This is a genomic window from Burkholderia cepacia, assembly GCF_029962485.1.
Classification (GTDB): domain Bacteria; phylum Pseudomonadota; class Gammaproteobacteria; order Burkholderiales; family Burkholderiaceae; genus Burkholderia.
Genome location: NZ_CP073638.1, coordinates 3023614 through 3136758 on the forward strand (window position 1 = coordinate 3023614; position 113145 = coordinate 3136758).

Genomic DNA, 113145 nt, shown 5'->3' on the forward strand with positions numbered 1-113145 from the left:
AACGGGCCGTTCATCGTCTCGATCAGGCGCTCGCCGGTGAACGGCGGGCCGTCGTGACGCCACGCGAGGTCGACGAGATTCGTCGGGTAACAGCTGGTGTCGATGATCATCTACTCGATCTCCTTGAGAGGAACCGGAAAAGCCGGTTGCCGGATCGCGGGCAGGCACGTCGATGAAGCGACCCGGTCGGTCGGATTCATGCGGCCCTTTGCAAGGCGCATTTTTTTTCGCGCCTTCCCCTCGCCGGCATCGAGTGACACACTGCGACGTGCACTGCTGCTTGGGACCGAGTGTCACAAGCCGAATGCGCTCTGTACAATATTTTTTACTGACGTTCTTGATACGTTTGCGATATGGACATGCGTGTGTTGCGTTACTTCGCGGTACTGGCCGACGAACTGCATTTCGGGCGCGCGGCCGCGCGGCTCCATATCTCGCAGCCGCCGCTGAGCCAGCAGATCCGGCTGCTCGAGGAGCAGCTCGGCACCGCGTTGTTCGTGCGCTCGCAGCATCGCGTCGAGCTGACCGAGGCAGGGAAAACACTGAAGGAGCAGGTGCCGCTGATCGTCGCGCAGTTCGATCGCGCGATCGATCTCACGCGTTGCGCGGGGCGCGGCGAAGTGGGGCGGCTGGCGGTCGGCATCATCAGCTCGGCGATGGTCGCGCCGATCCCGCACGCGTTGCGCGTGTTCGCCGAACGGCATCCGCACGTGCACTGGTCGCTGCACGAGATGACGCCGGCCGCGCAGATCGACGCGCTGAAGGAGAAGCGGCTCGACGTGTGCTTCTTCCGGCTGTTCCAGGACGATCCGTCGATCCGCAGCGAGATCGTTGTACGCGAAACGGCCGTGGCCGTGCTGCCGCCCGGCCATCCGCTTGCATCGCGCGATGCGATCGCGCTCGGCGAGCTGGCTGGCGACCAGTTCGTGTCATTCGGCTTGCGGCATTCGCAACTGGCGCGCTTCCTGCAGCAGAGTTGCGTCGACGCGCGTTTCACGCCGCAGATCGCGCACGAGGTCGTCGAAGTGCATACGCTGCTGTCGCTGGTGCGTGAAGGGCTGGGCGTCGCGCTGCTGCCGGCGTCGTCACGGCAGATTTCGACGGGCGGTGTCGCGTTCGTGCCGCTGTTGCCGCCGGCGCTGGAAGTGTCGCTGCAGGCGCGTTACCGCGCGGACGATACGTCGGCCGTGCTCGGCGCGTTTCTTGAGACCGTGCGCGAGGTCGCGGCGGAATTCACGGCGTAGCCGCGCCGGTCAGGGCGCGAGCGATTGCGCGACCAGCGCGCCGATCGCGTCGATCAGCGGCTTCACGCGTGCATGCCGTTCGCGCGGCCAGATCGCATGGAGGTTGTAGTGCGTCGGAATTGCAATCGTGCAGAGTTCGACGAGCCGGCCGTCGCGGCGCGCGTCGGCGGCGAGCAGCCCACGCACCAGCCCTGCGCCGAGCCCTGACGCGAGCGTCGCGACGAGCCCCGCCGCGTTGTCGAACACCGCGATCGTCTCGGGTTCGACCGGTTCGAGCCCGGCTGCTTCGAGCCACGGAATCCACGAGCGCTTGGTATATCCGAGCAGTGGCAGTGCCAGCACCTGTTCGGGCGTGAGCGGTGCGGCGAGCCCGTAGCGTTCGAGCAAGGCGGGCGCGGCCATTGCGGTCAGCCGGTCGGGGCAGACCAGCGCGCTGTCCACACCTTCCCATTCCCCGTAGCCATAACGCAGCGCAACGTCGACGCGATCGAATGCATCGCGGTCGAGACGCGGCGCGGACAGCACCGTCAGTGTCGCGCCGTCGAGCGTGCGCATCAGTTCGGGCAGCCGCGCGGGCAGCCAGCCCTGCATCAGTTCCGGATCGACGTCGAGCCGGATCGACGGCCCGGTCGTGCGGCCCTTCACCGACGACAGCGCGCGATCGATCTGTTCGAGCCCGTCCGACAACTGGTTCGCGAACAGTGTGCCCGCATCGGTGAGGATCACGCGGCCGCCGGCGCGGGCAAACAGCGGCTGGCCGATGAATTCCTCGAGCGAGCGGATCTGCTGGCTGATCGCGCTGTGCGTGAGCGCCAGCTGGCGCGCCGCACTGGAAAAGCTGCCGACCCGCGCGGCCTGCAGAAACGCCTGCATCGACTGGATCGAAGGGTATCGCTTGAGCATCTGTTAGTCCGACTGACAGGGATTCGACGAAATGATCGCTGGCGCACCCGTGCATCGCGTTTCGATAATGCTCCGAAACCGCGCATTGGACGCGGGCCGCCCCATGAATGCGAATCAGGAGACCGCACATGATCGACATCGTCGTGAACGATACACGCCATTCGCTCGAGAATGTACCGGAGGATATGCCGTTGCTGTGGGTGCTGCGCGACCGGCTCAAGCTCACCGGCACCAAGTTCGGCTGTGGCAAGGGCCTGTGCGGCGCATGCACCGTGCATCTCGAGGGGCAGGCCGTGCGCGCTTGCCTGATCCCGGCCGTCGCCGCGAACGGGCGGCGCGTGACGACGATCGAAGGACTGTCGCCGGACGGGCGACATCCGCTGCAGCTCGCGTGGGTGGCCGAGGACGTGCCGCAATGCGGCTATTGCCAGCCGGGGCAACTGATGCAGGCCGCCGCGCTGCTGAAGGGCGGGCAACCGGTGGACGACGAAGCGATCGTGTCGGCGATGTCGGGCAACATCTGCCGCTGCGGCACCTATGCGCGCATTCATCGCGCGATCAAGCGCGCGGCTTCAGGCGATCCGGCGTTGAAGGCCGCCGCCGAACCCGCGAAGGAGGCGTGACATGCGTAACGATCGTGCACCGGATACGCAGCACACCGACGACGCGCCGCGCCGGCGTTTTCTCAAACAAGGTTCCGCATTGATCGCCGCCGGTATCGCGATCGGCTTCCGGATGCCCGATGCGATGGCCGCGGGCAAGAACGTGAGCGGCGATCCGCATCCGTCCGCAGGTGAATTCGAACCGAACGCATGGGTGCGCGTGCTGCCCGACGACACGATCAAGCTCGTCGTGCACAAGCACGATTCGGGCACCGGCACGCGCACCGCGCTCGCGGCGGTCGTGGCCGAGGAGCTTGACGTCGATCCGTACCGTGTCGATGTGATCACGCCGGAAGATCCGTTCTTCGCGGACTACATTCACCCGCTGTGGAAAGTGTTCTCGACCGGCGGCAGCACGAGCGTCGCGATGGAGTACGACCGGCTGCGGCGTGCGGGCGCGACCGCGCGTGCGATGCTCGTCGAAGCGGCGGCGCGGCAATGGAGCGTGCCCGTATCGGCGTGTACGACGGCAGACGGCGCCGTGCTGCACGCGGCGAGCGGGCGCCGCGCGACATACGGCTCGCTCGCGCAGGCCGCTGCGCAGTTGCCTGCGCCGAAGGATGTCGTGCTGAAGGATCCCGCGCAGTTCCGCTATATCGGCAAGCTGCGCAAGAAGCGCGGCGCCGCGCAGAAGGCCGACGGGTCGTTTCCGTACAGCATCGACGTGTCGCTGCCGGGGATGCTGGTCGCGGTCGTCACGCGCGCCCCGATGATCGACGGCCGTGTGCGCAGCGTCGATGCGAAGGCCGCACTCGCGATTCCCGGCGTGCGCGAGGTGCTGCAGATTCCGCCGCGCCCCGACGTGCTCGGCGGCAACCAGGCCGGCGTCGCGGTGCTCGCGGACGACTACTGGTCCGCGCATCGCGGGCAGGCCGCGCTGACGATCGAATGGGAGGACAGCCTGTTCGCGACATTCGACAGCAGTACGCTTGCCGCGCGTCAGGCCGCATGGGTCGACGATCCGGCCGCGCGCGTCGTGCCGACCATTGCCGACGGCGATCCCGCGAAGGCGAAAGCGGCCGGCGCACGCACGATCGAGGCGTCGTATTCGATGCCGCACAAAGCCGCGAATCCGCTTGAGCCGATCAATATCACCGTGTGGGCACGCAACGGCGGCATCGAGTACTGGGGCGGGCTGCAGGTGCCGTCCACCGCGATGGAGGCGGCCGACGTGATCGGCGGCATTCCCGCGCATCGCGTGACGCTGCACGAACTCGTGTCGGGCGGCAGCTTCGGCGCTCGCGAATCGAAGTACTGGCTGTTCGAGGCGACGTGGCTCGCGGTGAAGACAGGCAAACCCGTGAAGCTGATGAACAGCCGCGAGGACGAGATGCGTGCGCTGTTCTATCACGCGGCGAGTTACCACCGTGCGCGTGCGGTGCTCGATGCGCAGGGCAATCTGGCGTCGCTGTGGCTGCGCGGCGTGATGCCCGCGTCGCCGCAGCAGTGGGAGCCCGGCTATCTGGAGCGCACCGACCGGATGGATTTCAGCACGACCGAAGCGATGACCCAATGGGAGTTCGCGTATTCGGCGCCGCATCGCGACATCGGCTGGATCCGGATGGAGACGGGTGTGCCGACCGGCTGGTTTCGCGCGGTGAGCTACATCCCGAACGTGTTCGCCGTCGAATCGGTGATGGACGAAGCCGCGCATGCAGCGAAGCGCGACCCCATCGAGTTCCGGCTCGCGCACATGCGCGACCGGCCGCGTCATGCGGCCGTGCTGCGCGAAGCCGCACGGCGTGCGGGCTGGGGACAGCCGCTGCCGGAGGGTGTCGCGCTCGGCGTGGCGACGAACCAGGCATACGACAGCTATGTCGCGGTGGTCGCGCGGGTCGTGCGCAAGGACGGCGCGGTGAAGGTAGAGAAGCTCACGTGCGTGGCCGATTGCGGGATAGCGGTGTCGCCGGCCGGCGTCGACGAGCAACTGTACGGCGGGCTGATGTGGGGGCTCGGCCATGCAACGTCCGATCGCATCGATTTCAGGCATGGCCGCGTGCAGCAGTCGAACTTCGATACGTATCGCGTGATGCGGATGAGCGACATGCCCGCGACCGACATTCATATCGTGCAGGGCGATCCGGCGAAGCCGGGCGGGGTCGGCGAACTGTCGAGTCCGGCGGTGACGCCCGCGATTGCGAACGCGGTGTTCCGGCTGACGGGGAAGCGGTTGCGGGAGACGCCGTTCGATTTGTCGGCGATCGCGTAGCGCGCGAGAACGTATGAAGTTTGCCGCGCACGGGCATCCAATCCACTGATCAATTTGCCGGCGTCGACACCGTATCGACGCCGGCCGGCACGCGCGCCCGCATCGTCGTGAATCAACACCGGTTCCGCATACTTTCCGACGTTTTATCGGGTGTTTCCCACTGCTTGGTCATCCGAATTTTTACCTAAGATGAAGAAATCGTGCGCGTAATTCGGTGCCTGCACGCGCATGGAGGGAGGCGGGAGGCAGCGCCAGAGCGACGCCAGCGGATGTTGCCATCATGGATGCGAAAGTGTGCGCGTCGACTGTCAGTCTCGCGACTGCAGCGACGCCAGCGGCCGCGGCGGCCATCGCCGCGCGCACGGTGTGCGGCCGTCTTGGCCGAACCGCTTCGCTGCGCCACGCGTTGTTCGCAATCGTTTGCGCTCTGGGTGCGGCTCCCGCCGTGCTCGCCGGTGCGCCCGCCAATCCCGACGATCCGGTCGACACCGTGCAGATTGCAGCCGCCGCGAGCCCCGCGAATCCTTCCGTTTCGTCTCACGACACGACCGTGCGCCAGGTCGTGCTCGGCATCATCAGCTTCACGCGCTGGCCGACCACGCCCGTTCGCCTGCATCTGTGCGTCACGGGCCGGCCTGACTATGCGCGCGGCCTGACCGACACGCTGGAGGCCGGCTCGACGCTGGTCGACGTGCAGCGCGTGAGCCCCGACGATCCCGCGCTCGGCATGGCGTGCGACGCCGTCTACCTCGGCACGCTGAGCAACGATGAACGCGCGCGAGTGAGGGCCGTGGTGGCCGGTCATCCGGTGCTGACGATTTCGGAACACGATCCTTCCTGCACTGCGGGCGGCATGTTCTGCCTGAATGTCGACGGCGATCGCGTGTCGTTCGACATCAATCTCGATGCCGTCGCGCGCAGCGGCGTGCGCGTGCACCCGAACGTGCTCAACCTCGCCCGACGGCCGGTGACGCCATGACACGGTCCGCGCTCCCCGTTTCCGCCTCGCGCATGCCGCGCCCGACGCTGCAAAGCGTGTTGCGTCGCGCGCACCTGCGCCTTGCGTTCGTCGCGGTGGCGATGGCGGCCGTGTCGTTGATCGTCGTCGCCGTGATCGCGTTGCGTGCGTATGCGGGCAACAACCTGAACCTGCTGGCGCGCTCGCTCGGTTATACGGTCGAGGCGGCGCTCGTGTTCGGCGACCGCGTCGCGGCGAACGAGGCGATCGGATTGATCGCCGGCGACGAGGATGTTGATCAGGTGGTCGTCACGGACAGCAAGGGGCAACCGTTCGCGACGTGGCAGCTGCCCGCCGGAAACGGGATCGCGCGACTCGAACGTGCCGTCGCCGACGCGGCGCTGCCCGGGCCCGTGACCGTGCCGGTGACGCACGACGGCATCGTCGTCGGACACGTTGTCGTGCGCGGGCGCGGCCACCAGTTCTTCGGCTTCCTGCTGGGTGGCGTCGGCGGCATTCTCGGCTGCCTGGCCGTCAGCGTGCTCGGCGCGTATGTGAGCTCCAAGCGTCTGCTGCGCAATATCGTTTCGCCGCTGCGCGCGCTGGCAGGCGTGGCGCACGCGGTGCGTCGCGAGCGTGCGTTCGCGCGACGCGTCGAGCCGGTGGCGATCGCCGAACTGAACCAGCTCGGCGATGACTTCAATGCATTGCTCGACGAATTCGAAGACTGGCAGAACACGTTGCGCGACGAGAACGCGTCGCTCGAACACAAGGCGACGCACGATGCGCTCACGGGATTGCCCAACCGCGTGCAGTTCGAGTCGCGTCTGGCGCTTGCGCTTTGCGACGCCACTCTGACGGGGCAGCGGGTCGGCGTCCTGTATCTCGACTGCGACCGCTTCAAGGAGATCAACGATTGTCTCGGCCACGACGCCGGCGACGCGGTGCTGATCGGCATCGCGTCGCGGCTGCGCACGCAGGTGCGCGAGGCCGATCTCGTCGCGCGCCTGGGCGGCGACGAATTTGCGGTGATGCTGGCGGCGGTGCCTGAGGCGGGCAGCGTGTGCCGGATCGCCGACGAGATTTTGTCCGGCATGGCGCCGTCGATCGAGCTGTCCGACGGCCGCGTGGTGGCCACCATGATGAGTGCCGGCGTTGCGCTGTATCCCGATCACGCATCGGACGCGAGCGGCTTGCTGCGCGCGGCGGATGCCGCGATGTACCGCGCCAAGCGCGCGCGGCCGGGCTCGTGGCAATTGGCGGAGAGCGCGTTCCGGTCGGCTTGAGGTTTAACGTCTCGTGCTGCGGGCGAGGCTGCAGCAGCGATCAACAAGAAGTGCGCTCAACAAGGGCGCACTCGAAGGGGATGCGAAATGAACCACTCGTTTCCTGTGAGCATGGGGCGGCTATGCGTGGGAAGCGCATTGCTGCTGTGCATGCTGCTGGGGGGCTGCAAGACGCCGCCGCCGCTTCATCGCGGGCTGACGCAGACGCAGGTCACGGCGCTGAAGTCGGCCGGGTTCCAGGAGACTGGACAGGGGTTCGAGTTCGGGTCGACCGGGCCGATTCTGTTTGATTTCGACCGGTACAACCTCAAGCCGGATGTGCGGCGGATCGTCGAGCGGATCGGGCGGACGTTGAGGTCGGCGGGGATCAATGGCGTGCGGGTTTATGGGTACTCGGATGACGACGGGAAGGACAAATACGATCTCGAGTTGTCGAGGCGGCGGGCGGAGGTGGTGGCGATCGAGCTTGTCGATGTCGGAATGGACGCGAAGCAGATCGCGATCGTCGGGAGAGGGAAACTCGATCCGGTAGGGGATAACAAGACGCCGGCGGGGCGGGCGCAGAATCGGCGGGCGGCGATCGTGGTTTCGCCGAGGTAAGGGAAGTGCCTCATGCCGGGCACACCGTGACGACGATCGGTCGACCGGCTTCGTATAGCGGCGTGCGTGTTGCCCGCCGAGCAAAAACACCGGAACCGGATTTGGCGCCATCTTCGGTTACCGTTCCAGGCTTGATCGCAAACAGTTCGTAGCGCGTCTGGAAGATCAGCAATATTCGCAATGTCGGGAGGCTGCCGTTACCGGCCGAGTCCTCGCGGAAATTGCTCCCCTCCTTTTGATTCCGAATGGGCCGGTTCAGCAGGGCCTGCAATGTACTATTGCTGCGCTCGGTGTCATTCGCTTTGGGCCTTCATGGCGCCGGAGAAGGTGGAAAACGGCTCATGGAACAGGGTTATTTGGCGTCGTTGATAGGGGGGGCTCGATGGAGCAGCAGAACGGCTTTACGTTGCCCGAGGATTGGTGCGAATTTGAGCACCCGCACTCGGAGTGTGATCTCGACCATGCGCGAATCCAGGCAGAACTCGACGTAGAGCTTCACCCAGACCACCCATTTCATGGACGCAAGCTGATGGTGATGGCGCATGCCCTCAGTAACGACGACGTTCTTTGCGCTCACACTGACGAATCGGGGCGTTACTCGATCATTCACCTCACCTGGAGAGGTGGCCCTGAGCTAGGCGCCTGTCCAACCATCGATTTCGATGGCGACCGGAATGAAGTTTGCCGTTATTTCGGCTTTGTCAGTGATGTGCTGGACCGGATTGCAGAAGACGAGCGCCTCGGGCTGCGGGAGCCGATGACGGCGACGGGAACGCCTTCGCAGCCGGTCATGATTCGTTATAGCGAACAGGGTGACGCCGAGTAGATTGGCGCCGTCCTTTGAGAACCTCGTACCGCCTTCTTCAATCGATTCGGCCTGAGGCCGTATAGCGAGCAGGGCAGCCGCAACCGCGGCCACCCAACGCCACACGTCACCAGCCGATATTGCAAGACGACCGCGACGTCCCCGCGCCGCCGGTCGCCGTGCACTTCGTCCCCGAGCCGTTGTCATAGAACGTCCGCGTCTCCGGCTGAGGCACCGAGGGATCGAACGGATTCGGCGCCCCATGCGGACCACGCGGCGCGTCGTACGGCCGCTGCGGCGCATACGAGCCACCACTACCAGCCGGCCGCGAGCCATTCGCGCGCAGATATTCATTCCAGTTCTGCTCGCGCTGCTCATATCCAGGCACGGCGCGACCCAGACTATCGCTCCCACCCGCGCCAAGTGCGACGCGATTCGGTGGCAATACAAAATCGGGTTCATGTTCAGAGGAAGGCGGCGATGCCACCAGCGCATCGCTTGTCGCCCGCAACGGCCGCTTGTCCTGCGTATCGAACGGACTGCGCTCAACCGGCGCAGCGTACTGCACGCGGCGACGACTCATGCGCGCCGCATGCCCGTCATCCCGAGCAGCAGCACGCCGCTCCGAGCGGAACACATTGGCGCCGGCCGACCGATCGGTCAGCGTATCGCGACCTGAAGCAGCGACCGTAGAAACAGAAAGCGCGCACGCAATCGCGGCGGCGGAAGACAAGCGGATAGGGTGATTCATAGGCGATCCGAAGCAGGTGATGTGCATTGAACAAAACGGCAGATCACTGGCTGGCGGCTGGGCGACGGAGGGGCGTCGAAGCGGCCCTGAAGCGACTGCGAGGCGCGGCGGGCGCGACTTGCAGGAAGGCTGGCTGGATTGCAGAAGCGAGTTCGTATTATTTCATGGAAATATCAATCAGCTTTCAAAATGTTTAGGTCTGTTGGTAAACAGAAGGATTTACCGCCTGGCCGGAGCGCCCCGTGTTGGTGCCCTCCCACACAATCATCAGTCGATTGATTTTCAACGATCGGACCCTTAACGACCCGAAAGCGCGTGACTCGGAATTTCCAATCACCGAACCCCAGACGCAGCAAGGAACGTCGTCCAATCACGGCACCGAATCGCAACCAGATTGCACTCGAAGCAAACGTTCTCGGCCTCGCGAGGTTGCGCCACAATCGCCACCCGGGCGTCACATAAACCTACGTGTTTTCCCTTGGTCGACCGGCATTTTTGACAGACGATTTAAAAACGCCCATATAATTTCGACTGCCTTGCCAATGGCTGTCGGACCATCCCTCCGAACACGCGATTTGGCAAGCGGGGCAGGCGAAACGCTTGCGCAATGCAAGACGCATCACGATGTCTTTCCGAACCAGACGTCCCCTTCGGGGACTGCAAGAGCCGGGCCCCGCTACGCAACATTCCGCTGGAGTTCCGTCTTCTATGTGTCTCGGGCGTGTCCCATGTCCTCGCCCCGGGTGCTGTTCGATTGCGCAAGTCATGCCGCCTTTGCCCGTATGACTAAACAACATCGAGGAGCTCCCAGATGACGCTGTCCCGTCTTACGTCCATTTCCGTCGCCGCCGTGCTGTTCGCCGCCGGCGCCGCCACCGCGCAAGCGGAAACCGTGAAGATCGCCATCGCTGGTCCGATGAGCGGCTCGGTCGCCCAGTACGGCGACATGGTGAAGGCCGGCGCGCTGACCGCGATCGAGCAGATCAATGCAGCCGGCGGTGCGGGCGGCAACAAGTTCGAAGTCGTGATGATGGACGACGCGTGCGAACCGAAGCAGGCCGTCGCCGTCGCCAACAAGATCGTCAGCCAGAAGATCAAGTACGTGATCGGTCACGTGTGCTCGGGTTCGACGATCCCGGCTTCCGACATCTACGAGAACGAAGGCATCGTGATGGTCACGCCGTCGGCCACCGCGCCGCAGCTGACCGAAGGCAAGAAGCGCCACTTCATCTTCCGCACGATCGGCCGTGACGACCAGCAAGGCCCGGCCGCCGCGCACTACATCATCAACAACGTGAAGCCGAAGAAGGTCGCCGTCCTGCACGACAAGCAGTCGTACGGCCAGGGCATCGCGTCGTCGGTGAAGAAGGACCTCGAAGCCGCGAAGATCCCGGTCGTGCTGTTCGAAGGCATCAACGCCGGCGATTCGGACTACTCGGCGATCATCACGAAGCTGAAGTCGCAAGGCGTCGATTTCGTCTACTTCGGCGGCTACCACCCGGAAATGGGCCTGCTGATGCGCCAGGCGCGCGAGCAGGGCGTGAAGGCCACGTTCATGGGGCCTGAAGGCGTGGGCAACAAGGACGTGACGGCGATCGCCGGCCCGGCTTCGGAAGGCATGCTCGTCACGCTGCCGGCCGACTTCTCGGCCGATCCGGCCAACGCGGCGCTCGTGAAGGCGTTCGCGGACAAGAAGCGCGACCCGAACGGCCCGTTCCAGATGCCGTCGTACGCAGCGGTGAAGATCATCGCCGACGCGATCGCGGGCGCGAAGACAACCGACCCGACGAAGGTCGCCGCGTACATGCACAAGACGACGTTCGACACGCCGATCGGCAAGGTCGCGTATGACGCACAGGGCGACCTGAAGGCGTTCAAGTTCGTCGTCTACACGTGGCACAAGGACGCGACGAAGACCGCCGCCAAGTAATACGGAGTACCCGCCCGCGCGCCCGCCCTGTCCGAGACCCGGACGGGGCGGGCGCGTATTGGTCGCGCATCGGCCCATTGCGCGACCAAGGGGCGGCCCGAGACGACACCGTGCGTTGCGCGCGGCCGAACGCCGTGATCCGGCGACGGCACGCGACCCAGCGCCAACGGGAGCTTCCCGCACATGACTGACTTCTTTCCGCAATTCGCCCAGCAGCTGGTCAACGGCCTGACGCTGGGTGCGATCTATGCGCTGATCGCCATCGGCTATTCGATGGTCTACGGCATCATCGGCATGATCAACTTCGCCCACGGCGAGATCTACATGATCGGCGCGTACGTGGGCCTCGTGACCCTCACCGCCATCGGCATCTCCGCCGGCTATCCGCTGCCGCTCGTGCTCGGCGCCGCGCTGATCGTGTCGGTGATCGTCACCGGCCTGTACGGCTTCGCGGTCGAGCGCGTCGCGTATCGACCGCTGCGCGGCGGCCCGCGCCTCGTGCCGCTGATCTCCGCGATCGGCATGTCGATCTTCCTGCAGAACTACGTGCAGATCGGCCAGGGCGCGCGCGACGTGTCCGTGCCCGTGCTGATCTCCGGCGCGTTCGACATCCATCTCGGCGGCGACTTCGACGTGACCATCCCGTATTCGCGCCTGATGATCGTCTGCGTGACGCTCGTGCTGATGATCGCGCTCACGCTGTTCATCTCGCATTCGCGGATGGGCCGCGCGTGCCGCGCGTGCGCCGAGGACATGAAGATGGCGAACCTGCTCGGCATCGACACGAACCGCGTGATCTCGTTCACGTTCGTGCTCGGCGCGATGCTGGCGGCCGTCGGCGGCGTGCTGATCGGGCTGACGATCGGCAAGCTGAATCCGTATATCGGCTTCGTCGCGGGCATCAAGGCGTTCACCGCCGCGGTGCTCGGCGGGATCGGCAGCATCCCGGGCGCGATGCTCGGCGGCGTGCTGCTCGGCCTCGCCGAAACCTTCGCCGCGGGTTACATGCCGGCCGAGTACAAGGACGTCGTCGCGTTCGGCCTGCTCGTGCTGATCCTGCTCTTCCGCCCGACCGGCCTGCTCGGCAAGTCGGACATCGAAAAGGTCTGAGGGAGACGCAGATGAGTCAAGTCATTTCCGTTCGCCGCCCGGCCGCCGACGCTTCGATCGGCCAGGCGCTGAAAAATGCCGTGGCCGCCGCGTTCCTGACGGCGATCCTCACGATTCCGGTGCTCGGCCTGCAGTTGAAGCTCGACGGTTATCAGGTCGTGCTGACGCCGCACTGGCGGCCGGTGTGGATCGCGGTCGCGGCCGTGTTCCTGTTCCAGTTGTTCAAGCCGTGGCTCGTGCGCGCGAAAGCGGCCGTGAAGCTGCCGGCGCTGCCCGCGATGGGCGCGCAGCAGCAGCGCGTGATCATCTGGGTGATGCTCGCGATCGGGTTCGTGTGGCCGTTCTTCGGTTCGCGCGGCGCGGTGGACGTCGCAACGCTCGCGCTGATCTACGTGATCCTCGGCCTCGGGCTGAACATCGTGGTCGGTTTCGCGGGCCTGCTCGATCTCGGCTATGTCGGGTTCTACGCGGTCGGCGGCTATACGTACGCGATGCTGAACCAGTATTTCGGGCTGTCGTTCTGGGAATGCCTGCCGATCGCGGCGATCGCCGCGGCGACGTTCGGCTTTCTGCTCGGCTTCCCGGTGCTGCGCCTGCGCGGCGACTATCTCGCGATCGTCACGCTCGGCTTCGGCGAAATCATCCGCCTGCTCGCGAACAACCTGACGAGCCTCACCGGCGGCCCGGACGGCATCTCGAGCATTCCGAAGCCGACGGTGTTCGGCTTCGAGATGGCGCGCTCGGCGAGCGTCGAAGGTGCGAAGACCTTCCATGAACTGATCGGGCTGGAATACAGCGGCGAGCACATGGTGATCTTCCTGTACCTGATCGCGCTGGTGCTGGTCGGCTTCACGCTGTTCGTGACGAGCCGGCTGATCCGCATGCCGATGGGCCGCGCGTGGGAAGCGCTGCGCGACGACGAGATCGCATGCCGTTCGCTCGGCCTGAACCCGACGCGCATCAAGCTGTCGGCGTTCACGCTCGGCGCGGCGTTCGCCGGTATCGGCGGCGCGTTCTTCGCGGCGCGTCAGGGCCTCGTGAATCCTGAATCGTTCACCTTCATCGAATCGGCGCTGATCCTCGCGATCGTCGTGCTCGGCGGGATGGGCTCGCAGCTCGGCGTGATTCTCGCGGCGATCCTGCTGACCGTGCTGCCGGAAGTCGCGCGCGGCTTCGCCGAGTACCGGATGCTGATCTTCGGTCTCGTGATGGTGTTGATGATGATGTGGCGTCCGCAGGGCCTGCTGCCCGCGAGCCGTCCCCACGTGGAGCTGCCGCAATGAGCGCGAATACGGAACTGTTGAAGGTCGCCGGGCTGCAGATGCGCTTCGGCGGGTTGCTCGCGGTGGACGGCATCGATTTCGACGTGCGCCGCGATGAAGTGTTCGCGATCATCGGGCCGAACGGCGCGGGCAAGACCACGGTGTTCAACTGCGTCGGCGGCTTCTACAAGCCGACCGGCGGCGAGGTCGAACTCGACGGTCACCAGATCGCGGGGCTGCCGAGCCACAAGATCGCGTTGAAGGGCCTCGTGCGGACGTTCCAGAACATCCGCCTGTTCAAGTCGCTGACGGTGGTCGAGAACCTGCTCGTCGCGCAGCATCGCAAGGTGAAGGCCGGGCTGCTGCATGGCCTGTTTGCGACGCCCGCGTATCGCCACGCGGAGAAGGAGGCGCTCGAGCGCGCGGCCGTGTGGCTCGACCGGATGGGGCTGACGTCGGTCGCCAACCGCCAGGCCGGCACGCTGTCGTACGGGCACCAGCGGCGTCTGGAGATCGCGCGCTGCATGATCACCGAGCCGCGCCTGCTGATGCTCGACGAGCCGGCGGCCGGCCTCAACCCGCAGGAAAAGATCGAACTGCAGCACCTGATCGACAAGCTGCGCCGCGAGTTCGGCGTATCGGTGCTGCTGATCGAACACGACATGAGCCTCGTGATGGGCGTGTCCGACCGCATCCTCGTGATGGAGCACGGCCGGCCGATCGTGATCGGCACGCCGGAAGCGGTCCGCAACGACCCGCGCGTGATCAAGGCGTATCTGGGGGAAGAGTGATGCTGAAGCTGGAACAGGTCCATACGCACTACGGCGCGGTCGAGGCGCTCGCGGGCGTGTCGATCGAGGTGAACAAGGGCGAGATCGTCACGCTGATCGGCAGCAACGGCGCCGGCAAGACGACGCTGATGATGACCGTGTGCGGCACGCCGCGCGCCTCGTCGGGCCGCGTGACGTTCGAGGGCAAGGACATCACCGCGATGTCGACGCACCAGATCATGCGGCAGGGGATGGCGATCTCGCCGGAAGGGCGGCGCGTGTTCCCGAGCCTGACGGTACTCGAGAACCTGAAGATGGGCGGCTTCTTCGCGAGCCGTCACGAGATCGACGACGGCATCGAGCACGTGTTCAAGCTGTTTCCGCGCCTGAAGGAACGCGCGGCGCAGCGGGCCGGCACGATGTCGGGCGGCGAGCAGCAGATGCTCGCGATCGGTCGCGCGCTGATGAGCAAGCCGCGTTTGCTGCTGCTCGACGAGCCGACGCTCGGCCTCGCGCCGCTCGTGATCGCGCAGATCTTCGACATCATCCGCACGATCCGCGACGAAGGCGTCACGGTGTTCCTCGTCGAGCAGAACGCGAACAAGGCGCTCGGTGTGGCCGATCGCGGCTACGTGCTCGAAACGGGGCGCGTGGTGCTGGCGGACACGGGCGCGAACCTGCTCGCGAACGATCGCATCAAGCAGGCCTACCTCGGCGGTTGATGCCGACAGCCGCCGGCCTGCAACGGGCCGGCGGCGTTTTGCCTGTTCGTACGCCTGGCGCATGCAAGGCCGGTTCCCGGCCTTGTCTTTCCTACCCGATCCTGAACGTGCTTTTCAGTACGTCGCGCAGATGCAGCGCGGCGCGATTGCTGTCGTCCGTCAGGATGGTGATGAGGTGCGGCGGGAGATCGGGCAGCACGATCCCGGCGACGTGGCTCGTCAGGTTGCCCGACACGCGATCGTGCTCGATCAGGCCGACCGCGAGGCCGTTCGCGATGCAGGCTTCGACCGCCGGCGAGCTGGCGCTTTCGAGCAGCATCCGGTGCGCGATCTTCGCCTTCTTCAGCGCGTTCAGCGCGGTATCGCGGTACGGGCAGCCCTGCAGCTGCACCGCGATCGGCAGCGGCGCATCGGGATTGAACTTGAACGTGCGCGCGGCGACCCACACCGGATGGGTCTTGCTGAGCAGCTCGGCATGCGGCGGCGCTTTCGGCACGACGGCGATCGTGATGTCGAGCTGGCCGCGCGAGAACAGCAGCTGCAGTTCCTCGCTGGAACGTGCTTCGACGGTCAGTTCGAGCAACGGGCGATCGGCGGCGAAACGCGGCAGGAATTCCGCCATGAAGTGCGCCGCGTAGGAATCGGGGATGCCGAGCCGCAGCTTGCCGGTCAGCATTTGCGGCGACAGCGATTCGACGAGCCGGTCGTGACTCAGCAGGAACTCGGTGGTGTCGCTCAGCAGCTTGTGGCCGTACTGCGTGAGTTCGACCGCCTGGTTGTTTCGCGTAAACAGGCGCTGCGCGACCATTTCCTCCAGCTTCTGAATCTGCGCGGTGACCGATGACGGGCTGCGGTTCACATGGGCGGCCGCATCCTTGAAGCGGCCGAGCTTCGCGACGGCGTGGAAGGTTCGCAACAGGTCGACGTCCAGGGTGCGCGGCATGATTTGGTTTTTCCGAATCAGTGATTCAGGTAATGTCGATTGACGGAATTATTGAGCATCCCATATTCTCGGGTCAACAGGCAGACAACGGCAGGCAGCCGGTCGGGCGTTGCACGCATCCGGGGAACGATTCATGTCGATCAATGATTTTGTCGTAGATGCATTGGTGCGGGACAGGAAGCTGAAGGCGGAGTCGGTATGGACGGTCGAGAATCACGAAAAGTATTCGACGCTGAAGCGCGCTGACGATGACGCGCGGCGCAGGGAAGCGGGGCGCGAAGTCTTTTCGCTGATGCGCAACCTGAACGAGCTGGGCGTACGAAGCCCGGCGTTGTGCGCGGATCGCGACGGCAACGGTTCGTTGCGCGAAGCGATCGGCGAGCTGAGCGAGCGGCTGGCCACCTTGTCGCGCGGCCGCGATCTCCACTACATCGAGCTCGGGCCCGAGCCGGTCAAGACGACCGAGCTGATGAAGGCCGTCAGCGGCGGCGGGCCGGACCATCTGCGTTACACGGCCGTCGACATCAACGAGTCGTCGGAAGACGCGATGCGTCACGCGATCATGCCGTTCCTGAAAACGCCCGGCTGCTTCAACTACATCGCCGACGATTACCGCAACGTGCAGTGGAACCATATCGACCTGGGGCAGGACGTGACGTTCATCACGATGCTCGGGTTCCAGGAAGGCAACGAATTGCCGGTGACGATCGGCCGGCTCATCCGCAATCTCGGCGGCAAGTCGACCTACGTCGTGTCGGAGATGCAGTTGCTCGTGGAGGGGCGCGAAGAGCCCATCTACAACTTCTACCGGAACGAGAACATGGTGAGGTTCTCCGAGATCGTCAGCCGGCAGCAGGGCTTCGAGCCGCTGGGCGAGCATCATGTGTCGATCGTGCGGCTCAATCTGCTCGGCGACCAGTTTCATGTCGCGGTCACGCTGCAACCGGTGTCGAAAGCAGGGGCCGACGGGCATCTGATCACCAACGTCTGCCTGAAATACACGCCGGAGCAATTCCGCCACGTACGCCTGAGCCACGGCAATTGCCGCGTGATCGACGAGCTGCGCAGCGGCGACGGCAGCGTCGTGTACCAGATTGCGCAGTTCAAGGGCTGAGTGCCGATTTGCCGACAGCGAGGCGCGCGATGAACAAGGGAAATGCATTGCCGGTGTTTGCGCGAGGGTTCGATCGCGTGAGGCTCGCGTTGCAGACGTCGCTGTCCGCCGGCGTGAACGTCGAAGGCGCGATCGATGCGTCGAAGGAACCGATGCGCTGGACGAGCGCCTGCCTGCGCGACGGTTACCAGGTGCGATATCGCCGCAACCTCGACGATCTTGGCTACCGCGACGTGCCGATGCGCGGCACGCGCTCGGATTCGCTGAATGCGGTGTGCCATCTGCGCGGGCTGTTCTCCAGCGAAGCGGTGAGCGCGTTGCGCGAGATCGGCCGCGCGCTGGAGCGCAGCGCGTCGAGCAGCAACTGGATCATCTCGAAGCGCGTGCGCGCGGTGACGAACCGCTCGCGGTTCATCGACGACATGATGCACGACCGCGCATTCCTGATGAGGGTGTCGCGTCTTGCCGGCGCGCCGCTGATCCCGTATCCGATGGTCAATGCGCGGTCGCAGTTCAACTACTACTATCCGACGGACTCGCGCGACGACGGCAAGGAACAGCTCGGTATGTGGCATACCGACGGCACGAGTTTCGTGCTGAACATCGTGCTGTCGGATCGCTCCGATTACGAGGGCGGCAACTTTCTGTTCTACGAATCGACTGCGGAGACGTTCGATCGTCACGACAAGGAGCGCCGGCATGTAAAGACGGCGAATCTCGATACCGCGGGCGACGCGTTGCTCATCTACGGCAGCAAGCTGTTCCACGGTGTCGAGCCGGTCGAGGCCGGGCGCCGCATGTCGCTGGTGCTGTCGTTTCATTGTCCGTACACGCGCGAGGACGACAACGGGTTCTGGCATCTCGCGTCGGACGACGGCATTCCGCGCACGATCGTCAACTGGCTGGCGCTGCAGCGCGCCCTCAGGGACGACGCCGAACTGCAGTATCACCGTCTCGGGCTCGAACCGATCCGGCCCGAGGATCTGGCCGACCAGCGCCTGTTCCCGGCCACCTTCTGAGAGCCGTCGCCCCATGCAGCTATTCCTGCTTCAGCTCGTTTTCGTGTTGTCGTGGAGTTCCGGTTTCATCGGCGCGAAGCTCGGCGCGGAAACGGCCGGCGCATTCAACCTGCTGTTCTGGCGGTTCCTGCTCGTCACGCTGTGCCTGGCGATCGTCCTCAACCGGCAACTCGGGCGGCTGACGCTCGAAAAAATCCGCTATCACGCGGTGATCGGCTTCCTGTCGCAGTTTCTCTATCTGACCTGCGTGTATATCGCGATTCAGCATGGCCTGCCGCCGGGCATCGCCGCGATCGTCGCGGCGCTGCAGCCGCTCATCACCGCCGCGATGACGTCGCTCGAAGGCAGCGAGCGCAGCGGGGCGCGCCAGTGGGCCGGGCTCGTCGTCGGGTTCGTCGGCGTGGGCATCGTGATCGGTGGGCAGTATGCGCTGCCGGCAGGGTCGGTCGGGATCGTCATGTACCTGCTGCCGCTGGCGTCCGCGCTGGGGCTGTCGATCGCGACGATCTATCAGCGGCGGCGTGCACTGACGGCCGTGCGCAGCAACGAGGACGGACTGTTCCTGCCGCTGTTCGTGCAAGGGTGCGTGAGCCTCGTGCTGTTCGCGGCGTGCGGGATCTTCACGGGCAACCTGCATGTGCCGACGCAGCCGAACGTATGGGTGTCGGTCGTGTGGCTGACGGTGTTCTCGACCTTCATCGCCTATCTGTCGCTGTGGGCGCTGCTCAAGCGGATGCCCGCGACGCGCGTGGCGACCCTCGTCTATCTCGAACCGCCGGTGACGCTGATGTGGGCCGCATGGATGTTCGGCGACCGGATCGAGGTGACGACCTATTTTGGCATCGTCGTCGTCGCGATCGGCGTGTGGCTGGCCGGCAAGCACGTCGAGCGGCCCGCGCGGGCGCGGCGCGCGGAGATGGAGGCGGCCGGCCGCTGACGCACTGGTTGTACGAGCGATTCCGGTGTAGCGTCGCGAGACAACCCGACTCGCGAAGGAACCCGATGAAAGTCAAACGGATCGTCGCCAACATCGACACTCGATCGGTCGACGACGCAAAGCGTTTCTACCAGCACCTCTTCGGTCTCGACCTGCTGATGGATCATGGTTGGATCGCGACCTGCGGCAATGCCGAGCAGATGGACGTGCAGATCAGTTTCGCGTCGCAGGGCGGGTCGGGCACGCCGACGCCCGATCTGTCGATCGAGGTCGACGATGTCGATGAAGCGCTCGCGCGCGTACGTGCGGCTGGCGTTCCCGTCGAGTACGGCCCGGCTGACGAGCCTTGGGGCGTGCGGCGGTTTTACGTGCGCGATCCGTTCGGCAAGCTCGTCAACGTACTTGCGCATCGCTGATCCGGCATCCGGGCCGGCGCGGCGTTCATGCATGCAACGCAAGCTTTTCACGGCCTTGTCGACCGCCTTCTTCGGCTGCCGCAATGCCAACCCGACGAGGTCGGGATTCTCGGCATCGTCGGTACGAAAGACTTCGCGGGTGGCCGTATCGAGCGGGGCAGCGCTTTGACGTGACAGGCTGAGTGCTGATCGCGGCATGCGTGTAGCAAATTCGGCTCCGATCGTAGCTAAATTGGCTACGTTTCGATAATCGGCACAAAATCGGCGACTCGGACTATGCCTTGTAGCCGATTGAGCTACAATTGTAGCTAATCATGCTACGATCCATTGCCTCTACCCTGTTTGGTGACTATCGGCGCCGCGCGCTGGGCTTGCTTCTGTTGCGGCCCGATCAGGCGTTGCACGTCCGCGAGATCGCCCGTTTGACGGGCACGACGCCCGGTACGCTGCACAAGGAACTGAGCAAGCTGGCCGAAGCCGGCATCCTGAGCAGGGATCGACAGGGCAATCAGGTGCTCTATCGCGCCAATCGAAGTTGCCCGATCTACGAAGAACTGGCTTCGATCATGCGAAAGACCTCGGGTATGGGGGACGTGCTGTCCGAAGCTCTGTCGTCGTGTGCCGAGGAAATCCGTGTGGCGTTCGTGTTCGGTTCCGTCGCGCGCGGCCAGGAAACGGCCGACAGTGACGTCGATGTGATGGTGATTGGCTCGGTTGGCTTTGCAACTGTGGTCCGGCTGTTCTACGACGCACAGGCTACGTTGGGGCGGGACATCAATCCGAAGGTGCTGTCGGCGAACGAGTTTCGTGATGGCGTCACCGGGCAGGACGCGTTTTTGCGGGACGTGCTTGGAAAACCCAAGATCTTCTTGATTGGTAGCGACCATGACCTTGCAGAACTTGCTCGGCGTTAGTCTTGATGCAGTCCGGCCGGACCGGGAGCAAGCGACGCGCCTGCTGGCCGCGGCGGAACGAAATCTGGCGGATGCGCAAATCGCCGCGTTGAGCAACGAAAACCGCTTCGATGCGGCGTACAAGGCGATCATGCAACTCGCCATGCTGGCTTTGCACGCGAACGGATTTCGTACGTTGACGAGCCGACCGGGGCACCACCAGACGGCGATCCAGACGCTCCCACAGACAATCGGTTTGCCGGTCGAGCGAATGATCGTGCTGGACGCACTGCGCAAGCAGCGCAACCTGTCCGATTACTCCGGCGATGTGGTTCAGGCGTCTGCGGTTCGCGAGTGTTTCGATAGTGCGACGGCGCTCCTGATTGACGTAAAGGCGTGGATGGACGGGAACAAGCCGGAGTTGTTGGCCGCGCAGTAGCCGTTACCGTGTCGAATCGCCAACTCGAAACGCCGATGCGTCACGCATGCAACGCCAACCCCTTCACCGCTTTGTCGACCGCCTTCTTCGGCCCGCGCAACGCGAGCCCGACGAGGTCGGGATGCGCCGCATCGCCGGCGCGAAACACCGCGCGGTTGGCCGCGTCGTGTCCGGTCGAAAACATCGCGTGCACGTAGGGCACGATCGTGAGTTCGCGCGACAGCGCCTGCCGGTGCGCCGCCTGCAGGCCATCGAGGTCGGCCGCGAACACCAGCATCGGCTGGCCCAACATGCGGCCGTAGCGGCGTCCCGCCGCATCCTCGTAAGGCTCGCCGAGCGCTTCGGGCGCTTCAGCCGCGACGCCCGTCGCGAGAAACGCGACGACATTGAGTTTCTGCCACGCTGCAAGATCGTCGCGCACGATCAGCGCCACCTTGGTATCGAACATGATTGCTCCTCGTTGAAGCGCACATGATCGAATGCCACGTGCAATCAGTCTGGAACGTTTGTGCACAATTGCCGGTACGCGGCCGGCGTGATCCGGTATGCGCGGCGAAACCAGCGGCCGAGGTGGCTCTGGTCGGCGAAGCCGACGTCGGCCGCGACCTGTGCCGGCGTGCGGCCGGCGGCCAGCAGGCGGCGCGCGGCGCGCAGCCGCAAGCGCACCAGGTACGCGTGCGGCGACGTGCCGTAGGCGCGCTGGAACAGCCGCGTCAGCCGGAACCGGTCGATCCCGGTGAGCTCGACGAGTGCGTCGAGGCCGATATCGTCGCTCATGCGCGCATGCAGCAGATCGCGCGCGCGGGCAATCGCGGGCGCGACGGCATGGTCGCCGGTGGTCGCGAGCGGGGTGCGCAACTCGCCGCCGAGCCGCGTCAGCAGGCGGTCGAGTGCCTGGTCGCGTGCGAGCTTGCCCTCTTCGCCGTGGAGTGCGATGAACGCCTGCCGGATCGTGTCGACGAGGCTGAGATCGTCGACCAGCGTATGGCTGAACGCGGCTTCGACGCCACCGAGGCCCGGCAGTTCCAGCCGGCGCGCCGCGCGTTCGACCCATGTCTGCGGCAGGTACAGCATGCCGTACGTGAAGCCGCCCGCTTCGGGGGCATGGCCGTCGTGCAGCGCGCCCGGCTCGATCAGGATCGCACGTCCCGGCACGCTGGTATGCACCGACCGGTGGCACTGGAATTGCTGCACACCCTGCTCGGTGAAGCCGACCAGCATGTCGTCGTGATCGTGCACATCGTATGCATGGCCGCTGAAATGCGCATGCAGGCTTTCGATGCCGGTTTCCGCATCGCGCCGCGCGACGAGCCAGTGGTCGCGCGCGTCGCTGCCGTTCGTCGCCGTGTTCATCTCCACTGCTCGTTGCGTGCCGCGTCGTGACGTGTCCGGCAGTGTACGCCGATGCCGCCCGCTCACGCGCTGCCGGATGCCCCGGCCCCGGCCCGGATCGCCGCGACGAGCGCATCGGTCGACAGGATCTCGTGCGCGAAGGTCGGCCCGTTGATGTCGTGCGCGGCACGCAGTGCGTCGTGCGAGCGGGCCGACGTCGCATCGCGCACGAGCGTGACGTGGAAGCCGAGTTCCATCCCGATGCGCGCCGTCGCCTCGATGCAGGTATTCGCGAGTAGTCCGACGAGGATGATCTTCTCCTTGCCGTAGCGTTTCAGCTGATGTTCCAGATCGGTATTCGGGAAGCCGCTGGACGCCCAGTGCTCGGTCGCGACGATATCGCCGGGCTGCACCTGGAAGTCGTCGTGGAACGTACCGCCCCATGTGCCTTTCGCGAACACCTGATGCTGCGCGCCGCCGAGCTGGTACGGCGTCGGATACTTCCAGCGAACATAGTCGCCCGGCTCCCAGCGGTGATGCGGCACGTGATAGACCGTGATGCCCGCGTCGCGCGCCGTTTGCACGACGGTGCGCAGGTTGTCCATCATGTTGTTCTCGCGCGCGATGTCCTTGATCCACGGGAACAGCTTGCCGCCTTCGCTGAGGAAATCGTTGTACAGATCCACGCACAGCAGGGCCGTGACTGCCGGTTCATACGTCGTCATCGAAATGCTCCTTGAAGGTTCGCACTGGTCGCCGCGATTGACTGCTTGCAAATAATAAAGGTTGGTCGTAATTTATTCTACGTTCGGGCGGGAGCCGTGCGCAAGCGGCGCGACATCGTGCGCGATCTCCGGCCCGCTGGAATCCAATCGACTGAGGAATCCGATGAGCATGACGAAGATCTATCTGGAAGACATGAAAGTGGGCGATCGGTATACGAGCGCCGAATATCGGATCGATGCGGACCAGATCCACGCATTCGCGCGCGCGTACGACCCGCAGGTCTTCCATCTGGACGACGACGCGGCGCGGCACACGTTCTTCGGCGGGCTGGCCGCCAGCGGGTGGCAGACGGCCGCGATCACGATGAAGCTGATCGTCGAGAGCGTGCCGATCGCGAACGGGATCATCGGTGCGGGCAGCGACGTCACGTGGCCACGGCCGACGCGGCCCGGCGACGTCCTGCATGTCGTCAGCGAAGTGATGGCGATCGCGCCGTCGCGCTCGCGGCCGGAGCGCGGTGTCGTGACGGTGCAGAGCGACACGCTGAACCAGGACGGCGAGTGCTGCCAGCGTTCCATCGCGCGGCTGGTCGTGTTCCGGCGCGACGCCACGACGCGCTAGACTCGCGGATGGCGGCCGATCCGGCGCGCGCGGCGACGGCCGCGGGCGTCGGTGTCGCGCCGGGAATCGAAGGTGTTTTTTCAGGCAGGAGCGGATATTTCGTGGGACGTTCGAATCGCGAGCAGGCGGACCGGAACCGGGAGCGCATCGTCGAGGAAGCCGATGCGGTGGTGCGCAGCGGCGGCGTGGCTGCCGTCAGCATCGCCGAGATCATGGCGCGCGTCGGCTTGACGCAAGGCGGGTTCTACAACCACTTCGCGTCGAAGGACGCGCTCGTCACGGAAGCCTGCGCGGCCGGGTTCGCACGTGCCGCGCAGAACTGGAAGGCGAAGGCGCAAGCCGCCGGCCGGCCGGTCGCGGGCGGCTGGCGTCGGCTGGTCGCGTATTACCTGGGCAAGAAGGCGCCGGAGCGGAGTTGCCCGATGGTGGCGCTCGGGCAGGATGCCGCTCCCCATCATGCGAGCGATGCGTTCAACGACGCGTATCGGAATGGCGTCCGGGAGTTGTATGCGACTTTCGTGGCTGCGGCGCGCGACGATCCATCGTGCGCGATGTCCGACGACGAACTGCGTGTCGCGTTCACGGCGATGGTCGGCGCGAACCTGCTTGCTCGTGCGACCGGCGACAGGACATGGGCAACTGACGTCGAACGCGCGCTGGTCGACCGGCCGCGCGATGCGTGAGCCGGCGCAGGGGAGGCCGGGCCCGGCCATTCACGCGTCGTTCGTCGTCGCCTGTTCGTCGCGTGCATATTGCGCGGGCGGCCGGCCGACGTGCCGCGTGAACGCGACGCTGAACGTGCTGGCCGAGCTGTAGCCGACGCGACCCGCGATCTCCGCGATGCGGCCCTCGTTGCGGCGGAGCAGGTCTTTCGCGAGCGCCATGCGCCACGTCAGCAGGTACTCCATCGGTGCGACGCCGACCGCGCGGCTGAAGCGTTCGAAGAACGTCGAGCGCGACAGCGCGGCTTCCTTTGCCAGATCGACGATCGTCCAGGGGTGCGCGGGGCGTTCGTGCATCCGCCGGATCGCGGCCGCGAGGCGGCTGTCGGCAAGCCCGCGCACGAGGCCGGGCGACGCGTTCGTGCCGGACGTGAAACGCAGCGCCTCGATCAGCAGCACTTCCAGCAGGCGCGCGAGCACGATCTCGCGGGCCGGCCGCTGCGCACGGGATTCGTCGCGGACCAGTTGCACGAGTGTGGTCAGCCGCGGTTCGCCGCGCACGTGCACGAATTGCGGCAGCAGCGACACCAGCAGCGATGCGTCGGGCGAACCGAAGCTGCAGTTGCCGGCCATCATCCGCGTGTCGACCGGGTTGGCAGCGTCGCCAATCCGGTATTCGCCGTGATCGAGCGCGACTGGCGGCGCGGTTTCGACGCCCGGCGCCGGCGGTTCGAGGCTGGACATCGCGACACCGTACGCGGCCGGAATCAGCATGAAGTCGCCGGGCAGCAGCTCGATCGGTGCGTGCCCGTCGATCGCGATCCGGCACCCGCCGTCGAGGATCGCGCAGTAGAACGGCTCGCCGGCGACCGTGCGGCTGATCGCCCACGGGCTCGCGCCGCGCACGTACTTCGAGTACCGCGCGCCCGGTTGCAACAGCGTCACGACTTCGGTCAGCGGGTCGATCATCGCCGGACTCTCGCAAAAGAAAAGCGGATTTTCGATTGTAGCGAATACGGATCTGGCCATCTATCGTACGAACACCTGCCCGACACCTCACAGGAGTTCGCATGAAGACCGTACTGATCACCGGCTGTTCCTCCGGCTTCGGCCTCGAGATTGCCCGCCATTTCCTGGCCCGCGACTGGAGCGTCGTCGCGACGATGCGCACGCCGCGCGAGGACGTGCTGCCGCCATCGGCGAACCTGCGCGTGCTGCCGCTCGACGTGACGAACGCGGACAGCATCCGCGCCGCGATCGAGGCGGCCGGCCCGATCGACGTGCTCGTCAACAACGCGGGCTTCGGCGCGGCCGCACCGGCCGAGCTGACGCCGCTCGACACGGTACGCGCGTTGTTCGAGACCAACACGATCGGCACGATCGCGCTCACGCAGGCCGTGCTGCCGCAGTTTCGCGAGCGCGGCGCCGGCGTGGTCGTGAACGTCACGTCGAGCGTCACGCTGAAGGTGCTGCCGCTGGTCAGCGCGTACCGCGCGAGCAAGGCGGCGGTCAACGCGTTCACCGAATCGATGGCGGTCGAACTCGCGCCGTTCGGCGTGCGCACGCATCTCGTGCTGCCGGGCCGCGCGCCCGATACGCGTTTCGGCGACAACGCGCGCGCGAACATGCACGGCTTCGAGCATGAAGCGTATGCGGACTTCGTCGGGAAGGCGATTGCGCGGATGCTCGACGCGTCCGCGCCGATCACCCATGCGGAGGATGTCGCCGAAGCCGTATGGCGTGCGGCGACCGATCCGTCGAGCCCGATGCGCATGCCGGCCGGTGCCGATGCGCAAGCGTGGGCGGCTGAAGCCGGCTGAGGGCTTCGGGAGCCATCGCGCCGGCCGGTCGAACCGGCGCGACGGATCGCGTGACGCGGAGAAGGGCGTTACAGCGCGCGTGCGATCGCCTGCTCCAGCAGCGACAGCCCGAGGTCGATCTCGTCCTCGCTGACGGTCAGCGGCGGAGCGATCCGGAACACGCCGCCCATCCCGGGCAACTGCACGATGTTCATGCTGAGCCCGAGCTTCATGCACTCGCGCGTGATCTTCGCGCCGAGCCCGTCCGCCGGCTCCTTCGTCCGGCGATCCTTGACGATCTCGACGCCGAGCAGCAGCCCGCGCCCGCGCACGTCGCCGATGCAGTCGAACCGCTCCATCAGGTCGAGCAGGCCACGCCGAAGCCGGTCGCCCATCACGTTGGCGCGTGCGACGAGTCCGTCGCGCTGCACCACGTCGAGCACGCGCAGGCCGACCGCAGCCGGCAGCGGGTCGGAGACGTGCGTCGTGTAGAACAGGTAGCCGAGTTCGTGCGCGCGCTCCTCGATGGCCGCCGACGTGACGATGGCCGCGAGCGGCAGCCCGGCGCCGAGCGTTTTCGACAGCGTCAGGATGTCGGGCGTCACGCCGTCGCGCTGGCACGCGAACATCGTGCCGGTGCGGCCGACGCCCGTCTGCGCTTCGTCGAGGATCAGCAGCATCCCGCGTTCCTCGCACTTGCGCTTGAGGGCGGCCATATAACCTTCCGGCAGCTCGATGATCCCGCCCGAACTGAGGATCGGCTCCGCGATGAACGCGGCGAGGTTGCCGCTCGACTGGCGGTCGATCAGGTCGAACGCGTAGTCGAGTTCGGCGAGGGTGTCGTAGGCGCCGTTGCGCTCGAAGCGCGGCCGGTACGTGAACGGCGCCGGAATCGCGAACGAGCCGACCGCCGCCGGGCCGACGCCCTTGCGGCCCGCGCTGTACGTGGCCGACGCGGCCGCGCCCGTCATGCCGTGCCACGACTGCGCGAAGCCCACGATCTCGTACTTGCCGGTGACGAGCTTCGCCATCCGGATCGCCGCTTCGTTCGATTCCGCGCCGGTGCTGAGCAGCAGCGCGCGATCGAGCCCGGGCGGCGTGACGTCGGCGAGGCGCGTCGCGAGATCGACGACCGGCCGCGACAGCATGCCGCTGAACAGGTGGTCGAGCTTGCCCGCGTATTCGCCGATCACGGACACGATCTCCGGATGGCTGTGGCCGAGCACCGCGCTCATCTGGCCCGATGTGAAATCGAGGATCGCGCGGCCGTCGGCGTCGTAGACGAAGCTGCCTTTCGCGCGCTCGATGATCAGCGGCTCGAACGTGCCGCCGTAGCGGACCAGGTGCTGCCTGGCGTTGCGCCAGAAGGTTGCATCGTCGTTCAGGGACATCGGGCGTCTCCGGGCAAAAGGGGCAGGGATCGCTTGCAGTCTAGGCGCGCGTCTGGTTTGATGGAAACGAATAGTTCTTATGCAAGGTAGAAAAGGAGCTAATACCTTGGGGCGTTCACTCGAAATCGACCTGCTGCGTTCGTTCGTCGCGATCGCCGAGGTGCGCGCGCTCAGCCGCGCGGCTGCGCGCGTCGGCCGGACGCAGTCGGCGCTCAGCCAGCAGATGAAGCGGCTCGAGGAAGTTGTCGACCAGCCGCTGTTCCAGCGCACCGGCCGCGGCGTGGTGCTGACGCATCCGGGCGAGCGGCTGCTCGTGCATGCGCAACGCATCCTGCGGCTGCACGACGAGGCGATGGCCGACCTGTGCGGCACGGGGCTGTCGGGGACGATCCGGTTCGGGTGCCCGGACGATTATGCGGAGGTCTGGCTGCCGTCGCTGCTGCGGCAGTTTTCGAGCCAGCATCCGCAGGCGATCGTCGAGGTCGTATGCGGGCCGACACCGCGGCTGATCGAACAGCTGGACAAACGTGCGGTCGATCTCGCGATGATTTCATTGCCGGACGACGGCGCGACCGATGACATCATTCGCCGCGAGCAACTCGTGTGGATCGGTTACCCGGGGCTGGAGCCCGAACATTTCGATCCGCTGCCGCTCGCGCTGTCCGATCGCGATACGCTCGATCACCTCGCAGCCTGCGAGGCGCTGGATCGCGTCGGCCGCGATTACCGCGTCGCGTATGCGAGCAGCAGCCTCGCGGGGCTGATCGCGCTGGTGCGCTCGGGGCAGGCGTTCGCGGTGATGACGCAGACGGCCGTGCCGGCCGACCTCGCGATCGTCACCGGCGAGCCGCGGTTGCCGCCGTTGCCGGCTGTCGGCATTACGCTGAAATTCGACCGGAAACGGCCGTCGCATCTGACGGCGGCATTTGCCGAGCACATCCGGAATGCGTTGCCGCTGTTGTGACGCGCGATGTTTGGCGCTGCCATCGGGTTTTCGATAATGGATTTCCGGATCGCATCGTCAGGTCTGCAGATGGATTGTCAATGAATGTCAGCGCGCCTTGTGCGCCGGAATATGAAACGGGAGGATCGGGTATCCGGCGAAGCGGGTGGCGCCTTACAGGCAAGCAAGGAAGCGATCTGTAAGGCGCTGGCGCGACCGGGTCGATCCGGTGGAGGCGGATCGAAGCGACCACGTGGAGATTGATCGCGGATGGTCGGTCAATCGATTTCGACGAGGCTCACTCGTTCATAAAGAAAAGGAATCCTTATCATGAAGAGAAGGGGAGGCGCGGCCGTATGGATCCTGGCCGCGATGGTGATGGGGATCATCATCGGCTACATGATTTACACCAATTTTCCGGAGAAGCAGGCCGCGACGGAGATCGCCGGCTATATCTCGCTGGTATCCGACGTGTTCCTGCGGCTGATCAAGATGGTGATCGGCCCGCTGGTGTTCTCGACGCTGGTGGTCGGCATTGCGCACATGGGCGACGCGGCGTCGGTCGGGCGCGTGTTTACGAAGGCGCTCGGCTGGTTCGTGACGGCTTCGCTGCTGTCGCTGCTGCTCGGGTTGCTGATGTCCAACATCCTGCGGCCTGGCGAGAACCTCGGCCTGCCGCTGCCCGATATCGGCGCGACGGCGAATCTCGCGACGTCGAAGTTCACGCTGAAGGATTTCATCGGGCACATGGTGCCGAAATCCTTCGCGGAATCGATGGCCAATAACGAGATCCTGCAGATCGTCGTGTTCTCGATGTTCTGCGGGGTGGCGCTGGCTTCGCTCGGCGAACGGGCCGCGACGCTCGTGGCCGTGATCGAACAGACGTCGCACATGATGCTGAAGATTACCGGCTACGTGATGAAGCTCGCGCCGCTGGCCGTGATGGCGGCCATGGCGGCGACGGTCGCGGTCAACGGGCTGTCGATCCTGTACAAGTTCGCCGTGTTCATGGCCGACTTCTACCTGAGCCTGACATTGCTCTGGACCTTGTTGGTGCTGGCCGGGCTGCTGTTCATCGGCCCTCGCGTATTCAAGCTGCTGGTGCTGATCAAGGAAGCGTTCATGCTGTCGTTCGCGACGGCGAGTTCCGAGGCCGCGTACCCGAAGATCCTCGATGCACTCGACCGCTTCGGCGTGAAGCGCAAGATCTCGAGCTTCGTGATGCCGCTGGGCTACTCGTTCAATCTCGACGGCTCGATGATGTACTGTACGTTCGCATCGCTGTTCATCGCGCAGGCCTACGGCATTCATCTGTCGCTCGGCACGCAGGTGTCGATGCTGCTCGTGTTGATGCTGACGTCGAAGGGGATGGCCGGCGTGCCGCGCGCCTCGCTCGTCGTGATCGCGGCGACGCTGCACCAGTTCAACATCCCGGAAGCCGGCCTGTTGCTGATCCTCGGCGTCGACACCTTCCTCGACATGGGGCGCTCGGCCACCAATGCGGTCGGCAACTCGATCGCCAGTGCGGTGGTGGCCAAATGGGAGGGCGAGCTGCTGTCGGAGAGCGACGCGGAGGCGAACGCCGCACTCATGGACGCGGAGCTGGCCGCGTCGGTCAAGCAGACCGCCGGTGCCTGATCGGCAGCGCCACCTTTCTTCCGCGCAGACGCCGAATCGTGCGTCTGCGCAATTCGCATGTCGGCGTTCTCGTGAACGACCGACATATCTGAATTAGAACGTATTCCTGAATATTTCTGGAATCTTGCCCATCCGATGACGCCGTCTACCCGATCGGGAATCGATCCCGGTTGCGGCCTGCTGTCTCCCTCCTGACGTTCCCTCCGCTGCTTCCCGACACACTCATGCCGGCCTGACGAGTCGTACGCCGTCTCGTGCTCCGCCGCGCTGCAGGCTCGGGACCCGTCCTACGACGGTCTCGCGGCTTCTGTCCGATTTACGCGCGCCGACGGCGAAATAGACTTCAAATCGAGCGAAATGATCGTACGGGACGGGACACGAAGCCTTCCGCCCCACGTCGCTCGCGCAAGCGCTTCGGCATGTCGCTCGACGGTCGCACGCTGCCGGCACCGTCGACATCGACCGCTCTTGGGGGAGCGGCCCGCCTGGTATCGGCAGACGAGCGGGCAATGGCCTGGCACGGGCGTTGTCCGACTGTTTCCGAACGAAATCGTTACGCCCTGATGTTCGACACGTGTCGCGCCGGTATGCCGGCCGACCGTCGATGCCGTGCGACCGGATGCCGTCGCATCGTGCGCTGCGTCGGGCGGATGCCTATCGAGGGGGTCATCATGACCAGGTCATTTCGTATCGTCGGCGCCGGGGTTGTTGCATGGGCGTGCGCCGTTGCCAGCTTCCCGGTCCAGGTTTGCGCAGCGACGCTCACGGAGTACCACGCACCGCGACATGGCACGCGGCTGCGACCGGCGGCACCGGCGCCAGCCGTACCGGCGGCCGCGACAATCCGGCCGGCAAGCGACGGCAGCGACCAGACCGATGCGTTGCAGGCTGCGCTCAATGCGTTGCAGGCCGGGCAGACACTGATACTCGCGCCGGGGCGCTACACGGTCAGCCGTTCGTTGTCGGTGGCGATGTCGGGCGTCGTGGTATCGGGCTACGGCGCCACGCTCGTCGCGACCAATCCATCCGACCAGACGATCGTGATGAGCGGCACGGGCTCGACGCTGGTGGGCGTGACGCTGATCGGCACTGGTACGACGCGGCTCACGATACCGGCGTCGACCAAGGTCGAGGTGACGGGCACGGGCGTCCAGGTGCTCGGTGTGACGATCCAGGGCGGCGCCGGCGCCGGGATCTTCGTGTTCGGTGGCAGCAACGTCGCGATCGTCGGCAATACGGTGAGCGCCACGCTGGCCGACGGCATCCATACGACCTACGGCTCGACCAACGTGCTCGTGCAGGGCAATACGGTGACAGGTACCGGCGACGACATGATCTCCGTCGTCAGCTATCTGGGCGACGGCCGCGTCAGCAACAACGTGTCGATCGATCATAACGCCGTGTCGGGAAACTATTGGGGGCGCGGCATTTCGGTGGTCGGCGGCCAGGCCGTGACGATCTCGAACAATACGGTCGCCGGGGTGCAGAAGGCGGCGGGCATTCTCGTCGCCCAGGAGGACGGCTGGCGTACCTACGGCGTATCGAACGTCGTGATCGACAGCAACGTGGTGACCAACATCCAGAATTCGAACGTGAACAACGGGCTGCAGCCGACGCAGCAGGGCGCGCTCGAACTGGACACGTGGTCGGGCACGGTGTCGTACGTGAAGATCACGCGCAATCGCGTGACGGGATCGGGCTATTCGGGATTCCGGGCCCTGGGCAACGTATGCGAGTTCGAGGTCGAGGGCAACACGTTCGCGTCGATTGCGGGTACCGCGGTGTCGCTGCTGTCGAGCGGCTGCACGGCCAGCCAGATCGTCGCCAGCGGCAACACGCTGGACGGCGTCGCGCTGGTCCAGCCGGTCGGCGCATCGTCGTCAGGCACGATCGCGGCTGCCGGTGCGGCGACGACGGCGATGCCGCAGGTGCGCACCGGCCTGATGCAGTCGTCGGGCAGTGCGGCGCCGGCGATCGGCGCGGCGCGATGATGCCGCGACGGCGATCAGAGGAGCCCCAGGCGCTGGCCCGCGGCCGCCGCCTGGGTGCGATTGCGCACGTGCAATGCCTTGAAGATGGCGGTGATATGGGCTTTCACGGTTTTCTCGGACAGGCCGAGCCGGTCGGCGATCAACTTGTTCGGCACGCCTTGCGCGATCAGGCGCAGCACGTCGAGCTGGCGCAACGTCAGGCGCGGGCCGTCGGGTTCGTGTGCGGGCGGCGGGTCGCGATGCGTCGATTGCATGTCGAGCAGCAGCGGCGGCACGTACCGCTCGCCGTTCACCACCATCTTGATGGCCGACAGCAGAGTATGCGCGGGGGCGGACTTGGGGATGTAGCCGAGCGCGCCATGCGTGAAGGCCGCACGTACGTCATGCGGGTCCTCGGACGAAGACAGCACGACGATCGGCAGTTCGGGCCGGAGCTGCGTGATCCCGGTAATCGCGGCGAACCCGTCCATGCCGCTCATTTTCAGATCCAGGACGATGACGTCGAGGTCTGCGTGCAGCTCGAGCAGCCGCATCGCATCGTCGGCGTTGCTTGCCTGAATGTCGACCATCCCGCCGTCATCCTGACGCAACAATGTCGCCACGCCGTCTCGCAGAACCGGATGATCATCGACAATGAGTATTTTCATGAAAATAAAAATAAAGTCGGAGGCAGATATCTTTCGCTAATGTGGAATACGGGTTTTCGAAAAGTCTTAATACTTTGGTCGTATTCGACGCCGTCTTTCCATGGGCTAACGTCGGATTTACATCCGGTAAAGCGTGGTTGACACTGAATCGTCGCGGTTTTCGGTGCGCTGGGACGCACAACGAGCGTAACGAAGATCGAGATGGCAAGGGCCCGGGCAAGCTGCAAAAGCCGAGGTTTTTCGGGGTGCGATCGAACCCGGGTGCTGACTATACGATAAAAAGAACCGAACGTGCCAATACGGGGTGCGCTGTTTATTTAAATTGATTGCCTTCTGAAGATCCGGCAATTGACGCTGAAGCAGACGATTCACGCCGTAAAACGAGACATGTTCCTTCGCACGGATTTGACGAGTGTCTCCATCAGCCTGATTCGATATCAATCAAGGTGCAACATGGAAACTATCAATGAAGAGGATTTAATTCGTGACCTGAACATGTCTTATCTGTGGCTGGCGCAGCGGTTGCTGCGGACGGATCGCGCGACCGGCATGTTTCGCCTCGGCACGACGCCGGAAATGGCGGGTGCACTGGAAAGCCTGTCGATGCGATCGATGCTGAACCTGGCCTCGTCGGGGCAATTGATCTGCGTGCTGCGACTGAGCCGCTGCGACACGGTCGAGGCGCTCGCGAGGCATGGGCCGCCGGACGAAGTCGCGCCGCTGCACGTCGCGCTGGCGCTCTCCAGTATCGGGGCCTTCGACCAGGACACGCCGTGAACGGCGGCGCCGAGCACACGCATGCGACGAGTCTCGCCGATCACGCACGGCTCGTCCTCGATGCCGTGACGCTGATCCGGCTCGGTGCGCGTCCGCAGATGCTCGAGATCGAACTGGCGCTGCCGCACGAGCGCCTGGTCCGACTGTATCGCGAGGTGCGTGGCGTGCCGCCGCCGAAGGGCCTGCTGCCGTTTTCCAGCGACTGGTACATGACGTGGATGGCCAACATCCACGCGTCGCTGTTCCACAACATCTACAGCTTCCTGCGGATCAGCGCGCGGTGTTCGCGGCTCGACGCGCTGGTGAAGGCTTACGGGTTGTATGCGGGGCGATGCAGTGCGGCGCACTGCGAACCGTTGCTCGACCTGACGCGCGCGTGGATGCTGGTGCGTTTCGTCGACGGCGGGGTGCTGTCGACGGCGCGCTGTGTCCGATGCCACGCTGCGTTCGTGATTCATCGTCACGACCTGCGGCCGAATCGCGTCTGCGTCGCCTGCCGGCCGCCCGCGCGGGCGGGCAAGCATACCGGCCGCGCAAAACAGGCGCCGTCTGCCGCAGGCGCATCCGGCGCGAACGTACGCATCGTGCTCGACCCGGCAGCGGTCGGCGAGCCCGCACGATGCGGCTAGATCGCGACGCCGCGGGCGTCCGCGTCGGCCATCGAGCGCTGGCGCGCACCGGCGGCGACCAGATGACCGACCGCCGCGCGCAGTTTGCCGTTCGGCAACGGCCGATGCAGCAGAACCAGCCCGCGTGTGTGCGCCGCGGCCAATTGTTCGTCGGTTGTATCGCCGCTGATCAGCAAGGCGGGCAGGGCGGCGTCGACGTCCTGGCGCAGCCGCTCGATCACCGCGATGCCGTTTTCTCCGCGAGGCGGCAGGTAGTCGCAGATCAGCAGATCGGGCTGCCGCTCGCCGGCCGACAGCCGGTCCAGCGCCTCCTTGCCCGAGCGAACCGCGATCGTCTCGTAACCCCACGCCGCCAGCAGCTCGGACAGCCCGGTGCGGGTCGTGCGATTGCCGTCGACCACGACCACGAGCCCCGTCGAGCCGGGCACGTCGACGTGACTGGCGATCGGCATGTCGAGCGGGTCGGGCATGCATGCGGCAAGCGCGATCGCGACTTCGAAGCACGAGCCGCGGCCGGGCGTCGAGCGCACGGCCAGTCGGCCGTCGAGCAGGCCGGCGAGCCGTCGCACGATCGCGAGCCCGAGCCCGAAGCCTTTCTCGTGATCGCGTTCGGCGTTGCCGACCTGATAGTACTCGTGGAACACGAGCTTCTGCAGGTGATCGGGAATGCCGCAGCCCGTATCCCAGACCTGGATCGCGAGGTGGGTGCCGCGGCGCCGGCAGCCGACGACGATTTTTCCGCGCTCGGTGTAGCGCACCGCGTTGGATACGAGGTTGCGCACGATGCGTTCGACCAGCAGCGGATCCGATTGAACCACCGCGCGGCACGGAACGCGCGACAGTGCGACGCCTCTCGCTTGCGCATCGAGCAGGCAGTCGTTGCAGACGCACTCGAGCACGGTGTCGATGGCAAACGGCCGGCACTGTACGTCCACGCTGCCGGCATCGAGCCGGGAAAGATCGAGCAGCGCGCCGAAGAGCCGGCTGAGCGCATCGGACGAGCGCTCGATGCGCTCGACGAGCCGCCGCCCGTCCGGCGGCATCGGGACGCCGTGCAGCGCACCGATCAGCAGATTCAACGCATGCGCGGACTGGCGCAGATCGTGGCTGGCTGCCGCGAGGAATTGCGATTTGGCGAGATTGGCCTGGTCGGCGATGTGGCGCTGGCAGTCGAGGTCGACGGCGAGCCGCTCGATCCGTTCGTTCTGCGTCTGGAGATCGACTGCGTACTGTTCGGCCTTGAAGCGCAGGCGAATGTTCTGCGTGGCCGCGCGGTTCGCCCGCAGCCCGAGATAACCGACCACGCAGGCGATCAGCAGCATCATCGGCGCGGTCGCCGGCTGGAACGCATCCGTCGACAGGATCGCGGTGCCGATATACGGAACGGTGGCCGGCAACAGGAAGGCGATGAATGCCGGAAAGTACGTGCCGAGCACCGGGATGGCGCCGGCAACGACGCAGGTCGTCGCGACGACCACCAGGCTCGCGATTTCGACATCCGCGTGCGTCGCGAGATGAATCGAGGCCCATCCCCAGCCCATGCCGGTGGCCGTGCTGAAGGCGGAGAACCACAGCGCCCAGCGCCGCCAGTGGCTCGCGGACGACGGCGACCGGCGATACAGACGCGACAGCGCGATCTGGCCGACCGAGCACACTGCGGTATAGAGGGGCCACGCAAGGCCCGACGCGGGAGCCGGACGGCCCAGCCAGCCGATAGACAGGGTCGCGAGAACGGCAAGCAACACGCTGCCGACGGCGTAGGGCATCACGGCGTCGTAGACGATCCTGACCTGCTCCGAGGCAATCCGGTCTCGCGACTGCATAGGCGTTCCCCCAGATCGCTGCGCACGGCAGCAGGGAGTATCGGCGCGCCCGGCACAGGCGCGTATTCCCGTTACATCAGCATAGTCGCTGCGACCAGGGAATACGCCGCATTTTCTTGCGCCATCGGCAAGTTGATCAGGAATGCAAATGTAATTGAAGCGTCCCGATTGAAATTCGCGGGAGGTCGTGTCGAATTGTGTTTCGGTGGTGCGCAATCCGTTACCTGCGATCAGGCAGCCGGGGAAGCGGTGTATCGATTGCGCCGGCCGTGCCGCCAGTCGCTTGCCGGCAGCGCGTATGCCGCAAGTGCCGGCGTCGTGACGGAGGCGCGGCATCGGCCACGTCAAGACGTGCGAAAGCGCCCCCGATAAGCGCCCGGACTCAGTCCTACCCGTTCCTTGAACAACCGGCAGAACGAACTCACGTCGCTATAGCCGACCTTGACGGCCACTTCCTCGATCGTGAGGTCGGCGGCCTCGAACAGTCCGCGGGCCGCCTCGATCCGCAGGCTCTGCAAATAGCGCAGCGGTGTCTGGTCCAGTGCGGCCTGAAAGCGGCGAATCAGCGTGCGCTCGCTGACGTCGAGTTCGTTCGCGAGCGCCGACATCCGCACCTCCTTCGCCATGTTCTTCTGCAGCAGGTGCTGCGCGCGATGAACCAGTGAATCGCCGTGGGCCTTGTCCGCGAGCAGCGGCAGGTAGGGCGTCTGGCGCGTCTGGCTGACGTCGATGAGCATGGTTTTCGCGCAAAGCGACGCGACCGTCGGGCCGGAGAGTCGCTCGACGATGTGAATCGTCTGCAGGAGATAAGACGCCGATGCACCGGCGCAGATCAGGCGATCGACTTCGGTGATGACAGGTTCGACCTGAAGGTTCACGCGCGGAAACCGGGCGCGAAACTGGTCGGCGAGCCACCAGGTCGTCGTCGCCGCGCGTCCGTCCAGCAATCCGGTTTGCGCGAGCAGAAACGTGCCCGTGCAATTGGCCGCGACGCACGCGCCGGCATTCCATTGGGTGATCAGCCAGTCGCATGCGCTCGACTGGCTCGCCAGCAACCTGTCGAACGCCTTGTGCCCCGCGTAATGCGCACTCGGGATGAACACCAGGTCGAAGCGTTGCCGCGGCCGGATCGGTTGCGTGTTCACCTCGAGACCGTTGCTGGTGCGGATCGGGCCGCCCGACTGCGACACGAAATGCCACTCGTAGCGCGTGCCGGTTTCTCCATGCTGCTTCTTCAGGTGCGAATTCGCGACCTGGAGGATGTCGGCGAACCCGCCCAGGCTGAAGGCGTAGCAATCGTCATAGGCAAGGATGGCGGCGCGGTGCATGGCGGTTTTGGCACAACATTAGTCAATTTCGACAATGTACAGCAACCCGGCGACCGGCGACACTTTCGCTACCGGGTGATCGCGTGCCGAGCCGGCCGGATCACGATCCATTCGTTCAATCGAGAGCCATTGCCATGAAAGTCCTGATCGTTCACGCTCATCCCGAGCCTCAATCGTTCTGCACTGCTTTGAAAACCACGGCCGAGGACGTGTTGCGCGCGGACGGGCATGAAGTCGAGGTGTCGGATCTCTATGCGATGGGCTTTAACCCCGTCGCATCGGCGAACGATTTCGGCGCGCGTGCCAATGACGACTACTGCGTGTATGCGCTGGAGCAGCGTCATGGCGTCGCCAACGGCACCATCAGCGCGGATATCCGGGGAGAACTCGACAAGCTGATGCGATGCGACCTGCTCGTGCTGAATTTCCCGTTGTTCTGGTTCTCGACGCCCGCGATCCTGAAAGGGTGGATCGACCGCGTACTCGTGTCCGGCGCCGTCTACGGCGGCATGCGCTTCTACGATCGGGGCGGCCTTAAAGGCAAGCGTGCGATCGTGAGCCTGACGCTGGGCGGGCAGGCGCACATGTTCGGCAACGACGGCGTGCACGGTTCGCTGCAAGGCATGCTGCGGCACCTGTTGCAGGGGACGCTCGCGTACACGGGGCTCGACGTACTCGAACCGTTCGTCGCATGGCATGTGCCGTATGTGTCGAACGAAGTCCGGGGCGGCTATCTGGATGCGTGGCGAAACCGGTTGCCGGCGCTGGCGGCGGAGCAGCCGCTGGTGTTCCCGAGTCTCGACGACTTCGATGCGCAACTGTATCCGCACAAGCGCGGAACGTGACCGGGGAAGGGGGAATGCGGCGCAAGACGAGGCGATGACGTGCGTGGGCAGGTCGTTGTCGTCAAAGCGCTGGGGAGTGTGCGGTCGCGGCGAGGGGGCCCGGAAGTCGACATCGGCAGGCGATATCGTGGACGGCGCGGTAGCCGGCTCGACGGCGATGTGTTTCGCCGGTTGATGCCCGATGGGCTGCTGCGCTGGTAAGCAGCGCATTGCATTAACCTGGTGCCGACGGCGAGACTCGAACTCGCACAGCTTTCGCCACTACCCCCTCAAGATAGCGTGTCTACCAATTTCACCACGTCGGCACTGCAAGGGGCGCAATTCTAACGTCACATTGCGCGTTTGTGAAGGGGGCGTGACAAGGTTGTGGTTTTGCACGAAAGCGATCCCGGTAGAATTCGTGAGATCGGTCTGACGATCATCGCAACCGCAACCTGTTTTCTCCCGTGATCCACACCCTCGAACAACTGCAGGCCGGACAACTGTCGGGCGCACGGCAACTCAAGCTCGCATGCGGGTTGACCGAATTTCCGCGCGAGATCTTCGATCTTGCCGACACGCTCGAAGTGCTCGACCTGACCGGCAATGCGCTGTCCGCGCTGCCGGACGACCTGCCGCGGCTGCATCGCCTGCGCATCCTGTTTGCGTCCGGCAATCGCTTCACCGCGTTCCCCGACGTGCTCGGCGCATGCGCGCAACTCGACATGATCGGCTTCAAGGCGAACCGGATTCGCACGGTGCCGCGCGGCGCGCTGCCGCGCGCGCTGCGCTGGCTGATCCTCACCGACAACGCAGTCGATGCGCTGCCTGCCGATATCGGCGACTGTTCACGGTTGCAGAAGCTCATGCTCGCGGGCAATCAGTTGCGCGCGCTGCCGGCCGAAATGGCCGCGTGCCGCGCGCTCGAACTGGTGCGCCTGTCGGCCAACCGGCTGGATGCGTTGCCCGACTGGCTGCTGCGTCAGCCGCGTCTTGCGTGGCTCGCCGCCGCCGGCAATCCGTTCGGCGCGGCGCCGGAGGCCGCAGCTTCCGCGGGGCCGGATGTTGTGGAGATCGACTGGGCGTCGCTTTCGTGTGAGCAGAAGCTGGGCGAGGGCGCATCGGGCGTCATCTACCGCGCGCAGTGGCACACGGAAGGGCAGCCGCCACGGGCGGTCGCCGTCAAGCTGTTCAAGGGTGCGGTGACGAGCGACGGCTTGCCCGATTGCGAAATGGCCGCGTGCCTGCACGCCGGCCGACATCCGGACCTGATCCCGGTGATCGGCAAGGTGCGCGGGCATCCGGATGGCACGCATGGCCTCGTGATGGAACTGGTCGATCCGGCGCTGAAGAATCTCGCCGGGCCGCCGAGTTTCGTGTCTTGCACGCGCGACGTGTATGCGGCCGACGCGCGATTCGCGCCGGCGGAAGCGGTGCGGATCGCGCACGGCATCGCGTCGGTCGCGGGCCATCTGCATGCGCGCGGCATCATGCATGGCGACCTGTATGCGCACAACATCCTGCACGATGGGGCAGGCGGTGCGTTGCTCGGGGATTTCGGTGCGGCGTCGCTCTACGACGTGAACGACCGCATGCAGGGCGGCAGGTTCGAGCGGCTCGAAGTGCGCGCGTTCGGCTATCTGCTCGGCGAACTGCTCGAGCGATGCGAGCCGCGCACGGCGGCCCTCGATGCGCTTGCGGCGGCGTGCCTGAACGAGGATGTCGACGCGCGTCCGTCGTTCGACGAGATCACGGCGGCGCTCGCCGCCCACATGCGCTGACGCGATTGCCCGCTTACGCCTGCCGCGCGGTCAGCAGCTTGATTCCGAGCCCGACGAACAGCAGCCCGCTGGCGCGCTTGAGCGCGCGCACCGCGCGGCTCATGCCGAAACCGCGATGGAACCGGCGCACGCCGGCCGAATAAGCGCTGTGAACGACCACGACGGTGCAGGCGATCGTCGCGTACATCACGACGAACTGCAGTGCGAGCGGGCGGTCGTGCACGATGAACTGCGGCATGAACGCCGACAGGAAGATCATCGTCTTCGGATTGCTGCCCGATACGAACAGCGCTTCGCGGAACAGCTTCCTGCGGTCGGGCACGGCGATTTCCGCGGCACCGGTCGACGCGGCGGCCTTGCGGTCGCCGCGCAGTTGCCGGACGCCCAGCACTATCAGGTATGCGGCGCCCACGACCTTCATCGCGACGAACAGCGGCGGCATCGCGGCCAGCACCGCGCCGACGCCGAGCGCGACGAGCAGCACGACCACACCCTGCGCGACGAGGTTGCCCGCGATCGTCGCGGCGGTGCCGTGCGTGCCGTAGCGCACCGTGTTGCGGATCACGAGCAGGACGTTCGGCCCCGGCGACAGTGTCGTGGCGAGATAGGCTGCGGCAAACAGCATCCAGGTCTGAACGGACATGCGTCGCTCCGAGTGGCGGTTCCGGCGGTCGGGATGAATCGATTGAAGCGATGATGCCACGCCAATAATGGCGCGGGCCGCCGCCGGAACCACGCAGGTGCGGCGCGTCAGCGCGCGTCGCGCATGCAGTACGCGGGGATCGACGGCGGCGTGTCGATCGCGGCGGGCCGCGTCATCCATGCGATCCACGCGGCCCACAACCCGCAGACGATCAGCACGGCGAGATTCAGCGGCGTCCGGTAACGGACGATCAGGTCGGCCAGCGGCAGGCGGTCTTTCATGTGCGTCTCCTTCGATCGGGGTACGGGGGCGCGTTACTGGCCGGCGTAGGTCGGCGGCTTCGCGTCGCAGGTGACCGACACCGTCGAGCCGTCCGCGAAATGCAGCCGGAACGGCACCTTCGCGCCGGGTGCGACGGCCTGGCGCGGTTCCTCGAGCATCACGTGATAGCTCTTCGGCTTGAACGTCACCGAGCCGTGCGCGGGGACGACGACCGAGTCGACATGAACCATCTTCGCGGTGCTGCCGTTCGTCTGCGTTTCATGCACCATCGCCATGCCGTACGCGGGGCTGTCGATGCCCGTCAGCGTGGCGGGTGCGTCGCCGTCGTTCTTCAGCGTGAAGTAGCCGGACGACGGCACCGTCGCCGGCATCGCGCGGATCCAGCACGCATCGGCCTGCACGGCCGGCGCAGCGAACGTGGCAGGGGCTTGCAGCGCCAGCAGTGCAAACAGCAGGGCGGTCGGAATCGAGCGTTTCATCGTTTGTTCTCCTTATTGGTAAATGCAGGGGATGGCGCGTGCATTACTTCAGCGTGAACGTGTAACGGCCTTGCGTGCGATGGCCGTCGCTCGCAACGGCGACCCACGCGACCGTGTACGTGCCGGCCGTCAGGCTGGCCAGTGCGACGTGCATCCGTTTCCGGTTGCGGGCGTCGACGGCCGACTTCCCGTCGGCAACGGATTGCCCGTGGCTGTCGGTGACGGCGATCGAGCTGAAGGCCGGTTCGAGCGCTTCGCTGAAATTGATCGTGACTGCGTGCGGTGCGGCCGACAGCGTGGCGTCGGCGGCCGGGTCCTGCGTCTTCGGAATGGCATGCGCATGGGCAGCCTGGATGACGATGAAGCCGAGCGCGGCGAGTGCGCCGCGCAAGAAAGTGGCGGTGTTCATGACGGTGAGCGTCCTTCGAAACGTGACAGGTCACGCACGCGGGCGGCGTGCGCGGGCCGCGCGATGCGCTACGGCATCACGCGTGACGACAACGGATCAGGACGCGAACGGTGGGGCGCGCGGCTGCGCGGCCGTGAGCGGCAGCGCGCGGTGCAGGCTTTCGAAGCGGGTGGCCGCGCGGTGCTGGATCACGCGCACGTTGGCCGCGAACGTCAGTTCGGGCGCGGGCAGGGCGGGCGTGTGGGCAAGCAGGCTGCAATAGCCGCATGCCTGGAGGTGGGCTTGCAGGCGCTTCGTCGATGCATCGGCAGAGTGGTCGCCGGCGGCCGGGGCGGCCGTACAGTAGCCGGCCAGCAGCGCGTCGACACGCCCTTGCGTGGTCAGCGCCTGCGAGATCGTCGGCGCGAGCGCCGTCATCAGGATGGCGAGCATCCCGATCAGACTGCCGATCTTCCGGAGGCGACGACTCAGCATGCGATGCGCGGTGGCGTATGAGCGACGATGGAGCGGATTATGCCACGCACGTCGATCCGCGGGTCGGCCGCGGCATGCGGCGAAGCGGCACGCTACGCGTGCTTCGCCAGGTATTTCGTGATCAGCGTCATCTGCGCGGCCCAGCCCTGGTCGTTCATCTCGCGCGCCTTCGCGCGGCGCGCTTCGATCAACTGATCGAAACCCGTTTCGGTGACCGTGAGCAGCGTGCCGCCGGCCTGCGCGGCGAGCGTGAACGTGACGAGCGTCATCGGCTCGGACGTGTAATCGAAATTCGGATCGATCGCGAACGGATGCCAGCGAAACGAGAACAGTTGCTTCGGTTCGCGGCGATCGACGACGATTTCGAACACAGTGCCCGCATAGGGCTCCTGCGCCTTGGCGACGTCGTCGTCGACGCGCGTCGGCGTGATGCGGCCGAACAGCGGCTGGCCGGCCGCGAACGGGCCGTCGAACGTGACGCCGAACCACTGGCCGAATTCGCCGGAATTGCTGACGGCTTCCCAGACGCGCTCGGGCGATGCCGCGAGCTGAGCGTGTTTCTCGATGCGATCGGTTTGCTGGGCCATCGCGTTCTCCATGCAGGATCAGGCGTTGCAGGACGGCGCGCGCGACCGCACGCCGCGTCTAGTCGAGCATGACCGCGTCGGGCACGTCGAGCACGAGGTCCGACGTCGCGACGGCCACGCACGGCAGCGTATAGCCGTCGGCCTTTTCCTCGCGGCTCAGGCCCGGCCATTCGATCGTGTAGCGTACGCTGCCGCTGACGATCCGGCAAAGGCAGCTTCGGCACGTGCCGTTGCGGCACGAGCGCGGCAGCGACACGCGCGCGAACGCGGCGGCTTCGAGCAGTGTCAGTGAATCGGGTGCGTCGAAGGTCGTGCCGAGCGGCTCGATGCGCACGAGGGGCGGGTGGTCGGGATCGGTCATGACTGAGGCGGGCGGCGGTTCGGCGGCAACGCGCCAAGCATACCCGAACCGGCCGGCGGGCAGCGTCCGCCGGCCGGGGGCGTCAATGCCGCCGCAGGTAGCGGTACACGGTGTTGCGCGCGAGGCCGAGCTCGCGCGCGGCCGCCGATACGTTGCCGCCGTGCCGCGCGAGCACGGCGTCGATCACCGCGGCCTGGTGGCTTTGCAGCGTCGTGCCTTCGTGCGCGGTAGCCGATGTGGCCGATGTGGCCGGTGTGGTTGCTGCCGTTGCAACCGGCCCATCGTCGCAGTCGAGCCAGAAATCGTCGGGCAAATGCGCGAGCGCGATTTCGGCTTCGTCTTCGGCGAGCATGCCGGCCGTGCGCAGCACGTTGGTCATCTGCCGCAGATTGCCGGGCCAGCGGTGGCGCGTGAATGCATCGAGCACGTCGGCCGCGATACGGCGCGGCATCGGTTCGCTGCGCGCAAGCCGCGCGAGAATCCGGTCGACGAGTGCCGGCAGGTCGGTGCGCGCCGCGAGCGCCGGCAGCGTGACGGCAAGCCCGTTGATCCGGTAGAACAGGTCTTCACGGAACGTCCCGTCCGCGATCATCGCGCGCAGGTCGCGATGGGTCGCGCAGACCACACGCACGTCGACCGGCACCGCGCGTGCGCCGCCGAGCGGCATGACCGCGCGCTCCTGCAGCACGCGCATCAGCCGGACCTGCTGTGCGAGCGGCATGTCGCCGATCTCGTCGAGAAACAGCGTGCCGCCGTCGGCCTGCGCGATCTTGCCGGGGCTGCCACGCTTGCGCGCGCCCGTGAACGCGCCGTCTTCATAGCCGAACAGCTCGGCCTCGATCAGCGAATCCGGCAGCGCCGCGCAGTTGACCGCGACGAACGGGCCGTCCGCGCGCGGAGACGCCTGGTGCAGCGCGCGGGCGAGCCATTCCTTGCCGGTGCCGGTCTGGCCGAGGATCAGCAACGGCAGGTCGCGCCCGCGGATCTTCGCGACGCGCTCGAGCACGGCGGCCATGCGCGCGTCGCCGGTGTCGAGCGTCGCGAACGTGATCGTGTCGGGGTCAGGCGCACGTACGCGCACGGCCGGCACGGCCGGCGCGGCCGGCGTGACGGCAACGGTCGTTTTCTGCGCGTCCGGGAATTCGCAGCGCGCGAGCACGCGCACGCCGGTCGACAGCGTCAGGCGGAACGTGGCGCCCGGCGCACGGGCGGCCTGCTGCGCGAGCTGGCCGAAACGCATGCCGAACAGCGCATCGCTGGCTTGATGCTGCAGTGCGTCGAACGACGCGCCGAGCTGGAATTGCGCGCTGCGGTTCGCCGCGATCAGCCCGCCGTCGGGGCCGAATGCGACGAGCCCGGCGAATAGCGAGTCGACGCAATCCTCGTGCGCGTGAAAGCGCAGCCGCAGCGCTTCCCCGCACTGGTTCGCGAACAGATGGTTCTCGATCAGCTGCGCGGACATCCGCACGAGCGCGAGCGTATGCGGGCTGGAGCCGCGCGGGTCGCCGCTCACGTCGAGCGTGCCGAGCGTGCGCCCGAACGGATCGACGATCGGTGCGCACGAGCAGGTGAGGATGTGGTTCGCGCGCAGGAAGTGCTCGGACCCGTGCACGACGACGGCCTGGCCCGACGCGAGCGCGGTGCCGATCGCGTTGGTGCCGCGCGCGCCTTCGGCCCACGACACGCCGGTGCACAGCGCGACGCGATTGGCTTTCTCGATGAAGTCGGCATCGCCGATGCTGTGCAGGATCACGCCGTCGGCGTCGGTCAGCAGCACCAGGCTTTGCGTATCGGCGATCTGCGCGTGGAGGTCTTCCATCACCGGGCGCGCGTGCGAGAACAGCGCGTGATTCGTGTCGAGCAGTTCGCGCAGCGCGATGCGCGACAGCGGTGCAAAATCCGGGCGTTCGTGCGCGCGCAGGCCGACCGCGGTCGAACGCGCATGCGCCTGCGCGAGCAGGTCGGTGCGACCCGCGGTGACGGGCAGCACGAAGGGTTGCGGCATGACTTGTCTCCTGTTCCCGGGGCAACCCGGGCCGACCGAATCGGAACCGGCGGCGGAGTGCTGCTCCGCTCGCGGTGCACCATCCGGCGCAACAGCCGACCGTCCGGGTACGCATCATCATACAAGCGCCACGTGCGATGCGCGACCGCGAACAAAATCCCCTTGCTTTTAAGCGCCCGCCTGCAATGATGGAAATGGAGCACGCACGCGCCGTGTTCCGCATTGCAACATGCATGCGACGCGACATGCATCCGTTCGGGAGACGCATCATGGTTCGGACGGAACTGAGAGTCGTGCTGGCGGCCATCGCCACGTTCATCATGCTGGGCGGCATTGCCGTGGCGATCCACGGATTGCTGTTCGATCTGACCGATGCGGTGCGATACGGGGCGGCCGCGATTGCGGTGGGCGTCACGACCGCCGCGATCGCGCTCAACGTCTGGCCCACCGATCCGCACTGACGTCCGTTTCCGAAACGGTGCCTGATGCCGCGCTGATCTGATGAATGGCGCGTCGGAACGACGCACGCGGGAATATTTGTCTCCTGCGCGAAACCGTCTAAAGTGGAAATCAACCGGCATGCATCGACCGCGCCACACTCCGCGGTCGGGGCCTCCGCCGGCGAGCCCGCGTACATTTCGTCCGGCCGGTAGCGGACGACGGACGCGGTCATTCGTTTTCTACCGGTCGAGGCGGCTCCCATGCAGATCCATTTCACGAATGAGAAGCCTGAGTATTCGGGGCGTGACCTGATGCTTGCATTCACGGCACTGGTCAATGGCGAGCGCGTCCAGTGTCAGATCACCGCCGAGGCGCTGGAAGACCACTTCGGTGCGGCATCGCCGCGCTTCGAGGACATGGTCGGCGCATTCGACCAGCACCGCGACCGTATCGAGGCGGCTGCACGACGCCTGCTGTCGGAAACGCGCGCGCAATGCGTGACGCTGCGCAGCGGTTACGTGCGCTTCTACGAGGCCAACTGGCGCTGACGACACGACGCTCGTCTTGCGGAGCGCGCGACTGGGCGCGGCGCACGCGAAGACGTTGCCTTTCACGCAATGCCGTTCGGCGGAGTCGGGCGGCATTTTCGTATGCGGGCGGCGCCGGATTGCCGTTGCACCGCGCCCGCTGCTAGTGTGTCGAGGCGAACTGGCGTTCCGATTCGTCAGGATCGCAGAAGAAATCATTCGAATACCAACACAATAAAAAGAGGGCACCGCACGTGGAGCATCGTTCGGGATGGGGGAAGGCGCGCCGTCTGCTGGCAGGCGCATGGTTGCTCGCGGCCGGCATGTCGATGGCCGACGGGGCCGTTCGATCTGACGACGATGCGATCGGTCGGCGCGCACCCGGTGAGGTCGACATCGTCGCGGGCGACGTCACGACGGGTGGCATCGTCGTGGCGCCGGGGCGTGTCGCGACGCCGTGTCATCGGCTCGCCGGCCGGCCGGCATTCGACATCGCATCGGCCGATGGCCGCCGTCTTCCCGCGCGACTCGTCGCGGGCAACCAGGATCGGGACATTTGCATCGTCGAAGCGACGGGTCTCGACGTCGCCGCCGTGCCGTTGACGGCGCGAAGTCCGGAAGCAGCCACGACCGCCTATCTGGCAGGCGCGCGATTCGACCGTCGCGATCCCGTTGCGCTGCGCGTGTGCTGCCATGCGTGGGCCGCGGACGGCGGCATGCATTCCGGCCTGGTCGCGTCGCCGAATCCGGCGTCGCCGCACCTGCCCGAACCGGGCGCCGGCGTCTACGATGAGCAAGGCAATCTGATCGGCATGGTGGGCGTCCGCGCGGACAATGCCGCGTCGCTCTACATGGTCCTGCCGGTCGAGTGGATGGCGACCGTGGCGGCGAAGATGCCGGCCGTCGACCTGCCGCTCGAAGCGACTGCCTGGATGAGCCAGGCGCGCGCATACGCGGTGGCAAACGACGTCGACGGGCTGATTCGCCATGACCTTGCATGGACGGCCGCGCGACCGCAAAGCGCGTGGGCGTGGAACAACCTCGGCAATGCCTACCGCACGAGCCGGCTGCCCGATCGCGGCGCGCTCAGCCTGGCCGCCTATCGCCGTTCGGTCGAAAACGATCCGTCATACGCATTTGGCTGGTCTTCGCTCGGCAACACCTATGCCGAGCTGGGGCAGATGGATCGCGCACTCGACGCATTTCACGCCGGCATGCGTGCCGATCCGTCGGACGCGATGCTGGCGATGAATCTCGGTATCGCGTATTTGCGGCGCGGCGACAAGGCCGATGCGCGACCGTTGTTCGAACGGGGCGTACATGAACTGTCCGGTTCGCGCCAGGCAGATGCGTGGAGCCTGCTGGCCTCGACGCAGCAGGATGCCCAGGCAACCATCGGCGTGCTGCACGACGGGTTGAAGGCTTTTCCCGACGATGTGCGGCTTTGGTACGCACTCGGCCGTGCGCAATACGATCTCGGCCACCTGGCGGACGCGATCGCCAGTTACCAGCACGCGCTGAAGGCGCAGAAGGGCGGCGATTCCGCCGCAACCGCGCTCATCCAGGGCGCGCTTACCCAGGCGTATGCGCTGCAAGGCCAGTCCGGCAACGCGTCCAGCGCGATGCACAGTGCGGTTGAAGCGGCGCCGGACAATGCCGAATACTGGTTGCGGCTCGGCGCGCTGTACATGACACAGTCGAACTATGTCGATGCGTTGAGCGCGCTCGACCGATCCCTCAAGCTGAACGACAGCGACGCGAGGGCGTGGCGGATGCACGGCGTGACGCTGGCGCAACTGGGCCAGCATGTGCATGCCGTCGCATCGTTCCGGCGCGCGGTTGCGCTGGACGAATCCCTGGCGGCGGGATGGGTGGTGCTCGCGGGCGAACTGAACGAGATCGGCCAGCCCGACGAAGCGTCGGCCGCGGCTGCGCATGCATTGAAGCTCGATCCGTCGAACCGGTTGGCGCGGGAGGCGATGGGCATCGCGGCGATTCGCGGCAAGCGGCCCGATGCGGCGGTCGGGATCTTCGAGGAGATGAACCGCACGTATCCCGATGACGCGCAAGTCATGGCCAACCTGGCGGTCGCTTATCGCCGCACCGGGCGGGTCGATGACGCGGTGCAGTTGTATCGCCGCGTCAAGACGCTCGATTCGTCGCTGGCGCAGCGGCTGTACGACGAGGAACTCAGGGGTGTCGCGACGCCTTGATCCGCGCGGACAAGGCGGCACGGCATGCACAGCAAAAACGCCACCCGAAGGTGGCGTTTTTTCATCATGCATCGCGCCGAAGCGCCACCGTCATTCGCTGCCGAGATAGAAGAAGCGGAACAGGAACACGGCCGCGATGACCCACACGATCGGCTTGACCGTGCGCGCCTGGCCCGTCAGCAGCTTGAGGCCGCCGTACGCGATGAAGCCGAACGCGACGCCGTTCGCGATCGAGTACGTGAACGGCATCAGCAGCGCGGTCAGCGCGGCCGGCACGGCTTCCGTTGCATCGTCCCAAGGCACCTCGACCATCTCGCGCAGCATCAGGCACGACACGTACAGCAGCGCGGGCGCCGTTGCATAGGCCGGCACGACGCCGGCGAGCGGCGCGATGAACAGGCACGCGAGGAACAGCACCGCGACGGTGATCGCCGTCACGCCCGTGCGGCCGCCCGCCTGCACGCCCGATGCGCTTTCGATATACGCGGTGGTCGACGACGTGCCGAGCACCGAACCCGCGACGATCGCCGTGCTGTCGGCGAGCAGCGCCTTGTTCAGCCGGTTCATCTTGCCTTCGACGAGCAGGCCCGCGCGGTTCGCGACGCCCATCAGCGTGCCCGTTGCGTCGAACAGCTCGACGAGGAAGAACACGAGGATCACGTTGATGATGCCGGTCGACAGCGCGGCGCGGATGTCGAGCTTGAACAGCGTTGCATCGATCGACGGCGGCGCGGAGAACACGCCGTGGAACTGGTTGTCGCCGAAGAAGAACGACAGGACCGTCACGCCGATGATGCCGATCAGGATCGCGCCGCGCACGCGCAGGTGGTCGAGCGTGACGATCGTGAAGAAGCCGACGATCGCGAGGATCGTGTCGTGCTTGTGCAGGTCGCCGAGCGTGACGAGCGTGGCCGGGTTGCCGACGATCACACCCGAAGTCTTCAGCGAGATGATGCCGAGAAACAGGCCGATACCGGCGGTGATCGAGATTCGCAGCGATTTCGGAATGCCGTTGACGATCGCCTCGCGCACGCGGAACAGCGTGACGAGCAGGAACAGGCAGCCGGAGATGAACACCGCGCCGAGCGCGGCCTGCCACGTGAAGCCCATCCCCTTGACGACCGTGTAGGCGAAATACGCGTTCAGGCCCATGCCGGGCGCGCACGCGATCGGGTAGTTCGCGTACAGCCCCATGATGATCGACGCCAGCGCCGCGACGAGGCAGGTCGCGACGAACACGGATTCCTTCGGCATGCCGGCATCGCCGAGGATCGCGGGGTTGACGAAGATGATGTAGGCCATCGTCAGGAACGTGGTGACGCCCGCGAGTATTTCGGTGCGGAAGTCGGTGCCGGCTTCAGCGAAGCCGAAATACCGCTTGATGGATTCCATGAAGGCGTTTCTCCGGTCGGGTTGTCGTGTTGATTGTTGTGCCGAATTGTTGTAAAGGCAGCGCGCGGCCGACTTAATGTAACCAGCCACTATTGCCCGGCTATCGGCGGATTGTAATAGCGCGGATAGCTCGGACGATATAGTTGGAGGGCACGATCGGTTGCCTGCGCGCGAACGGTCTGGCAGCCCGGGCGCGCGACGAAGGCGCGCATTTTACCGGTTCGCGCGGTGCGGACCGGCAGAAATGGCGCAAATGGCGGAAACGGTGGGAAGGCAAGTGGGAGGAACGGGCGAAACCGGCCGGTGCGTGCGCAACGGCACGGCGGCCGCGTCGCGCGTGGCGGGTGCGCGATGACACGCGACTGAAACGGAGCGCCCGCATGCTGCACGAACGCGGTGCAGGCTGCGTGTGCGCGCAGACGCACATACGCGGCCGGTGCGGATGCACGGCAGCGGCGTGCAGCGGCCATTCGTCAGTCCAGGCGGTGGCAAATATCGGGCTATCGTGCGCCGAAGCCGTCCCGTCCGCAACTGTCATTTCGCGATGCGGGGGCGACTGTGGTTTCTGTGTAAAAGATTGCAAGACCCCATCGCGTAAACCGGCAAGTCTTTCTAGGATAGATACACCGCGCATGCACACGCCGGCCGGTAATTGCCGACGCGGGGGAGTCGCAGTCCGTGCAGGCCAGGCGGTGAATGGCGGTCAAGGCCGTTGCGCGTTCGGGCAGGCACGGCCGATTGCGATTGCCCGATGCGGGTTCGTCCGTAATCACGGAGGTCAGCATGTTGAACTGGATCAGCCGTTGGGCGATGCGACACGCCCCCACGCCGGAAAAAACCGCTGCGTCGATGCTCGTGACGGCGCGCATGGAACTGTTCGCAGCCGAACAGCGCGTCATCGATGCGAAATTACAAGCGGATTACTGGCGCACACGAGTGTCATTCCTTGAAGAGGTGCAGAAGCAGGGCATCGATCCGTGGGTGACCTCGCAGGCAGCGCAACGTCCCGACCTCGATTCCACTCCCCGGAGCACGGGCCCGCGTCTCGCCGCCAGCACCTGATGCACGCATTGCATCAGGTTGCTGCGCACGGCGTGCGATCGCTCGCGGCACGCACTTGCGTGCCGCGGCATTCGATGCGCACCTGCGGCGTGCTGCGCTGCAGGTGCGTCCGTTTCCGGTCGCGGTCGTTCCGCGTCTCGCGTGCTTGACGGCACGTCGCTCATCCGCTCCTTCTCCATACCCCGACGAGCAAACGTTGCACTTGTGCGAGCGTGCGCCTGAAGCGCTCGCCGCGCCGCACGTACGCGGTCGTGAGCGTCGCTTCGGCCGATCGGTCGGCATCGGTGCCGAGCCAGATGCGCTCGCCGCGCGCGATGCGCAGCACGTCGCCGGGCCGCACCCAGTAATCGTCGACGCTCGGCGGGCGCGTGACCCACAGCGCCGCGCCATGCGTGCGCAGCTCGGCATCCTGCGACGCGCGCCAGGTCATCGTCGTGCGCGGCGCGACCGCGAAGCGGATCACGACAGTCGGTAACGCGATCGTGCCGGCGCGGCGCCGATCGGGACGGTCGAACAACTGGCTTGCCTGGTCCATCGTCTTCTCCATTGATTGAGCCGGATGGATGACGCGCACCAGAACAAAAAGGCCTCATCCGTTTCCGGTGAGGCCTTGTGTGACATGCGGTACTGCTCGATTGCTAACGCACAAGCGCCTCCCGTGAACCATTCTTTCGAATGTTCATCGAGCAATGAATCGCGACGGCGATGAGCTTGAACGTAGGCATGCGAACGATTTTGTTGTCGGGCTGATGTGTTGTCAACGACTATTTTCGGGATATGCGCGGATGATCCGTTGCCGCACGTGTGCTGCGTATCGCGAGATCGCTGCGCATAGCGATGCTTTCTCTATTCGAGACTTCGACATCGTCCACTCAGCATGCGGCGCATCTGCGCGAGCGCACGCGCAAGCCACGCGTCGCGTTTCATCACGTACGCGGTCGTGATCGACGCTGCGGCGGGCCGCTCGTCGTCGGTGCTGATCCAGATGCGATCTCCGCGCTGCACGCGCAGCACGTCGCCGGTTCGTATCCAATAGTCGTCGACGCTGCCCAGCCGCGTGATCCACAGCGTCGCATCGTGCACGCGGATCTCGGCGTCGTGCTGCGCACGCCACGCCAGCGCCCTGCGCGGCGCAACCGTGAAATGCAACTCGACTCTAGGCAATGCGATCGTATCGGTGCGGCACCGATCGGGGCAAACAACCAGCCGGCTTGCTTGGTCCATCGTCATCTCCATCCGTTGAGCCGGGCGGGATGACGCGCACCAAAACAAAAAGGCCTCATCCGTTTCCGGCGAGGCCTTGTGACATGCGTAACTGAGTCTCGATGCTAACGCACAAGCGCCTCCGGTGATCGCCGCGGGTGGGCGTTCACTGGTGTTTTATGCGCGATGGCGTTGGGCTTGAGCATAGGCATGCGAACGAGTGTGTCGTGGCACCGCAGCAATGTCAACGGAAATTTCGAGATACGTGGCGGTTACGCGTCGCGTTGCGCGAGGCCGTTCACGAGCAGCTCGGACAGCAGGCCCGTCATTCCTTCCGGGTGCGTGGCCGCGCGTGCCTTCAGCTGTTCGACGAGCTCGGCGTTGAGCTTGCAGGCGAACGGCACGAGGCCCTGTTCCTGGTCGAGCTTGCGCTGCGCGCGGCGGTCGAGCTTGGCGGCGTCGTCGGCGCCCTTGCCGAAACGCGCGGGGCCCGACTGCTTCATCGCTTGCGTCAGTTTGAGCGCCTTGTTCTTTTCGAGATCGGTTTTCTTCATGGCCATCGCGGCACCTCCGGGAAATTGAAGCCGCGATTGTACGCATTTCGGCGGGCACTGCCCGCCGAGCCGGCCGGAAACGCGCTCAGGCGCCCTTCGTCGTGCCCCAGTTGCCGCCGTGCGCGGCGGCCTGCGCGGCCGGCGAGCGCGCGAGGTAGGCGAGTGCCTGCTCGGTCGAACCCTCGTGGTGCGGCGTATAGCTCGGCTTGAAATAACGCAGCGCCGCGCCGATCACCTTCCAGAACGACGGCAGGTGCCCGCGCCGCGAACCCTGCCACCACGCGAGCACGAAACCCGGGTAGCGGCCGGCGTCCGGATCGCGCTTGTACATGAATTTCGCGCCGGTCGTGATGTAGTAGAGCAGCAGCAGGATCACGAACGCCATGTGCACGCAGCGCTCCGGATAGCTGCCGCCCAGGTGCCGGTAGATGTCGAACGCGACGGTGCGGTGCTCGACTTCCTCCGCGCCGTGCCAGCGCAGCAGGTCGACCATCGTCGGGTCGGCACGGCCTTCGTCGAGCCCGTGCGCATTGAGCACCCAGTTGCCGAGATAGCCGAAGAAATGCTCGAGCGACGCGATGACGGCGAGCTGCTGCCGCAGCCAGAAGCGCGTATGGCCGATCTTCAGCCCGAGCGGCTGCTCGCCGAGCACGCGCGTGAACAGCCGGTTGAGCTTCTGCGTGAACGGCTTCGTGTCGATGCCGTGCCGGTCGTAGTAGTGCTTGAGCACGCCGCCGTGCGAGCGCGAATGCACGGCCTCCTGGCGCAGGAAGCCTTCGGCCTCGTCGCGCAGGCGCGCATCGGTGATCAGCGGCAGCGCCTTGTTGTACACGCGGCAAAACCACAGCTCGCCTTCCGGGAACAGCAGGTTCAGCGTGTTGATGATGTGCGTGCTGCCCGGATCGTTCGGCACCCAGGTGATCGGCGTGTCGCTGAAGTCGAACTTCACGTGCCGGGCCTTGATCTTGTGGTAGTCGGCGGTATCGGTCATGTTGTCTCCCTGTGCGGCGTCATGCGCCGTCAATGCGATGCCATGCTGACGCGGGCGATCATTCGGCCGAGCCAAGGCATGAAGCGGCCGACGAAGCGCATCGCGTGCGCCTCGCCGCCGACCGCGACGACGGGGCGGTTGCGCAGCACGCCGTCGACCATCGCCTGCGCGACGGTTTCCGGTTTCAGGCCGCGCATCTGGTACAGCTTCGTCGCGCGCTTGCGCAGCCGCGCTTCGTCCTGTGCGTTGGCGCCCGCGTATTGCGTCGACGCCATGATTCCGGTCTCAGCGAAACCCGGGCACACGGCCGTCACGCCGATGCCTTGCTCCGCGAGTTCCGCGCGCATGCATTCGCTGAGCATCAGCACTGCGGCCTTCGTCGTCGCATACGCGGGCAGGTCGCGCGACGGCCCGAACGCGGCGGCCGACGCGGTGTTGACGATGTGCCCGCCGGTGCCGCGCGCGGCCATCTGCTGCGCGAACAGCCGCGAGCCGTGGATCACGCCCCACAGGTTCACGTGCAGGATGCGCTCCCAGTGCCGCGCGCTCGTGTCGAGGATGCCGCCGGCCATGCCGATGCCCGCGTTGTTGATCACGATGTCCGCGCCGCCGAGTTCGCTGCCGACCCATGTCGCGAGCGCTTCCATCTCGTCGGCGGACCCGACGTCGACGCGTTTCGCGTGTGCCTGCGCGCCGGTCAGCCCGAGCAGCAGCGCGGTGCGTTCGGCGCTCGCGAGATCGATGTCGCACGCGACGACCGTCGCACCTTCGCGGGCGAACGCAAGCGCCGCGCAGCGGCCGATGCCGCTGCCCGCGCCGGTGACGACCGCGACCTTGCCGCTGAAACGGCCGCTCGTTGCGCGGCGGCGCGCGTTCGCGAGCGCGGGCGGTTCGTTGCCCGATTCGACCGCGTCGATCAGTTGCCCGGCGAGATCCGCGAATCGTGCCGGATCGGCGAGCGGTAGCCAGTGGCCGGCCGCGACTTCGCGACGGTAGTACTGCGGCACCCAGCGCGACAGGTTTTCGGACAGCGCCGGGCTCACGTACTTGTCGCCGAGCGGCACGATCGTCTGCACCGGCGCATGCGCATAGCGCTCGCGCGGCGCGAACAGGCAGCGGATGAAGTTCGCACGATAGAGGCGCACGCCGCGCGCGCCGTCGTCGGCCTGCGTCGGGCGCGGCGTGGCCGGTGTCTTCTCGAGCCGGCGCAGCAGGCGCGGCCACGCGCGGCCGAGCCACAGCCGCCAGCCGAGCTCGGGGATGAACGGCAGGTGGAACAGGTACACGTACCACGATCGCACGAGCTGGCCGCCGAGCTTGGCGAGCGATGCGGGCGTCGGGCGCAGCACGCGTTCGCGCAGCCAGAAGCCGACGTGGTCGAGGCACGGCCCCGAGCACGACGTGTACGACGCGATGCGGCCCGCGAGGCGCGCATCGGTGACGAATTCCCAGCCCTGGATCGAGCCCCAGTCGTGCGCGATCAGATGCACGGCGCGGCCGGGGCAGAGCGCGTCGATCACCGCGACGAAGTCGTCGGTCAGTTTCGCGAGGTGGTAGTCGGCCGTGCGCTTCGGCGCGCCGGACAGGCCCGCGCCGCGCACGTCGTAGGCGATCACGTAGTGCTTGCGCGCGAGCAGCGGCGCGACGTGCTGCCAGACGCTGCTGTCGTCGGGATAGCCGTGCACCAGCACGACCGGCGAGCGGGACGGGTCGCCCCAGGTCTTGACCGCGAGCGTCAGGTCGCCGGAGGTGACCGCCGTTTCGCTATGAACCGATTCGAACAGGGCCAGCGGCGCTTCGTCGGAAAGAGGCTGCATCGTGAGTCCGTCGTTCAGGGATTCGGGAGGAAGGGCGCATTCGCGTCAGGCGGCGGCCGGCACGGTCGCGACGGCCTGCGCACGCTCGGCCTGGCGATGCTGCCAGCGGCGCACGTGCGGCAGGTCTTCGTCGAGCCAGTACGCGTCGTCTTCGGTGATGACGAGCAGCTCTTCGAATTTCGCGCCGACGCCGGCAAAGCCGAGATGCGGCTCGACGGCCCACAGGCCCGGCACCGGCGCATGCTCGGAGCGGCGGTCGATCGACCACAGCGGCGACCAGCCTTGCTGCTTCGCCGCGCGGCCCTGGTCGAGCAGCAGGTTGCGCGTCGCGTTCAGCCCGAAGCGCGCGACGAAGCGCGGCTTCGACAGCTTGTGGATCTTCGCGACGCGATGCGCGAGCACCTTGAACGGATAGGCCTTGTGGCGCGGCTCGACACCCTGGCGGCGGCACAGCGCGTCGACTTCCTGCGCGACCTCGGCCATCGGCCGGCGCGCCTTCACGAGCCGCACGATCATCTCGCGGTGGTCCATCAGGTCGTCCTGCAACTGTTCGAGGATCGGGTTGTGGCCCAGGCAGTGCGCGTAGCCGACGTCGGCGACGATGCCGTCGAGCACCGGCGCGACGTCGAGGATCACCGGCATGTCGGTTTCGAGCTGGCGGTTGCTCGGGAAGAACGCGAGATTGAAGCCGCCCATGTGCTTGAGGCCCGAGAAGCCCTCGAACGCGGTGCGGTCGCCGAACCACGCGAACGGCTTGTGCAGCCAGTCGTGCACGCCGTTGTCCTGCAGCCATTCGGTCAGGAGGCGAGCGGCTTCCTTCTCGGTGATGCCGGGATAGAGCATTGCGCCGACGGTTTCGACGCAGCGGTACGCCAACTGCTGGACCGCGCGGAATTGCGGCAGCTCGTCGAGGTGGACTTCCGGCAGCGGGTGATGGTCGGCCATGGTGCGTCTCCGTTGGGGCGCTGATCCGGAACGCGCCCGCCGGCGTCGCCGTCGCGGGTTATTCAGTCAGCATTTAATGTGTCATTGAGTGATGTAACGATCATAGACGGATACGCGCGCCGGGAAGTGAGGATTTGTCCTAATGGAAGGGGGAAATCGAGGGGAGCCTCTAGGTTTCCGGACGATGTCGCGGGCGGGCCTGGTGCCGGCCCGGATGGCCGTTTCGGCCATCTGGTGGCGCCCGGCATGTCGCGCCGGATCAACTCGCCGTCGCGTCGCGGCGTGACGCTGTCAAATTGCCGAAATAATTTCGTCACATCATTCGCCCCCAATTCGAAGCCGCCCCGGCCTCGCGACGGCGATGAGCCGCCAGTGCGCCGCACGGGGCAGTGACCGAAACCGATTCGACATTTCCACGGAGAGAGACCATGCAACGCCGCCAGTTCATGAACACCCTTGCCGCGGCGACCGCCGCGACGTCGCTGATGCTCAAGGCCGGCACCGCCGATGCGAAGAGCGCAACCGCGCCGGACGCGCTGGACCCGGGCCGCTGGTCGCCGTTCAACGCCGCGCGCCTGCAGGCGGTGCTCGACCGGCATGGCGTCGCGAGCGCGCGCTACGACGAAAAGCGCCGCCCGTACGCGGTGTTCGACTGGGATAACACGTGCATCATGAACGACTGCGAAGAGGCGTTGCTGATGTACCAGATCAACCATCTTCAGTACAAGCTGACGCCGGACGAATTCGTCGCCGTGATGTGGAAGGACGTGCCGAAGGGCGCGTTCATGAAGGACTACACGACCGTCGACGGCAAGCCGGTGACGATGGAGGATCTCGCCGCCGACGTCGAATCCGACTACCGCTGGCTCTACGCGAACTACAAGGGTTTCGGCGGTGAGAAGAGCCTCGACGAGATTCGCGAGACTGACCAGTTCAAGGATTTCCGCGCGAAGCTGTACTTCATGTACGACGCGATCTGCGACACGCACCCGCTCGAAGTCGGCTACAAGTGGATCATCTACTTCTACAAGAACATGACGACCGCCGAGCTGCAGGCGATGGCGGAAGCATCGGATAACTACGGGATCGGCGACGCGCTGCGCAAGGTCCGCTACGAAAGCCCGAAGACGCTGCCGGGCAAGGCTGGCGTGGTGGCCGACACGCATTTCCACGGCATCCGCATTCATGAGGAAATCCGCGCGGTGATGCACACGCTGCGCGCGAACGGCATCGACGTGTACGTGAGCACCGCGTCGCTCGACGATGTCGTGCGCGTGTTCGCCGGCAATCCGAACTACGGCTACGGCGTGCCGCCGGAGAACGTGATCGGCCTGCGCCTCGACATGCGGGACGGCAAGTACACGAGCACCTATCCGGCCGGCTGGCATTTCAACTGGGGGCCCGGCAAGACGGTAGGCATCCGCAACGTGCTCGAATCGAAGAAGGGCTACGGCCCGCTGCTGGTGTTCGGCGACAGCGACGGCGACGCGTGGATGCTGCGCGACTTCAAGGACACCGCGGCCGGCGTGATCGTCAACCGGATGAAGAAGGGCGAGATCGGCGCGGACAGCAAGCTCGCGGCCGAGCAGATCGGCCAGCAGGACGCGCGTTTCCTGCTGCAGGGCCGCGATGAGCACACGGGCCTGATGATTCCGGACGAGAAGTCGATCAAGTACGGCAAGACCGAGCGCAAGCTGCTCGCTTGACGTGTGCCGGGCCGGGCCGTCTCGGCCCGGCACCCGGCATGCGCGACGGCAGCGTCGCGCACGTCGGAACACGCGCGTTTCAGCGCTCGCGCGGCGTACCCAGCCGCTCCAGCAACGCGCCGATCAGGTCGATCGGCAGCGGAAACACGATCGTCGAGTTCTTGTCCGCGGCGATCGTCGTCAGCGTCTGCAAATAGCGCAGCTGCATCGCCTGCGGTTGCAGCGCGAGCCGTTGCGCGGCCTGCAGCAGCTTCTCCGACGCCTGCAGTTCGCCTTCCGCGTGAATCACCTTCGCGCGCCGCTCGCGTTCGGCTTCGGCCTGCCGCGCGATCGCGCGGATCATCGTCTCGTTCAGGTCGACGTGCTTGATCTCGACCGTCGACACCTTGATCCCCCATGCATCGGTCTGTGCGTCGAGCGTTTTCTGGATGTCGGCATTTAACTGCTCGCGCTCGGCGAGCAGTGCGTCGAGGTCGTGCTTGCCGAGCACCGAGCGCAGCGTCGTCTGCGACAGCTGGCTCGTCGCGTCGAAAAAGCGCGCGACCTGGATCACGGCCTTCTCCGGATCGACGACACGGAAATACACGACCGCGTTGACCTTCACCGACACGTTGTCGCGCGTGATCACGTCCTGCGGCGGCACGTCGAACACGACGGTGCGCAGGTCGATCCGCACGACCTGCTGGACGATCGGGATGATCAGCACGAGACCCGGCCCCTTCACTTTCCAGAACCGGCCGAGCATGAACACCACGCCGCGCTCGTACTCGCGGAAGATGCGGATCGACGACGCGACGAGCACCACGACGAAGACGATCAGGACACTGCTGAAGCCGAACGTGTAGCCGATCATGACGGCTCTCCTTGATGTTGTTCTTGCGCCGGTATGTCGTAGAGCGGAGCGACGGTGAGCAGCAGCCCGTGGCGGCCGGTGACGCGTACGCGGCAGCCCGCGGCGAGCGGCGCGCTGCTCGCCACGCGCCAGCGCTCGCCGCGCACGCGCGCCCAACCGGCGGCCGATGGCGCGGCGCCGGCCGCGCCGCGCGGCTGGTCGGCCTGCAGGCCGTCGTCGAGCACCTCGCCGATGCTGCCGAGCATCGCCTCGGCGCCCGTTACGACCGGGCGGCGCCGTGCGCGCAGCGCGACGCTCGACACGCCCGCGACGAGCAGCCCGCCGCCGAGCGCGAGGCTCGCGATCACGGGCCACGGAATCCCGTAGCCGGGCACGTCGGTGTCGATCAGCATCAGCGCGCCGATCGTGAACGACACGATCCCGCCAAAGCCGAGCACGCCGAAAGTCGGCAGGAATGCCTCGGCGACGAGGCAACCGAGGCCGAGCAGCACGAGGCCGAGGCCCGCGTAGCTGACCGGCAGCAGCTGCATCGCGAACAACCCGACCAGCAGGCAGATCGTGCCGGCGACGCCCGGCAGTACGAAGCCGGGGTTCGCGAACTCGAAGAAAAGGCCGTAGATGCCGATCGTCAGCAGGATCAGCGCGACGTTCGGATCGGTGATGATCAACAGGAAGCGGCTGCGCCAGTCGGGTTCGACCACGACGAGCGGCGCATGCGCGGTCGCGAGCCGCACCGTGCCGGCGGTGGTCGTCGCGCTGCGGCCATCGAGCTGGCGCGCGAGATCGGCCGGATCCTGCGCGATCAGGTCGACCACGTGCTGCGCGCGTGCCTCGCTGGCCGACAGGCTGACGGCTTCGCGCACCGCGCGCTCGGCCCATTCGGCATTGCGCCCGCGCAACTGCGCGAGGCCGCGGATATAGGCCGACGCGTCCTGCATCGCCTTGCGGATCTCGGTCGATTGCGTGTCGGTCGGCAGCGCGGCCGGTGACGCGCCCGACGCGCCCGAGGCACCCGGCGTCCCGGCCGCGGGTGGCCGTGGCGCAGCGGGGTTCGCGCCCGGCGGCGCGGCGCCGCCGACGCCGATCTGCACGGGCGACGCCGCGCCGAGATTGGTGCCGGGCGCCATCGCCGCGAAGTGGCTCGCATAGACGATGTAGGTGCCCGCGCTCGCGGCCCGTGCGCCGCCCGGCGCGACGAACGCGGCGACCGGCACCGGCGAGCCGAGGATCGCCTTGATGATCTGCCGCATCGAGGTATCGAGGCCGCCGGGCGTGTCGAGTTGCAGGATCGCGAGCGGCGCGTGCTCGCGGGCGGCACGGTCGAGCGAGCGCACGATGAAATCGGCGCTGGCCGGGCCGATCGCGCCGTTGATCGGGATCACGATGACCGGGCGAGCGGCAGCGGGCGCGTCGACAGGAGGCGGTGCGGCGACTGCGGCGCACACGACGAGCAGCGCCGCGAACAGCGCGGCGCGCGCGACCCGCGCGGACAGCGGGTGACGGGGGCGGCCGTCGGGCACGGCAGGCGCCGGCGGCTCATGACGGTGAAAGCGCATGGGGACGTCCGGGCGGCGCGCGGCCGCGCGCCGTCCGGCTCGCGGAAAGGGCGTGGGCCCGATGCTTAAAGATTAGGCGGTTTCGGCCGAAAGCGCGAAACCGTGGCCACGTGGCGCAGAGTCAGACCGCGCCGCCGCCGCGCGCAAGCACTTCGTCGCGATAATCGGCCGGGCTGCGCCCGCTCCATTTGCGGAACGCGCGGTAGAACGCGCTGGGTTCCGCGAAACCGGTTGCGGCCGCGACGTCGGCGATCGTGCGCGCGGGGTCGGCCAGCGCCTCGAACGCGAGATCGCGCCGCAGCGTGTCCTTGATCGACTGGTAGGCCTGGCCTTCCTGGTGCAGCTTGCGGCGCAGCGTGGCCTCGGCCACGTGCAGCCGCGCGGCCATCCCGCCCGCGCCCGGCCACGCGGCGGGCGGCATCCCGCGCAGCACCGCGCGCACGCGCTGCGCGAGCGCGTTCGGGTTGCGGTACTTGACGATGAAGCTGGCCGGCGCGTTGCGCAGGAACGTCTTCAGCGTCTTCGCGTTCTGCACGACCGGCAGCGTCGCGAATTCGGGATCGAAATCGACATACGAATCGGGTTCGTTGAACCGCATGTCGTCGCAGAACATCGACGGGTACTCGTGGTCGGCGGGCGGCGTGTCGCAGCGGAAGCTCGCATGCAGCAGCGGAATGCGGCGCCCGATCAGCCAGCAGGTCAGCCCGTACACGATGATGAAATAGGTCGCGTACGTGAACATCGCGGGCGTCGCGCCGTTGTTGCGGTGCACGAAGCGCAGCCGCACGCGCTGCGGGTTCGCGTCGAGCTCCGCGTGCAGGTCGTCGAGCACGCAGTGCATGAAATTCACCGCGCGCGCCATCGCGTGCAGCCCGTCGCGCGCGGTTAGCGCGGACTGGCTCATCGCGATGAAGCTGCCGCTGCGCATCGGGTGGCGATCCTGCCCGAAAAACTCGTCGTCCATCGTGCGCGCGATCGCGTTCCACAACGCGCCGTACTGCTGCGCGCTCACGCGTGCGCGCGGCTGCTCGAGCAGCGCGGGTGCGATGCCGGCCTGCGCGAGCAGCGGCTCGGCCGCGACGCCGCGTCGCGTGGCGAGCGCGACGCTGTAAGCGACGAGGCTGATCGCGACGGTTCCCTTGTCTTCCTGCTTCATCCGTGCCGCCGGTGTGGCAAAAACGCTCAGTGTAAATGAGCGACGCGAGCATCGAACAGTCGCGCCGGCTTGCCTACACTTGTTGCATCGAAACGCAAGGACGGTCGCGCCCGGCGGCCGCGGGAGACAGCAGCACCATGGACGAGCTTTATACCGAAGACCAGCGGATGATCCGCGATGCCGCGCGCGCCTTTGCGACCGAGATGCTGGCGCCGAACGCGGCGCAATGGGACCACGACGCGCACCTGCCCGACGCGATCGTCGCGCAGCTCGGCGAACTCGGCCTGCTCGGGATGATCGTGCCGCAGGAGCTGGGCGGCTCGTATACGGACTACGTGGCCTACGCGCTGGCGATGGAAGAGGTCGCCGCCGGCGACGCCGCGTGCGCGACGATGATGAGCGTGCACAACTCGGTCGGCTGCGGGCCGATCCTCGGCTTCGGCACGCCCGCGCAGAAGGATCGCTGGCTGGCCGACATGGCGGCCGGCCGCGTGATCGGCGCGTTCTGCCTGACCGAGCCGCACGCCGGTTCCGAGGCGAACAACCTGCGCACGCGTGCGGAGCTGCGCGACGGCAAATGGGTGCTGAACGGCGCGAAGCAGTTCGTGACCAACGGCCAACGCGCCGGGGTGGCGATCGTTTTTGCCATGACCGACCCGGAAGCCGGCAAGCGCGGCATTTCCGCGTTCCTGGTGCCGACCGACACGCCGGGCTTCATCGTCGGCAAGCCCGAGAAGAAGATGGGTATCCGCGCGTCGGATACGTGCCCGATCACGTTCGAGAACTGTGCGATTCCGGAAGAGAACCTGCTCGGCAATCGCGGCGAAGGGCTGAAGATCGCGCTGTCGAACCTCGAGGGCGGCCGTATCGGCATCGCCGCGCAGGCGCTCGGCATCGCGCGCGCGGCGTTCGACAAGGCGCGCCGTTATGCGGGCGAGCGCGTGCAGTTCGGCAAGCCGATCGCCGAGCATCAGGCGATCCAGCAGAAGCTCGCCGACATGGCCGTGCAGATCAACGCCGCGCGCCTGCTCGTGCATCACGCGGCGAAGCTGCGCACGGCCGGCTTGCCGTGCCTGTCGGAGGCGTCGCAGGCGAAGCTGTTCGCGTCGGAGATGGCCGAGCGCGTGTGTTCGGATGCGATCCAGATCCACGGCGGCTACGGCTACCTGGTCGATTACGAGGTCGAGCGTCACTATCGCGACGCACGCATCACGCAGATTTACGAAGGCACCAGCGAAGTGCAGCGGATGGTGATCGCACGGCAGCTTTGAGCCGCGACGGTCGCCCCGGTCGAAACATCACGCAAGGCACGAGGGCAGCGCGGCGAACGCGGCACGCAACGACGTGACCGTGCGCCGCACCAGGGGAAACCGCGCATGGGCTGCAGCGCATGCGCCGGTTGACCGCGAGACATGGAGACTGGAGGAAACGATGACGGTACAGGCATTCCTGAACGCACGCGACTTTCTGCTGCGCCATCGCACCGACTACGAAACCGCGTACCGCGAGTTCGAATGGCCGGTGCTCGATGCGTTCAACTGGGCGCTCGACTACTTCGACCCGATGGCGCGCGGCAACGACCAGCCCGCGCTGTGGATCGTCGATGCGGCGACCGGTACGGGCGATCCGTATTCGTTCGCGCAGATGTCCGAGCGTTCGTCGCGGATCGCGAACTGGCTGCGTTCGATCGGCGTCGTGCGCGGCGACCGCATCCTGCTGATGCTGCCGAACCGTGTCGAGCTGTGGGACGCGATGCTCGCCGCAATGAAGCTCGGCGCGATCGTGCTGCCTGCCACCACGCAACTGTCGCCCGACGACGTGCGCGACCGCGTGCAGATCGGCGGCGCGAAATACGTGATCGTCGACGAGAACGAAACCGCCAAATTCGAACAGCCCGACCTCGGCCTCGCGCAGAAGATCGTCGCGGGTGCGCCGCGCGCGGGCTGGCTCGCGATGAACGACGGTTATGCGGCGAGCGCCGAATTCGAGCCGGACGCCGTCACCTATGCGAACGATCCGATGCTGCTGTACTTCACGTCGGGCACGACGTCGAAGCCGAAGCTCGTCGAGCATACGCACCGCACCTATCCGGTCGGCCATCTGTCGACGATGTACTGGGTCGGGCTGCAGCCGGGCGATATCCACTGGAATATCAGCTCGCCGGGCTGGGCGAAGCACGCGTGGAGCTGCTTCTTCGCGCCGTGGAATGCGCAGGCGTGCGTGTTCGCATTCAACTACGCGCGTTTCGAGCCGAAGGTCGTGCTCGATGCGCTCGTCAAATACCAGGTCACAACGTTGTGCGCACCGCCGACCGTGTGGCGCATGCTCGTGCAGCAGCCGCTCGCGTCGTTCGACGTGAAGCTGCGCGAGATCGTCGGCGCGGGCGAGCCGCTGAATCCCGAGATCATCGAGCGTGTGAAGAAGGCGTGGAACATCGCGATTCGCGACGGCTACGGCCAGACCGAGACGACCTGCCTGATCGGCAACTCGCCGGGTCAGCCGGTGGTCGCGGGCTCGATGGGGCGGCCGCTGCCCGGCTACCGGATCGCGCTGCTCGACCCGGACGGCGCGCCCGTGACCGAAGGTGAAGTCGCGCTGCCGATCGGCCCCGACGTCACGCGCCCGGTCGGGCTGATGACCGGCTACGCGAACAATCCCGATGCGACGGCCCATGCGATGCGCGACGGCCACTACCGCACGTCGGACATTGCGATGCGCGGCGACGACGGCTACTACGTGTACATCGGCCGCGCGGACGACGTGTTCAAGTCGTCCGACTACCGGCTGAGCCCGTTCGAACTCGAGAGCGTGCTGATCGAGCATCCGGCGATCGCCGAAGCGGCCGTCGTGCCGAGCCCCGACCCCGTGCGGCTGTCGGTGCCGAAGACCTTCATCACGCTGCGCCAGGGCTACGAGGAAAGCCCCGAGCTGGCGCTGGAGATCTTCCGTTTCTCGCGCGAGAAGCTCGCGCCGTACAAGCGCATCCGCCGCCTGCAGTTCGCCGATCTGCCGAAGACGATCTCGGGGAAGATCCGCCGCGTCGAGCTGCGCCGCCGCGAGATCGAGCGTGGCGACGACGCGAGCGCGCGCATGCCCGGCGAATACTGGGAAGAAGATTTTGCCGCCGAACTGAAATGACGTGACCGCGGGCCGAGCGCGCCGCTTGTCGCGGCCGCCGCCCGCAGCCGAACTGAACCGGCCGCGCGGCGATATCGCGCTTCGCGGCCCTCTGCAAGGAGAGTGGATCGATGAACGCGAATTCGAAAGACGTGCCGACGGTCAAGCTGCTGATCGACGGCGCCTTCGTCGAGTCCGCCACGAACGAGTGGCGCGACATCGTCAACCCGGCGACGCAACAGGTGCTCGCACGCGTGCCGTTCGCGACCGTCGCGGAAGTCGACGCGGCCGTGCAGGCCGCGCACACCGCGTACGCGACGTGGAAGAACACGCCGATCGCCGCACGCATGCGCATCATGCTGAAGTTCCAGGATCTCGTGCGCACGAACCAGCAGCGCATCGCGAAGACGCTGACGGCCGAGCAGGGCAAGACGATTCCCGATGCCGAAGGCGACATCTTCCGCGGCCTCGAAGTGGTGGAGCACGCGTGCTCCATCGGTTCGCTGCAGCTCGGCGAATTCGCGGAGAACGTCGCGGGCGGCGTCGACACCTACACGCTGCGCCAGCCGCTCGGCGTGTGCGCGGGCATCACGCCGTTCAATTTCCCCGCGATGATTCCGCTGTGGATGTTCCCGATGGCGATCGTCTGCGGCAACACGTTCGTGCTGAAGCCGTCGGAACAGGATCCGATGTCGACGATGGAGCTCGTCGAGCTCGCGATCGAGGCCGGCGTACCGAAAGGCGTACTGAACGTCGTGCACGGCGGCAAGGAAGTCGTCGACGCGATCTGCACGCATCCGCTCGTGAAGGCCATCTCGTTCGTCGGCTCGACGGCGGTCGGCACGCACGTGTACAACCTCGGCAGCGCGCACGGCAAGCGCGTGCAGTCGATGATGGGCGCGAAGAATCATGCGGTGGTGTTGCCCGATGCGAACCGCGAGCAGACGATCAATGCGCTCGTCGGCGCCGGCTTCGGCGCGGCAGGGCAGCGCTGCATGGCGACGTCGGTCGCGGTGCTGGTTGGCGAAGCGCGCGACTGGCTGCCCGATCTCGTCGCCAAGGCGAAGCTTTTGAAGGTGAATGCGGGCGCGGAAGCCGGCACCGACGTCGGCCCGGTTGTATCGAAGACCGCGAAGGAGCGCATCCTCTCGCTGATCGAAGCGGGTGTGAACGAAGGCGCGAAGCTCGAACTCGACGGCCGCGACGTGAAGGTGGCCGGCTATGAAAGCGGCAACTTCATCGGCCCGACGATCTTCTCGGGCGTGAAGACCGGCATGTCGATCTACACGCACGAAATCTTCGGTCCGGTGCTCGTCGTGCTCGAAGCCGGAACGCTCGACGAAGCAATCGCGCTCGTCAACGCGAACCCGTTCGGCAACGGCGTCGGCCTGTTCACGCAAAGCGGCGCGGCTGCGCGCAAGTTCCAGAGCGAGATCGACATCGGCCAGGTCGGCATCAACATCCCGATCCCGGTGCCGGTGCCGTTCTTCAGCTTCACCGGTTCGCGCGGCTCGAAGCTCGGCGATCTCGGCCCGTATGGCAAGCAGGTCGTGCAGTTCTACACGCAGACGAAGACGGTTACCGCGCGCTGGTTCGACGACGACACGACGGCCGGCCCGGTGAACACGACGATCCGGCTGCATTGAGCGGCGGAGGACTCCAAAATGAAAATCGGATTTATCGGCCTCGGCCACATGGGCGCACCGATGGCGCTGAACCTGCTGAAAGCAGGCCACGAAGTGCACGCGTTCGACCTCAGCGCCGATGCGTTGCGCGCGCTGCAGGACGCCGGCGCGCAGGTGGCCGCGTCGCCGCGCGATGCCGCATCGGGCGCGACGTTTGTCATCACGATGCTGCCAGCCGCCCCGCACGTGCGCTCGGTGCTGTCGGGCGAAAACGGCGTGCTGGCGGGCCTCGGCGCGGGCGCGACCGTGATCGATTCGAGCACGATCGACCCGGCCAGCGCACAGGCGTTCGGCGCGCTGGTGCGCGAGCACGGCGGCGCGTTCGTCGATGCGCCGGTGTCGGGCGGCACCGGCGGCGCGGCGGCCGGTACCTTGACCTTCATGGTCGGCGGCAGCGATGCTGATTTCGAGCGCGTGAAGCCCGTGCTCGCCGGCATGGGCAAGAACATCGTCCACTGCGGCGCGACGGGCATGGGGCAGGTCGCGAAGGTCTGCAACAACCTCGTGCTCGGCATCTCGATGGCGGCCGTGTCGGAGGCGATGTCGCTCGGCGTCGCACTCGGCATCGACCCGAAGGTGCTGGCCGGCATCGTCAACACGTCGACGGGCCGCTGCTGGAGCTCGGACACCTACAACCCGTATCCGGGCGTGATCGAGACCGCGCCGTCGTCGCGCGGCTACACGGGCGGCTTCGGTACCGACCTGATGCTGAAGGATCTCGGCCTCGCGAACGATGCGGCGAAGCAGGCGCGCCAGCCCGTCTATCTCGGCGCGCTCGCGCAGCAGCTGTACCAGACGATGAGCAGCCGCGGCGACGGTCAACTCGATTTCTCGGCGGTGATCCGCCTGTACCAACCGGCAACGAAGAAGGACGCGTGATGATCGAACTGGACTACGTCGACGACGGCGCGATCGCGTGCGCGACGCTCAAGCGTCCGCCCGCGAACGCTTTTACCGCCGACGGGCTGCAGCAGTTGCAGGCAACCGTCGCGGAACTGAATGCGAACCCGCGCGTGCGCGCACTGGTGATCACCGGCGACGGCCCGAAGTTCTTCAGCGCGGGCGCCGATCTCAACACGTTCGCCGATGGCGACCGCGCGGTCGCGCGCGCGATGGCGTCGCGCTTCGGCGCGGCGTTCGAGGCGCTGCATGACGCGCGTGTCGTGACGATCGCCGCGATCAACGGCTATGCGATGGGCGGCGGGCTCGAATGCGCGCTCGCGTGCGACCTGCGGATCGCCGAGACGCATGCGCAGATGGCGCTGCCCGAGCCGTCGGTCGGCCTGCTGCCGTGCGGGCTCGGCACGCAGACGCTGCCCTGGCTCGTCGGCGAAGGCTGGGCGAAGAAGATCATCCTGACCGGCGCGCGCGTCGACGCGGCCACCGCGCTGCGGATCGGCCTCGTCGAGGACGTGGTCGAAAGCGGCGCCGCACGCGATGCGGCGCTGGCGCTCGCGCGCAACGTCGCGCGGCAGAGCCCGCACGCGGTCACGTACAGCAAGGAGCTGATCGGCCTCGCGCGCCGTGGCGTGCCGCGCAGCGCGGCGCTCGCGGTCGAACGCGAACGCTTCGTCGACCTGTTCGAGACGAACGATCCGCGCGAGGGCGTGGCCGCGTTCCTCGGCAAGCGCGCGCCGCAGTGGAATACCGACGGAGAGCCGCAACGATGAGCACGCCGGTCACGAATCACGACGCGTTCGCGGAGCACGCGCCCGAGGTGCTGTTCCGCGTGGTGAATCGCGTGGCGCTGATCACGCTGAACCGTCCGGCCGCGCTCAACGCGCTGTCGTACGCGATGATCGGCGAGCTGGCCGCGCTCCTCGAGCGCTGCCGCCACGACGACCAGATCGTCGCGGTCGTGCTGCGCGGCGCGGGCGAGAAGGGCTTCTGCGCGGGCGGCGACGTGCGTGCGCTGTACCGGATGGTCGCGCAGCGCGAAACCTGGCTGCCGTTCTTCGTCGACGAATACCGGCTCGACTACGCGATCCACACGTTCCCGAAGCCGGTGGTCGCGCTGATGGACGGCGTGACGATGGGCGGCGGCATGGGTCTTGCGCAGGGCGCCGCGCTGCGGGTGGCGACCGAGCGCAGCAAGATCGCGATGCCGGAAACGCGCATCGGCCTCGTGCCCGACGTCGGCGCGACGCATTTCCTGTCGCGCATGCCGGTCGAACTCGAACTGTACGTCGGGCTGACCGGCGCGATGCTGTCGGCCGCCGACGCGCTGACCGCCAAGCTAGCGGATCTGTGCGTGCCGTCCGCGTGGCTCGACACGTTCGAGACGCGCATCGAAAACGTCAAGTGGGACGGCGACGCGCTGCCGCTGCTGCGCAAGGTATTCGAGCCGCCGTGCAACGTCGTGCCGCATGCGGCGCTCGACAGCCAGATGCCGTGGATCGTCCGCCACTTCGACAAGCGCTCGACCGTCGAGCGAATCGTCGCGACGCTGACGCAGGATCTCGCGCGCGAAGACCTGTCGCGCGAGCACCGTCAATGGCTGCAGGCGACGCTCGATGCGCTCGCGAGCCATTCGCCGACGATGCTTTCCGTGACGCGTGAAGCGCTGCTGCGCGGCCGGCAGATGACGCTGGCCGAATCGTTCCGGATGGAACTCGGCATCGTGGCGCGTGCGATCGAGGAAGGCGACTTCTGCGAAGGCGTGCGCGCGCATCTCGTCGACAAGGATCGCAAGCCGCGCTGGGCGCCCGCGTCGCTCGTCGAAGTGCGCGCCGAACGCGTGCGGCATTTCCTGACGTCGCCGTGGAAGCTGTTCGCGCATCCGCTCGCCGATCTCGGCGCGGCGTGACCGCCCGGCGCGCCGTGCGGCGGCGCGCCGGCTTCAACGCCCCTCATCTCATCGCACTTCGTCCGCTCGCTCGATCATCGGCGGAATCGCTTGTGCGAGCGCGTCGATCACGCAGCGCGTCTTGCGCGGCAGGTAGCGCGTCTTCGGCCAGATCGCGTGAATGTCGCCTTCGCAGACGAAGCAGCGATCGAGCACGACGACCATTTCGCCGCGCTTGACGTAATGGTCGAGCAGCCAGCTCGGCACCCAGGCGATCCCGAACCCCGACGCGCCGGCCGCCGCAATCGCCTGCACGTCGTCGAAACTCAGTTGATGCGGCATGTCGATGCGCACCGTCGAGCCGTCCGGCGCGCGCAAGTCCCACGGCTGAACCACGCCCGAGCGTGAATACGCGATCGTCCGGTGCTGCTTCAGGTCGTCGAGCGTTTTCGGCATCCCGTAGCGCGCGAGATACGACGGCGCGGCGCCGAGGCTGCCGTATTGCGTGCCGAGCCGGCGCACCGCGAGGCTCGTGCTGTCCGCGAGCGTGCCGATCCGTACCGCGAGGTCGATGCCTTCCTCGACGAGATCGACGAAGCGGTCGGTGATCGACACGTCGATCCGCAGGTGCGGGTAATTGCGCGCGAGATCGAGCACGATCGGCGTCACGCAGTGATGCCCGAACGCGAGCGGCACGCTCAGCCGCAGCTTGCCGCGGGCTTCGTTGCGGCCGCAATCGAGATCGGCCTCCGCCGCTTCCAGTTCCGCCAGCGCGCGCACGCAGCGGTCGTAATACGCCTGGCCGTCGTCGGTCAGGCTCTGGCTGCGCGTCGTGCGCTGCAGCAGCCGCGCGCCGAGCCGCTTTTCGAGCCGCGCGATGGCCTTGCCGACCGCCGAGCGCGTCATTTCGAGCCGTTCCGCCGCGAGCGCGAAGCTGCCCGATTCCACTACCTGGACGAAGGTCGTTACGCCGTCGAGTCTGTCGGTCATCACGGGTTGCGTCGATTGAGTCCTGAGATTCCCCAGTTCGCGGAAATGCGTGCGTCAATGGGGATGGAAATTCTCACTATAGTACCGATTCCCGTCCAGCGTGCGATGCCGGCCGCACGCGGCGCATCTCACTCACCTGGAGGCGCGCGGCCTGTCACCGGGCCGCCGCGCAGTACGCATGACGCTATCCGACTCTCGCAGGAATGCGGTCGCACTCGCGGCCGTCTGTCTCACGTCGCTGATGTTCGGCCTCGAAATCTCGAGCGTGCCGGTGATCCTGCCGACGCTCGAATACGTGCTGCATGGCGATTTCAACGGCATGCAGTGGATCATGAACGCGTACACGATCGCGTGCACGACGGTACTGATGGCGGCCGGCACGCTCGCCGACCGGTTCGGCCGCAAGCGCGTGTACGTGATCGGCACCGTGCTGTTCGGCGCGACGTCGCTGCTGTGCGGGCTCGCGCCGAACGTGCCGGTGCTCGTCGCGGGCCGGCTGCTGCAGGGCGCGAGCGGTGGCGCGATGCTGATCTGCCAGATTGCCGTGCTGTCGCACCAGTTCCGCGAGGGCCGCGAGCGCGGTCGCGCGTTCGGAATCTGGGGGATCGTGTTCGGCATCGGGCTCGGCTTCGGGCCGATCGTCGGCGGCGCGATCGTCGCGCTGGCGAGCTGGCCGTGGGTATTCCTCGTCCATGCGCCGCTCGCGGCCGTCGCGCTCGTGCTGATCGGCGGCGCGGTGCAGGAGTCGCGCGATCCGCATGCGGGCACGCTCGACGTCGCGGGCATCGTCACGCTGTCGCTCGCGGTACTCGGCCTCGCGTTCTACATCACGCAAAGCGCGGAACTCGGGCTGGCCAGTGCCGCCGGCCTGGGCGTGCTCGGTGCGACCGTGCTGGCGGTGGCCGGCTTCTTCATCGCGGAGCGCGCCAGCGCGCGGCCGATGTTCGACTTCTCCGTGTTCCGGATCCGCGCGTTCACCGGCGCGATCTTCGGCTCGATGGGGATGAACTTCAGCTTCTGGCCGTTCATGATCTACCTGCCGATCTGGTTCCAGGTCGCGCTCGGCTACGACAGCGTGACGGCCGGCCTCGCGTTGCTCGCGTATACGCTGCCGACGCTGGTCGCGCCGCCGTTCGGCGAACGGCTCGCACTGCGCTACGGGCCGGGCGTCGTGATTCCGGGCGGCCTGTTCACGATCGCGGCCGGTTTCGCGCTGATGCGGCTCGGCAGCGCGGCCGAGCATGCGAGCTGGCTGACGATGCTGCCCGGCTGCGTGATCGCCGGCATCGGGCTCGGGTTGACGAACACGCCCGTCACCAATACCACGACGGGGGCCGTGCCGAGTTCGCGGGCCGGGATGGCGTCGGGGATCGACATGAGTGCGCGGATGATCTCGCTCGCGCTGAACATCGCGGCGATGGGCTTCGTGCTGGTCGCGGGGATCGTCGCGAGCCTGAAGGGCGGGGCGGCGGGCGCGATCGGCGATGCCGCGCTGCGCCGGCTCGCGCAGGAGATCGCGTCGGGCCGCACCGACGGGCTGCACGCGATCGCGCCGGCGCTCGCGCAGGCCGACCCGACCGGTGCGGCGCTGCATGCGGCGCTCGTACACGGCTTCGGCTGGGTGATGGTGTACGGCGCGGCCGGTGTGGCCGTGCTGGCGACCGCGAGCGCGGTGGCGTTCGCACCCGCGCGGCGCGGGGCGGCCGTGTGCGAATGACGCGGCCGGCCCGCCTGCGGGATTCGACTGTCCGTCAGGAGGTCCCGCCGCCGAGCGCGCGGTACAGCGTCATCTGGTTGTTGAGCCGGTTCAGGCGCGTCAGTTCGTCGGCGCTTTGCGCGCTCCTCAGCACCTGCTGCTGGTCGAGCCACGGCTGCACGGCGGTCGCACCGGCCGCGAAGCGCGCGGCGGCCAGCCGCTCGGCACGCTGCGCCTGGGCCAGCGACAGTGCACGCTGTTCGGCTTCGCGTTCGAGCTGCACGCGTGCCGACAGCGCATTCTCGACTTCCGCGAGCGCCGTGTAGAGCCGCTGGCGGAACCCGACCACCGCTTCCTCGTACCGCGACTTCGACACCTTGATCTGCAACTGCATCGTGTTCCACTGGATGAACGGCAGCGCGAGGCCGAGCCCGAGTGTGCCGACCGGATTCGTCAGCACGCGCTCGAGGCTCGTGCTCGTCGTGCCGGCGCTGCCGGTCAGCGTGAAGGTCGGGTAGAAGCTCGTGCGCGTCGTGTCGACCTGCGCGAGTGACTCGCGCAGCCGGAATTCCGCCGCGCGCAAGTCGGGCCGCCGGCCGAGCAGGCTCGCGGGCAGGCCGGCCGCGACCTCCGGCGGCGCCGCGTCGGGCAGCGCCGGCGGTTCGGCCGCAAGCTGCTGCGGCGGCCGGTCGAACAGGATGGCGAGCGCGTGGCGGTTCTCGGTGCGCTGCTGGATCAGCTGCGTCTGCGCGGCGCGTTGCGCGGCGAGGCTTTGTTCGGCTTGCGCGAGGTCGAGCCCCGACACGGCGCCGGCCGTGTGCCGCGACCGAACGACCGCGAGCGTGCGCACCGCATACGCGATGTTCGCGTCGCCGAGCGCGATCTGCCGGTTCAGATAGCCGATCTGCCAGTACAGCGACGCGGTCGTGCCGATCAGCGATAGCCGGGCGGCTTCGAGATCGGCGGCCGTCGCATCGGCTTCCCAGCGCGCGGCGTCGCGCAGCGCGGCCAGCCGGCCCCACAGGTCGATTTCATAGCTGAGCGAACCGTTGATGCCGCTCGACCGGCTCATCTGGTGCGTATCGAGCGTGCGCGACACGGCGCCGTTCGCGCCGGCCGTCACGTTGGGTGTCAGGTTCGTATCGGCGAGCCCGGCTTGCAGTTGCGCGCGATACACGCGGATCGCCGCGATCGCGAGGTCGTTGTTGGCGCGCAGCGCGTCGTCGATCAGTGCGTCGAGTTGCGGATCGCCGAAGCTGCGCCACCAGTCGCGCGTGGTGGCCGGCGCGTCGGCCGCAACCGGCGCGGCCCAGTTCGCGGGCATCGCGACGGCTGGCAGCGGGTCGTGGCGTATGCCCGCGCAGCCGGCGAACAGCGCGGCCGCACAGGCGAATGCGCCGAGGTGGAGAAGCGGTGAGGAATGCGTCATGGCGGGCCTTGCGTCAGTCGCGCGCGAGCGCATCGATCGGATCGAGCCGCGACGCGTTGCGTGCGGGCATGAAGCCGAATATCACACCGGTGAGCGTCGAGCAGACGAACGCCGTCACGATCGCGCCGACGGAGAACACCATCTTCCACTGCGCGAAGAACATCGAGAACAGCGCGCCGAGCCCGAACGACAGCGCGATGCCGATCGTGCCGCCGAGCAGGCAGACAAGTACCGCTTCGACGAGGAACTGTTGCAGGATGTCGGACTGGCGCGCGCCGACCGCCATCCGGATGCCGATCTCGCGCGTGCGCTCGGTGACCGACACCAGCATGATGTTCATCACGCCGATCCCGCCGACGACGAGCGAGATCACGGCGATCAGCGACAGCAGCAGCGTCAGCGACTGGCCGGTCTTCTCGACGGTCTTGACCACGCTGTCCATGTTGTACGTGAAGAAATCCTTGCGGCCGTGGCGCTGGATCATCAGCTTCTCGAGGCTCTTCTCGGCGGCGGCGCTCGGCTGCCCGTCGCGCACGCGCACGGTGATGCTGTCGAGATAGCGCTGGCCGAACAGATGCCCGCTCGCGGTCGTGTACGGCACCCACACGTTCAGGCTTTTCACGCTGCCGAACGCGCTCTTCTTGTCGGCCGTCACGCCGATCACGACGCACGGCACGTTGTCGACGAGGATCACGTCGCCGATCGGGTTGCGCGTCGCGCCGAACAACTTGCGGCGCGTGTTCTGGTCGATCACGGCGACCTGCGCCTGACGGCGCACCGCGTCTTCGTCGAACGCGGCGCCGAACGCGAAGCGCATCCCGCGCGCCTGGAAGAAGCGGTCGCCGACGCCGCTCACGAGCGCGTTGACGTCGACGTTGCGGTAGCGCAGCAGCAGCGTGCGCGACGTTTCGGGCGTCGCGCTGTCGACGTACGGTTGCTCGGCGAGCGCGGCGACGTCGGCCGGTACGAGCGTCTGGATCGTGTCCGCGCGGCTGTCGCCCCAGTCGGTGCCCGGATAGACGTTGATCGTGTTGGTGCCGATGCTGCCGATCTCGTCGAGCATGTAGCGCTTCGCGCCTTCGCCGACCGCGACGATCGACACGACCGACGTGATGCCGATGATGATGCCGAGCATCGTCAGCACCGTGCGCAGCCGGTGCGACACGAGCGCGATCCACGCCATCCGGCATGCCTCGGCGAAGCGGCCCGTGCCGGCCGCGAAGCGCGGGGCGCGCGGGCCGGTATCGGTATCGATATCGGCGCCGGCGGGCGGTGGTTCGTCGCGGCGATCGGTTGCGCACGGCGCGCCGGCTGCCGTAGCGGTGGCTTCGGCCGTATCGATGCCGGCTTCCGCGAGCGCTTCGGCGTACTGGCGGTTCGGCCGGTCGGCGACGATCTCGCCGTCGCTGATCTCGATGATGCGCCGCGCATGGCGCGCGACGGCCTTGTCGTGCGTGACGATCACGATCGTATGGCCGAGCGCGTTCAGCTCGTGCAGGATGCGGATCACGTCCTGTCCGCTTTTCGTGTCGAGCGCGCCGGTCGGTTCGTCGGCGAGGATCACCTGGCCGCCGTTCATCAGCGCGCGCGCGATGCTCACGCGCTGCTGCTGGCCGCCCGACAGCTGCCCGGGGCGATGGTGCGCGCGATCCGCGAGCCCGAGGCGCGCGAGCAGCTCGCGTGCGCGTGCGTGCCGCGCCGAGCGCGTGGTGCCCGCGTAGATCGCCGGCATTTCGAGGTTCGCGACCGCGTCGACGTGCGGCAGCAGGTGATAGCGCTGGAACACGAAGCCGAAGTGTTCGCGGCGCAGCTGCGCGAGCTCGTCGCTGTCGAGCATGTGCGTGTCGCGCCCGCCGACCGTATAGATGCCTTCGCTCGGATGATCGAGGCAGCCGAGGATGTTCATCAGCGTCGACTTGCCGGAGCCCGACGCGCCGACGATCGCGACGATCTCGCCCGCGTCGATCGACAGGTTGACGTTGTTCAGGACGACGACGTCCTTGTCGCCGGCCGGAAAGCGACGCGTGACGGCCGAGAGTTTCAGCAGGGGCTGGCTCATCGTCACACCACGTCCGACAGCGGTGCGTGGTCGTCGGCGGAGGCTTCGCCGATCACGACGCGCTCGCCGTCCTTCAGGCCGGCCAGCACTTCGACGCGCACATTGTTGTTGATGCCGATGCGGATGTTGCGCGTTTCCGTGCTGCCGTCGGCGCGCAGCACGCGCACCGCATAGGCGCCGTCCTTGCGCTTCTCGCCGAGCGCGGCCGCCGGGATGCTGAGCGCGTTGCGTGCGTTGCCGAGCACGATGTTGACCTGCGCGGTCATCGAGATGCGCAGCCGGTGCTCGGGATTCGGCACGTCGAACAATGCGTTGTAGAACACCGCGGCGTTCGGTTTGGCGCTGCCTCCCGCGCCGCCGCCGAGCGTGCTTTGCGCGTCGGCGTAGTTCTGCGGCGCCGGCTCGATCGCGCGCAGCCTGCCGTAGTGACGCGTGTCCGGTTCGCCGAGGATCGTGAAATACGCGGTCTGGCCGGCGCTCACGCGGATCACGTCGGCTTCCGACACCTGCGCCTTCACGGTCATCGTGTCGAGATTCGCGAGCTTCAGGATCACCGGCGCCTGCTGCTGCGCGATCACGGTCTGGCCTTCCTGCGTGACGATCGCGACGACCTCGCCGTCGATCGGCGCGACGATGCGCGTGTAGCCGAGGTTGGCCTGCGCCGTTTCGATCTGGATGCGGGCCGAGCGGATCTGCGCGGCGAGCGACGCGAGGGTCGCGCGCTGCACGTCGAGCGTCGCGCGCGCGGCCTCGAACGACTCGCGCGACGTCGCGTCGTCGGGCAGCATCGCCTGCTGGCGCCGGAACGCGAGTTCGGCCTGCGTCACCTGCGCGGCCGTCGATTGCTGCTGCGCGCGCAGGCTCTCTTCGCTGGCACGCGCCTGGCGCAGCGCGTTTTCGGAGATCACGGGGTCGATTTCGGCGAGCCACTGGCCCTTCGTGACTTTGTCGCCGAGCTTGACCTTCAGCGTCTTCAACTGCCCCGATACCTGCGCGCCGACGTCGACCTGCTTGAAGGCCTGCAGCGCGCCGGTCGCGAGCACCGCGTTCTCGAGATCGCCGCGCGTGACGGGCGCGGACAGGTACTGCGGATGCTTGTCGGGCGCGCAGGCCTTCAGCGTGACGCCGGTGGCGATCGCGACGACGGCAAGGGTAGCCAGCACGATGCGCCGGCGGCGATGGGTCTTCTGGGCCATGAGAACACTGCGAGGATGAAGCGGCGCCGGCGATGCGTGCGGCCGAGCGGGACGATCCGGTCGGCGTCGCATGCCGGGCGTAGTGCCCGCGACAGCATCCGCGTTCGCATCGCGCGGGCGTGCCGAGTCGAATCAGGCGCCCATGGTAAGCGAGGATTTCGCGACAAATCGTGTGGAAATTGTGCTGAATTGTGCGAATGCCGCGCGCGAGCGGGGGCGGGCGGCGTCGTGATGGCGGTTCCGGAAGGCGTCGCGCGCGGGCTCGTCGTTACCGCTGCGCGGCGACGATCGCCATCATCGGACGATCGCGCTCCTCGTCGAGTGCGGGCATCGCGTCGACTTGCTCGGGCGTCGGCCCCCATTCGTCCAGGTGCGTGAGCGTGAAGCCGTTGCCGATCAGCAGGTTCACGAGCGTGCCGAGGGTGCGATGCTGCTTGACGATGCCCGGCGCGAGCCAGTCGGTCACGCGCTCGCCTTCGTGCTGGTACCCGTCGACCGGCCAGGATCGCTTGCCTTGCGCGTCGACGACGAAGCCGGGCCGGCGCGGTGCCGTATAAATCGGATGCTCGATCGAGAACACGAGTTGCCCGCCCGGCACGAGCGCGCGATGGATCGTGCGCAGCAGCGTGTCGAGATGCGCGATGTAGTGGAACGCGAGCGAGCTGTAGGCGAGATCGAACGCGGCGTCCGGCAACGCGAGCGTTTCGAGGTCGGCGCGACGGTATGTGATCGCCGGATGCGCGGCAGTCGATGCCGCGCGTTCGAGCATGCGCTCCGATACGTCGACGCCGAGTACGCTGGCCGCGCCGTGATCGGCCGCCCAGCGGCTGAACCAGCCGTAGCCGCAACCAAGGTCGAGCACGCTGCGGCCGCGCAGGTCGGGCAGCAACGCACGCAGCGCGGGCCACTCGGGCGCACCGTCGAGCCCGAGAACCGAGCGGTTCAGGCGGCTGTAGCCTTCGAAGAAGGCCGGGTCGTCGTAGATGTTCTGCGTCATGCGTCGGGCCTCGTGCGAGCGGGGCGCGCGGTGCCGCGCGCCCGACACCGCGAGCTTACGCGTGCTGCCGATTCGCGTCGATCCTGCGCTGCGTGTCGGCGTCGACGATGGCGCGGATCGCGCTGAACAGCGGCGCGGCGTCGGTATGGCGGCGGCCGTAGTCGAGATTGAACGAGTAGTCGAAATCGGGCGGATTGCTGCCCTGGTTGTGCTGCAGGATTGTTTCGAGTTTGTCGAGCGCCTTCGCCGCGCGCGCTTCCGGCGACGCCGCTGCTTCGTATTCGTCCCACAGCGCGACGATCTCGTCGCGCCGTGCGCGGTCGAGCGATGCGGTCAGCGTCAGCAGGTCGTCGCGTTCGTGCGCGCTCTTGTCGGGGTGCGCGGCCTGCTCGATCGCGGGGATGTCGCCATGCAGCGCCTCGCCGAGATCGTGGACGACGCACAGCTTCAGCAGCTTCAGCGTGTCGACGCCGGGCAGCGCGTCGGCGAACACGAGCGCCATCAGGCATAGCCGCCAGCTGTGCTCGGCCGTGCTTTCGGGGCGGCCGCCCGATGTGTGGCCGCTGCGCAGCACGTCCTTCAGGCGTTCGGCTTCGCGCAGGAAATCGAGCCGCGCGTGGATCGTATCGGGGTTCATGGTCGGCGTCCTTGCGATGAGCCGACCAGCGTACGCCGGCCGCGCGCGGTTCGTCCACGCATGAAATATGCGCGGTGCGCGCTAAAGCGTCTCGACGAGCCGCGCGGCCGAACCGTCCGACAGCGTCATTCGGGTCCACCGGCATAGGCTGCCGCGGATCGGCACGACGCGCGACGCGTTCGCGCCCGTGTCGAACTCGACGCTCGGCGGCCCCGCGCGGTCATGCCAGCCGAGCGGGTCGAGCGCGGCTTCCATGCGGACGATCTCCGGCGTCGCGAAGCGCCACAGCGACGTACCGAGCAGCATCGACAGCGGTTGCGAGAATTCGGCTGTGCGCGCCGGCGAACAGGCGAGCAGGCGGTGCGTGAGATCGCACACGAGATGCATGCGGCCCGCGCTGCCCGCGATCAGCCGCGCGAGCGCGTGATCGCCGGCGGAATCGAGGCGCGCGGCGAGCAACCGCTCGGCCGTCGCGCGTTCGTCGGGCGACATCTGCTGGCGGCCGGCTTCCCAGCGCGAGATCGTCGACTGCGCGACGCCGAACAGTTCGGCCGCATGGCTTTGCTTGACGCGATGCAGCGCGCGCCAGCGCTTGAGCTGCGGGCCGAGCGGCGGCGTGTGTAGCGGTGACGCGGTCATGGCGGCGCTCCGGTTGCGGTCGTGGGTTGCGCGCGCGTGCCGTGGTCTGGCGTCACCGGCGCAACGGCGGCGACGCTTGCACCGTTACATGATCTTGAGGCCGCCGTTTGCCTCGATCGCGATGGCCGCGAACGGCACGAGCACGATGCCGCCCAGCACGAGCACGCCATCGGCTGCCACCGTGATCGGCGTGGCGAGGATCCGCAGGCCCATGCCGACGACGGACGGCGATTCCTTGATGTACACCGAGTACCGCTGGTTGAACGGTTGCGCGGCGCCCTTGTCCTTCTCGGCGAAACCTTCCGTCGAATAGCGCTTGCCTTCGATGTCGCCTTCGAGCACGAGGCCGGCCGGCTCGGCGGTGAATCCGTCGGTGCTTGCGGCCTGGCGGGCGTCGTCCGGCGCGTCCTTCGGCAAGACGATCCGGTAGTGCCCGGTGATGCTGCCGCCGCGCGCATGGAAGTCGGCAAACGTCGTATGCAGCGATTTCCGGTAGCCGGACAACAGTACCGGCCGCAATTGCGCCGGCAGATCGAAGATGTAGTGGTAGTCGGTGCCGAGAACGACCAGCTTCTTGCCGTCCTGGGTGATCATGAAGCTTGTGACGTATTCGCGGTATGCGTCGTCCTTGTACAGCTTCGGCGTGAAGCAGCCCGACAGCGCGAGGCTGCTCGCGGCCATGCCTGCGACCAGCAGGCGCCGGCGCGTGATGAATGTGCTCATTTCTTGTTGTCCCGTCTGTGCGGTTCGGTTTAGTGGCTTTCGCCCTCGGAAGCTGGATTCTCGCGTATCCGCGGCAGGTTGTCGAACGGGAAATCTGCCATGGCAGCGGCCGGCCGGACTGACCCGCGCCCGGACGAAAACGTTTTCGTCCCGCTTTCAACCGGCTCCGCCATATCTTATTATTCGGCCAGAGCGGCGCGTGCCGGCCGCCATCGGTCATGTCGAGGCATGACGCGCCGGCAACGATGACCGCCTTCCGGCCGCCGCGTCGCACGACGCCTGGCCGACATGACCGGGAACGCAAGGCCGTGCGTATCCCGAAAAACGACACGAGGGTGCGATGGTACGACTGGTGTTGCTGTTGCTGGGCATCGAATACTTGCGAACCCGCTGGCGCGGCCTGACCGTGCTCGGCTGGGTGTGGGTGGCAGCAGGCGTCGGCATTTTCGTCGACGCGCTCGACGGCGCGCTGCATTTCCCGATCGAGCTGTTCGCGTGGCTGTTCCTGATCGAGGGGCTCGCGACGCTCGCGGTGGCCGGCAGCGGCGTCGGCGGGCAGCGCATCCTGCGCTACGTGAAGGGCATCGTGGTCGTGGTGGCCGCGGGGCTCGTGTTCGCCGGCCATCACCACGGCCATTTCCTGCTGTCGATGATCTTCGGCACGCTGTTCCTCGTCGACGGGCTGCTGCAGTGCACGTCCGCATGGATGGTGCGCTACCGCCGCTGGAACGTCGCGTTCGCGTGGGGTGTCATCGAGATCCTGCTGGCGGTCTTTTTCTTCCAGCCGTACCCGACGCATTACGTCGGCACCGTGCCGTACTGCCTCGGCCTGCTGCTGATGTTCGGCGGGATGCACATGCTGAGCCTCGCCGCGCGCGTGCGGCGGCTGACGCGCAATCCCGCGTTTGCGACCTCGCCCGCGCTCGTGCCCGATCTCGACGATGCACGTGACCGGCCGCGGTTCGCGCAATCCGAATGGGACGGCCCGCCGGCCGACAGCGAGCCTGCGCTCACCGTGCATGTGTGGACGCCGACCGGCACGTCGAAGGCGGAAGCACAGCGCTATCCGGTGATCGACCGCTATATCGCGGCGGTGGACGTCAACGGCGTGATCTCGACCGGGCATGCGGCGCTGGAGTCGCCCGAAGGTATCTATATCAGCCTGTACCCGGGCGTCGAAATCGATCGTTCTCCGGATGAATTCACGCGCATCCTGCGTGCGACGCGCGAGAACGACGTGCCGGGCCTGTTCCAGCCCGACTACGCGACCGAGTCGAACGCGTGGTGCCCGTCGACCGTGCGCGTGCGCATCCGCAACTACGATCCGGCGAAGCTCGGCGCATTCTGGTCGTCGTACCGGCAGGACGTCACGTACAACCTCACGCACCGCAACTGCTCGAGCACCGTGTCGAATGCGCTCGAAGCCGCGCTCGACGGCGCGGTGTGGCGGCTGAAGGGCACGCGGGCCGGGTGGGGCGCGTTCGTGCGGCTGCTGCTGACGCCCGAGCTGTGGGTGGCCGCGCAGATCCGCAAGCGCGCGGTGACGATGGCGTGGACGCCCGGCCTCACGCTCGACTATGCACGCGCGCTCAGCATGCTCGCCGATCCGCGGCCGTTCGCGTGGTGGAAGGTCGCGCGCTCGGCGGTGAAGGCGATCATGGCGTCGCGCCGCGCGTGGCGCGAGCAGGACAGCGCGGCGCTGTCGCCCGGCGGATCGGAGGCGGCGTCGATGAAGTGATCGCGTGGCGCCGGACGAGGGCCCGGCGTTACAGGGGGCGCCACCGTGCGGCCCGGCGAGTGTGCCCGCCATAACAACCCACAGACGACGACAATGAACGAGACGAGAGCTTTCCGTATCCTGATTCCCGCTGCGCTCGTGCTGGCCAGCACCGGCCTCGCGCAGGCGAGCACGGACGAAGTGCCGCGCATGAGCAACGACGTTTACCGGACGTCGGTATCGTTCTGCTCGAACGTCGCGGCCGCCGAGAAGATCGAGTGCCAGGGCGACATGATCGCCGCGGGCAGCCGGATCGTCGCGGCGATCGGCGGCCTGCCGCCGGCGTCCGCCACGGCGATCGACGAAGGCGCGCGCAACAAGCTGCCGCCGGAGGAGCGCAAGGGGCTCGCGCCCGTCGAGCCGGGCGCGATCGACAAGGACGACGACGTGGCCGGACTCGCCGGCATGGTGCGCCTCTGCGACGTGCACGAATCCGAGCCGGCGTCGCGCGCGCGGCATCACGCGGCGCTGCAGCAGAAGGCGCCCGATGCCGCACCGCGCGTAGAAGCGTTGCTGGCCGATGCGTCGACGGCCGCGCGCCAGCGCGTCAGTATCGGCGTGTGGCAGATTCTCGCGCTCGAAGGCCCCGAAGCGTCTGCCCGCGCATGCACGCAGCTCGGCACCGGGTCGTGAGTGCCCGCTCGCCGCGGATGCGTGTCGCGCATCCGTTGACGTGCGGGCATCGATAGAGCGGTGCCCGGCGCGCGGCGGGACGGTCAGCCGCTCGCCATCGTGGCCGGCCTGACCCGTATCGGCTTGCCGAGTGTCCGGGCGACCCGCAAATTCTTTCGTCCACCTTCATATTCGTGCCACGTTGCGACAGCAACAATCGCGGGCAGACATTCGACAACCGTGCGGCGCATCCCGCGACCGCATGCCTTTTCCGAGGAAACACGCCATGCTCAAGACGCTCGCCCGCGCCGCTGCCGCACTCGCCGTCGCTTCCGTGTCGCTGCACGCCGCCGCGCAGACCAGCTACGACTACCTGTTGCTCGCCGCATCGTGGGAGCCCGGCTTCTGCGCGTCGCACGACACGCCGGAATGCACGAACCTCGCCGGCTCGTATGCGGCGACGAGCCTGTCGCTGCATGGCCTGTGGCCGAACCGCTATGACGGCAACCAGCCGTTCTACTGCGGCGTGCCGCAGAACGACATCGACCTCGACAACGCGCACCAGTGGTGCAGCATGGACGCCTACCCGATCAGCAGCGCGACCCGCAATACGCTGTCGACGTACATGCCGGGCGTCGCGTCGTGCCTCGACAAGCACGAATGGTTCAAGCACGGCACCTGCTCGAATTCGGCGACGCCCGATGCTTACTGGAACCAGGCGTCGGGCATGATCAGCCGACTCGGCAATACGTCGTTCAACGCATTCCTGCAGGCGAACGCGGGCAAGACGGTTACGCGTAACCAGTTGCTGTCTGCATTCGAAGGCGCATTCGGCAGCAATACGCGCAGCGCGGTGTCGCTGAAGTGCACGAAGACGAACGGCGTGAGCTATTTCACCGAAGCCTGGATCGCGGTGAAGACGAACGCGGCCACGCAGTTCCCGAGCACGGCGTCGCTCGTGACGGACGGCAACACGCAGGGCACGTGCCCGACGTCGGGCGTGTACATCGCGAAGTAACGGGGAGGGGGGCGGCGCGTGCGTCATCGCGCACGCCGTCGCCCGTTGCACCTTCGAGCAGCCGGGCCGGTTTCGGTGCGTCGCGCAGCGGCTCGGCTCGTGTGCGCGTACGCGTGCGCTTACGCGAGCAGCCGCAACGCGTCCTCGAGCGACAGCACCGTCGTGCGCGATTCGAAGGCGGTGGAGAACAGGTGCTCGTGAACCACCGGGTCCGGGTCGTAGCAGCAGTCCTTGACCGTATACAGGCGGAAGTCCGCGTCGCTCGCGTGGGCGATCGACGACAGCATCACGCCCGTCGACGCGATGCCGATCATGATCAGCGAATCGACGCCTTGCTCAACCAGCCGCGCTTGCAGATCGGTACCGAAGAATACGCTGGCGCGGTGCGCGACGATCAGCGGCTCGTCGGCCTGCCGGCCGAGCTCCGGCGACGTGCCGTCGTTGATGAAGAGGCCGAGCTGTTTGATCCCCTGGCCGTTCTTGTTGCGCGGGCTGACTTCCGGATAGCCGGGGCTGAACCGGAGGTTCACGAACCAGACGCCGATGCCGCTTGCCCGCGCCGCATCGCAGAGTCGGCGCGTATTGGCGAGCAGCCCGGGCGCGACCGACGGAAAGAGGCCGAGGATGTCGGTCTGGTAGTGCATGACGAGCAGCGCCGTGCTTGACGGCACGATGGCGGGAATCGGCGCGGATGGGTTGTCGCCGGGGTTCGTGCGGGGTGTCGATGCGATATCCGGTGCGTTTTGCCGAGTCATGAGCGAGAGTCTCCGATAGCCCGCGGGGAATTTCAGCGTTCCCGATTTGTACCGGAAAATCGGGGCGGCTGCCGATGCGATTTTCGTAGGGGCATTTTGCTGCGTCGCGCGGCGGTTTTCGTCATGGCGACGCCAGGTTTGCGCACGGCCGCAATATACTGGCGAGCGCGTGATCGACCAACGGTCGGTCGCGGTAGCGCGACGCCGATGTTGATGGTCGGCTGCAACCGTTCGCCGCTGCCGGTTGGCCGGTTTCGCGTGGATCGTGTCTGAAGCGGCGATGCCATTTCATGTCACGTTGCGCCAACACGAGCGACACGTCATGCCAGTTACCGGATTCAATCACTACAATCTGCGGGCGGATCGATCGACACGCGATGTGCTCCGCGATTTCCATGTCGACATCATCGGTTTGCAGGAAGGGTTTCGCCCGCCGTTCAAGCGCTTCGGGTATGGGTTGTATGCGGGTAAGCAGGACGTGCTGCATCTGACTGAAGCGCGGCCGGACGAGTCGCGTCCGCCGAACGTTGCCAATACGTTCGATCACGTCGCGTTTTCCTGCGCGGATGCCAGCGAAATGGCGCGTCACCTGACCGACGCCAACGTGGCATTCACACGCGAGTACGTTCCGCTCACGGGCCGGGTTCGGATTTTCTTCAACGATCCGTGCGGCAACGGCGTCGAGTTGAACTTCGCGCAAGCTGAATGAGCGCGCAGGGCGTTTGCGTTCAAGCGACGCATGCCTCATTGGGTTTGCGTCGGGGCTGATCGTTTCGGAAGACCGAGCGCTTCGCCATGTTCGGCGGCCGCTCGAATTCAGAGTCGACGCGGATGGTTGGACGGCGGCATCGAAATCAATGACATCCGGCGGTCGGGCCGTGCTGCCTCGACAACGCCGGACACAATAGCCAGGCGCCACTTTGGCGCTCGACCTGGAGGAAGGGGAATTCATGGGAGTGGTACATATCGTATTTGGGCCGCAAGGTGCCGGCAAGTCGACTTACGCGCGTACGCTCGCAGCCTCGTCCGGCGCGACGCGTTTCTCGATCGATGAATGGATGGCACAGCTGTACGGGCCGGATCTTCCGGAGCCGCTTCAATTGAGCTGGCTCATGGAGCGAGTGCAGCGCTGCGAGAGTCAAATCTGGCGCACTGCCGAGCAGATCGCGAAAAATGGCGGGAACGTCATTCTCGATCTCGGTTTCATGAAGGCGCGAAATCGTTCGGCGTTTGTCGATCGAGCCAGGGACGCTGGTATTTCGAGTGAATTGCACTTTGTCACCGCACCGCATGACATCCGCCGCGGTCGTGTTTTGGCGAGAAATTCAGAAAAGGGCGAGACGTTTTCGTTCGAGGTTTCGCCTGCCATGTTCGACTTCATGGAAAAGGAATTCGAAGAGCCGACGTCGCTCGAACTTGCATCGGCAATCGTGTTCAATTCTCATATCGCGGCTGCGTGACCGTGTGATCGGGCTGGCGCTTGCTTTTCGGGTACAGGTAGCGGAGCGGCAGGAGCTGGAGCGCTCGGCTCCTGCACTCGAAGGTGGTGCTTGAGTTTTCGAGCGCCCGATTCGCGGAAGGTCGATAGTTCGATTGTTTTGCGGAACGTTTGCGGTGGTGCCCACGATCATCTCCGCTAGTGCACCAGATCACAATGAATCTGCAGGCTTTCCGTTGCGTTGCGGTGAATTTGAAACCCGTGCTGCATCAGCGCGGCCTGGATTTGCGCGAGGGCCGGCGCGCATCGCCGCACGCGGCGCCGCTGCCAGAAAGGCGGCGTGAATACGCCCAGCGGCAACATCCGTACGCGCCGACCGTTCAGACTGAATGAAACGTCGATATGCGTTCCGTCGACATCGTGTCCGTTGCTGCCGAAAATATCGGCCAGTTCGTCGCCTCTGGCGGGATAGAGCAAGCGGAACATGCCGATGCCCAATGCGCGAAACCCGCGACGCGCAAAGCCCAGGCCGGATGCTCGCGGCTCATAGCCGCGTGTCAGGATCAGGCTGATTTCCGCGGGTAACTCGGACCGGATCGCCTGCAGTTTCTCCAGCACGCGGGCCTCCACGCGGATATGTCGTGCGGGCCAGCGCGGCCGGATCTGCACACCCGATTGAACACCACGAGTCAGCGTAAGCAAATTTGAATGCATCGTGAGAATATCCGTGAGCGCGGCTGGCAACACGCAAGTCTTCAATTTTTTAAAATCAGGCTGCTCAGATATTGATTCAAATCGCGAAAATCTTTAACCGACCAGGGGTGGGGCGGTAGTTTGATACCGTTTTCTCGCAAAGTTTTTGGAATCAGGTCGCCATTCGGGCGAAGTATGATTGATGAAACGATGACGCCCGGATAGTCGCTGAGTCGTTTTTTGAAGGCGGGCGTCGTCAGGTCGGGGGTCGGCGGGCTGCTTTTGTTGGCCAATGGCCCTGTTCCTCTGGCATCTGCTCCGTGACACATGGCGCATCTCGCCAGGAAGATCTTTTTCCCGTTGTCACTATCCGCAAAGGTCGGTGACGTTTGGGAACACAATAAAACCCCTAATGCGGCGACGAGGAATATTCTCATCTTTTGGTATTTTTATAAACTTGTGAATGTCTCTTTGAGATCGCCTGCCGAGTGTGCCGATATTCACCTGCCGCCGTCACACCAGATTAAGCACGCCAAACTTCCCCACCTCAAAAAATCGACCTTCCGGTATAAGTCGTCAACCACTCCAACGCCAACGTGCCGGCCAGCGAGTTCCCGTTCGCATCCAGCCCCGGCGCCCACACGCACACGGCCATCTCCCCCGGCAGCACCGCAACGATCCCGCCGCCGACGCCGCTCTTCGCCGGCAGCCCGACGCGATACACGAAATCGCCGGCTGCATCATAAGTGCCGCAGGTCAGCATCAGCGCCGACAGCCGCTTCGCCGAACTCGAATCGACGATCCGCTCGCCCGTCACCGGCGCGACGCCGCCGTTCGCGAGGAACAGCGCGGCGCTGGCAAGTTCGACGCAGTTCATCGTGATCGCGCACTGGCGGCAATACGCGTCGATCACCGTGTCGGGCGGCATCTGCATGTTGCCGAAGCTCGCCATGAAATGCGCCATCGCGCGGTTGCGCTCGGCATGCTGCAACTCCGACTGCGCGACGCGCGAATCGTAGTCGATGTCGTTCGTGCCGATCATCCGCCGGACGAACTCGACGAGCGCCGTTTCGGCCTTCACGAAGCGGCGGCACAGCACATCGGTGACGACCAGCGCGCCCGCGTTGATGAACGGATTGCGCGGTTTGCCGCGTTCGCTCTCGAGCTGGACCAGCGAATTGAACGCGTTGCCGGACGGCTCGCGGCCGACCCGTTCCCACAGGTCATCGCCCAGCAGCTGGAACGCGAGCGTGCATGCGAACAGCTTCGAGATGCTCTGGATCGAGAAACGCTCGTGCGCGTCGCCGACCGTGTAAACGTTCCCGTCGAGCGTCACGACGGCCATCCCGAACTTGTCGGCAGGTACTTTCGCGAGTTCGGGAATGTAGTCGGCAACCCGTCCCTGGCCAATCCAGGGGGCGAGTTCGGTGTGGATGCGTTCGAGGGTCGTCTGGTAATTCATCACGTGAGGCAGGGTAGAGGCGCGGCCCGGATTCCGGCGAGCCCGTATGGAACCGTCCCGGCGCCGATTCGTCAAGCGCGGACGGTATCGCGCCCTTATTTTCAAGACCGTCAAACGGGCAAGCGGCGGTCGCAGTATCATGCGGTACGTTTCGGCCGATGGCCGGCGTCCGGCACCGGCCGGCGCCGCCGCGGCCTACCTGATGATCCGACCGCTGCCCATGTCTTTTCGTATCCTGCTCGTCGAAGACGACACCCGCCTGTCCACGCTGATCGCCGGCTACCTGCGCAAGAACGACTATGAAGTCGACACTGTGCTGCACGGCGACGCCGCGGTGCCGGCGATCCTGTCCCTTCGTCCCGATCTCGTCATCCTCGACGTGAACCTGCCGGGCAAGGACGGCTTCGAAATCTGCCGCGAGGCGCGCAAGCAGTACGATGGCGTGATCATCATGGTGACGGCGCGCGACGAGCCCTTCGACGAGCTGCTTGGCCTCGAGTTCGGCGCGGACGACTATGTGCACAAGCCGGTCGAGCCGCGCATCCTGCTCGCGCGGATCAAGGCGCAGCTGCGCCGCGCGCCCGCGCGCGCGACCGAGAGCGCCGCGCCGCAGCCGGAGCGCTACGCGTTCGGCAAGTTCTCGATCGACCGTACCGACCGCACCGTCGTCTTGCCGGACGGCAGCACGCCCGACCTGACGTCGGCCGAATTCGACCTGCTGTGGGCGCTCGTGTGCCATGCGGGCGAAGTCGTCAGCCGCGACGACCTGATGCTGCAGCTGCGCGGCGTCGAATTCGACGGCCTCGACCGTACGATCGACGGGCGCATCTCGAAGCTGCGCCGCAAGCTGCGCGACGACGCGAGCAACCCGCAGCGGATCAAGACGATCCGCAGCAAGGGTTATCAATTCAGCAAGCACGCGTGGGAATGACGCGGCCCTCGGGCGACGTCGTCACGTTCCGCGCGGGCATTCCACCCGCCGGCCGGGAGCCGAGATGATCCGACGAACCCGTTCGCACCCCGATGCACCGCCGCTGCCGACACTGCGCTACGTCAAATGGCGCTGGCTGCATTTCCGCCGCGCGTGGACCGACACGCGCGCCGACCGCATTCCGAGCTGGTCGCGCCTCTATGTGCGTACCTACCTGCACCTGCTTGGCCTCGTCCTGCTGACCGCGCTCGTGCCGGCGCTCGCGCTGTGCGTCGAATTGTCGCCGCAGGTCGTATGGCATGCGTTCGATTCGCTGCCGGGCGATATCTATATCGTGCTTGCGTTCGTGTTCGCCGCGCCCGCATTGGCGGCGTACCGGTGGATGCGGCCGGTCTGGTCGGATCTCGTGATGGTGCGCGAACGCGCGATCGACTTCACGGGCGGGCGCTTCAACACGCGTGCGCGGGAATCGCACAGCGTGATCATCGGCCCGCTCGCGCGCACGCTGAATGCGCTCGCGATGCGCATGGAGCGCTTGATCGCCGCGCAGCGCGACCTGACGAACGGCATCTCGCACGAGTTGCGCACGCCGCTCGCGCGCGTGCGCTTCGCGCTCGAAATGCTGCGCGAACCGGCGTCGGCCGCCGAATACCAGGGCGCGCTCGAGAGCATCGCGCAGGACGTGACCGAGCTTGAGGAATTGATCGACATGAGTCTGACGTTCGCGCGGCTCGAATACAGTTCGCTGCAGTCGAACCTCGAGATGACCGCGCCCGTCGCGTGGTTCGAGCATCAGGTCAACGACGCGCAGCTGCTGTATCCGGAGCGCGCGATCGAGTCGCGCATCGCGATCGCATCGGACCTGCGCGTGAAGATGGACCGGCGGTTGATGTCGTACGCGATGCGCAACCTGTTGCGCAACGCGAGCAAGTACGCGAGATCGCGGATCGTCGTCGGGATCTCGCTCGTGCACGGCAACATCGGGATCTTCGTCGAGGACGACGGCCCCGGCGTGCCCGAGAGCGAGCGCGAACGGATCTTCGATGCCTTCGTGCGCCTCGACCGCCGCACCGGCGGCTACGGGCTCGGCCTGTCGATCACGCGGCAGGTGCTCCATGCGCACAACGGCCGGATCGCGGTCGTCGATCCAGTCGAACTCTGCGGCGCGCGCTTCGAAATCAGCTGGCCGGTCTAGCCCATCCGTACATGAGGTTCGATCCCCGATCGCCGCGATGGCGGCGCGCTGACACGCGGAACGCGAGGGCGCACGACAGCATCGCGCGTATGCAAGCGCGGGCGGTGGCGATGGCCGGGGATTTCCGATCGGGAGTGCGAAGGCAGGACGGCAACACGGATGCCGCCGAAGCGGCATCCGCGCATGCTCAGTACGTGCGGCCGAGCTGCAGGTAGAAGTTGCGACGGCCGCCCGGCGCGAGCGCCACGCCGATGTAGACGGGCCCGAACGCGGTCGACAGGCTCGTGAAGAACGTATAGCTCTGCTTGAGCGCGCCGCCGCCGATCTGCTGCCCGCTCGACCACACGTTGCCGACTTCCGCGCTGGCGCCGACCGACAGCGCCTTGATCGGTGACGCGTTGAACGTCATCAGCTGGTTCATGTAGGTGATCTGGCCGTACGCGAGCTCGTTGCCGTTCAGCTGGTCGGCCGCATACGCGGACAGGTGCTGGAAGCCGCCGAGCGTGAAGTTGAACGCGTTGATCAGGTTGGTGCCCCCGATGCTCTTGCCGCCTTCGATCGTCGCGCTGACGCTGTGGCGGCCGAACTGCTGCGCCACCATCGCCTTGCCGTAGATCTCGGTGTAGGGCGCGTTGTTGATGCTGTCGTCGAATTGGCTCGCCGAGCCCCCGTTGCGCGACACCAGCGAGCGCTCGACGCGCAGTTCGGTGAAATAGCCCTTGCGCGGGAACAGCGGATCGTCGAGCTGGTCGATGACGAGGCGTGCGCGCGCGGTCAGCGCCTGGGAGGTGAAGCTCGGCCACAGCAGGTTCTGGCCGCTGCCGTCGTCGAACGGCAGGTTGTAGGTCGGCGAGCCGTGCCCGGTCACGTAACCGATACCGATCCGGAAATCGCCGAGCCGCGCGATCGGCAGGCCGAAATCGATCCCGGCGCGCGCCGTCTGCATCAGGTACTGCGTGATCTTCACGTCGCCGGTGTCGTCGTACAGGTTCGCGTAGCGGCGCTGGTACTCCGCGTAGGGCGACAGGTAGACGCCGTAGGCCATCGACAGCGGCTGGCGGAATTCGATGCGCGCCGACTGCAGGTCGCTGCCGATCGTCGTGTCCGCGCGGAATTCGAGCCCCGATTCCGTCAGCCACGGCCGCCGGTAGCCGACGTGCAGGCGGAAACCGCCCTCGTCGGTCGAGCTGCTCGACATGCCGAGCCCGAACAGCAGGAAATTCGGTCCCCAGTACTTCTCGCGCGCGTTGATCTCGAGCACGTTGTCGTCGCCGTGGCTCACGATCTGCTGCGTGACGCTCTCGAAATTGCCGCCCGTCGTGAGGCCGAGCAGATCCTGACTGACGGTCTGCGGATCGTAGGTATCGCCGGGCTTCACGTGCAGCGCGTTGCTGACGACGCGCTTCGGCACGCCGCCGCTGGTCTTGATGTCGATGCGCGTGATCCGGATCGGCGGCGGCAGCGGCTGCGCGTGCGCGGACCGGTAGGCCGCGTACTGCTCCGGCGTGAGCGCGAATCGCTTCAGCTTCGGCAGCGCGGCGGTCGCGGCGGCTGCGCCGGCGGCGATCGCCTGCTTCGCGTTCTGGAAATCGGTAAACGCGAGCCCGCCGAGGTCCGGCGTGAGCAGCACGTCCTGTGCGTCGAGCTGCTTGCGCTGGGCGGTCACGTTCTGGCGGATCAGGATGCCGACCATCTGCTGCATCACGTCGGCGGGCGACGCAAGCGCGTCGAGCGGGCGCAGTTGCGAGCCGATGTCGACTGCGATCACGACGTTCGCGCCCATCTGCCGCGCGGTGTCGACGGGCAGGTTGCTGACGAGCCCGCCGTCCACGAGCGCGCGCCCGTTGATCTCGGCCGGGGCGAACAGGCCGGGCATCGCCATGCTCGCGCGGACCGCGAGCGGCAGCGAGCCGTGGTCGAGCACGACCATCTGGCCCGTCTGCAGGTCGGTCGCGACCGCACGGTACGGGATCGGCAGGTGGTCGAACGGCTGGTTGGTCGGCACGGCGGCCGTCCAGTTCGCGAGCAGCGCCTGCAGCCGGTTGCCCTGCACGAGGCCGACCGGCGCCTTCACGCCTTTCTTGCCGAACCCGAGCGTCAGCCCGTTGATGTACAGCCGTTCGTCTTCCCGGCTGGTTTGCGGCAGGTCCGCGCGCTCGGTCACGTCGAACGCGATATCCGCGAGGTTGACCTCCGACAGCCGTTTTTGCATCTCGTCGGCCGCCATCCCGCTCGCGTACAGGCCGCCGACGACGGCGCCCATGCTGGTGCCCGCGATGCAGTCGATCGGGATGCGGTTGTCTTCCAGCACCTTCAGGACACCGAGGTGCGCGTAGCCGCGCGCACCGCCGCCGGACAGCACGAGGCCGATCGACGGGCGGCCGGCCGGGCCGCCGTCGGCCGTGCAGGCGTTCGCCGGCGCAGCGGGCGCGGCAGCCGGCGCGGTGGCGGCAGCGGTGACGGCCGGGGCGGCGGCGGGGGCGGTGGCCGGCAGCGGCTGCGCGGCGACCGTGCAGCACCAGACGGCGACGAGCGTCGTGCAGAGCGGGCGCACCCGCGCCCAGCGGGAGGAAACGGTCGCTGTCATGGTGGAAATACCTGGCGTGATCGGGCGTCTGAGGCCTGCAGGGAGCAGGCAAGACCGAGAGATTACCGTGTTTTACAGAGGCAATGCGAGAGGCCGTTGCGTAGCCGGATGCGTCCGGGGCGGTACATTTGACAATTGCGTCGCGAAAAAATCATCGGAATTGCCTAAAGTATCGGAACGATTTGCCGCTAAGCTCGTGATGGGGCGGCATGGACGCGCCACAAAAATGCGACGCGGCTCTCCCGGCCCGTTCGTTCACAAAGGTTTGATATGTCGACACCGCTGTTCGGAAAGTTGTTTGCGCAACCCGTTGCGATCGACCCTGGAACGGCGAGTACGCGGATTTATACGCACGAGCGGGGCGTGGTGCTGAACCAGCCGTCGGTCGTCTGCTTCCGCAAGGGCGGCGCGACTGACGCGCGGCCGACGCTCGAGGCGGTCGGCGAGCTCGCGAAGGCGCTGCTCGGCCGCGAACCGGGGCATCTCGAAGCCGTGCGGCCGATGCGGCATGGTGTGATCGCCGACGCGCACGCGGCCGAGCAGATGATCCGCAGCTTCATCGACATGTCGCGCACGCGCTCGCGCTTCGGCCGCCGTGTCGAGGTCACGCTGTGCGTGCCGTCCGACGCGACGGCCGTCGAGCGCCGCGCGATCCGCGAGGCCGCGTTCGCGGCCGGTGTATCGGACGTCGAACTGATCGAGGAGTCGCTCGCGGCCGGGCTCGGCGCCGGTCTGCCGGTAACGGAGCCGGTCGGCTCGATGGTCATCGACATCGGTGGCGGCACGACCGAAGTCGCGGTGATCGCGCTCGGCGGGATCGTCTATCGCGAGGCGATCCGCGTCGGCGGCAGCCAGTTCGACGCGGCGATCGTCAACCACGTTCGCAACCTGTATGGCGTGCTGCTCGGCGAGCAGACGGCCGAGCATGTGAAGAAGACGATCGGCTCGGCCACCAGCGCGGTGCCGCGCACGTCGACGCGCGCGGTCGGGCGCAGCATCGGCGACGGCCTGCCGCGCTCGGTCGAGCTGTCCAACCACGACGTCGCGGACGCGCTGGCCGCGCCGCTCAAGCAGGTGATCGGTGCGGTGAAGTCGGTGCTGGAAAACGCACCGGCCGAGCTCGTGACCGACATCGCGCATCGCGGCGTGGTGCTGACGGGCGGCGGCGCGCTGCTCGCCGGTCTCGAACGCCTGCTGCACGACGAGACGGGGCTGGTCGCGCGGATTGCCGACGAACCGGCCACCTGCGCGGTGCGCGGCGCCGGCGAGGCGATGGGGCGGCTCGCGATGTGTCCGGTCGACTGATCCGGGCCCTGCCGGGCCGTGCATCGCGGCGCGGCCGTTCACATTGTTTCGATCTCCGTAGATCTCCGCAGCCCTCCGTATTGCCTGCCCGCTGCGCCGGGCACGCGTCTCCGGCCGACTTGCCGCAAGGCAGGCCGCCGTCCGGCATCGGCCCGTCGCGTGGACACCCGAACACACACCGTGCTAGCGTTACGCGCCCGTGCGGGGCCGGGCAAGCCGAAACGCACGACGAGCCCGACGACCTGAGAGACCGAAAACCTTGAAAAACCACACCAAACGGGGCTTCCTTGCCCGAACGGGCCGCCTGCTGGCCGTCGTTGCCTGCCTCTGGATCGTCGCAGCCGTTGCGCTCGTCGCGTACGGGATGCGGATGCCGAGCGAGCCGGCCGATGTCGCCGTGATCTTTGGCAACGCGCTCGACGAGACCGGCGCGCCGAAGCCGGTGCTCGCCGCCAGGCTCGATGTCGGCGTGCGCTGCTACCGCACGGGGCAGTGCCCGGCGTTCCTGGTCAGCGGCGCGATTGACGGCCCCGGGCTCAACGAGGCGACCGCGATGCGCGACTATCTGGTGGCACACGGCGTGCCGGCCGACCGGATCGCCGTCGACGACCAGGGCGACAACACGCTCGCGACGGCGCAGCACACGCTCGCGTACCTGCAGGCGCACAACGTGTCGCGCGTGCTGATCGTCAGCCAGTACTACCACCTCGCGCGAGCGCGCCTCGCATTCGAGCGCGTCGGCATCGCAAGGGCGAACATCTCCGCCGCGTATCCGGGCCGTTTCCAGTTGCGCGATGTCTATTCGAGCTGGCGCGAAGTGCCGGCCTACGCGGTGTATGCGGTGCGGTTGTGGGTGAACCCCGATGCGCGGCCCGTTTCGTTCCGGCCGATGCTTTATCTGATGCGCCTGTTTTCGTAACACGCCGCGGGGCGAATGCTTCCGCGTGCGCGTGGTGCTCTTTTTCCTTTCGGTTTCGGCCGCTTCCTGCCCGCAGCCCGAATGTTTTCGACATTGGGCAAGCGATAACGATTCGCATTGCAGTTTCGATGCGAGGCGTAAATCGAAGTAAATTCGTAAGGCATTCGAAAATCCAGGTTTAATCCATTTATTAAGTGGGTGCTGATTATTCGTGTCAGCGATTTGTGAGAATTAAAATATTGCACTGCGGGATTCATATACCTTGAATCAAGGCTGCGCATCAGCGTTTTCACGGATACGGTGATTCCGTTGTTTTTGCGAAAAATCAAATCAAAAAGACGAAAAACTTGCGGAGCCTCGTCGCCGGACGTCTTTTGCCAAGTAAAAAATACATGCCCGCCAACCCTTGATCCGATGGGTAAATATCGACTGGAAAACGGTTTGAGTTTGATATAGCCTTGTCTGATAAAAGCAGGGCAGTAATCAAATCAACCAGAAAGTCGCTGCAGAAAAACAGGGGCCGCCATCATGTCGTTCGACTAGTCTTGCGTCTGCAATCCCGATCCCGGGCTGATTAAAAAACCCATCCTTGAATAAACCGACGTCGCATCGCGATTGCCGGGGCGGACGCTTTTGTCCGTGATTTTCTGCTGCGCGCCGTCCGGTGCGGCCGCAATGCCAATACCAAAACCAAAGCCAAAAACGAGGGAAAGCATGAACCTTGCGCGTTCGAAAAAAGCCGGTGAGCCGTTTCCGAGACTGCTGTTACCCACGGGCGTTTTCCTGGCATTGTCCGGCGCGGGTATCGTGCCTGCCAATGCGACCTGCAGCACGGCAGGCACGACGGTGACCTGCTCCGGGATCGCCAATCCGCTTGCGCCGAGCTATTCGAACAGCGCGAACAACATCAACGCCACCGTCAATCCCGGTGCGAGCGTCGGCGTGCTGCTCGGCGTCGGCGGCACCGCGATGTCGCTGACGGGCAACGGCGTCACGCTGACCAACAACGGCACGATCGACCCTTCCGCGCTTGGTAGCGGGCTCGGCGTGCTGTCGAGCGGCGCGGTCGTCGGCAATGCATCGGCGAGCGCGAATACCACCGTCGTCAACAACGGCACGATGAACGGTTCGACCGGCGTGGCGATCAGCGGCGTGACGGGCATGGCGCTGTCGGTCCAGAACGGCACGGGCGGCACCTCGAACATTACGAACACCGGCACGATCGGGTCCAACCCGCTGGTCGGTGCGACCCTCGTCGGCGCGGACTCGCCCGTGGTCGCCGCATACGGCGGCGCCGCGGTCAACATGTCGAACAGCGGAACGATCAACGGTCGCGTCGCGTTCGGCTCGAGCGGCACGCCCGGGCAGGGCAATACGTTTACCAACTCGGGCACGATCAACGGCGGCGTGTCGATGGGCGCGAACAGCAACAACACGTTCAATGCCGTGACGGGCTCGTCGGTCAACTCGGCGGGCGGCACCGGCGGCTCGTTCAACATCACGGTCGGCCCGAATACGCTCAACGTCGCGGCGACGGGTATCGTCGACGGCGGCGCGGGCGGCAACAACACGCTCAACCTGCAGCAGGGCACCAGCGCGAACGGCACGATCGCGGTCAACAACTACGTCAACTTCAATCACCTCGGCGTCAACAGCGGCAACTGGACGATCAACGGTGCGTCCACCGCGCAGGACGCGACGCTGAACGGCGGTGTCGCGATCATCGGCAACAACGCGTCGCTCGGCACCGGCAACGTCACGGCCAATGGCGGTGCGCTGCAGGCGGGTGTGGCCGGGCTCAATGTCGGCAACACCGTGACCCTCGGCGGCGGCGGATTGACGGTGCAGGGTGCGACCGGGCTCACGCTGTCGGGCACGGTGACGGGCGGCGGCGCGCTGACGAAGAACGACGGCGGCACGCTGACGTTGACGGGCGCGAACAGCTACACGGGCGGCACGAACCTGAACGCCGGCGGCATCGTCGTCGGCAACAACGCATCGCTCGGCAGCGGTGCGCTGAACGTCAACGGCTCGGCCTCGCTCGACACGAGCACGAACACGACGCTCGGCAACACGGTCAATCTCACCAACAATTCGACGCTGACGGTCGGCGGCAGCAACAACCTCGGGCTGGCCGGCGCCATCAACGGCAACGGCGGCCTCGTGAAGAACGGCGTGGCGACGCTGACGCTGACCGGCACGAATACCTACACCGGCGACACGACGATCAACAGCGGCACGCTCGCGCTGGGCGCGGGCGGCAGCCTGGCCTCGACCGGCACGGTGAGCCTGACCGGCGCCGGCGCGACGTTCGACCTGAGCAACGCAACGGGTGCGCAGGCGATCGGTGCGCTGGCGGGCTCGGCCGGTACCAGCGTGAACCTCGGCGGCAATTCGCTGACGCTGAACGGCAGCGTCAACGCGACGTACGCCGGCTCGATCGGCGGCACGGGCGGCGTCACGCTGGCCGGCACCGGCACGCAAACGCTGACGGGCGCGAACACGTACTCGGGCGGCACGAACCTGAACGGTGGCACCCTCGTGGTCGGCAGCAATACGGCGCTCGGCACGGGCGCGATGAACGTCAACGGCTCGGCGTCGCTCGATGCGACCACCAACGCGTCGCTCGCGAACAATGTCAACATCGCCACCGGCACGACGCTGACGCTCGGCGGCACCACCAATCTGGGCCTGAGCGGCGCGGTCTCGGGCGGCGGCGGTCTCGTGAAGAACGGCGCGGCGACCGTGACGTTGTCCGGGGCGAACAACTACAGCGGCGGCACGACGCTGAATGCCGGCGGCCTCGTGCTCGGCAACAACGCGGCGCTCGGCACGGGCGCGTTGACCGTCGGCGGCGCGGCGACGCTCGACACGAGCACGAACCTGTCGGTCAACAACGCGGTCAACCTCGCGACCGGTTCGACGCTGACACTGGGCGGCAGCAATGCGCTCACGCTGAACGGCGGCATCACCGGCGCGGGCGGCCTCGTGAAGGACGGCGCGGCGACCACGACGTTGACGGCCGCGAACACCTATACGGGCGGCACGACGATCAACGCGGGCACGCTGGCGATCAGCGGGGCCGGCAGCCTGGCGGCGACCGGTGCGGTGAACCTGGCCGGCGCGGGCGCGGCGCTCGACCTGAGCGGCGCGGCCGGTGCCCAGTCGATCGGCGCGCTGTCGGGGGTGGCCGGGACGAATGTCGCGCTGGGCAACAACGGGCTGACGCTGGGCGGAACCGCCAGCGGCGCCTTCAGCGGCGCGATCGGCGGTACCGGCAGCCTGACGCTGGCCGGTACCGGCACGCAGACGCTGAACGGCGCGAGCACCTACTCGGGCGGCACCAACCTGAACGGCGGCAGCAGCGTGGTGCTCGGCAACAATGCGGCGCTCGGCACGGGCGCGCTGAACGTCGCAGGCGCTGCAGCGCTCGACACGAACGCGAGCCTGTCGGTCGCCAACGCGGTCAATCTTGGCAACGGTTCGACGCTGACGCTCGGCGGCAGCAATGCGCTCACACTCGGCGGCGGCATTGCCGGTGCGGGCGGTCTCGTGAAGAACGGCGCGGCGACCACCACGTTGACGGGCACGAACACCTATACGGGCGGCACGACGATCAATGCCGGCACGCTGGCGGTGGGCGCGGGCGGCAGCCTGGCGGCGACCGGTGCGGTGAACCTGGCCAACGCGGGCGCGGCGCTCGACCTGAGCGGCGCGACGAGCGCGCAGACGATCGGCGCGCTGTCGGGTGTCGCCGGGACGAACGTCAACATGGGTGGCAACGGGCTGACGCTGGGCGGCACCGCCAGCGGCACCTTCGGCGGCGTGATCGGCGGGGCGGGCAGCCTGACGCTGGCCGGTACCGGCACGCAGACACTGACGGGCGCGAACGTCTATACGGGCGGCACGAATCTGAACAGCGGCGGCGTCGTGCTCGGCAATGGCGGGGCGCTCGGTTCCGGCGCGCTGAACGTCGGCGGCGCGGCGACGCTCGACACGACCGCGAGCCTGTCGGTCAACAACGCGGTCAATCTCGGCGCGGGCGCGACGCTGACGCTCGGCGGCAGCAACGCGCTCACGCTGAACGGCGGCATTGCTGGCACGGGCGGCCTCGTGAAGGACGGCGCGGCGACCACGACGTTGACGGCCGCGAACACCTACACGGGCGGCACGACGATCAACGCCGGCACGCTGGCGCTCGGTGCCGGCGGCAGCCTCGCGGCGACGGGCGCGGTGAACGTGGCCGGCGCGGGCGCGACATTCGACCTGAGCGGTGCGACGGGTGCGCAGACGATCGGCGCACTGAGCGGCGTTGCCGGCGCGGCCGTGAACCTCGGTGCGAACGGCCTGACGCTGAGCGGGACGGCCAGCGGCAATTTCGGCGGCACGATCGGCGGCACCGGCGGCCTGACAGTGGCCGGCACGGGCACGCAGACGCTGTCCGGCACGAACACGTACACGGGCGGCACGACGATCAACGGCGGCAGCACGCTGGCGCTCGGCACGGGCGGCAGTCTCGCGGCGACCGGGACGGTGAACCTCGCCGCTGCGGGCGCGACGTTCAACCTGGGCGGCGCATCGGGCGCGCAGACGATCGGCGCGCTGAGCGGTGCGGCCGGCACGAACGTGAACCTCGGCGCGAACGCGCTGACATTGAGCGGCAACGGCAACCATACGTTCGGCGGGACGATCGACGGTACCGCTGGCGTGACGTTCGCGGGTACCGGCACGCAAACGCTGACGGGCACGAACACCTACACGGGCGGTACGACGATCGGCGCCGGCGGCACGCTGGCGCTCGGTGCGGGCGGTAGCCTGGCCTCGACAGGGGCGGTGAATCTCGCTGGCGCCGGCGCGACGTTCAACCTGAGCGGCGCATCGGGCACGCAGACGATCGGCGCGTTGAACGGCGCGGCCAGTACGAACGTGGATCTTGGCGCGAACGGGCTGACGCTGAGCGGGACCGCCAGCGGCACGTTCGGCGGCGCGATCGGCGGCACGGGCAGCGTGACGTACGCGGGTACCGGCACGCAGACGCTGACGGGTGCGAACACGTACACGGGCGGCACGACGATCAACGGCGGCAGCACGCTTGCGCTTGTCGCGGGCGGCAGCCTGGCTTCGGGTAGCGCAGTGAATCTTGCAGGCACGGGTGCGACGTTCGACGTGAGCGGCGCATCGGGCGCGCAGACGCTCGGCACGCTGAGCGGCATCGGCGGCACGAACGTGAACCTCGGCGCGAACGCGCTGACGCTGAACGGCAGCACCAACGGTACGTTCGCCGGTGCGATTGGCGGCACGGGCGGCGTGACGTTCGCGGGCACGGGTACGCAAACACTGACGGGTGCGAACACCTACACGGGTGGCACGACCATCAACGGCGGCAGCACGCTGGCGCTGGGTGCGGGTGGCAGCCTGGCTACCGGCGGTTCCGTGAACCTTGCCGGAGCAGGCGCAACGTTCAACCTGAGCGGTGCGTCGGGCGCGCAGACGATCGGCGCGTTGAACGGCGCGGCTGGCACGAACGTGGATCTTGGCGCGAACGGACTGACGCTGAGCGGAACCGCCAGCGGCACGTTCGGCGGTGCGATCGGCGGCACGGGCAGCGTGACGTTCGCGGGCACCGGGACGCAAACGCTGACCGGCGCGAACACCTATACCGGTGGCACGACGATCAACGGCGGCAGTACGCTCGCGCTGGGCGCAGGCGGCAGCCTGGCTTCCGGCAGTGCCGTGAACCTTGCCGGCACAGGCGCGACGTTCAACCTGAGCGGTGCATCGGGCGCACAGACGCTCGGCACGCTGAGTGGCGCCACCGGCACGAACGTGAACCTCGGCGCGAATGCGCTGACGTTGAACGGCAGCACCAACGGCACGTTTGGCGGCGTGATCGCCGGCACCAGTGGCGTGACGTTCGCGGGCAGCGGCACGCAGACGCTGACCGGCGCGAACACGTACACGGGCGGCACGACGATCAACGGCGGCAGCACACTCGCGCTGGGCGCGGGCGGCAGCCTCGCGCCCAGCGCGGTGAACCTCGCCGGCACGGGCGCGACGTTCAACCTCAGCGGCGCGACGGGCGCGCAGACGCTTGGCACGCTGACCGGCGCGACCGGCACGAACGTAAACCTCGGCGCGAATGCGCTGACGTTGAACGGCAGCGGCAATAACACGTTCGGCGGCGCGATCGGCGGCACGGGTGGTGTGACGTTCGCAGGTGCCGGCACGCAAACGCTGACGGGCGCGAATACCTACACGGGTGGCACGACGATCAACGGCGGCAGCACACTCGCGCTGGGCGCCGGCGGCAGCCTTGCGTCGGGCAGCGCGGTGAATCTCGCCGGCACGGGCGCGACGCTCAACCTGGGCGGCGCGACGGGCGCGCAGACGCTCGGCACGCTGACCGGCGCGACCGGCACGAACGTAAACCTCGGCGCGAACGCGCTGACGTTGAACGGCAGCGGCGGCACATTTGGCGGTGCGATTGGCGGCACGGGCGGCGTGACGTTCGCGGGTGCCGGCACGCAAACGCTGACGGGCGCGAACACCTTCACGGGTGGCACGACCATCAACGGCGGCAGCACGCTGGCGTTGGGTGCGGGCGGCAGCCTCGCATCGGGCAGCGCGATGAATCTCGCCGGCACGGGCGCTACGTTCAACCTGAGCGGTGCATCGGGCGCGCAGACGCTCGGCTCGCTGTCCGGCGGCGCCGGTACGAACGTGACCCTCGGCGCGAACGCACTGACGCTGAATGGCAGCGGCAATGGCACGTTCGGCGGTGCGATCGGCGGCACGGGCGGTGTGACGTTCGCGGGCACCGGTACGCAGACGTTGACGGGCGCTAACACCTACACGGGTGGCACGACGATCGGCACCGGCAGCACGCTCGCGCTGGGTGCGGGCGGCAGCCTCGCGTCGGGCAGCGCGGTGAATCTCGCCGGCACGGGCGCGACGTTCAACGTCGGGGGCGCGACGGGCGCACAGACGATTGGCGCGCTGTCCGGCGGCATCGGCACCAGCGTGAATCTGGGCACGAATGCGCTGACGCTGAACGGCAGCGGCAACGCAGCGTTCGGCGGGACGATCGGCGGTGCGGGCGGCGTGACGGTTGCCGGTAGCGGCACGCAAACGCTGACGGGCGCGAACACCTACACCGGCGGCACGACCATCAACGGCGGCAGCACGCTGGAGCTCGGCGCGGGCGGCGGCCTCGCGTCGACGGGCGCGGTGAATCTCGCGGGCACGGGTGCGACGTTCGATGTCAGTGGTGCGTCGGGCGCGCAGACGATCGGCACGTTGAACGGCGCGACCGGCGCGACCGTCAATCTCGGCGCGAATGCGCTGACGTTGAACGGCAGCGGCAACGGCACGTTCGGCGGCGCGATCGGCGGCGCGGGCGGTGTGACGATCGCCGGCACGGGTGTTCAGACGCTGACGGGCGCGAATACCTACACGGGCGGCACCACGATCGCGGTCGGTGGCGCGCTGCAACTCGGCAACGGCGGCGCGTCGGGCAGCATCGCCGGCAATGTCGTCGACAACGGCGCGCTGATCGTCAATCAATCCGGCAACGTGACGATTGCAAGCGTGCTGTCGGGCGCGGGCTCGCTGACGCAGGCCGGCAGCGGGCAACTGACGTTGACGGGCGCCAGCACCTTGAGCGGCCCGACCACGGTCAACGCGGGCACGCTCGCGGTCAACGGGTCGCTCGGCCAGTCGACCGTGACCGTGCAGAACGGTGCGACGGTCACGGGCACCGGCACGATCGGCGGCCTCGTGGTGCAGGGCGGTGCGACGGCGGCCGCGTCGCAGCCGGGCGCGGCGCTGAACGTGGGCGGCAATGTCACGTTCCAGCCGGGTTCGACGTTCCAGGTCGCGGCCTCGCCGCAGCAAAGCGGCAGCCTCGCGGCGGGCGGTACGGCGACGCTGAACGGCGGCACCGTGCAGGTGATCGCGAACCAGAGCGGCTACCAGCCGAGCACGACCTACACGATCGTGACGGCGGCATCGGGCGTGCAGGGCGCGTTCAGCCAGGTGAATGCGAACTACGCGTTCCTGATGCCGACGCTCAGCTACGACCCGAATCACGTGTACCTGCGACTCGTCGAAAACGGCACGTCGCTGCCGGACGTCGCGACGACGCCGAACCAGCGGTCGGTCGCGACCGCGCTCGGCGGGCTCGGCGCCGGCAACCCGCTGTACGACGCGGTGCTGACGACCGACGCGCCCACCGCACGCCGCGCGTACGGGATGCTCGACGGCGAACTGCAGGCCAGCATGAAGAGCATGCTGCTGCTCGATAGCCGCTATGTGCGCGATGCGGTGACCGATCGCGTCCGCCAGGGCCTCGCGCCCGGATCGGGCCCGCTCGCCGCGCTGTCGTCGGGCGGCGCCGCGCTGTGCGGCGACAACACGGCCGGCGCGGTCGACCCGACGCTGCCGCCGGAACGCCGGATCGGTTCGCGCGAGGGGTGCTACGGCGGCACGCCTTATCAACCGGTCGTCTGGGGGCAGGCGTTCGGCGGCCGCAGCCGGCTTACCGGCGACGGCAACGCGTCGACGATCAACCGCAGCATGACGGGCTTCATCGCCGGCGCCGACATGGCGCTCAACGACAAGTGGCGCGCGGGTCTGGCCGCGGGCGTTACGCATAGCTCGCTCGACAATGACCAGAGCTCGTCGGCGGCGGTGAACAGCTACTACCTGTCGCTGTACGGCGGCGCGCAGTACGGTGCGCTCGGCGTGCGCGGTGGCGCGTCGTACACGTGGTACCGGATCAACAGCGATCGCAATCCGGGCTTCGCGGGATTCTCGGATCACGATTCGGCCGGCTACGACGCGAATTCGGCGCAGGTGTTCGGCGAAGTCGGCTACGCGCTGCCGGTCGGGCCCGTGGCGATCGAACCGTTCGCGGGCCTCGCGTATGTGAACCTGCATACCGACGGCTATACGGAAACGGGTGGCGCGGCCGCGCTGCGTGCCGGCGGCGAGACGACTCACGTCGGCTTCTCGACCCTCGGTTTGCGCGCGGCGTCGCAGCTCGGCTCGATTGCGAGCGGCACGTTCACCGCGCGCGGGACGGTCGGCTGGCGGCATGCGTTCGGCAACGTGCGGCCGTCGTCGGCGTTCACGTTCGCGAACGGCGGCACGTCGTTCCAGGTGTCGGGTGTGCCGATTGCTCGCGACAGCGCGGTGCTCGAAGCCGGTATCGACGCGAACATCACGAAGCGCCTGACGCTCGGCCTCACGTACAGCGGCCAGTACGGCAGCGGCGTGCGCGACAACGCAATCCTCGGCAACATCCTGTGGAAGTTCTGAGCTGCACGTGATGTGCCTGTGCGCGATGCCTGGCGGCGACGGTAACGTCGCCGGGCGTCGCGTCTTTTTCGTCGCTGCGCACGTACCCCGTTCTGGCCTATCCTGTGCGAAATACGCGACGCGCGCCGCGCGTTGCGCCTCGACACAGGAGCATCGATGCCGAATCACGCCGAAGCCGCCACGACGCAGGCGCCGCAAGTCGCGCCTGCTGCCCCGACCGCCGCGTCGGGTCCCGCCTTCATCGCGCCCGAAGCCGATCCACAGGCCCTCGCGCGCAACAACCAGTACGTACTGAAATCCGGCGACGCGTTCGTGGTCAGCGACGCGCTCGGCGACATCGGCGGGCATGACGACGGCCTGTTCGTCGACGACATGCGCGTGCTGTCGAAATGGCGCCTGACGTTCGGCGGCCGCGCGCCGTCGCTGCTGTCGGGCGCGACGAGCGCCGACAACGCGTCGTTCACCGCGCACCTGACCAACCGCCCGTTGCCGCCGCTCGGCGGCCACGAGACACCCGAGGGCGTGATCCATATCGAGCGGATGCGCGTGCTCGCGGGCGACGTGCTTTATGAAGCGCTGACGCTGACGAACTACGGTGCGAGCGAAGCCGAGGTGCCGCTGTCGCTGTCGTTCGCGGCCGATTTCAAGGACATGTTCGAGGTGCGCGGCACGCAGCGCCCGAAGCGCGGCACGGTCGTTGCTCCGCGCGTCGATGCAGGCGCGGTGCGGCTGCGTTACGACGGCCTCGACAGCGTCGAGCGCAACGTGACCGTGCATTTCTCGCCGGCGCCCGACGCGCTGTCGGTCGATCGCGCCGACTACACGCTGACGATCGCCGCGCAGGCCTGTGTGTCGATCTACCTGACCGTCGATGCGACGCTCGGCCCGGCGCATGTCGAAGGGCCCGGATGCGGTCGCGTCGCGCTGCGCACTGCGCTTGTCGGCGTGCATCGCGAGATGCGCGCGCGGCGCGAATCGATGGCGCGCGTGAACACCGGAAATCCGCTGTTCGACGCGTGGCTCGACCGCTCGCTCGCGGATCTCGGGCTCCTCACGACGCAGCTCGACACGGGGCCGTACCCATATGCGGGCATTCCGTGGTTCTCGACGCCGTTCGGCCGCGACGCGGTGATCACGTCGCTGCAGATGCTGTGGCTGCAGCCGTCGCTCGCGCGCGGCGTGCTGCGGTTTCTGGCCGAGCACCAGGCGCGCGAAACGTCCGCGTTCCGCGACGCGGAGCCCGGCAAGATCATGCACGAGTTCCGCCGCAGCGAGATGGCCGCGACGGGCGAAGTACCGTTCGCGCTGTACTACGGCGGTGTCGACACGACGCCGCTGTTCATCGTGCTGGCCGGCGCCTATGTCGAACGCACCGGCGACGATGCGTTGATCGACGAGCTGTGGCCCGCGCTCGAACGCGCCGCGCAATGGGTGATCGACAAGTGCGACCGCAATCCGTACGGACTCCTCGATTACCAGCGCACGTCGGAGCGCGGCCTCGCGAACCAGGGCTGGAAGGACAGCCACGATTCGGTGTTCCATGCGGACGGTCGCTTCCCCGACGGGCCGATCGCGCTCGTCGAAGTACAGGCCTATGCGTGCGCGGCGCTCGATGCGATGTCGGCGTGCTCGCACCGGCGCGGCCACGCAGCCGATGCGACGCGCTATGCCCTGCGCGCGAAGACGCTGCGCGAACAGGTCGACGCGCTGTTCTGGATGCCGGAAGGCGATTTCTACGGGATCGCGCTCGACGGTCATGGCGATTTGTGTCGTGTGTTCGCGTCGAACGCGGGGCACCTGCTCGCGTTCGGGCTGCCCGACGCCGAGCGCGGCGCGGCGGTGGCCGGCGTGCTCGGCTCGGCGCTGTTCCAGACGGGGTGGGGCATCCGCACGCTCGCGGCCGGCCAGCCGCGCTTCAACCCGATGGCCTATCACAATGGCTCGGTATGGCCGCACGACAATGCGCTCATCGCACGCGGGCTCGCACGCTACGGCGACAAGACGGCCGCGGTGAACCTGCTGCGCGCGCTGTTCGAGGCGGCGGTGAGTTTCGAGATGCGCTTGCCGGAGCTGTTCTGCGGGTTCCCGCGCCGGCGCGGCGAACCGCCGACCGCGTATCCGGTGGCCTGCCTGCCGCAGGCATGGGCGGCCGGTGCGCCGTTCATGATGCTGCAGGCGTGCCTCGGCGTGAGCATCGACGCGTCGCGCCACGAGGTGCGCGTCGAGCGCCCGGCGCTGCCGGAAGGCGTCGACTGGCTGCGGATCGACGCGCTGCGCGTCGGCGACGAAACCGTGTCGCTGACGTTCCGCCGGGTCGACGGCCAGGTCGTCGCGGCGGCGGAGCAGCCGGGCCGCGTGAAGGTGGTCGCGGTGCTGTAGCGCCGTGCTGCGCGAACGTTGCGCGATGTCGCGCCACGTTCGCGCGCAGCGGCATAGAATCGTGACATGACCCTTGAACGATGGCGGAGGTAGACGATGACGACCGACAACCGGCCCGACGACGGCGAGCACAAGCTCGAGAATCTCGAAGCGGCGGTCGACCACCTGCACAAGTCGATCGAATCGCAGAGCATCGCGGTCGGCGCGGCGAAGGGCATTTTGTTCAGCCTGATCGAAACGCTCGGCGCACTGATCGGCGATCCCGACCTGCCCGAGCATGCGCGCTCGGGTTACGAAGCGCTGCGCGACAAGGCCAGCGAACTGCGCGGCGGGCTCGACCGGCATTGAGGCACGGCTTGCGCCGGCGCCAGCCGCACGGGCTGCGCCGGCGCTGCCCGATTCTGCAGATGAAGCACAAAACCCCGTGCGCTCAATGAGTTAGGTGGCCGGTGCGCAGGATATCCACAAGCTTGCCAACACAATCTGTGGAGAACTGCCCGGCCTTCGATCACGCGCGCGGCGCGTGCCTGGAGGTTGTCCGGAGTGCGGTGCGAATGCCTTTCCGGTGCCACACCATTGACCGGTCAAGGTCCGGATATTGAATCCCCTTGTGTATCAATATGTTACGCGCCGGATCTGATGGATATCCACAGGCTTGCCAACATATTCTGTGGACAACTCGCAATCGATTGCGTCGCATTGGTTGAGTATCGGGCCCGAATGCGACAGGCGTGCGAAGCCCGTGCACAAAGGCTGCCCGATGTGTGTGTCGGAAAGTAAATTCGTGCACGATCAATGGCTTAGGTGCCGGGTGCCCAGGATATCCACATCCTTGCCAACACTTTCTGTGGACAAGCGCGCGTTACGCGCCCGGCATCGTGCCGGCCGCTTCGGCCACGATCCAGTCGCGAAACAGCGTCATCGCGGGTGTCAGCGGTTTCGATTTCAGCGACGTGATCCAGTAACCGCCCGCACACACGTCGATGTCGAGCGGCCGCGCGAGCAGGCCGAGCTGCAGTTCGCGCGCGAACATGCAGGCCGGCGCGAGCGCGACCCCCGCACCCTGCATCGCGGCCTCGACCATCAGCCGGGACGAATCGAACACGGGCCCGTTGGCCGCCCATGGCTCGAGCTGCGCGGCGTCGAACCAGCCGTGCCATTCGTCGGTGCGGTACGAGCGCAGCAGCGTTTCGTTCGCGAGATCGGCCGGCTGCGCGAGGCGCCGCGCGATCTCCGGCGCGCACAGCGCGGTGAGCGGCGCGTCGAGCAAGCGCTCGTTGCGCGTCGCCGGCCAGTTGCCTTCTCCGAAGCGGATCGCGAAGTCGAGGCCCTCGGCGGCGAGATCGACGACGTTGTTGTTGGTGCGCAGCCGCAGCTCGACGAACGGGTGCGTATCGCCGAACTGCTTCAGCCGCGGCATTAGCCAGCCTAGGGCAAAGGTGCCGACGACGCCGAGCGTCAGCACCTCGCGGAAGCGCCCGCCGTCGAACTGCTTGAGCACCGTCTCGATGCGGCTGAACGCGTCGCTCAGCACGGGCAGCAGCGCACGGCCCTCGTCGGTGAGCCCGAGGCCACGCGGCAGCCGTGTAAACAGCGTACAGCCGAGCCGTTCCTCGAGCGAGCGCACCTGCTGGCTGACCGCGGCCTGGGTCACGCTCAGCTCGAGGCCGGCGCGTGTGAAGTTCAGGTGGCGCGCCGACGATTCGAACGCGCGCAACGCATTGAGCGGAAGATGCGGGCGGAGCTTAGTCATAAGATTTTCTTTTGTCAGCGCTCAATTATCGTTGCTTGTCAGTCAACCGTAAAGTCCCGATAGTGCTGTCTCGGCGGCCGGCCGTTTTCAACATCGATTCGCCTCCATTCCACCACGAGACAACCGACATGACCTACTCATCGAAACGTCGAACCCTGTTGCTGGCCGCCGCGACGGCGCCGCTCGTTCTTACCGTCACCGCGTGCGCGTCGCGAGCCGCCGTGCCGGGTGAGGCCAATTCGGCAGCGGCGGCTGCCGCGGACGCCGTGGCGCCGGCGGCAGCCGCGGCGGCGATTGCCGATCTCGAGCGCGGCGCGGGCGGCCGTCTCGGCGTGTGCGCGATCGATACCGCGAGCGGCCGGATCATCGAGCATCGCTCGGGCGAGCGCTTTCCGTTCTGCAGTACGTTCAAGGCGATGCTGAGCGCGGCGGTGCTTGCGCAGAGCGTCGATCGCCCGGGCCTGCTGCAACAGCGCGTGACCTACACGAAGGCCGACCTCGTCAACTATTCGCCGGTGTCGGAGAAGCATGTCGGCGCGGGCATGACGGTCGCCGCGCTGTGCGAGGCCGCGATCCAGTACAGCGACAACTCGGCCGCGAACCTGCTGATGAAGCTGATCGGCGGTCCGTCCGCCGTGACCGCGTTCGCGCGCTCGATCGGCGACGACACGTTCCGGCTCGATCGATGGGAGACCGAACTGAATACCGCGCTGCCGGGCGACCCGCGCGACACGACGACGCCTGCCGCGATGGCCGCGAGCATGCGTGCGCTCACGCTCGGCGAGGCGCTCCCGGCCGCGCAGCGTGCGCAGCTCGTTACCTGGCTGCGCGGCAACAAGGTCGGCGACAAGCGGATCCGCGCGGGCGTGCCGGCCGGGTGGCAGGTGGGCGACAAGACAGGTACCGGCGACTACGGGACGACGAACGATGCCGGCGTGATCTGGCCGGCGTCGGGCGCACCGATCGTGCTGGTCGTGTACTACACGCAGGCGCAAGCCGATGCGCGTGCGAAGGACGATGTGATCGCGTCGGTCGCCCGCATCGTCGCGCAGACGCTCGGCTGAGCCGGGCGGTGCGGCGTGCGCGGCGCGATCCGCCTGCACGCCGTGCCGCAGTCGTGATCCGCCTGACCAAACGTTGTGCGATCAACGACTTAGGTCACGCATGCTCAGGATATCCACATGCTTGCCAACAAAAATTGTGGACAAGCCAGCGTGCTGCCGTGTTCGCCGTGGCGCGAGCGGTCGTGCCGCGTTTGAAGCGGCGCGGACAAAGTCTTTCGGATCAAGCGCTTGGCTGCGGTATGCGCAGGCTATCCACATGCTTGCCAACAAAATCTGTGGACAAGCGGGCAGGCCGGCGCGGCGGGCGACTCGTCACGCCACGGAAGGGCACGCAACCGGCGATTTACCGGCCGTGTGCCGCATTCGAAGCGGCGCGGACAAAGTCTTTCGGATCAAGCGCTTGGTCGCGGTATGCGCAGGCTATCCACATGCTTGCCAACAAAATCTGTGGACAAGCCCGCGGGCCGTCGCCGCGACGTTCAGCGCTGCCGATCGTCGACCGTGGGCCAGCGCGCAAACGCGAACACCCACAGCATGATGAAGTTCAGGACCGGGACGAACATCGTCAGGATCCACCAGCCCGAATGTCCGGTGCGCCGGACGATGCGAACGTACGGATAGACGACGATGGCGACGAGCACGAGCGAGACGAGCAACTGCCACGCGGTGAAGTGTTCCATGGTCTTCCTCGGAGTGATGTGTCGTGGTGCGGCGCCGGCGCAGCGGCCGGCCCGCCAGGCCGGCGCGCGACGCCGACGATGCGCGGCCGCGTGCGGCTCGCATGATCTTGATGCGTGACGTGCACGGGCGTCAAGGCGCGGGCGGATGGTGTCGTAGCGTCGGGTCGTCCGCTTCCGCACACGCTTGCGCCGCGCGTTGCTGAAACGGTGGCAGGGCGCACGAATGGCAGACCGATCAACGGGTTAGCGCACGCTTGCGCAGGATATCCACAAGCTTGCCAACACAATCTGTGGGTAAGTGGCGCGGCAGCCGGCCGACCCGCGTGGGGCGGTCGCGGCGTGCATCGCCGTGGCGTCGTGATGCGAACTGGGGCGAAGCGACATGCGTGACGGCCAGCGCCCGGGCCTCGTCTGCATCACGCGTGCCTAAGTCCATCGGATCAAGGGTTTAGCGACGCGGTGCGCAGGATATCCACAAGCTTGCCAACATTTTCTGTGGAGAAGTCCGCGTTCGCGATGGGTCGGTGCGGCACCGATGGATGCCACGCGCTGCCACGTCGCGCACGCGCACTTACGCGGTGCAGATACCGGCGACGCCGACTTTCTGGAACAGGTGCGGGCTGGCGACCGCGGACGACGGATAGGCCGACAGCTTGGCGACGAACTCCGGATGCGTGAAGGCCGCGCGAAACGTTTCGGTCGATTCCCAGATCGCGTAGTTCAGGTAGGTCGGACTGTCGCCAAGCGCGCGATGAAGCTGGGTCGAGATGAAGCCCGGCTGCCGCTTCATGAATTCCGCGTCGTCCTTCCATACGGCGAGAAAGTCGGCTTCTTCCGCAGGTTCCAGTGTGAACACGTTGACGAGAACGACCGGCTCCGCGTCGATCGTTATCTGTTGTTGGATCGGAAAGGCCGGATCCATCGGCTTGAAGTGAGGCATGGGAACTCCTGGTGAGGTAGCGGGCTGGCGGGTGGTTACACGTGGCCGTCCTGGCCATGTGCGCTGGACATCGCCGACAGCACGCGAATGGCGGCATCGAGGTCGGCCGAGCTGAATTCGCCCGCGATGTCGCGGACATGCTGTTGCCACTGCTCGACCACGGCCTGATAGGCCGCTTCGCCGCGCGGCGTCAGCGCATAAAGGGGCGAGCGCTTGTGCGCCGGGTTGGGCAAGGACAGGACCAGCCCTTCTTCGGTCAGCACGTTGATCTGTTTCAGCACCGCTTGCCGCGTGATACCCATCGCATCGGCAATCTGCGGGATGTTCGGCGCGTCCGGCGCCATCGAGATCGCGCCCAGCACCTGCCAGCGCGCACTGGTCAGGCCATGTGGCCCGGAAAAGGCGTTGCCCCATTCGATCAGCAACCCGTTCAACCGGAATACGGACAGCGCGACGGCGGTCAACTTCGCGGATTTCGTCATGTCCCACTCGCATCGTAAATTGACAACCACTTTACGTAATGGACAACTGGTTGTCAAGTTGATGGATGAACGTCGCCACACGACGATGGATCGGTACACTTGGGGCGCGATCCGGCACCGAAAGCATCGGTTGCGACGGATTGCTGGCCAACAACAAGGAACCTGGAGAGAAATCAGTGAGTACGATCAGGAAGATGATCGCCGTGCCGTTGCTGGCGGTGGTATGCGGCACGAGTGCCCATGCGTGTATCCCGGCCAACTATCGGACCGCGTATTTTGGCAAGGCCCAGCACATGAGCGACGAACTCCGTGACAAGGTGATCGACGACATCCGTGCCAATCACTACACGATCATCGAATCGAAAATCGGCTTGTTGTTCTTCCCGATCGTCAGGAAGGGGGAGGCGATCTATCTCCGCGACAAGCCGATCGCAACGGGAAAGGATTCGTTCTGGTACCTCGGGCAGGGCTATTACCAGTTGAACGGTCAGCTCTATTACATGGGCGAACATGTCGGTGCCTTTCCGAGCGACGGGACCGTCGTCGTTCACGTCGAGGATCGCACGCGCCCGAAGCCGGACGACTATCCGAAAGGGCGTCTGTATTGCCGCGTGGCGCAGCACGCCAGCATTCTCGAAACCTCGACCGGCCTGCGGGTCGAACAGATCGTTGACGACAATTGAGTCGCGCGAGGTGCGTGGCTGACCGGGCGCGGTGCATCACGCACCGGTTTGCGGCCACCTGGCGCATTTGCCGCGCAGCCCCGACAAACCCTTTCCGATCAAGGGCTTGGTGCCGTTAATGGAAGGTTGTCCACAAGCTTGCCAACATAATCTGTGGAAAAGCCGGCGGTCACGCGTGCATCAGGCCGGTGCGGGAAACCGCACCGTGACGGTCAGCCCGCGTCCGCCTTGCGTGGTGCCGAGTGCAACCGTCGCGCGATGCTGTTCGGCGATCCGCTTGACGATCGACAGCCCGAGCCCGCTGCCCGACGACGTGACGGCTTGCGCCCCTTCGCCGCGATAGAAGCGTTCCCACACGTCCGTGCGTTCGGCTTCCGGAATCCCGGGGCCGTCGTCGGCGACTTCGAGCACGGGCGTCGTGCCGTCGATGCGCGCGGACACGTCGACACGCGAGCCGTCGCCCGCATAGCGGATCGCATTGTCGACGAGGTTGTTCAGCAGCACGCGCAGCGTGTCGGCGTTGCCTGCCGCCATCACGGGCGCGGCGACGATCGCACCGAGATCGATCCGGTGCGCGTCGGCGACGCGTGCGCGGTCCGACACCACCGACCGGCACAGCGCGGCGAGATCGACGGGCGCCGACGCCGATGCGGCCGCTTGCGCATCGGGTTCGAGGCGCGCGAGCGTCAGCAACTGCTCGGCGAGATGGCCGAGGCGTGTCGTGCCCGCATGGATCTGCGCGAGGATATGTTCGCGTTCCTCCGCGGTCGCCGCGCGTCGCAGCAGCTGCGACTGGATCGACAACCCCATGATCGGCGTGCGCAACTCGTGCGCGGCATCGGCGATGAAGTGCCGCTGCAGCGTGAACGAGCGGTCGAGCCGCGTGAGCAGGTCGTTGATCGCCTCCGCGAGCGGGCGGACCTCGTTCGGCATCGATGCGACGTCGACCGGTTCGAGGTTGTTCGCATTCCTGCGTTTCAGGCCTGATGCGATCGTGCGCAGCGGCCGCAGCCCCGCGCCGATGCCGAACCACAGTCCGATGGCGAGCAGCGGCAGCATCGAGAACACCGGCCACAGCAGGTGCACGGCGATGCCGGCGATCGCTTCCCAGCGCGCATGTCGAGCCTGCGCGAGCCGGATCGTCGTGCCGCCGCGTTCGGTCACATAGGTGCGCCACGGCTGGCCGCCGACGTCGACGCTCGCGATGCCCTTCTGCTCGGGCGGCGGCAGCTTCGATTCGCGGTCGGTCGAATACATCAGCGTGCCGTTGCGCCACACCTGCAGCAGCACTGCATCGGGGTCGCTCGCCTCGAAGCCGTGCTTGCCGTTCGCATGGTCGCTGAACGACAGCTCGCCGTTCGGGCCGACGACGATTTGCCTCGACATGCTGCGCATCTGGTCGTCGAGCAGGTCGTCGAGTTCGCGCAGCGCACCCCAGTAGGTGCCGGCGCTCGCGACCAGGCCGATCACGCACGCGGCCGGCAACAGCCACGTCAGCAGGCGCCGCCGCAGCGACGCGTTGCGCCAGCGCGCGATCGCGCGTTGCACGTGCGTCATGTGCCGTCACCGATCCGGTAGCCGACGCCGCGCACCGTGCGGATCATGTCGTGGCCGAGCTTCTTGCGCAGGTTGTGGATGTGCACCTGCACCGCGTTGCTCT

105 protein-coding genes, 1 tRNA gene and 1 pseudogene (2 of these 107 cut by a window edge) are annotated in these 113145 nt (G+C 66.8%); 54 read left to right on the top strand and 53 right to left on the bottom strand.

The genetic code is table 11. From position 1 onward, the window contains the following. Positions 1-110 carry the beginning of an amidohydrolase family protein gene (locus KEC55_RS30005; protein ID WP_006498781.1) on the bottom strand. The gene continues 793 nt to the left of window position 1, outside the view, so only the first 110 of its 903 coding nucleotides appear in the window; its start codon is at positions 108-110; its stop codon lies beyond the left edge, outside the window. A 243-nt stretch (positions 111-353) separates the two neighbouring features. On the opposite strand from KEC55_RS30005, the gene KEC55_RS30010 reads away from it, so the two are divergent. After that, entirely contained in the window at positions 354-1244 is an 891-nt protein-coding gene (locus KEC55_RS30010) for a LysR substrate-binding domain-containing protein (RefSeq protein WP_282508686.1), read from the top strand. Between the two features lie 9 nt (positions 1245-1253). Here KEC55_RS30010 and KEC55_RS30015 read toward each other — a convergent pair whose 3' ends face one another. Beyond that, positions 1254-2147, bottom strand: coding sequence for a LysR substrate-binding domain-containing protein (locus KEC55_RS30015; protein WP_282508687.1), 894 nt, complete (start codon positions 2145-2147; stop codon positions 1254-1256). Positions 2148-2275: 128 nt separating this feature from the next. Here KEC55_RS30015 and KEC55_RS30020 point away from each other — a divergent pair, with 128 nt between their 5' ends. From KEC55_RS30020 to KEC55_RS30040, 5 genes are all read left to right on the top strand, one after another. After that, the gene (locus tag KEC55_RS30020; protein WP_282508688.1) at positions 2276-2770 is read left to right on the top strand and encodes a (2Fe-2S)-binding protein; all 495 of its coding nucleotides are present in this window, start codon (positions 2276-2278) and stop codon (positions 2768-2770) included. A gap of 1 nt (position 2771) precedes the next feature. Then, complete coding sequence (locus tag KEC55_RS30025; RefSeq protein ID WP_282508689.1) at positions 2772-5018, top strand: xanthine dehydrogenase family protein molybdopterin-binding subunit; 2247 nt, start codon at positions 2772-2774, stop codon at positions 5016-5018. Positions 5019-5298: 280 nt separating this feature from the next. Then, positions 5299-5997 carry a YfiR family protein gene (locus KEC55_RS30030; RefSeq protein WP_282508690.1) on the top strand — a complete coding sequence of 233 codons (699 nt, stop codon included), beginning with the start codon at positions 5299-5301 and terminating at the stop codon, positions 5995-5997. Continuing rightward, positions 5994-7262, top strand: a complete 1269-nt coding sequence (locus tag KEC55_RS30035; protein WP_282508691.1) for a diguanylate cyclase domain-containing protein — start codon at positions 5994-5996, stop codon at positions 7260-7262. The genes KEC55_RS30030 and KEC55_RS30035 overlap by 4 nt, the downstream gene beginning before the upstream one ends. Before the next feature lie 87 nt (positions 7263-7349). Beyond that, positions 7350-7862: an OmpA family protein gene (locus KEC55_RS30040; RefSeq protein WP_282508692.1), complete on the top strand. Its 513-nt coding sequence runs from the start codon at positions 7350-7352 to the stop codon at positions 7860-7862. A 10-nt stretch (positions 7863-7872) separates the two neighbouring features. Here the strand turns inward: KEC55_RS30040 and KEC55_RS30045 are convergent, their stop codons facing one another. Further along, positions 7873-8133 carry a hypothetical protein gene (locus KEC55_RS30045; RefSeq protein ID WP_282508693.1) on the bottom strand — a complete coding sequence of 87 codons (261 nt, stop codon included), beginning with the start codon at positions 8131-8133 and terminating at the stop codon, positions 7873-7875. Between the two features lie 111 nt (positions 8134-8244). Between KEC55_RS30045 and KEC55_RS30050 the strand changes: the two genes are divergently transcribed. After that, a complete protein-coding gene (locus tag KEC55_RS30050) occupies positions 8245-8688 on the top strand; it encodes a hypothetical protein (RefSeq protein ID WP_282508694.1) in 444 nt (147 codons plus the stop codon). A gap of 106 nt (positions 8689-8794) precedes the next feature. Here the strand turns inward: KEC55_RS30050 and KEC55_RS30055 are convergent, their stop codons facing one another. Continuing rightward, positions 8795-9445 carry a hypothetical protein gene (locus KEC55_RS30055; RefSeq protein ID WP_282508695.1) on the bottom strand — a complete coding sequence of 217 codons (651 nt, stop codon included), beginning with the start codon at positions 9443-9445 and terminating at the stop codon, positions 8795-8797. A 784-nt stretch (positions 9446-10229) separates the two neighbouring features. Between KEC55_RS30055 and KEC55_RS30060 the strand changes: the two genes are divergently transcribed. The 5 genes from KEC55_RS30060 (at position 10230) to KEC55_RS30080 (ending at position 15212) form a co-directional block, all read left to right on the top strand. Next, positions 10230-11348, top strand: a complete 1119-nt coding sequence (locus KEC55_RS30060) for a branched-chain amino acid ABC transporter substrate-binding protein (RefSeq protein WP_282508696.1) — start codon at positions 10230-10232, stop codon at positions 11346-11348. Positions 11349-11531: 183 nt separating this feature from the next. After that, positions 11532-12458 (top strand): high-affinity branched-chain amino acid ABC transporter permease LivH, encoded by a 927-nt coding sequence (gene livH, locus KEC55_RS30065; RefSeq protein ID WP_041493199.1) that lies wholly within the window; start codon positions 11532-11534, stop codon positions 12456-12458. Between the two features lie 11 nt (positions 12459-12469). Beyond that, positions 12470-13741 (top strand): high-affinity branched-chain amino acid ABC transporter permease LivM, encoded by a 1272-nt coding sequence (locus KEC55_RS30070; protein ID WP_282508697.1) that lies wholly within the window; start codon positions 12470-12472, stop codon positions 13739-13741. Beyond that, complete coding sequence (gene livG, locus KEC55_RS30075) at positions 13738-14511, top strand: high-affinity branched-chain amino acid ABC transporter ATP-binding protein LivG (RefSeq protein ID WP_282508698.1); 774 nt, start codon at positions 13738-13740, stop codon at positions 14509-14511. Before KEC55_RS30070 ends, livG begins: the two co-directional genes overlap by 4 nt. Continuing rightward, the gene (locus KEC55_RS30080) at positions 14511-15212 is read left to right on the top strand and encodes an ABC transporter ATP-binding protein (protein WP_176048305.1); all 702 of its coding nucleotides are present in this window, start codon (positions 14511-14513) and stop codon (positions 15210-15212) included. The genes livG and KEC55_RS30080 overlap by 1 nt, the downstream gene beginning before the upstream one ends. 91 nt (positions 15213-15303) lie before the next feature. Here KEC55_RS30080 and KEC55_RS30085 read toward each other — a convergent pair whose 3' ends face one another. Continuing rightward, entirely contained in the window at positions 15304-16155 is an 852-nt protein-coding gene (locus KEC55_RS30085; RefSeq protein ID WP_175840895.1) for a LysR substrate-binding domain-containing protein, read from the bottom strand. A gap of 133 nt (positions 16156-16288) precedes the next feature. Here KEC55_RS30085 and KEC55_RS30090 point away from each other — a divergent pair, with 133 nt between their 5' ends. From KEC55_RS30090 to KEC55_RS30105, 4 genes are all read left to right on the top strand, one after another. Further along, positions 16289-17269, top strand: coding sequence for a hypothetical protein (locus KEC55_RS30090; RefSeq protein WP_282508699.1), 981 nt, complete (start codon positions 16289-16291; stop codon positions 17267-17269). Positions 17270-17298: 29 nt separating this feature from the next. Further along, a complete protein-coding gene (locus tag KEC55_RS30095) occupies positions 17299-18288 on the top strand; it encodes a 2OG-Fe(II) oxygenase (protein WP_282508700.1) in 990 nt (329 codons plus the stop codon). Between the two features lie 13 nt (positions 18289-18301). Continuing rightward, positions 18302-19225 (top strand): DMT family transporter, encoded by a 924-nt coding sequence (locus tag KEC55_RS30100; RefSeq protein ID WP_282508701.1) that lies wholly within the window; start codon positions 18302-18304, stop codon positions 19223-19225. Positions 19226-19290: 65 nt separating this feature from the next. Beyond that, positions 19291-19641, top strand: a complete 351-nt coding sequence (locus tag KEC55_RS30105) for a VOC family protein (RefSeq protein ID WP_282508702.1) — start codon at positions 19291-19293, stop codon at positions 19639-19641. A 39-nt stretch (positions 19642-19680) separates the two neighbouring features. Here KEC55_RS30105 and KEC55_RS35155 read toward each other — a convergent pair. After that, a pseudogene (locus KEC55_RS35155) lies at positions 19681-19791 on the bottom strand (DUF2000 domain-containing protein); the annotation flags it as partial. Between the two features lie 164 nt (positions 19792-19955). Between KEC55_RS35155 and KEC55_RS30115 the strand changes: the two are divergent. Further along, positions 19956-20555 carry a nucleotidyltransferase domain-containing protein gene (locus tag KEC55_RS30115; protein ID WP_282508703.1) on the top strand — a complete coding sequence of 200 codons (600 nt, stop codon included), beginning with the start codon at positions 19956-19958 and terminating at the stop codon, positions 20553-20555. After that, positions 20527-20973 carry a DNA-binding protein gene (locus KEC55_RS30120; RefSeq protein WP_282508704.1) on the top strand — a complete coding sequence of 149 codons (447 nt, stop codon included), beginning with the start codon at positions 20527-20529 and terminating at the stop codon, positions 20971-20973. Before KEC55_RS30115 ends, KEC55_RS30120 begins: the two co-directional genes overlap by 29 nt. Before the next feature lie 40 nt (positions 20974-21013). Here the strand turns inward: KEC55_RS30120 and KEC55_RS30125 are convergent, their stop codons facing one another. The 3 genes from KEC55_RS30125 to KEC55_RS30135 form a co-directional block, all read right to left on the bottom strand. After that, on the bottom strand, positions 21014-21421 hold the full coding sequence (locus tag KEC55_RS30125) for a DUF2000 family protein (protein ID WP_282508705.1): 408 nt from the start codon (positions 21419-21421) through the stop codon (positions 21014-21016). A gap of 44 nt (positions 21422-21465) precedes the next feature. Further along, positions 21466-22326 carry an AraC family transcriptional regulator gene (locus KEC55_RS30130; RefSeq protein ID WP_282508706.1) on the bottom strand — a complete coding sequence of 287 codons (861 nt, stop codon included), beginning with the start codon at positions 22324-22326 and terminating at the stop codon, positions 21466-21468. Positions 22327-22388: 62 nt separating this feature from the next. Next, complete coding sequence (locus KEC55_RS30135) at positions 22389-23030, bottom strand: isochorismatase family cysteine hydrolase (protein ID WP_282508707.1); 642 nt, start codon at positions 23028-23030, stop codon at positions 22389-22391. A gap of 169 nt (positions 23031-23199) precedes the next feature. On the opposite strand from KEC55_RS30135, the gene KEC55_RS30140 reads away from it, so the two are divergent. Together KEC55_RS30140 and KEC55_RS30145 are read left to right on the top strand one after the other, a co-directional pair. Then, complete coding sequence (locus KEC55_RS30140; RefSeq protein WP_176048295.1) at positions 23200-23652, top strand: MaoC family dehydratase; 453 nt, start codon at positions 23200-23202, stop codon at positions 23650-23652. 101 nt (positions 23653-23753) lie between these two features. Next, positions 23754-24335, top strand: coding sequence for a TetR/AcrR family transcriptional regulator (locus KEC55_RS30145; RefSeq protein WP_282508708.1), 582 nt, complete (start codon positions 23754-23756; stop codon positions 24333-24335). Positions 24336-24365: 30 nt separating this feature from the next. Here the strand turns inward: KEC55_RS30145 and KEC55_RS30150 are convergent, their stop codons facing one another. After that, positions 24366-25343 (bottom strand): AraC family transcriptional regulator, encoded by a 978-nt coding sequence (locus tag KEC55_RS30150; RefSeq protein WP_282508709.1) that lies wholly within the window; start codon positions 25341-25343, stop codon positions 24366-24368. 41 nt (positions 25344-25384) lie between these two features. Here KEC55_RS30150 and KEC55_RS30155 point away from each other — a divergent pair, with 41 nt between their 5' ends. Next, positions 25385-26134: an SDR family oxidoreductase gene (locus KEC55_RS30155; RefSeq protein WP_282508710.1), complete on the top strand. Its 750-nt coding sequence runs from the start codon at positions 25385-25387 to the stop codon at positions 26132-26134. A gap of 68 nt (positions 26135-26202) precedes the next feature. Here the strand turns inward: KEC55_RS30155 and KEC55_RS30160 are convergent, their stop codons facing one another. Continuing rightward, positions 26203-27504, bottom strand: coding sequence for an aspartate aminotransferase family protein (locus KEC55_RS30160; protein WP_282508711.1), 1302 nt, complete (start codon positions 27502-27504; stop codon positions 26203-26205). Positions 27505-27583: 79 nt separating this feature from the next. Here KEC55_RS30160 and KEC55_RS30165 point away from each other — a divergent pair, with 79 nt between their 5' ends. The 3 genes from KEC55_RS30165 (at position 27584) to KEC55_RS30175 (ending at position 32076) form a co-directional block, all read left to right on the top strand. Next, positions 27584-28468 (top strand): LysR family transcriptional regulator, encoded by an 885-nt coding sequence (locus KEC55_RS30165; RefSeq protein ID WP_282508712.1) that lies wholly within the window; start codon positions 27584-27586, stop codon positions 28466-28468. Between the two features lie 309 nt (positions 28469-28777). Further along, positions 28778-30085, top strand: a complete 1308-nt coding sequence (locus KEC55_RS30170) for a dicarboxylate/amino acid:cation symporter (RefSeq protein ID WP_176048289.1) — start codon at positions 28778-28780, stop codon at positions 30083-30085. Between the two features lie 671 nt (positions 30086-30756). Next, positions 30757-32076 (top strand): right-handed parallel beta-helix repeat-containing protein, encoded by a 1320-nt coding sequence (locus KEC55_RS30175; RefSeq protein ID WP_282508713.1) that lies wholly within the window; start codon positions 30757-30759, stop codon positions 32074-32076. Between the two features lie 14 nt (positions 32077-32090). Here the strand turns inward: KEC55_RS30175 and KEC55_RS30180 are convergent, their stop codons facing one another. Further along, positions 32091-32723, bottom strand: coding sequence for a response regulator (locus KEC55_RS30180; RefSeq protein ID WP_282508714.1), 633 nt, complete (start codon positions 32721-32723; stop codon positions 32091-32093). Between the two features lie 348 nt (positions 32724-33071). Here KEC55_RS30180 and KEC55_RS30185 point away from each other — a divergent pair, with 348 nt between their 5' ends. After that, on the top strand, positions 33072-33500 hold the full coding sequence (locus KEC55_RS30185; RefSeq protein ID WP_282508715.1) for a flagellar transcriptional regulator FlhD: 429 nt from the start codon (positions 33072-33074) through the stop codon (positions 33498-33500). Further along, positions 33497-34129, top strand: coding sequence for a flagellar transcriptional regulator FlhC (gene flhC / locus KEC55_RS30190; RefSeq protein WP_282508716.1), 633 nt, complete (start codon positions 33497-33499; stop codon positions 34127-34129). The genes KEC55_RS30185 and flhC overlap by 4 nt, the downstream gene beginning before the upstream one ends. Here flhC and KEC55_RS30195 read toward each other — a convergent pair. Both KEC55_RS30195 and KEC55_RS30200 read right to left on the bottom strand, forming a co-directional pair. After that, the gene (locus KEC55_RS30195; RefSeq protein WP_282508717.1) at positions 34126-35952 is read right to left on the bottom strand and encodes an ATP-binding response regulator; all 1827 of its coding nucleotides are present in this window, start codon (positions 35950-35952) and stop codon (positions 34126-34128) included. The two genes, flhC and KEC55_RS30195, sit on opposite strands and share 4 nt — an antisense overlap. Before the next feature lie 344 nt (positions 35953-36296). Continuing rightward, complete coding sequence (locus KEC55_RS30200) at positions 36297-37280, bottom strand: GlxA family transcriptional regulator (RefSeq protein WP_282508718.1); 984 nt, start codon at positions 37278-37280, stop codon at positions 36297-36299. A gap of 134 nt (positions 37281-37414) precedes the next feature. Between KEC55_RS30200 and KEC55_RS30205 the strand changes: the two genes are divergently transcribed. After that, positions 37415-38125, top strand: coding sequence for an NAD(P)H-dependent oxidoreductase (locus KEC55_RS30205; RefSeq protein WP_282508719.1), 711 nt, complete (start codon positions 37415-37417; stop codon positions 38123-38125). 220 nt (positions 38126-38345) lie between these two features. Here the strand turns inward: KEC55_RS30205 and KEC55_RS30210 are convergent. Beyond that, positions 38346-38430 (bottom strand) — tRNA-Leu (locus KEC55_RS30210). A gap of 141 nt (positions 38431-38571) precedes the next feature. Between KEC55_RS30210 and KEC55_RS30215 the strand changes: the two genes are divergently transcribed. After that, positions 38572-39885, top strand: a complete 1314-nt coding sequence (locus KEC55_RS30215) for a leucine-rich repeat-containing protein kinase family protein (protein ID WP_282508720.1) — start codon at positions 38572-38574, stop codon at positions 39883-39885. Between the two features lie 13 nt (positions 39886-39898). Here the strand turns inward: KEC55_RS30215 and KEC55_RS30220 are convergent, their stop codons facing one another. From KEC55_RS30220 to KEC55_RS30255, 8 genes are all read right to left on the bottom strand, one after another. Continuing rightward, positions 39899-40528, bottom strand: coding sequence for a LysE family translocator (locus KEC55_RS30220; protein ID WP_282508721.1), 630 nt, complete (start codon positions 40526-40528; stop codon positions 39899-39901). A gap of 107 nt (positions 40529-40635) precedes the next feature. Continuing rightward, positions 40636-40809 (bottom strand): hypothetical protein, encoded by a 174-nt coding sequence (locus KEC55_RS30225; RefSeq protein WP_176048279.1) that lies wholly within the window; start codon positions 40807-40809, stop codon positions 40636-40638. A gap of 33 nt (positions 40810-40842) precedes the next feature. Next, positions 40843-41289, bottom strand: coding sequence for a copper chaperone PCu(A)C (locus tag KEC55_RS30230; RefSeq protein WP_282508722.1), 447 nt, complete (start codon positions 41287-41289; stop codon positions 40843-40845). A 43-nt stretch (positions 41290-41332) separates the two neighbouring features. Beyond that, positions 41333-41698 (bottom strand): copper homeostasis periplasmic binding protein CopC, encoded by a 366-nt coding sequence (gene copC, locus KEC55_RS30235; RefSeq protein WP_282508723.1) that lies wholly within the window; start codon positions 41696-41698, stop codon positions 41333-41335. 96 nt (positions 41699-41794) lie between these two features. Then, a complete protein-coding gene (locus KEC55_RS30240; RefSeq protein WP_282508724.1) occupies positions 41795-42172 on the bottom strand; it encodes a DUF2946 domain-containing protein in 378 nt (125 codons plus the stop codon). A 92-nt stretch (positions 42173-42264) separates the two neighbouring features. Next, complete coding sequence (locus KEC55_RS30245; RefSeq protein WP_282508725.1) at positions 42265-42759, bottom strand: SRPBCC family protein; 495 nt, start codon at positions 42757-42759, stop codon at positions 42265-42267. A 58-nt stretch (positions 42760-42817) separates the two neighbouring features. Continuing rightward, positions 42818-43120: a 2Fe-2S iron-sulfur cluster-binding protein gene (locus KEC55_RS30250; protein WP_077220533.1), complete on the bottom strand. Its 303-nt coding sequence runs from the start codon at positions 43118-43120 to the stop codon at positions 42818-42820. 82 nt (positions 43121-43202) lie between these two features. Next, positions 43203-45125: a sigma-54-dependent Fis family transcriptional regulator gene (locus KEC55_RS30255; RefSeq protein WP_282508726.1), complete on the bottom strand. Its 1923-nt coding sequence runs from the start codon at positions 45123-45125 to the stop codon at positions 43203-43205. A gap of 185 nt (positions 45126-45310) precedes the next feature. On the opposite strand from KEC55_RS30255, the gene KEC55_RS30260 reads away from it, so the two are divergent. The 3 genes from KEC55_RS30260 (at position 45311) to KEC55_RS30270 (ending at position 48306) form a co-directional block, all read left to right on the top strand. Continuing rightward, complete coding sequence (locus tag KEC55_RS30260; protein ID WP_235212474.1) at positions 45311-45586, top strand: DUF2964 family protein; 276 nt, start codon at positions 45311-45313, stop codon at positions 45584-45586. Positions 45587-45826: 240 nt separating this feature from the next. After that, positions 45827-46114 carry a DUF1488 domain-containing protein gene (locus tag KEC55_RS30265; RefSeq protein WP_011354308.1) on the top strand — a complete coding sequence of 96 codons (288 nt, stop codon included), beginning with the start codon at positions 45827-45829 and terminating at the stop codon, positions 46112-46114. 233 nt (positions 46115-46347) lie between these two features. Then, positions 46348-48306, top strand: a complete 1959-nt coding sequence (locus KEC55_RS30270) for a serine protease (protein WP_282508727.1) — start codon at positions 46348-46350, stop codon at positions 48304-48306. Between the two features lie 90 nt (positions 48307-48396). On the opposite strand, the gene KEC55_RS30275 is transcribed toward KEC55_RS30270, so the two are convergent. Further along, on the bottom strand, positions 48397-49698 hold the full coding sequence (locus KEC55_RS30275; protein ID WP_176048272.1) for an NCS2 family permease: 1302 nt from the start codon (positions 49696-49698) through the stop codon (positions 48397-48399). A 783-nt stretch (positions 49699-50481) separates the two neighbouring features. Between KEC55_RS30275 and KEC55_RS30280 the strand changes: the two genes are divergently transcribed. Next, the gene (locus KEC55_RS30280; protein ID WP_006480752.1) at positions 50482-50760 is read left to right on the top strand and encodes a hypothetical protein; all 279 of its coding nucleotides are present in this window, start codon (positions 50482-50484) and stop codon (positions 50758-50760) included. 160 nt (positions 50761-50920) lie between these two features. Here the strand turns inward: KEC55_RS30280 and KEC55_RS30285 are convergent, their stop codons facing one another. The 6 genes from KEC55_RS30285 to KEC55_RS30310 form a co-directional block, all read right to left on the bottom strand. Further along, on the bottom strand, positions 50921-51295 hold the full coding sequence (locus KEC55_RS30285; RefSeq protein WP_282508728.1) for a DUF2917 domain-containing protein: 375 nt from the start codon (positions 51293-51295) through the stop codon (positions 50921-50923). 311 nt (positions 51296-51606) lie between these two features. Next, on the bottom strand, positions 51607-51984 hold the full coding sequence (locus KEC55_RS30290; protein WP_282508729.1) for a DUF2917 domain-containing protein: 378 nt from the start codon (positions 51982-51984) through the stop codon (positions 51607-51609). Between the two features lie 251 nt (positions 51985-52235). Further along, positions 52236-52523, bottom strand: coding sequence for a hypothetical protein (locus tag KEC55_RS30295; RefSeq protein ID WP_282508730.1), 288 nt, complete (start codon positions 52521-52523; stop codon positions 52236-52238). Between the two features lie 79 nt (positions 52524-52602). Continuing rightward, complete coding sequence (locus KEC55_RS30300) at positions 52603-53508, bottom strand: metal-dependent hydrolase (protein ID WP_282508731.1); 906 nt, start codon at positions 53506-53508, stop codon at positions 52603-52605. 29 nt (positions 53509-53537) lie between these two features. After that, complete coding sequence (locus tag KEC55_RS30305; RefSeq protein ID WP_282508732.1) at positions 53538-55325, bottom strand: SDR family oxidoreductase; 1788 nt, start codon at positions 55323-55325, stop codon at positions 53538-53540. Positions 55326-55370: 45 nt separating this feature from the next. Continuing rightward, positions 55371-56270 carry a M24 family metallopeptidase gene (locus tag KEC55_RS30310; RefSeq protein WP_282508733.1) on the bottom strand — a complete coding sequence of 300 codons (900 nt, stop codon included), beginning with the start codon at positions 56268-56270 and terminating at the stop codon, positions 55371-55373. Positions 56271-56698: 428 nt separating this feature from the next. Between KEC55_RS30310 and KEC55_RS30315 the strand changes: the two genes are divergently transcribed. Next, positions 56699-57976, top strand: a complete 1278-nt coding sequence (locus KEC55_RS30315) for a haloacid dehalogenase-like hydrolase (protein WP_282508734.1) — start codon at positions 56699-56701, stop codon at positions 57974-57976. A gap of 79 nt (positions 57977-58055) precedes the next feature. On the opposite strand, the gene KEC55_RS30320 is transcribed toward KEC55_RS30315, so the two are convergent. The 3 genes from KEC55_RS30320 to KEC55_RS30330 all read right to left on the bottom strand — a co-directional run bounded on the left by KEC55_RS30320 (position 58056) and on the right by KEC55_RS30330 (position 61541). Beyond that, positions 58056-58829, bottom strand: a complete 774-nt coding sequence (locus KEC55_RS30320) for a slipin family protein (protein WP_282508735.1) — start codon at positions 58827-58829, stop codon at positions 58056-58058. Continuing rightward, positions 58826-60385, bottom strand: a complete 1560-nt coding sequence (locus KEC55_RS30325; protein ID WP_282508736.1) for an NfeD family protein — start codon at positions 60383-60385, stop codon at positions 58826-58828. Before KEC55_RS30325 ends, KEC55_RS30320 begins: the two co-directional genes overlap by 4 nt. 121 nt (positions 60386-60506) lie before the next feature. Continuing rightward, entirely contained in the window at positions 60507-61541 is a 1035-nt protein-coding gene (locus tag KEC55_RS30330; protein ID WP_282508737.1) for an AraC family transcriptional regulator, read from the bottom strand. A 137-nt stretch (positions 61542-61678) separates the two neighbouring features. Between KEC55_RS30330 and KEC55_RS30335 the strand changes: the two genes are divergently transcribed. The 6 genes from KEC55_RS30335 to KEC55_RS30360 all read left to right on the top strand — a co-directional run bounded on the left by KEC55_RS30335 (position 61679) and on the right by KEC55_RS30360 (position 69149). Beyond that, on the top strand, positions 61679-62812 hold the full coding sequence (locus tag KEC55_RS30335) for an acyl-CoA dehydrogenase family protein (protein WP_023477775.1): 1134 nt from the start codon (positions 61679-61681) through the stop codon (positions 62810-62812). 160 nt (positions 62813-62972) lie between these two features. After that, entirely contained in the window at positions 62973-64679 is a 1707-nt protein-coding gene (locus KEC55_RS30340) for an AMP-binding protein (RefSeq protein ID WP_282508738.1), read from the top strand. Between the two features lie 110 nt (positions 64680-64789). Continuing rightward, complete coding sequence (locus KEC55_RS30345; RefSeq protein WP_282508739.1) at positions 64790-66304, top strand: CoA-acylating methylmalonate-semialdehyde dehydrogenase; 1515 nt, start codon at positions 64790-64792, stop codon at positions 66302-66304. An 18-nt stretch (positions 66305-66322) separates the two neighbouring features. Continuing rightward, positions 66323-67222 carry a 3-hydroxyisobutyrate dehydrogenase gene (mmsB, locus tag KEC55_RS30350; RefSeq protein WP_282508740.1) on the top strand — a complete coding sequence of 300 codons (900 nt, stop codon included), beginning with the start codon at positions 66323-66325 and terminating at the stop codon, positions 67220-67222. Further along, positions 67222-68013 (top strand): enoyl-CoA hydratase, encoded by a 792-nt coding sequence (locus KEC55_RS30355; RefSeq protein ID WP_282511470.1) that lies wholly within the window; start codon positions 67222-67224, stop codon positions 68011-68013. The genes mmsB and KEC55_RS30355 overlap by 1 nt, the downstream gene beginning before the upstream one ends. Continuing rightward, complete coding sequence (locus KEC55_RS30360) at positions 68010-69149, top strand: enoyl-CoA hydratase/isomerase family protein (protein WP_282508741.1); 1140 nt, start codon at positions 68010-68012, stop codon at positions 69147-69149. The genes KEC55_RS30355 and KEC55_RS30360 overlap by 4 nt, the downstream gene beginning before the upstream one ends. Before the next feature lie 48 nt (positions 69150-69197). Here KEC55_RS30360 and KEC55_RS30365 read toward each other — a convergent pair whose 3' ends face one another. After that, positions 69198-70118: a LysR family transcriptional regulator gene (locus KEC55_RS30365; protein ID WP_282508742.1), complete on the bottom strand. Its 921-nt coding sequence runs from the start codon at positions 70116-70118 to the stop codon at positions 69198-69200. A 178-nt stretch (positions 70119-70296) separates the two neighbouring features. Here KEC55_RS30365 and KEC55_RS30370 point away from each other — a divergent pair, with 178 nt between their 5' ends. Then, positions 70297-71835 (top strand): MFS transporter, encoded by a 1539-nt coding sequence (locus KEC55_RS30370; protein WP_282508743.1) that lies wholly within the window; start codon positions 70297-70299, stop codon positions 71833-71835. Positions 71836-71869: 34 nt separating this feature from the next. Here KEC55_RS30370 and KEC55_RS30375 read toward each other — a convergent pair whose 3' ends face one another. From KEC55_RS30375 to KEC55_RS30405, 7 genes are all read right to left on the bottom strand, one after another. Next, complete coding sequence (locus tag KEC55_RS30375) at positions 71870-73243, bottom strand: efflux transporter outer membrane subunit (protein WP_282508744.1); 1374 nt, start codon at positions 73241-73243, stop codon at positions 71870-71872. Between the two features lie 13 nt (positions 73244-73256). Continuing rightward, a complete protein-coding gene (locus KEC55_RS30380; protein WP_282508745.1) occupies positions 73257-75302 on the bottom strand; it encodes a MacB family efflux pump subunit in 2046 nt (681 codons plus the stop codon). Between the two features lie 2 nt (positions 75303-75304). Beyond that, positions 75305-76498 (bottom strand): efflux RND transporter periplasmic adaptor subunit, encoded by a 1194-nt coding sequence (locus tag KEC55_RS30385; protein ID WP_282508746.1) that lies wholly within the window; start codon positions 76496-76498, stop codon positions 75305-75307. A gap of 268 nt (positions 76499-76766) precedes the next feature. Further along, entirely contained in the window at positions 76767-77495 is a 729-nt protein-coding gene (locus KEC55_RS30390; RefSeq protein WP_282508747.1) for a class I SAM-dependent methyltransferase, read from the bottom strand. A gap of 55 nt (positions 77496-77550) precedes the next feature. Next, positions 77551-78132, bottom strand: a complete 582-nt coding sequence (locus KEC55_RS30395; protein WP_282508748.1) for an HD domain-containing protein — start codon at positions 78130-78132, stop codon at positions 77551-77553. An 81-nt stretch (positions 78133-78213) separates the two neighbouring features. Continuing rightward, positions 78214-78771 carry a helix-turn-helix domain-containing protein gene (locus KEC55_RS30400; protein WP_282508749.1) on the bottom strand — a complete coding sequence of 186 codons (558 nt, stop codon included), beginning with the start codon at positions 78769-78771 and terminating at the stop codon, positions 78214-78216. Positions 78772-78855: 84 nt separating this feature from the next. Continuing rightward, positions 78856-79494: a hypothetical protein gene (locus KEC55_RS30405; RefSeq protein WP_282508750.1), complete on the bottom strand. Its 639-nt coding sequence runs from the start codon at positions 79492-79494 to the stop codon at positions 78856-78858. A 340-nt stretch (positions 79495-79834) separates the two neighbouring features. Here KEC55_RS30405 and KEC55_RS30410 point away from each other — a divergent pair, with 340 nt between their 5' ends. The 3 genes from KEC55_RS30410 to KEC55_RS30420 all read left to right on the top strand — a co-directional run bounded on the left by KEC55_RS30410 (position 79835) and on the right by KEC55_RS30420 (position 82901). Then, positions 79835-81232 (top strand): HdeD family acid-resistance protein, encoded by a 1398-nt coding sequence (locus KEC55_RS30410; RefSeq protein ID WP_282508751.1) that lies wholly within the window; start codon positions 79835-79837, stop codon positions 81230-81232. Positions 81233-81325: 93 nt separating this feature from the next. Then, positions 81326-81904, top strand: a complete 579-nt coding sequence (locus KEC55_RS30415; RefSeq protein WP_282508752.1) for a hypothetical protein — start codon at positions 81326-81328, stop codon at positions 81902-81904. 265 nt (positions 81905-82169) lie between these two features. After that, positions 82170-82901: a ribonuclease T2 gene (locus KEC55_RS30420; RefSeq protein WP_282508753.1), complete on the top strand. Its 732-nt coding sequence runs from the start codon at positions 82170-82172 to the stop codon at positions 82899-82901. Positions 82902-83020: 119 nt separating this feature from the next. On the opposite strand, the gene KEC55_RS30425 is transcribed toward KEC55_RS30420, so the two are convergent. Continuing rightward, positions 83021-83656: an isochorismatase family cysteine hydrolase gene (locus KEC55_RS30425; RefSeq protein ID WP_282508754.1), complete on the bottom strand. Its 636-nt coding sequence runs from the start codon at positions 83654-83656 to the stop codon at positions 83021-83023. Positions 83657-83978: 322 nt separating this feature from the next. Here KEC55_RS30425 and KEC55_RS30430 point away from each other — a divergent pair, with 322 nt between their 5' ends. Both KEC55_RS30430 and KEC55_RS30435 read left to right on the top strand, forming a co-directional pair. Next, a complete protein-coding gene (locus KEC55_RS30430; RefSeq protein WP_282508755.1) occupies positions 83979-84365 on the top strand; it encodes a VOC family protein in 387 nt (128 codons plus the stop codon). Positions 84366-84576: 211 nt separating this feature from the next. Then, a complete protein-coding gene (locus KEC55_RS30435; protein WP_282508756.1) occupies positions 84577-85116 on the top strand; it encodes an AAA family ATPase in 540 nt (179 codons plus the stop codon). A 176-nt stretch (positions 85117-85292) separates the two neighbouring features. Here the strand turns inward: KEC55_RS30435 and KEC55_RS30440 are convergent, their stop codons facing one another. The 3 genes from KEC55_RS30440 to KEC55_RS30450 form a co-directional block, all read right to left on the bottom strand. Further along, positions 85293-85712 (bottom strand): hypothetical protein, encoded by a 420-nt coding sequence (locus KEC55_RS30440; RefSeq protein WP_282508757.1) that lies wholly within the window; start codon positions 85710-85712, stop codon positions 85293-85295. Between the two features lie 137 nt (positions 85713-85849). Next, positions 85850-86224 (bottom strand): cytochrome c, encoded by a 375-nt coding sequence (locus tag KEC55_RS30445; protein WP_282508758.1) that lies wholly within the window; start codon positions 86222-86224, stop codon positions 85850-85852. A gap of 110 nt (positions 86225-86334) precedes the next feature. Continuing rightward, on the bottom strand, positions 86335-87249 hold the full coding sequence (locus KEC55_RS30450; protein WP_282508759.1) for a glutaminase: 915 nt from the start codon (positions 87247-87249) through the stop codon (positions 86335-86337). Positions 87250-87469: 220 nt separating this feature from the next. On the opposite strand from KEC55_RS30450, the gene KEC55_RS30455 reads away from it, so the two are divergent. Continuing rightward, positions 87470-88180 carry a response regulator gene (locus KEC55_RS30455; protein ID WP_176048243.1) on the top strand — a complete coding sequence of 237 codons (711 nt, stop codon included), beginning with the start codon at positions 87470-87472 and terminating at the stop codon, positions 88178-88180. Between the two features lie 64 nt (positions 88181-88244). After that, the gene (locus tag KEC55_RS30460) at positions 88245-89375 is read left to right on the top strand and encodes an ATP-binding protein (protein ID WP_282508760.1); all 1131 of its coding nucleotides are present in this window, start codon (positions 88245-88247) and stop codon (positions 89373-89375) included. 187 nt (positions 89376-89562) lie between these two features. Here KEC55_RS30460 and KEC55_RS30465 read toward each other — a convergent pair whose 3' ends face one another. Next, positions 89563-91962: a patatin-like phospholipase family protein gene (locus KEC55_RS30465; protein ID WP_282508761.1), complete on the bottom strand. Its 2400-nt coding sequence runs from the start codon at positions 91960-91962 to the stop codon at positions 89563-89565. Positions 91963-92232: 270 nt separating this feature from the next. Here KEC55_RS30465 and KEC55_RS30470 point away from each other — a divergent pair, with 270 nt between their 5' ends. Together KEC55_RS30470 and KEC55_RS30475 are read left to right on the top strand one after the other, a co-directional pair. Then, positions 92233-93267, top strand: a complete 1035-nt coding sequence (locus KEC55_RS30470; RefSeq protein ID WP_282508762.1) for a rod shape-determining protein — start codon at positions 92233-92235, stop codon at positions 93265-93267. 259 nt (positions 93268-93526) lie between these two features. After that, entirely contained in the window at positions 93527-94186 is a 660-nt protein-coding gene (locus KEC55_RS30475) for a YdcF family protein (RefSeq protein WP_282508763.1), read from the top strand. Positions 94187-94725: 539 nt separating this feature from the next. On the opposite strand, the gene KEC55_RS30480 is transcribed toward KEC55_RS30475, so the two are convergent. Then, positions 94726-94902 carry a hypothetical protein gene (locus KEC55_RS30480; protein ID WP_282508764.1) on the bottom strand — a complete coding sequence of 59 codons (177 nt, stop codon included), beginning with the start codon at positions 94900-94902 and terminating at the stop codon, positions 94726-94728. On the opposite strand from KEC55_RS30480, the gene KEC55_RS30485 reads away from it, so the two are divergent. From KEC55_RS30485 to KEC55_RS30495, 3 genes are all read left to right on the top strand, one after another. Continuing rightward, on the top strand, positions 94901-103504 hold the full coding sequence (locus KEC55_RS30485; protein WP_282508765.1) for an autotransporter-associated beta strand repeat-containing protein: 8604 nt from the start codon (positions 94901-94903) through the stop codon (positions 103502-103504). The two genes, KEC55_RS30480 and KEC55_RS30485, sit on opposite strands and share 2 nt — an antisense overlap. Positions 103505-103660: 156 nt before the next feature. Beyond that, the gene (locus KEC55_RS30490; protein ID WP_282508766.1) at positions 103661-105883 is read left to right on the top strand and encodes an amylo-alpha-1,6-glucosidase; all 2223 of its coding nucleotides are present in this window, start codon (positions 103661-103663) and stop codon (positions 105881-105883) included. A 96-nt stretch (positions 105884-105979) separates the two neighbouring features. After that, a complete protein-coding gene (locus KEC55_RS30495; protein ID WP_006482135.1) occupies positions 105980-106231 on the top strand; it encodes a hypothetical protein in 252 nt (83 codons plus the stop codon). Between the two features lie 514 nt (positions 106232-106745). On the opposite strand, the gene penR is transcribed toward KEC55_RS30495, so the two are convergent. Continuing rightward, positions 106746-107636, bottom strand: a complete 891-nt coding sequence (penR, locus tag KEC55_RS30500) for a beta-lactamase transcriptional regulator PenR (RefSeq protein ID WP_282508767.1) — start codon at positions 107634-107636, stop codon at positions 106746-106748. Between the two features lie 128 nt (positions 107637-107764). On the opposite strand from penR, the gene blaPEN-bcc reads away from it, so the two are divergent. Further along, entirely contained in the window at positions 107765-108700 is a 936-nt protein-coding gene (gene blaPEN-bcc / locus KEC55_RS30505) for a PEN family class A beta-lactamase, Bcc-type (RefSeq protein WP_282508768.1), read from the top strand. Between the two features lie 479 nt (positions 108701-109179). On the opposite strand, the gene KEC55_RS30510 is transcribed toward blaPEN-bcc, so the two are convergent. The 3 genes from KEC55_RS30510 to KEC55_RS30520 all read right to left on the bottom strand — a co-directional run bounded on the left by KEC55_RS30510 (position 109180) and on the right by KEC55_RS30520 (position 110802). Further along, positions 109180-109380 (bottom strand): hypothetical protein, encoded by a 201-nt coding sequence (locus KEC55_RS30510; protein WP_176050028.1) that lies wholly within the window; start codon positions 109378-109380, stop codon positions 109180-109182. A 571-nt stretch (positions 109381-109951) separates the two neighbouring features. Next, positions 109952-110320: an antibiotic biosynthesis monooxygenase family protein gene (locus KEC55_RS30515; RefSeq protein WP_282508769.1), complete on the bottom strand. Its 369-nt coding sequence runs from the start codon at positions 110318-110320 to the stop codon at positions 109952-109954. Positions 110321-110355: 35 nt separating this feature from the next. Continuing rightward, positions 110356-110802 (bottom strand): MarR family winged helix-turn-helix transcriptional regulator, encoded by a 447-nt coding sequence (locus KEC55_RS30520; RefSeq protein WP_348995692.1) that lies wholly within the window; start codon positions 110800-110802, stop codon positions 110356-110358. A gap of 65 nt (positions 110803-110867) precedes the next feature. Here KEC55_RS30520 and KEC55_RS30525 point away from each other — a divergent pair, with 65 nt between their 5' ends. After that, positions 110868-111485, top strand: a complete 618-nt coding sequence (locus tag KEC55_RS30525; protein ID WP_282508771.1) for a hypothetical protein — start codon at positions 110868-110870, stop codon at positions 111483-111485. 180 nt (positions 111486-111665) lie between these two features. Here the strand turns inward: KEC55_RS30525 and KEC55_RS30530 are convergent, their stop codons facing one another. Continuing rightward, complete coding sequence (locus KEC55_RS30530; RefSeq protein WP_282508772.1) at positions 111666-113042, bottom strand: ATP-binding protein; 1377 nt, start codon at positions 113040-113042, stop codon at positions 111666-111668. Further along, positions 113039-113145: the end of a response regulator gene (locus tag KEC55_RS30535; protein ID WP_124449538.1), read on the bottom strand. The gene runs 556 nt beyond the window's last position; only the last 107 of its 663 coding nucleotides appear in the window; its start codon lies off the right edge, out of view; its stop codon occupies positions 113039-113041. The genes KEC55_RS30530 and KEC55_RS30535 overlap by 4 nt, the downstream gene beginning before the upstream one ends.

What these genes read in the sequence shown, in the direction of transcription:
- KEC55_RS30245 (WP_282508725.1), bottom strand. Translation starts at nt 42,759, where the DNA reads ATGGCCCAGCAAACCGATCGCATCGAGAAACACGCTCAGCTCGCGGCA.
- KEC55_RS30010 (WP_282508686.1), top strand. Translation starts at nt 354, where the DNA reads ATGGACATGCGTGTGTTGCGTTACTTCGCGGTACTGGCCGACGAACTG.
- KEC55_RS30430 (WP_282508755.1), top strand. Translation starts at nt 83,979, where the DNA reads ATGCCAGTTACCGGATTCAATCACTACAATCTGCGGGCGGATCGATCG.
- KEC55_RS30025 (WP_282508689.1), top strand. Translation starts at nt 2,772, where the DNA reads ATGCGTAACGATCGTGCACCGGATACGCAGCACACCGACGACGCGCCG.
- KEC55_RS30135 (WP_282508707.1), bottom strand. Translation starts at nt 23,030, where the DNA reads ATGACGACGTATGAACCGGCAGTCACGGCCCTGCTGTGCGTGGATCTG.
- KEC55_RS30080 (WP_176048305.1), top strand. Translation starts at nt 14,511, where the DNA reads ATGCTGAAGCTGGAACAGGTCCATACGCACTACGGCGCGGTCGAGGCG.
- KEC55_RS30525 (WP_282508771.1), top strand. Translation starts at nt 110,868, where the DNA reads ATGAACGTCGCCACACGACGATGGATCGGTACACTTGGGGCGCGATCC.
- KEC55_RS30070 (WP_282508697.1), top strand. Translation starts at nt 12,470, where the DNA reads ATGAGTCAAGTCATTTCCGTTCGCCGCCCGGCCGCCGACGCTTCGATC.
- KEC55_RS30330 (WP_282508737.1), bottom strand. Translation starts at nt 61,541, where the DNA reads ATGAAGCAGGAAGACAAGGGAACCGTCGCGATCAGCCTCGTCGCTTAC.
- KEC55_RS30305 (WP_282508732.1), bottom strand. Translation starts at nt 55,325, where the DNA reads ATGCAGCCTCTTTCCGACGAAGCGCCGCTGGCCCTGTTCGAATCGGTT.
- KEC55_RS30100 (WP_282508701.1), top strand. Translation starts at nt 18,302, where the DNA reads ATGCAGCTATTCCTGCTTCAGCTCGTTTTCGTGTTGTCGTGGAGTTCC.
- KEC55_RS30095 (WP_282508700.1), top strand. Translation starts at nt 17,299, where the DNA reads ATGAACAAGGGAAATGCATTGCCGGTGTTTGCGCGAGGGTTCGATCGC.
- KEC55_RS30060 (WP_282508696.1), top strand. Translation starts at nt 10,230, where the DNA reads ATGACGCTGTCCCGTCTTACGTCCATTTCCGTCGCCGCCGTGCTGTTC.
- KEC55_RS30300 (WP_282508731.1), bottom strand. Translation starts at nt 53,508, where the DNA reads ATGACCGATACCGCCGACTACCACAAGATCAAGGCCCGGCACGTGAAG.
- KEC55_RS30335 (WP_023477775.1), top strand. Translation starts at nt 61,679, where the DNA reads ATGGACGAGCTTTATACCGAAGACCAGCGGATGATCCGCGATGCCGCG.
- KEC55_RS30375 (WP_282508744.1), bottom strand. Translation starts at nt 73,243, where the DNA reads ATGACGCATTCCTCACCGCTTCTCCACCTCGGCGCATTCGCCTGTGCG.
- KEC55_RS30320 (WP_282508735.1), bottom strand. Translation starts at nt 58,829, where the DNA reads ATGATCGGCTACACGTTCGGCTTCAGCAGTGTCCTGATCGTCTTCGTC.
- KEC55_RS30370 (WP_282508743.1), top strand. Translation starts at nt 70,297, where the DNA reads ATGACGCTATCCGACTCTCGCAGGAATGCGGTCGCACTCGCGGCCGTC.
- KEC55_RS30195 (WP_282508717.1), bottom strand. Translation starts at nt 35,952, where the DNA reads ATGCAGTCGCGAGACCGGATTGCCTCGGAGCAGGTCAGGATCGTCTAC.
- KEC55_RS30275 (WP_176048272.1), bottom strand. Translation starts at nt 49,698, where the DNA reads ATGGAATCCATCAAGCGGTATTTCGGCTTCGCTGAAGCCGGCACCGAC.
- KEC55_RS30340 (WP_282508738.1), top strand. Translation starts at nt 62,973, where the DNA reads ATGACGGTACAGGCATTCCTGAACGCACGCGACTTTCTGCTGCGCCAT.
- KEC55_RS30390 (WP_282508747.1), bottom strand. Translation starts at nt 77,495, where the DNA reads ATGACGCAGAACATCTACGACGACCCGGCCTTCTTCGAAGGCTACAGC.
- KEC55_RS30030 (WP_282508690.1), top strand. Translation starts at nt 5,299, where the DNA reads ATGGATGCGAAAGTGTGCGCGTCGACTGTCAGTCTCGCGACTGCAGCG.
- KEC55_RS30120 (WP_282508704.1), top strand. Translation starts at nt 20,527, where the DNA reads ATGACCTTGCAGAACTTGCTCGGCGTTAGTCTTGATGCAGTCCGGCCG.
- KEC55_RS30220 (WP_282508721.1), bottom strand. Translation starts at nt 40,528, where the DNA reads ATGTCCGTTCAGACCTGGATGCTGTTTGCCGCAGCCTATCTCGCCACG.
- KEC55_RS30325 (WP_282508736.1), bottom strand. Translation starts at nt 60,385, where the DNA reads ATGCGCTTTCACCGTCATGAGCCGCCGGCGCCTGCCGTGCCCGACGGC.
- KEC55_RS30355 (WP_282511470.1), top strand. Translation starts at nt 67,222, where the DNA reads ATGATCGAACTGGACTACGTCGACGACGGCGCGATCGCGTGCGCGACG.
- KEC55_RS30285 (WP_282508728.1), bottom strand. Translation starts at nt 51,295, where the DNA reads ATGGACCAGGCAAGCCAGTTGTTCGACCGTCCCGATCGGCGCCGCGCC.
- KEC55_RS30175 (WP_282508713.1), top strand. Translation starts at nt 30,757, where the DNA reads ATGACCAGGTCATTTCGTATCGTCGGCGCCGGGGTTGTTGCATGGGCG.
- KEC55_RS30055 (WP_282508695.1), bottom strand. Translation starts at nt 9,445, where the DNA reads ATGCACATCACCTGCTTCGGATCGCCTATGAATCACCCTATCCGCTTG.
- KEC55_RS30460 (WP_282508760.1), top strand. Translation starts at nt 88,245, where the DNA reads ATGATCCGACGAACCCGTTCGCACCCCGATGCACCGCCGCTGCCGACA.
- livG (WP_282508698.1), top strand. Translation starts at nt 13,738, where the DNA reads ATGAGCGCGAATACGGAACTGTTGAAGGTCGCCGGGCTGCAGATGCGC.
- KEC55_RS30040 (WP_282508692.1), top strand. Translation starts at nt 7,350, where the DNA reads ATGAACCACTCGTTTCCTGTGAGCATGGGGCGGCTATGCGTGGGAAGC.
- KEC55_RS30385 (WP_282508746.1), bottom strand. Translation starts at nt 76,498, where the DNA reads ATGGCCCAGAAGACCCATCGCCGCCGGCGCATCGTGCTGGCTACCCTT.
- KEC55_RS30035 (WP_282508691.1), top strand. Translation starts at nt 5,994, where the DNA reads ATGACACGGTCCGCGCTCCCCGTTTCCGCCTCGCGCATGCCGCGCCCG.
- KEC55_RS30315 (WP_282508734.1), top strand. Translation starts at nt 56,699, where the DNA reads ATGCAACGCCGCCAGTTCATGAACACCCTTGCCGCGGCGACCGCCGCG.
- KEC55_RS30105 (WP_282508702.1), top strand. Translation starts at nt 19,291, where the DNA reads ATGAAAGTCAAACGGATCGTCGCCAACATCGACACTCGATCGGTCGAC.
- KEC55_RS30400 (WP_282508749.1), bottom strand. Translation starts at nt 78,771, where the DNA reads ATGACCGCGTCACCGCTACACACGCCGCCGCTCGGCCCGCAGCTCAAG.
- KEC55_RS30240 (WP_282508724.1), bottom strand. Translation starts at nt 42,172, where the DNA reads ATGCTGAGTCGTCGCCTCCGGAAGATCGGCAGTCTGATCGGGATGCTC.
- KEC55_RS30090 (WP_282508699.1), top strand. Translation starts at nt 16,289, where the DNA reads ATGTCGATCAATGATTTTGTCGTAGATGCATTGGTGCGGGACAGGAAG.
- KEC55_RS30125 (WP_282508705.1), bottom strand. Translation starts at nt 21,421, where the DNA reads ATGTTCGATACCAAGGTGGCGCTGATCGTGCGCGACGATCTTGCAGCG.
- KEC55_RS30230 (WP_282508722.1), bottom strand. Translation starts at nt 41,289, where the DNA reads ATGAAACGCTCGATTCCGACCGCCCTGCTGTTTGCACTGCTGGCGCTG.
- KEC55_RS30480 (WP_282508764.1), bottom strand. Translation starts at nt 94,902, where the DNA reads ATGCTTTCCCTCGTTTTTGGCTTTGGTTTTGGTATTGGCATTGCGGCC.
- KEC55_RS30260 (WP_235212474.1), top strand. Translation starts at nt 45,311, where the DNA reads ATGATGGAAATGGAGCACGCACGCGCCGTGTTCCGCATTGCAACATGC.
- KEC55_RS30205 (WP_282508719.1), top strand. Translation starts at nt 37,415, where the DNA reads ATGAAAGTCCTGATCGTTCACGCTCATCCCGAGCCTCAATCGTTCTGC.
- KEC55_RS30530 (WP_282508772.1), bottom strand. Translation starts at nt 113,042, where the DNA reads ATGACGCACGTGCAACGCGCGATCGCGCGCTGGCGCAACGCGTCGCTG.
- KEC55_RS30485 (WP_282508765.1), top strand. Translation starts at nt 94,901, where the DNA reads ATGAACCTTGCGCGTTCGAAAAAAGCCGGTGAGCCGTTTCCGAGACTG.
- KEC55_RS30310 (WP_282508733.1), bottom strand. Translation starts at nt 56,270, where the DNA reads ATGGCCGACCATCACCCGCTGCCGGAAGTCCACCTCGACGAGCTGCCG.
- KEC55_RS30140 (WP_176048295.1), top strand. Translation starts at nt 23,200, where the DNA reads ATGACGAAGATCTATCTGGAAGACATGAAAGTGGGCGATCGGTATACG.
- KEC55_RS30255 (WP_282508726.1), bottom strand. Translation starts at nt 45,125, where the DNA reads ATGCCGCAACCCTTCGTGCTGCCCGTCACCGCGGGTCGCACCGACCTG.
- KEC55_RS30450 (WP_282508759.1), bottom strand. Translation starts at nt 87,249, where the DNA reads ATGAATTACCAGACGACCCTCGAACGCATCCACACCGAACTCGCCCCC.
- KEC55_RS30345 (WP_282508739.1), top strand. Translation starts at nt 64,790, where the DNA reads ATGAACGCGAATTCGAAAGACGTGCCGACGGTCAAGCTGCTGATCGAC.
- KEC55_RS30250 (WP_077220533.1), bottom strand. Translation starts at nt 43,120, where the DNA reads ATGACCGATCCCGACCACCCGCCCCTCGTGCGCATCGAGCCGCTCGGC.
- livH (WP_041493199.1), top strand. Translation starts at nt 11,532, where the DNA reads ATGACTGACTTCTTTCCGCAATTCGCCCAGCAGCTGGTCAACGGCCTG.
- KEC55_RS30280 (WP_006480752.1), top strand. Translation starts at nt 50,482, where the DNA reads ATGTTGAACTGGATCAGCCGTTGGGCGATGCGACACGCCCCCACGCCG.
- KEC55_RS30115 (WP_282508703.1), top strand. Translation starts at nt 19,956, where the DNA reads ATGCTACGATCCATTGCCTCTACCCTGTTTGGTGACTATCGGCGCCGC.
- copC (WP_282508723.1), bottom strand. Translation starts at nt 41,698, where the DNA reads ATGAACACCGCCACTTTCTTGCGCGGCGCACTCGCCGCGCTCGGCTTC.
- penR (WP_282508767.1), bottom strand. Translation starts at nt 107,636, where the DNA reads ATGACTAAGCTCCGCCCGCATCTTCCGCTCAATGCGTTGCGCGCGTTC.
- KEC55_RS30150 (WP_282508709.1), bottom strand. Translation starts at nt 25,343, where the DNA reads ATGGCCAGATCCGTATTCGCTACAATCGAAAATCCGCTTTTCTTTTGC.
- KEC55_RS30490 (WP_282508766.1), top strand. Translation starts at nt 103,661, where the DNA reads ATGCCGAATCACGCCGAAGCCGCCACGACGCAGGCGCCGCAAGTCGCG.
- mmsB (WP_282508740.1), top strand. Translation starts at nt 66,323, where the DNA reads ATGAAAATCGGATTTATCGGCCTCGGCCACATGGGCGCACCGATGGCG.
- KEC55_RS30510 (WP_176050028.1), bottom strand. Translation starts at nt 109,380, where the DNA reads ATGGAACACTTCACCGCGTGGCAGTTGCTCGTCTCGCTCGTGCTCGTC.
- KEC55_RS30365 (WP_282508742.1), bottom strand. Translation starts at nt 70,118, where the DNA reads ATGACCGACAGACTCGACGGCGTAACGACCTTCGTCCAGGTAGTGGAA.
- KEC55_RS30265 (WP_011354308.1), top strand. Translation starts at nt 45,827, where the DNA reads ATGCAGATCCATTTCACGAATGAGAAGCCTGAGTATTCGGGGCGTGAC.
- KEC55_RS30085 (WP_175840895.1), bottom strand. Translation starts at nt 16,155, where the DNA reads ATGCCGCGCACCCTGGACGTCGACCTGTTGCGAACCTTCCACGCCGTC.
- KEC55_RS30155 (WP_282508710.1), top strand. Translation starts at nt 25,385, where the DNA reads ATGAAGACCGTACTGATCACCGGCTGTTCCTCCGGCTTCGGCCTCGAG.
- KEC55_RS30470 (WP_282508762.1), top strand. Translation starts at nt 92,233, where the DNA reads ATGTCGACACCGCTGTTCGGAAAGTTGTTTGCGCAACCCGTTGCGATC.
- KEC55_RS30495 (WP_006482135.1), top strand. Translation starts at nt 105,980, where the DNA reads ATGACGACCGACAACCGGCCCGACGACGGCGAGCACAAGCTCGAGAAT.
- KEC55_RS30050 (WP_282508694.1), top strand. Translation starts at nt 8,245, where the DNA reads ATGGAGCAGCAGAACGGCTTTACGTTGCCCGAGGATTGGTGCGAATTT.
- KEC55_RS30020 (WP_282508688.1), top strand. Translation starts at nt 2,276, where the DNA reads ATGATCGACATCGTCGTGAACGATACACGCCATTCGCTCGAGAATGTA.
- KEC55_RS30290 (WP_282508729.1), bottom strand. Translation starts at nt 51,984, where the DNA reads ATGGACCAAGCAAGCCGGCTGGTTGTTTGCCCCGATCGGTGCCGCACC.
- KEC55_RS30465 (WP_282508761.1), bottom strand. Translation starts at nt 91,962, where the DNA reads ATGACAGCGACCGTTTCCTCCCGCTGGGCGCGGGTGCGCCCGCTCTGC.
- KEC55_RS30425 (WP_282508754.1), bottom strand. Translation starts at nt 83,656, where the DNA reads ATGACTCGGCAAAACGCACCGGATATCGCATCGACACCCCGCACGAAC.
- KEC55_RS30360 (WP_282508741.1), top strand. Translation starts at nt 68,010, where the DNA reads ATGAGCACGCCGGTCACGAATCACGACGCGTTCGCGGAGCACGCGCCC.
- KEC55_RS30160 (WP_282508711.1), bottom strand. Translation starts at nt 27,504, where the DNA reads ATGTCCCTGAACGACGATGCAACCTTCTGGCGCAACGCCAGGCAGCAC.
- KEC55_RS30410 (WP_282508751.1), top strand. Translation starts at nt 79,835, where the DNA reads ATGGTACGACTGGTGTTGCTGTTGCTGGGCATCGAATACTTGCGAACC.
- KEC55_RS30295 (WP_282508730.1), bottom strand. Translation starts at nt 52,523, where the DNA reads ATGGCCATGAAGAAAACCGATCTCGAAAAGAACAAGGCGCTCAAACTG.
- KEC55_RS30420 (WP_282508753.1), top strand. Translation starts at nt 82,170, where the DNA reads ATGCTCAAGACGCTCGCCCGCGCCGCTGCCGCACTCGCCGTCGCTTCC.
- KEC55_RS30455 (WP_176048243.1), top strand. Translation starts at nt 87,470, where the DNA reads ATGTCTTTTCGTATCCTGCTCGTCGAAGACGACACCCGCCTGTCCACG.
- blaPEN-bcc (WP_282508768.1), top strand. Translation starts at nt 107,765, where the DNA reads ATGACCTACTCATCGAAACGTCGAACCCTGTTGCTGGCCGCCGCGACG.
- KEC55_RS30520 (WP_348995692.1), bottom strand. Translation starts at nt 110,802, where the DNA reads ATGACGAAATCCGCGAAGTTGACCGCCGTCGCGCTGTCCGTATTCCGG.
- KEC55_RS30515 (WP_282508769.1), bottom strand. Translation starts at nt 110,320, where the DNA reads ATGCCTCACTTCAAGCCGATGGATCCGGCCTTTCCGATCCAACAACAG.
- KEC55_RS30170 (WP_176048289.1), top strand. Translation starts at nt 28,778, where the DNA reads ATGAAGAGAAGGGGAGGCGCGGCCGTATGGATCCTGGCCGCGATGGTG.
- KEC55_RS30225 (WP_176048279.1), bottom strand. Translation starts at nt 40,809, where the DNA reads ATGAAAGACCGCCTGCCGCTGGCCGACCTGATCGTCCGTTACCGGACG.
- KEC55_RS30130 (WP_282508706.1), bottom strand. Translation starts at nt 22,326, where the DNA reads ATGAACACGGCGACGAACGGCAGCGACGCGCGCGACCACTGGCTCGTC.
- KEC55_RS30015 (WP_282508687.1), bottom strand. Translation starts at nt 2,147, where the DNA reads ATGCTCAAGCGATACCCTTCGATCCAGTCGATGCAGGCGTTTCTGCAG.
- KEC55_RS30165 (WP_282508712.1), top strand. Translation starts at nt 27,584, where the DNA reads ATGCAAGGTAGAAAAGGAGCTAATACCTTGGGGCGTTCACTCGAAATC.
- KEC55_RS30445 (WP_282508758.1), bottom strand. Translation starts at nt 86,224, where the DNA reads ATGAGAATATTCCTCGTCGCCGCATTAGGGGTTTTATTGTGTTCCCAA.
- KEC55_RS30380 (WP_282508745.1), bottom strand. Translation starts at nt 75,302, where the DNA reads ATGAGCCAGCCCCTGCTGAAACTCTCGGCCGTCACGCGTCGCTTTCCG.
- KEC55_RS30415 (WP_282508752.1), top strand. Translation starts at nt 81,326, where the DNA reads ATGAACGAGACGAGAGCTTTCCGTATCCTGATTCCCGCTGCGCTCGTG.
- KEC55_RS30200 (WP_282508718.1), bottom strand. Translation starts at nt 37,280, where the DNA reads ATGCACCGCGCCGCCATCCTTGCCTATGACGATTGCTACGCCTTCAGC.
- KEC55_RS30395 (WP_282508748.1), bottom strand. Translation starts at nt 78,132, where the DNA reads ATGAACCCCGATACGATCCACGCGCGGCTCGATTTCCTGCGCGAAGCC.
- KEC55_RS30405 (WP_282508750.1), bottom strand. Translation starts at nt 79,494, where the DNA reads ATGAGCACATTCATCACGCGCCGGCGCCTGCTGGTCGCAGGCATGGCC.
- KEC55_RS30180 (WP_282508714.1), bottom strand. Translation starts at nt 32,723, where the DNA reads ATGAAAATACTCATTGTCGATGATCATCCGGTTCTGCGAGACGGCGTG.